The following is a 115,343-nucleotide window of genomic DNA, read 5'->3' on the forward strand; positions in this document are numbered from 1 at the left end:
TGGCGACAACAAGGGTGGGACTCCTGAAGACGAGTAACCCACTGCAGCAGATCGGAGATCTGCATGGTGCAGGCATCGGCAATCGACTTCCCATCGATCAAGCAGGTGCGGGCTGGTTCGGACAAGCGGGTCCCATGACACTGCGGGCAGGTCCCGAAGACAGCGGCCCGTTCCACAAAGGCGCGAATATGAGGCTGCAGTGCCTCTGGTTCCTTGGCGAGCATCGACTTGCGGATCCTGGGAACAAGCCCTTCGTAGGTGGTGTTGATGCCTCCGACCTTGATCTTCGTGGGCTCCTTGTAGAGCAGGTCGTCTCTCTGCTGGGGCGTGAAGGAGACCACCGGCACATCTGCCGGAAAGAGGCCGGATTCGGTGAAACTGCGCACCTGCCAGCCACCGGCAACATATCCGGGGACGGTGATTGCACCGTCCTTCAGGGAGAGCGTTTCATCGAGCACCTGCGTCAGATCGATATCGGAGACCCTGCCCATGCCTTCGCAGCGCGGGCACATCCCGCCCTGAACGGTGAATGTCTTGCGCTCGACGATCTTGCGGCCGCCGCGCTGCGTGGTGACCGCACCGCCACCGGTGACGGACGGGACGTTGAAGGCGAAGGCCTGAGGTGAGCCGATATGCGGCGCGCCGTGCGTCGAGTACAGGACCCTCAGCAGTGCTCCGACGTCGCTGACGGTGCCGAGGGTTGAGCGCGGGTTGGCCCCCAGACGTTCCTGGTCCACGGTGATCGCCGCCGTCAGCCCCTCCAGGCGGTCGACGGCGGGACGTGCACTGGCATCCATGAATCCCTGAACGAAGGCCGGGTAGGTCTCATTGACCAGGCGGCGCGACTCGGCAGCGATCGTGGCGAAGACGAGTGAGCTCTTGCCTGAGCCCGACACGCCGGTGAACACCGTCAGTCTGCGCTTAGGGATGACGACGTCGATACCGCGCAGGTTGTTCTCGCGAGCCCCGACGACGCGGATGACGTCGTGCTCGTCAGCAGGGGGCTGAGCAGTCCTTCCACCAGTAGTAGTCACACAGACGATTGTGCCGGACGTCGTCGAAGAACGGTGCCGCAACAGCCTGCTCGGCAGAGCAAGCCCAACTCACCTAATGCCGATAATGCACATTATGTCATTCTCAGTGGAGCGCCACTCACCCGAGGCGCACCACAGAATCCGGACGTCACCTCCGCCCGACCGCCCGCTCCTCGACGACAGCCGTTCGCACAGCACTCTCTCCACCCAACCACCCATGAGCTCTCGCGCCACACAAACCTCGAGCGCGATGTAGCCTTCACGGAGTGCGTCGGCCGGCCCGCTGCCGACTTTTCCTCAGGGAGCCCCATTGTTCCTAGCGCTGCGCGAGATTCGCCACGAACCCGTGCGCTTCACGCTCATCATCTCCGTCATCACGCTGGTGGCTTATCTCACATTCTTCCTGGCTTCGTTGGCTGTGGGTCTTGCTCACCGTTACCGCGCCGGTATCGACGGCTGGAACACCGCCAGCGTCGCCGTCACCGACGCCTCCAACGAGAACCTCTCCGCCTCACGCCTGAGCGACAAGCAGCTGAGCGCGGCCAAGAACCTGGCCAAGGACAACGGAACCGTGGCGTCTTCCCTGATGAGCACCGCCGCTGTCGCTCAGGCGCCAGACGTCACAGACGAGGATGGCCAATCCCTGCGAGAAGACGTCTTCGCCTTTGGAATCGATCTGGACGGGCGGCTCAGTCCATCTGTGGCCGACGGACGAGCGATTTCCGACCCCGATAGCGAGGCCCTCATCGACGACTCCCTGAAGGCCAAGGGGCTCACAGTCGGCGAGACGATTCGACTGCTGGGATCCGATCACGACTGGACCATTGTCGGATTCACCCATGACACCACCTTCCAGGCGGCTCCTATCGTGACCCTGGACAGCCGGGCCTTGAGCCGGTACGGCCCCGCCAGCCTGTCCCCCGCCGTTTCCGCCGTCGTATTCACCTCCGACCTGACCACGGACAACAAGGCCATGCAGTCCGCTGAGGACGCGGGACTGAAGATCCTCACCACCGAGGAGCTCGTTCGCACGCTCCCCGGCTACTCGGCCCAGGTACTCACCTTCAGCCTCATGATCGGCTCGCTCATCATCATCGCCTCCACAGTGCTGGGCATCTTCATCTATGTGCTGACACTGCAGAAAAGGCCAGTGCTGGGCATCCTCAAAGCACGCGGCGTGCCCACGAGCTACCTCATCCGCTCCGGCTGCGCCCAGACCCTCGTGCTGTCGATCGCCGGCATCGGCATCGGCCTGCTTCTGACGATAGCGACGTCCCTGGTCCTCCCCCGTGCCGTGCCCTTCAGGATTTCCGTCCTTCTGGACCTTCTCATCGTCACGGCTTTCATCGCCGTCTCGGTCATCGGCGGCTTCATCTCAGTACGGGTCATCTCCCGCATCGACCCCGTGGAGGCCATCTCATGACCCCGTCAAGAACAGCGGACGAAGCGGCAGCCACCGTCATGTCCCTGGAGTCGGTGACCCGGGACTACCGTCAGGGCGATGAGACCGTTCACGCGTTGCGCAGCACCGACCTCACGCTGCGCACCGGTGAGCTGGTGGGGATCCTGGGCCCCTCCGGCTCAGGAAAGTCCACGCTCCTGACCATCATGGGCGGCCTGCGTACTCCCTCCAGCGGCACCGTCACGATCTCTGGTCAGCCCTTCTCCAACCTACCGGAGAAGCAACGGGCCAGGCTTCGACTTGAGCGCATCGGCTTCGTTCTCCAAGCCTCGGGACTGGTTCCCTTCCTGAGACTCAACGACCAGTTCTGCCTGCACGACCGAGCGGCACGAACGAAGGGCGACACCGACAGACGGGACCACCTTCTGGGCTCGCTCGGCATCATGAAGCGCGCCCACGCCTACCCCTCCGAGCTCTCCGGAGGTGAGCGTCAGCGCGCAGCCATCGCGGTGGCGCTCTACCACGACCCAGACATCATTCTGGCGGACGAACCCACCGCCGCACTGGACACCCGGCGGGCCCAGGACGTCGCCCATCTCCTCGCGGAGCAGACCCATGAGCTGGGCAAGGCAACGGTGATGGTCACTCATGACGAGCGGCTGCTTCCCGTATGTGATCGGGTGCTGGTCATGCACGACGGTGTCCTGACGGAGCAGGACACGACCAAGGACGACCTCGGACAAGGCGGCTTGGATGATGACCGCTGAGCCGCGCTGGTTCCTCCCAGCATGGAGAACTACAGTCGGTAGCCGTGTCCACGATCCCGAACTCCAGTGACTTCCCCACTGCCGTCTTCCTCGGCGATTCCATCACCACCGGGTGGCGAGCCCTGAGCCATCCCCGCAATCGCTGGACCTCCCTGGTGTGCGAGCATCAGCGGTGGCGGGAGGTGAACCTGGCGACGGACGGCCTGGGGTTCTTCGCGCGACGCGGGGGCCATCTACCCGGCGGGCAGCGCTCGCCGTCGTGCCGTGACACCACCTGGTTGGAAGCGGTTCTGCGTTGCGAGCCCGACGTCGTCACGATCAGCCTGGGATTGAACGACGCCGCCTTCCTCCCCTCTCAGCGTGAGCTGGTCGAGCAGGCGATCGACCACGACCTCAGCTTCATCTCCTCACGTCTGCGGGGTGCGCCGGTCATCATCGCACCCTACTTCCCCTCTCTGGAGGTCGGTCCACGTTTCCAGGCCATCCACCGCCTCGTTCATGAGAAGGCGACATCCTTGGGCCTGACCTCAACCGACGCCTTGAGCACGGCCATCAACGGTGACGAGAACCGACTGGCCATCGACCAGATCCACCCCGACGACGCCGGACACGCCCAGATGGCCCGCGCCATGATCTCCTTCTATGCCGAGATCCTGCCCGACACGTAACACTTCCACCCATGTTTACGCAGGTCAGTTGGGTAATGACCCCCTCGAGGCATATGCTTGACAGCAGATCGCACTCACCGTGACCGACTAAGGAGCTCGAGGACCCACTCGTGGAGTCACACCGCGAACCCACACTGGCTGATGTTGCCCAGGCTGCAGGCGTCTCGCTGACTACAGTCTCCCGCGTACTCAACAACCGCGGCTACCTCTCCCAAGAGACACGGGAGCGGGTGGCCGAGGCGATCGCGCAGCTCAACTATCGTCCCAATCAGATCGCCAGAGCACTGCACGGCAAGTCGACGCATTCGATCGGGCTGATCGTCCCCACCGTCGCTCTGCCCTTCTTCGGTGAGCTGACCGAACATGTCGAGGACTTCCTCGCAGACCATGGTTACAGGACATTCGTCTGCAACTCCATGGGCAAGGCGGATCGGGAGCGTGAGTATCTCGACCTGCTCGTCTCCCACCGGGTCGATGGCATCATCTCCAGCGCCCACAACGACGGCATGGCCGACTACGGCTCGATTCACCTGCCCCTGGTCAGTGTTGATCGTGACCTCTCCCCCATCGTTCCCAACGTCCGCTGCGACAACGAGGCCGGCGGCCGACTCGCCGCCGAGCACCTGCTCAAGCGCGGGGCGCGCCGCCCGGCCCTGCTGACGTCTCGCACCGGAATCCACAACCTGCGGGAGAAGGGGTACCGCCAGGTGCTCCAGCAGGCAGGTATCGAGCCGGTGGTCCTGACCGTCGACTTCAACACGCCCAATAGCGAGCGCCCCGGTCTCATCCGTGAGCGGCTCGACCTCGTCGCCGACGACATCGACGCGGTCTTCGCAACCGACGATCTCGCTGCCGCACAAGTGATGGAGTGGGCGGCCGAGCGCGGCCTGAGGATTCCGGACGACTTCAAGGTGATCGGCTTTGACGGCACGATCGCCATGCAGCACGCGCTGCCGGCACTGACCACGATCCAGCAGCCCATCGCCAAGCTGGCACGAGCAGCTGTCGACCTGCTCCTGAACCGGATCGAGTCGACCACCGCTGTCTCCTCGGAGAACAAGCAGCCGAGCGAGCCGTGGAAGGAGCAGCGACTCCCCTCCCCCATGCCGGTGAGGCTGCTGTCCGGCCGTACCACCTAGTGAGCCGTTGACGATAGTCGTGGGCCCCGACCTTGATGGTCGGGGCCCACGACTATCTGCGTCACAAACCGTCGTTGAATAGATCAGGCATTGGACTGGGCGGCATCGGCCTGAGCGCTCTCCTTGTCGTCATCGGAGTCGTCGGTCTTGCGCAGGACGTCGAAGAGGGCCTCGCCCCGGTGGATCGTCCCAGCACCGTGCTGCTCAATACCCTCGTAGCCCTGGGCGTTGGAGACGACGATCGGGGTGACGGTCTGGTAGCCGGCGGCACCGACGGCGGCCCAGTCGACGTCCACCAGCGGCATGCCGCGCAGAACCTTGTCACCGGCCTTGACCTTCGGGCTGAAGTGCTTGCCCTCGAGCTGGACGGTGTCCATGCCGACGTGGATGAGCAGCTCGACTCCGCTGGCGGCCCGCAGGCCATAGGCGTGCCCAGTCGGGAAGGCCACAAGCACCTCGCCGTCGACCGGTGAGACGACCGGCCCCTCGGCGGGAGCAATGGCCATGCCCGGGCCGAGCATGCCGGAGGCGAAGGTCTGGTCCTCCACCTCGGACAGCGGGATCGCGCGCCCCTGGATCGGTGCGGTGACGGTGAAGTCCTCGGCGGCCTCAGCGGGCAGCTCGACGGTCTCGGCGTGCTCGGCCATGGCCTCGGCCTCCAGGGCTGCCTCATCCCCCTCACCGACGTCGTCACCGGCCAGGGATGCCTTTCCACGGGTGGTGCCGTAGGCGAAGGCGGCGCCAAAGGCAGCGATGAAGACGATCACCTCGAGGATGAGGTACTTGACGATGTCGTCGGGAACGATCGAGACGAAACCAACGAATCCGGCGGCACCCAGAGCCTGGTTATGGATGTCGAGCAGGGCGACTGCCGCACCCCCGAGGGAGGCCACGCCCATCCCGATGAAGAAGGGCCAGCGCAGACGCAAGTTGACACCGAAGATGGCGGGCTCGGTGATACCGACGATCGCGGAAACACCACCAGCACCGGCCAGACCCTTCATCTTGGAGTCCTTGGTCAGGAAGAAGACCGCCAGGGTCACGGCCCCCTGGGCGACATTGGCCATGGAGGCGATCGGGAAGATGAAGGAGCCGGGACCGCCGCTGCTCATCTGCGCGATGAGGGGCAGCTCCACCGCGGGGAAGGACTGGTGCAGACCGGTGACCACGATTGGGGAGTAGACCATGCCGAAGAGGAAACCGCCCACCGGTCCAGCGGTCGTGTACAGCCAGCTCAGGCCGTTGGTGATGCCGTCGGAGAGCTCGCGCGCGAGAGGACCGACGACAACGAAGGTGAGGAAGCCGGTCACCAACAGAGTGATGAGCGGGGTCAGCAGGAAGTCAGCAGTCCCGGACAGGCGCTTGTGGAGCCATTTCTCGATGTATGCCAGTAGCCATGAGACGCATAGGACGGGGATGACCATGGCCTGATAGCCGATCTTGTCCACGGTCAGGCCGAAGAGGTGCCATACCTCAATGGTGCCGGCCTGCCGAGCCGTCTCGATCTCGTAGGCGCTGGTCAGCTGGGTGGAGACCATGGCGGCGCCCATGGCCGCGCCCAAGTAGACGTTGCCACCGAAGCGCTTGACTGCGGAGAAGCCGACGAGCACCGGCAGGAAGGCGAAGGCTGCCGAGGAGACGAGGTTGATGACGTCGTCGTAGTCGGCGAGCCACGAGAACCTGTCGACGAGCCCGTAGGCGCCAGTGGGGTTGTCCGAAGTGACGAAGGAGGACGCGGTGAAGAAATCGGCCGTGAGGACGTTGTGAATCGCCATCATGAGACCACCGGCGACCAGGGCCGGAAGCAGCGGGACGAAGATGTCCGCAATTGCCTTGATGAAGCGGGAGAGCGGGTTGCCGCTCTTGGCCGCCTGTTCCTTGGCCTCGTCCTTGGAGACCTCCTTGACCCCTCCGGTTTGGATCATCTCGGAGAAGACGAGGTCGACGTCTCCCGGTCCCACGATGATCTGGAACATACCGCCTGCGATGAAGGTGCCCTTGAGATCGGGGTCCTTGTCAAGAGCCTTCTGGTCGACCTTGTCCATGTCATTGAGGACGAGACGCAAGCGCGTTGCGCAGTGCGCCGCTGCGTTGATGTTGTTGGCGCCACCGACATACGTCAGGACATCCTTCGCCACGCGGGCGTGATCCATTGCCACCCGAGGGTTTCCTTTCTCGTGATGGGACCGCAGCAGCTGGGAGGGCGGGGAAACCCAACGGTCGGGAACATCGCTGACTCCCTGCGGCCACACCTGTGTCAATCGATCGTCACATTACAGTGAGTTAGAGCACCCTGCAACCGGAGAGAGGGGCCTGGTCAATTTCCTGTCCTCGCCCTGCTCAGGAGCCTTTTTCTCCTGTCATGGCGCGAGGTTGAGAAGAATTCAGGACGGCATGAAAGTCCTCGTGCTGCCGGTTGTCAGCGCGAGACTCCCCTCCACCATCAGCCGCGTTCCCGAGCTGTTGATGTCGACGAAGCTGCGCAGTGTGAGGACCAGCGCCCCGTCGCCAACGAAGACCTCGGTCAGCGAGCGGTCGTGAATGATCTCCAGCACCGGCTCACATCCTTCAGGAAGTGTCACTGCACGCATGGAACCGTGCTGGGTATAGCGGGAGGTGGAGCGATCCACCCGGAGCACCTGCCCGTCCAGGGTGATGTCCACGTGCGAGTCATCCGATCCGACCCGCAGTCCCCACGGCCCCGTGGTCCGCTCAGTGTCGGCCTCCAGGCGAAGCTGCCAGCTGCGGTGCCCACTCAGGTTGTCGACCTCATAGCGGCCATCCTTCAGGCGCTCACCCACGAGTGCCGGTTCGCCGGCGTCATACGGGAGCGAGGCAGCAGGGCGCTGGATGAGCCGACCCGCCTTGAGACTCAGCATCCGAGGAATGCTCAGGGCGTGGACCCACTGCCCGGTCTCGATGGAGGGCTGATCGTCCTCGGAGGCGTTGCCCGCCCACCCGGTCAGCAGCACCGGCCCCGATTCGGAGGGGCACCGGGCGAAGATCTGAGGGGCGTAGAACTCGAAGCCCCGGTCGACCTCGTGGAAGACCCCGCCGGTCTCTCGCAGCTCTGTACCCACGAGACGACCCACCGTGTAGACGCAGGGGAAGATGTTCTCAAAGCCCTCCCGGCCGGGCTTGATGCCCTGTGGGCACCAGATGAGAACGTCCCAGTCCTCGCCTGTGTCCTCGTCCTTCAGCCGCACCAGGCCGGGGCACTCCCACATGTACCCGAAGGAGTCGAAGGTGCCTCCCGCCCCGGGGAAGCTCAGCTCTCCCTCGAGCTCCCAGGAGACCAGGTCCCGGGAACGGTACAGCACTGCGGCACCGGTCTCGTTGACGCGCTGGACCCCGATGAGCATTCGGTACTCCCCCGGCCGGTCAGGATCCCTGAAGACCTGCGGGTCACGGTAGTGGGCCGTGTAGCCCTCGGCGTGGGTGGGAATGAGGGGGTTGCCGGGCCACTTGGTGAAGTCGGTCAGGTCGCCGCTGGTCACCAGGCACTGGCTGGCGGTGCGCTCATCGGTGACGGGGTCCTTGAGGTTCCCGGTGTAGAAGAGGTGGTAGGGGGCCTGAGCGGCTGCGCCGTCGAGCTCAGCCCCTTCCAACACGATCGCGTTGCCGGAGTATGCACCGGAGCGGTCGTAGGACGAGTCCGGGATGATGGCGGGCTCATGGTGACGCCAGTGCAGGAGATCTGTCGAGGACGAGTGCCCCCAGTAGACCAGCTTGCGGTGAGGGTGGAAGGGACTGAACTGGTAGAAGGCGTGGTAGGTGTCGCCGTCGACCAGCAGCCCATTAGGGTCGTTGAGTCGCCCCACCGGTGGGACGACGTGGAAGCGCGGGTAGTCCGGGTCATCAGCCGCTACAGACGCAGCAATCGCATCCAGGGCCAGGTCCTTGAGGTCCTCAGTCACGATGTGATGTTAGCAGGACCACTATCGTGTACTGGGGCGATTCTCAGTGGATGCCCCGCCGCGAAAGGGCAGTGTGAATGAGCGGGTGCTCAGTGGAAGTACGGGACGATGAGCCACAGACCGAACAGCGCGATCACGGCGGCAATGGCGATGAAGACGCCTGCCAGAACCTGAGCCAGGCGCACCCCTTCGACCTCGCCGGCCTCGTGCTTGGCGTGCACAGTGGCCAGCATGCGAGCCGCCAGCGAGCAGATGGTGAGGATGAAGGCGGTGCCCAGTACCGTCACTGACGCCACCAGCCCCAGCGAGCCCCAGTCGATCGCCATACCGGTCATGCCATGGATCCTGTCGTCATCCGATGCGTACTGTCCTGGTCCGTCGCGCCGTTGACGATCTCGGAACGCACCTCGTCCAGCGTCAGCGGAGCACGTCCCAGCTCTGGATCCTGCTTGACGACGACGACCTCGGAGGCGTCATTGACGTTGGAGAAATCCACCCGGTTGTGCCCCGCCTGCCGGATGATGGCCAGGGCTCCGAGAATGAGCAGACAGATGACGACGATCGTCCCCGGCACCCCGCCCTTGACTGCGACATAGGACGTGGCGGCCCCCACCAGGCCTGAGCACGGAAGCGTCACCAACCAGGCGATCCCCATCTTGCCGGCAGTCCTCCAGGACACCTCGGTGCCCCGGCCGATCCCTGAGCCCAGGATCGAACCGGTGCAGATGTGGGTGGTGGACAGGGCGAAGCCCAGGTGGGAGGAGGCCAGGATCGCCACGGTCGAGGCGGTCTCGGACGCGAAGCCCTGCGGCGCCTCAACATGCACCAGACCACGCCCCATGGTGCGCATGATGCGCCACCCGCCCGAGTAGGTGCCCAGCCCGATGGCGAGGCCCGCTGCGGCGATGACCCACCAGTGGGGGCCGGTACCGGCCTCCTGGTAGCCGCCGGCCACGAGCACCAGCGTGATGACCCCCATGGTCTTCTGCCCGTCAGACGTGCCGTGGGACAGGGCCACCAGCGATGCGGTGACCCGCTGACTGTTGCGGAAGAGCCTCTCGGAGTATGGGTTGGTCGGATGCGCGATGCGGTAAGCCAGTGCGGTGGCCAGCGCTGCCGCCACCCCGGCCACAACCGGAGCGATGACGGCAGGCAGAATGATCTTAGAGATCACCGTCCCCCAATGGACTCCCTGGACCCCGGCGGCCACCACCACCGCTCCGATGAGTCCCCCGAACAACGCGTGGGACGACGACGACGGCAGTCCGAACAACCAGGTCGCCAGGTTCCACAGGATGGCGCCGGCCAGACCAGCGAAGATCATGGCCGGCGCCGCCTCGATCACCGTGTCATCGAACATCCCATGAGAGATCGTCTTGGAGACCTCTGTCGACAGGCAGGCGCCGATCACATTGAGCACGGCGGCGACCAGAACCGCTCTTCTGGGTGTGAAGGCGCCTGTCGCCACCGACGTCGCCATCGCATTGGACGAGTCGTGGAAACCGTTCGTGAAGTCGAAGACGAGGGCCGTCACGACGACAACGATCACGAGGAAGAGAATGGTGCTCATACCGTTCCCGATGGGAGATTTGGGTGACCCTCTCGACCGCCCTGGCAGGCGGCTGCGGAGGCCCGGGTCGCGTGAGCGCAACCCACCAGTATTGTTACCCGCCGACCCCCCTGCTGCCTAACCAATCGCATACGAGCTTCTCACCGGTTCCCGGCATCCCATAAGCCCGTCATGTCCAGTACCCAGCAACACGGTCTTTCGTCCCATCTCGGGGGCAAAGCCGCTGAGCCAATTGTCACGTTCCTCAAGTACCCCTTGACGTGGTGGCTTAGCCCAGAAGGAGGGGTCCGTCACGATAGGGTCACCGCATGGCAGCGGACACCACGAAGAGCCTGGACAGCATTAGCAGCGGCACCCTCCCCGACCAGGGGATCGACTCCGAGTCGGCGACAGACATCGATCTGGGCATCGACCTGGGGACGACACGCACCGTCGTCGCACGCGCTGATCGGGGGAACTACCCCGTTATCAGCTTCACCGACGAGCACGGCGACGAGCACGACTTCATCCCCTCGCTGACAGCACTGCACGAAGGTGTGCTCGTCCATGGTTTCGCTGCCAGGCGGGCCGCCCATCACGGGGCTCCGTTGCTGCGCAGCCTCAAACGGGTCCTGGCCTCCCCCACGTTGACGGCCTCGACACCGGTGCGGCTGGGAGACCAGACCTTCTCCGTTTTGGAGGTTCTCACCAGCTACCTGCGTCACCTTGAAGCAGAGCTCGCTGAACGGGGCGTCGACATCGCACGCACTCGAGTGGTTGTCGCGGTTCCTGCCCACGCCTACGGGGCCCAACGCCTCCTGACTCTTGAGGCCTTCCAGCAGGCCGGCTTCCGTGTCGCCGCCATGCTCAACGAGCCCAGTGCAGCCGGATTCGAGTACACGCATCGCAAGGCGACCACCGTCTCCTCCAGACGCACCCGGGTTCTGGTCTATGACCTGGGTGGCGGCACCTTCGACACCTCCCTGGTCGACGTCGTCGGCACTTCTCACGAGGTGCTGGCTTCTCACGGCCTGGGAGACCTGGGCGGTGACGACGTCGACCTGCTCATGGCCACGATGGCCCTGAGCGCAGCGGGTATCACCGAGGAGGACCTCTCCCCCACCGAGCTCGACGACCTGCTGGACCAGTGCCGGGACGCCAAGGAGCACCTCACTCCTCAGAGCCGTCGAGTGCTCATCGTCCTGAGGGGTCAGGACGTCGTCCTGCCCGTGGTCGACCTGTACCAGACCTGCACACCGCTCATTGAGCGCTCTTTGGGCACGATGGCGCCACTGGTGGGCAGGCTGGACGATGGGAGCCCGGACCTGACTGACATCGCCGGCGTCTACCTGGTCGGCGGCGCCTCCGGTCTCCCTCTGGTGCCCAGGCTCCTGCGGGAGCGCTTCGGTCGTCGGGTTCACCGCTCCCCCTACCCTGGGGCCTCCACCGCCATCGGCCTGGCGATCGCGGCGGACCGCACCAGCGACTACGACCTCACTGACCGGCTCTCCCGGGGCTTCGGCGTCTTCCGCGAGGCCGACGGCGGGCACCGTCTCACCTTCGACGCGATCCTCAGTCCCGAGTCCGTCCAGGCCTCACCCGGTGGCCGGGAGGGAACGGTGCTGACCCGCGAGTACGATGCAGCGCACAACATCGGCTGGTACCGCTTCGTGGAGTGCGCCGGTGTCGACGAGGGCGGTGAGCCTCGCGGCGAGATCGCTCCCTATCAGGACATCGTCTTCCCCTTCGAGGTCTCGCTGCGGGACGTCGACGACCAGGAGCTGAGGAACTACTCGGTGGAGCGACGCGATCACGGTCCGCGGATTCAGGAGCACTACCGCGTCGATGAGGCCGGTCTGGTTCGCGTCACCATCACCGACCTCACCGACGGATACAGCCGCCGTTACGTTCTGGGCAGGCGCGCCCAGTAGACGCCGGCCCCCGCAGCGGGTCAGGAGCGAGCGGCGTCGGAGACCCGGGTGAGCGCCTGGGTCTCCTCGTCACTGATCTCGAGAGTCAGAGCGTCCATGATCGGCCGCAGCTGACTCAGATCGCGTGCTGAGGCCAGCGGAGCAGTGACACCGGGACGATCACGCAGCCAGGCCAGTGCTACGGCTGCGGGCTCCACTCCGTGATCCGCCGCCACTCTGGCGACGGTTTCAACGACGTCATAGCACTCCGGCCGCTGGTAATCAGCGACCATTCCAGCTCGGTCGCCACTCATCGGCTCATCTCTGCGGTACTTTCCTGTGAGGAAACCGGCAGCCAGGGCGAAGTAGGGCATGAGACCCATGCCGAGCTCGGCCGCCACCTCTCCCCTGGCGCCCGGGCCTTCAACATCGTCTCGGTGGAGAAGGTTGTAGTGGGGTTGAAGGACGATGGGCCGAGCGACCCCCTGGGAGTCGGCTATGGAGAACCATTGCCGGATGCGCTCGGGCGTGTAGTTGGACAGTCCCACATGCCGGATCCTGCCGGCGAGGCGGGCCTCCTCGAAGGCGGAGACTGTCTCCTCCAGCGGAGTGGATTCATCGTCGAAGTGGGCGTAGTAGATATCAATGACGTCGGTGCGCAGACGCGATAGCGACTCCTCCAGCGCCCGGCGGACGTTGTCCGCGCTCAGACCTGGACGGTCGGGCTTGGTGGAGACCTTCGTGGCCAGAACCACGCGCTCACGGACAGCGCGCGAGGCGAGCCACGCTCCGATCACGGTCTCCGACTCCCCTCCTGAGTTCCCCGGGGCCCAGTAGGAGTATCCGTCGGCAGTGTCGATGAGGTTCCCACCGCCATCCACGTAAGCGTCCAGTACATCGAAGGAGGTCGCCTCATCAGCCGTCCAGCCGAAAACGTTGCCTCCCAGGCCAATGGGGCTGATCCGCAGGTCGGCCAGGGTACGGTTTGGAGCTCCAGTCATCTTGCCTCCTGGTTTGAGAGCGACACCGGAAAGCCGCACCGCGGCGGCATCCACCCTGTCATGAGTCGAATTGACGAAGCCAGAATACGTTCGAGGCTGGAACCGTCACGACGGGTTCCAGCCTCGGCGAACAAGCAGTTGAATGGTGCGCGTCTCGCGGCGCTCAGATGGCCTGCTGCCGCTTGGCGGCGCGACGCTTGGCCAGCTCATCCTCGACCAGCGGCGTCCCGAGCGCCTGGGCGTGATCGACGGGAAGATCCGCCAGCGCTCCTTCGACCTCGTGCCATACCCGCCCCACAGCGATACCGAAGACGCCCTGGCCGCCGGCGACCAGGTCAACGACCTCATCGGCCGAGGTGCACTCGTAGACCGAGGCGCCGTCGCTCATGAGGGTGATGGAGGCCAGGTCCTCGACGCCGCGGGAGTGGAGGGCACTGACGGCCGTGCGGATCTGCTGCAGCGAGACCCCGGTGTCCAGGAGGCGCTTGACGACCTTGAGGACCAGGATGTCGCGGAAGGAGTAGAGCCGCTGAGAGCCCGATCCCTTGGCGCTCCGAATCGACGGCTCGACCAGTCCGGTGCGCGCCCAGTAGTCGAGCTGGCGGTACGTGATACCGGCGGCACGGCAGGCCACCGGCCCTCGGTAGCCCGAGTCCGCATCGAGTTGCGGCAACGGGTCGCCGAACAGCATGCCCTGAGTACGCTGAGGCCTTGCTATCGCACTGGCTTCATTCATGCTCACGACCTGCTCCTGTCACCGGAAGAACACGCACCTGAAACTGGCGCGGCGGCCCGCCTCGTGCGGCCACGGCTCCACGATAGGGCCAGTTGAGGCGATGCTCAACGAAGGGCACGCCCCAACTCGTTGTGCCGTCAGGCATGAATCTCCAGCTGAGGTCAACGGTCTGCACGCACGTGTCGACAATTCCTTGCGATGGAGCCAGATCACCGGTAACACAACACTGACAACACGTGCCATAGATCACAACATCAGTCACACGAGTCACATCAGTCCCGCGTGTCGTCGGCCAGGTCATCGGTCTCCGACAGCGTTCGCTGCCACTGCGCAAGCCGCTCGGCGCCATGGTCGTCGCTGAGATCAACAGCTCTCAGGCGCGTCAGCGACCTGCTGGCATGCACCGGAAACCGATGGTAACCACTCAGAAGCAGCCCCTCCCCCGGAGTACAGGCAACCGTCATCACCTGGTTCGCACAGGCAGGAGTCTCAACGACGAGCCGGGCGACGATGCGCGCGTCATCGTCGACGTCGAGCTCAGTACGCCCGATGCGACCACCCAATGCCTCGACGACGTCATCGAGAAGCCTGGGCCACGACGGCGATCTGTGTGAGCCGTGAGCCTGCAGAACCAGCCCCTCGTGCGCCGTCACCGGGATGGCCAGCATCGCCGGCCCTCCGTCCTCCACGAGGACGGCGACCAAGCCGTCATCAGGATCGGTGGATCTGACACCCACCAACTGCATCAATGGCACGTTCCAACCCTACGGGAGGCGGTCATCCCTGTCCTAGGAACACGCACACGATGCACGCTGACCTTTGTCGATACAAAACAGCCCGGCCAGGCGACCGCCTACCGGGCGTGCGTGCACTCGCCCTCAGCCCAGCGCATCCACGGCGCGACGCAGCAGAATCGTGTGCAGGTCCGCGACGAGCTCGGCCAGCTCCCGAGCCGTCTCCTCACCGGCGCTACGCGACCGCGACCGGCGCGGGGCCACTGCCTGGTCGATCGTGTCCGCCTCCCGCTCAGCCGAGGCTCGCACCGCACGCAGGTTGCGCAGAGGCACTCCCTTGCGGGTGATCTCCATGGCCAGGCGCACGGTCCTCAGATTCTGCTGGCTGTAACGCCCACGGACATCGGGGCTGATGAGCCCAACGGCGACGAGCTCCTCGATCTGAGACTCACTGGCGCCGGAGTGGGCCAGGAGAGCCTCCAGGTCCATGGGGCCGTCGTCGACGATCTGACCATCCCGGGCGACCACCCGGGCAACGGGCTGTGGTGCGGGGGCCTCGACGTCGGCGTCCAGGAGCGCCAGACGGTCACGGATGACGTGCAACGGGAGGTACTCGTCCCGCTGCACAGCCAAGGCATAGCGCAGACGCTCCAAGTCCGCCTGCGAATAGCGACGGTAACCGTTGCCGACACGGTGAGGACTGATGAGCCCCTCGCCCTCGAGATAACGAACCTTGGAGATCGACAGGGCCGGGAACTCCACCTTGAGGAGATCCACCACCTGCCCGATCTTCATCACAGGCTCTCGAGAGATGCCGCGGGGCCAGGTCTCGCCTGCCGGGCGCTCAGAGGCCTCGAGCAAGGAGGAGGGGGCATCTCGCTTCTTGCTTCGTGCGGTTGCGGCGCTCACCGAGACGCGGCTCCGCCCTGGGGGCCGGGGTGGTAGGTCATCCGGTACTTGCCGATCTGGACCTCATCGCCGGAGCGAAGAGCCACCTGCTCCACTCGCGTGCGGTTGACATACGTTCCATTGAGCGAACCGGAGTCACGAACCCCGTACCCACCATCGGGCAGAGACGAGAAGACCGCGTGCTTCCTGGAGACGGTGACGTCGTCAAGGAAGATGTCGGCACGCGGGTGGCGTCCCACGGTCGTCTCCTCAGCATCCAGGAGGAACCGCGCACCAGTGGTCGGGCCGTGGTGGACGAGGAGAAGCGCCGTTCCCGACGGCAGGGCAGCGATCGCGGCGGCGTCCTGCTGGCTCAGCCCCACCACCGGGGAGTCAACTGAGTTGGCGACGTCGACGACCCCAAAGGTCTGTGTGGAGGAGGGATCCTGCTCGATCGGACTGCTCGACATTATTCCTGCCCCTCGGTTCGTTGCGGCGCCCGGTGCGCCGCCTCAGGGACCACCATACCGTTCGTTGCACCGCCGTCGAGTCAACACCACGACACGGCTCTCCATGTTTGACGAGCAGCCTACCCGCTGCACGCGCCCGACAAGGCCCTCGAGGTGGCCGGGAGCGCCGAATAAAGGTCTCAAACGGATCACGGTCCGTCATTGATGTTGGTCAGGCTAGGACAAAGGTCTCACAGAGGCGGAGATGATCTGGCCCTCACAGATCTGCTGAACCAGTACGTCGGGCGGTCAGAGCACGTCTCAGGTCGTCAACGCTCTTGAGGATGAGCCGGCGCAGTGCCGACGGCGCCTCGGGGTGCTTCGCGAGCCAGTCCTCGACCGCCTGAGCATCCGCCTCGTCCCCGCTGGCGGGGAAGAGCCCTACGACCAACCGAGTGGCGATCTCCTGACCACGCCCGGCCCACAGTCCTTGAAGCTCGTGAAGGTAGCGGGAAGTGAATGCCGCGGTCAGATCCCGATGAGCATCGACGGCGAAGCCCGCCACCAGGGCGTCGATGTGGTCGTTGCTCAGCGAGGTGTCGTTCAGAAGCCGGTCGAAGACCTCGGCCTTGAGGTCCTGGCGGGGTATCGAGCTGGAGGCCCTCAGGTGATGGGTGATGCCACTGGCCGTCGGGTCCGCCTTCTGCTGCGCCTCGAGCTCGCCGGCACGAACGGCGTCCAGCTGCGCCAGGGCGGTCAGGGCACGCCACCGCATGTCGGCATCCAGCTCCAGGCCGGGCAGAGCGCCCTCCAGAATCCCGCGGACACGTGCGGACACCTGGACGCTCCTCCCCTCACCGAGCAGCCCCGCCTGCCCGGCGGCATCCAGCCAGGCCCGGGCGCGCACGATCTGCGCGTCGGAGCCCGGCGCAGCGGCACGGAGCCTGCCCCACCCTCCGTGCAGGACGACCGGATCCTTCTGTCCCGGGGGCTCCGTCGAGTCATCGGCCAGGAGGCGTTCCAGGAGTGCGCGACGCGTATGCGGGCCGGCATACCTGCTGGCGACTCGTAGTGCCTGGTTCAGCAGAATGGTCAAGGTGCTCGGCTCGGTGTCATCGTCGGCGTGCGCCAGGACGGCCTGGACGAACAGTGCTGCATCGATGACCGCGTCACGCACGAGGTTGTGCAGCATCGACCAGGCCAGGGAACGCGCCATGGGATCGCGCAGGGAGCCGAGGGAGGTGATCAGACAGGACAGCGAGGCATCGTCAGGCCTCACAATGGCATAGGTGAGGTCCTCGTCGTTGACGACAACGAGATCGGGAGCGGGCAGGCCCACGGCCTCGGCGACGTCGAGGCTCCCGGTCTCCAGGGAGACCGGGAGCCTGTGGGTGCGCACCAGCGCACCGTCCCCGTCGAAGGAGTACAGGCCGACGACGAGCGTGTGCGGACGCAGCACGGACTGTCCGGTCACCGGGTCGGTTCCTTCTTGCCTCAGGGTCAAGGAGGCGATCCGCCCCTCGTGAACGACCAGCTCGTCGGTGATGACCGAGGGGCCTGCGGTGTGGAGCCAGGCGCGGGCCCAGTCGTGCATATCGTGGCCTGAGATCTGGGAAAGCACGTGCAGGAAGTCGTCCAGGGAGGCGTTGCCGTAGGCTCTGCACTCGAAGAGGAGCCCCGAGGCATTGAGGAAGGCTTCCTGGCCGACGTGGGCGACGAGCTGCTTGAGGACGGCGGCGCCCTTGGCGTAGGTGATGCCGTCGAAGGCCTGCCGGGCGGCTTCGACGTCGTCGACCTGCGCGACGATGGGGTGGGTGGTGGCCGGCCGGGAGTCCTCCAGGTAGGCCCATGCCTTACGGGTGGAGGCGAAGCTCACCCAGGCCTCGGTGTAGCCGGCCGCCTCGGCCTCGGCCCAGGTGCCCTGGTGATCGGCGAAGGACTCCTTGAGCCAGGTGTCCTCCCACCACGTGGGGGTCACGAGATCGCCGAACCACATGTGACACATCTCGTGGAGGATCGTGTTGGCGCGTCCGGCCCTCTGGGAGCGGGTGACCGGCCCCCGGAAGAGGTAGAGGTCCTCGTTGAAGGTGACGCAGCCCGGGTTCTCCATGGCTCCGAGGTTGTACTCCGGGACGAGCACGCTGTCGTACGAGTCCCAGGGGAAGCCGTAGTCGTAGGCGCGGTCGTAGAGGTCCAGACCGGCGCGGGTCAGGTCGAGGAGCTCGGTGGCGTCGAGGTGCTCGGCCAGGCTCTCTCGGCAGGACCAGGACAAGGGGATCGTCAGACCCGGACGGCTCGGAGACGCCCATTGCCCGGTCACTCGGTGCCAGGGGCCTGCGGCCAGTGCGGTGAGGTAGCTGGGCAGGGGCCTGGAGGCGGCGAAGGATGTCACCTCACAGGCGGAGTCGGTGCCTGTCGGGGTCTGGGGGCTCGATCCTCCTGCTTCCGGACGAGTATTGGACATGATCGTCCAGCCGTGCGGGTGGGTGACCTCCAGCGAGAAGCGGGTCTTGATGTCCGGCTGCTCCATGACCGGCCAGGCCCTGCGCGCGTCGGAGGGCTCGAAGTGGGTGTAGAGGTAGGTGGCGCCGTCGACGGGATCGTGGAAGCGGTGCAGCCCCTGACCCGAGTTGGAGTAGAGGCCGCGCGCCGTGATCTCCACCGTGTGCTCACCCGGGTCGAGGACGGGCAGGTCGATGCGGGCCCCGTCCCAGGCCACCGGGATCGGTTGCCCATCGACGCTGAGCGAGTCGACCGCCTGCCCCACGAAGTCCACCCAGAGGCCTTCGGCGCGTTGCCTGATGTCCAGCCGCATCAGGCAACGCACGCTGAAGGCGGCCTCGTGACGTGCGGTGGCCTCGGAGACGTCGACGGCCACGTGACTGGAGGGCACCTGGCACACCGACGATCGCCAGGAGGCCTCCTCGTGACGCAGGTTCGTGGGGCTGTCTGAGCGGGCGGGCGCAGTGGTCGTCATGCGCCAGAATCTAGCGTCATATGATCGCGGTCGATGCCTGCACAAGACCTCGTCGGTCTCAGTCCCACTTCTCCTCGGTACGCTCAGGCGTGGCCCACAGGGTGTGGTAGACGCCCTCGACGTCGTCGGTGCGGTGGTAGGTGTGCGAGCCGAAGAAGTCACGCTGTCCCTGGATGAGGGCGGCCGGCAGGCGCCGTGAGCGCAGCTGGTCGACGTAGGCCAGGGAGGAGGCGAAGGCCGGGGCGGGGACACCGGTGGTGGCGGAGGTGGCCACGACCTGGCGCCAGGCGGGCAGCACGCTCGCCAGGGAGGAGGCGAAGACCGGCGCCGTGAGCAGACTGGCCAGAGCCGGGTTCTCGTCGTAGGCGCGGGTGATGTCATCCAGGAAGCGGGCACGGATGATGCATCCGCCTCGCCAGATGCGGGCCATGGCGCCCAGGTCGATGTTCCAGTCGAACTGCTTGGAGGCGGTGGCGATCTCATCGAAGCCCTGGGCGTAGGCGGCGATCTTGGAGCCGTAGAGGGCCTGCTTGACGGCGTCGACGAAGGCGCGTCGCTCCTCGGGATCGGTCAGGGTCGCCTGCGTGGTCCCCGGAGCGATGTCGGAGGCCTGGACAGCGGCCCGCGCCTCAGCGGAGGAGGAGACCGCGCGCGCGAAGGTGGCCTCGGCGATGGCGGGCACCGCCACGCCCAGCTCGAGGGCCGTCTGGGTGGTCCACACACCGGTGCCCTTCTGGCCGGCCGCGTCGACGACGACGTCGACGAAGGCCTCACCGGTGGCCGCATCGGTGTGGGACAGGACCTCGGTGGTGATGTCGATGAGGTAGGAGTCGAGCTCGGAATCCTTCCAGGAGCGGAAGACCTCGGCGATCTCCTCCACGGTGAACCCGCCGACGTGGCGCAGCAGGTCGTAGGCCTCGGCGATGAGCTGCATGTCGGCGTACTCGATGCCGTTGTGGACCATCTTGACGAAGTGGCCGGCGCCGTCGGGGCCGACGTGGGTGCAGCATGGCGTACCGTCGACGTGGGCCGAGATGGACTCCAGCATCGGCCCCAGGCGGTCGTAGGACTCAGCAGTACCGCCGGGCATGATCGACGGACCGTTCAACGCCCCCTCCTCGCCGCCGGAGACACCCATGCCCACGAAGTGCAGGCCGCGCTCACGCAGAGAGACCTCACGGCGCCGGGTGTCGGTGTAGAGCGTGTTGCCGGCGTCGACGATGATGTCACCGGGCTCCATGAGGGCGGCGAGCTCCTCGATGACCGCCTCGGTGGCCGCTCCGGCCTGGACCATGATGATGGCCACGCGGGGGGTACGCAGCGACGCCACGAAGTCCTTCAGGTCGGCCGCGGGCACGAAGTCGCCCTCGGAGCCGTAGCGTTCGATGAGCCTCTCGGTGCGTGCCAGCGTGCGGTTGAAGACGGCGACCGCGTGACCATGACGAGCCAGGTTGCGGGCCAGGTTCGCCCCCATCACCCCCAGTCCGAAGACACCGAGGTCGGCTGTGGCCGGTGCGGGGATGAAGCTGCTCATGGAAGTCCTTTCCTGTGCCGCAGCCCCTGTGACGGCGCTGCGGTTCCAAGCCTTGGTGGCGGACGATATTGGTTGCGCTCCGGGAGACGACAAGGGGGTGTCGACAGTCCGGTTCACGACACCGACGAGTACCCACCGGTACCTGTCAACCTCGATGACCCTACCGCGTCCAGTCCTCATGCACGAGGAGCGTCCGTGGTTCAGACGTGCCCCGAATGACGTGTAACGGCTCACGGCAGGCCTGTCCCTGCCGGGTCAGCCACTTGCGAGGGCGCTAGAGTGACGAGTGCGGCCAGCACGGTTCCTCGAGCCGGTACGGCGGCCCTGACCAGACACCTCACCGTCTCTGTCAGATCGCCGCAGTGCGCCGACGGCCCGCTGGTGACGTCTGGTCCGCCGTTCGTCGAATCTCAGAAAGGCTGACGTGTCCAGCTCCGACTCTGCGACTCCGTTTCCGTCGTCGAGGCCCACGCGGGCGGCCAACCCGCTTCTCGACGCCCGCGACCTTCGCCTTCCGCGTATCGCTGACCCCTGCGTTCTGGTGATGTTCGGCATCACCGGTGACTTGGCCCGCCACAAGCTCCTGCCCGCCATCTACGACCTGGCCAACCGCGGCCTGCTCTCCCCCAGCTTCTCGCTGGTGGGTGTCGGACGACGCCCCTGGTCCGACGACGACCTGCGCGGCTACGTGGAGGAATCGGCTCGGGCGGGTGCCCGCACCCCGTGGCGTCCCGCCATCTGGGAGCAGCTGGCAGCGGGCATGCGCTTCGTGGAGTTCAGCTCCTTCGAGGACGACGACGCCTACGACCAGCTCACTCGGGTGGTGGATGACCTTGACGCCACCCGGGGCACGCGCGGCAACCGCGCCTTCTATCTGTCGATCCCCCCGGGATGGTTCCCAGCGGTGACCGAGCGCATCGCCCGCTCCGGGCTCGTAGAGGAGTCCGCCGACTCCTGGCGCCGCGTCGTCATCGAGAAGCCCTTCGGGCACAACCGCTCCAGCGCCCGAGAGCTCGACGCCCTCGTGGGACGCATCGTGCGTCCCGACGACGTCTTCCGGGTCGACCACTACCTGGGCAAGGAGACGGTGCAGAACATCCTGGCGTTGAGATTCGCCAATACGATGTTCGAGCCGCTGTGGAACCAGCGCTACGTCGACCACGTCCAGATCACCATGGCCGAGGACATCGGTATCGGCACCAGGGCCGGCTACTACGACACCATCGGCTCTGCTCGCGACGTCATCCAGAACCACCTGCTCCAGCTCCTGGCACTGACGGCCATGGAGGAGCCCACCAGTATGGAGGCGGCCGCGGTGCGCCTGGAGAAGGAGAAGGTGCTCAACTGCGTGCGCCTGGAGCGCGACGGAGTCCTGGACCTGGACCTCACCACTGCCCGGGGCCGTTACGACGCCGGCTTCCAGGGAGGGCTGCCGGTGCGGGGCTACCTGGAGGAGGACGGAGTCGCCGCCGACTCACGCACCGAGACCTTCGCCGCCCTGCGTCTGGAGATCGCCAACCGCCGCTGGGCCGGCGTGCCGTTCTACCTGCGCGCCGGTAAGCGCCTGGCCCGCCGGGTCACTGAGGTCGCCGTCGTTTTCAAGCAGCCGCCGTTCCTGCCGTTCGAGTCGGCTGCCACCACGGCCGTGGGGGCCAATACGATCGTGCTGCGCATCCAGCCTGATGAGGGCATTACGCTACGGCTGGCGTCCAAGGTTCCCGGAACCCAGATGGAGCTGCGCGACGTCTCCATGGACTTCGGCTACGGAGCCACCTTCAACGAGGAGTCGCCGGAGGCCTACGAGCGTCTCATCCTCGATGCGCTCCTGGGCGACGCCCCACTGTTCCCCCACCAGCGCGAGGTCGACCTGTCCTGGCGCATCCTGGATCCCGTCATCGAGCACTGGAGCGCTGGTGGGAGCCCTGAGGGCTATCGCCCCGGCTCCTGGGGACCGGCCAGTGCCCATGATCTCCTTGCCCGCGACGGCCGCACCTGGAGGCGCTCATGATCACCACACTGACCGCGACGACCACCTCCCGGATCGTCTCCCGACTGGTGGAGCACGAGGGGACCTCGGGCTCCTCCCGGGTGCTGACGCTCGTGATCTCCACGGACGAGAAGGGTCTGGAGGATGCGCTGTGCGCCGCGCACGGCGCCAGCCGGGACCATCCCAGCCGAATCATCGCCGTCGTCAAGCCACCTGAGGAGGACACTGGTCGAGTGACTCCACGCAGCCGCGACGGTCATGTCTCGGCCCAGGCAGGAGGACACCTGGACGCCGAGATCCGTGTCGGTCACGACGCCGGCGCCGGCGAGACACTGGTCCTGCGGCCTTGGGACGAGGCCGCTCTGCACACCGACACACTGGTGGTCCCCTTCCTCCTGCCGGACGCCCCAGTGGTCGTGTGGTGGCCGACGACTGTCCCCGAGGTCCCCTCGCAGGACCCCTTGGGCCGCCTGGGCTCCACGCGCATCACCAACACTCCCGCGCAGGACTTCCCGGCCAGGGCGTTGCGGGAGCTGGCACCGGTGAGCGTGCGAGGTGACATCGACCTGGCCTGGACCAGGATCACTCTGTGGCGCGCCATGGTGGCCTCCACCCTGGACCCGCTACTGCGCGCAGGCAGCCTGCGGGAGGTAGTGGTGGCCGGAGAGCCGAGAAACTCCTCGCTCTCACTCATGATCGCCTGGCTGCGGCTGCGGCTGGACGTGCCGGTCATGCGAGTCGATGAGGAGGACTTCAAGGGCATCTCCTCCATCACCGCCAGAACCGACGACGGTGAGATCATCATCGCTCGCCATGATCTGGAGCGGGTCACGATCACGCGCCCCGGATCCCCCGAGCCCCAGGTGGTGACGATGGCGCGACGAGAACCGATCAGCACTCTCAATGAGGAACTGCGCCGGCTCACCCCCGATCTCGTCTACCAGGAGGTCTTGGCCACACTGCTCGAGGAGCCCGTGAATGGCTGACAACCGCACACCCGACGCCCAGGTCATCGCTGAGATCCAGTCGGCCGCGGCTGCGGCTGCGACACCAGCTGTCGTCGTGGTTCCAACACTGGGTGACGCCGCTCGAAGGGCCTGCGAGGACACCATGCGGATCCTGGCCAGGGCGGTGGCGGCCCGGGGAGTCGCCCATCTGGTACTGACAGGCGGTTCCGGCGGGATGGCACTGGCTGAGGCCCTCGCGCCGCTCATCGTCGCCCAGCCCGAACCGGTGCGTCGCGCCATCCACCTGTGGTTCGGTGACGAGCGCTTCGTACCCGTGGGCGCCCCGGAGCGTAACGATCTGCTGGCTGCGCCGCTCATTGCCGCAGGCATGCGAGAGTCTCAGACTCACCGGCTGGCCGCTCCGAACGAGGTCGGCGGCCTGGATGAGGCGACGGCTCGCATGGTCCATGAGCTCGAGTCGGCGGGACTGCCTCACGGCGGATTCGATGTCGTCCACGTGGGGCTGGGACCTGACGCCCACGTCTGCTCGCTGTTTCCCGGGCACCCGGCCGCACTTGCAGTAGGAGTCCCTGCTGTGGCAGTGCGTAACTCGCCCAAGCCGCCTCCCGAGCGTTACTCCCTGACCTTCGAGGCGCTGCAGCGCGCAGGCCGAGTCATGGTCGTGGCCGGCGGTGAGGGCAAGGCCGAGGCGGTACGCCTGGGGCTGGGTACCCCCGATGTACTCAAGGCGCCAGCCTCGTGCTGCCGGGGAGAGCAGACCACCTGGTACCTGGATGAGTCGGCCAACGCCCTGATGGCTGCTTGAGTCCGATTCGGTCGAGCTGCTGACGCTTCCCGGGCAGACGACACCTGGAATTCCCGTCGGTGGGTGAGGCTACCGTAGCCCCATGAACGCTTCCGGCCGGATCCTGGCGCACCTCTCGGTGCTCGGCGCGCTCAGTATGTCGGGGATGACGGCTGCTCTTCCCGTCCACGCTGACGAGACCTCGCCGGCCCCCTCCCCAAAGTCCACGACGTCCACGACCGCCGAGCTCGCCGCCCTCCACGAGGCGCCCTGGGACCGCAGAGGAGACTTCATCCTGTCTCCGAGCGCCTCTCTTGAGGCGCTTTCGGAACTGCCTGAGGACGCTCCGGCCGCCCGGTCCTGGGCGGAGGGAGGCTCCCGCACCGGCTGGTTCGGCGAGGCGTGGACCGATGTCGACGGTGACGGATGCGACACTCGTAACGAGATCCTGGCCCGGGACCTGACAGACGCCGACTTCTCGCGTGCCGACGGCGTACAGCCTCGTGAGGAAGGACGTGGCCAGGGTGCGGGCGTGTGCCCGGACGCCACCGTCTGGGCAGGTGCGCTTCAGGATCCCTACACCGGCAGAAGGATTACCTTCACACGTGGCCAGGAGACCTCAGCGGCTGTTCAGATCGACCATGTGGTGCCGCTGAACTACCTTTACGCCCACGGGGCCTGGCAGTGGGATGAACGAACCCGGCTGCTGGCGGCCAACGACCCGCTGAATCTCGTCGCCGTTGAGGGTGAGGCCAACCAGGCCAAGGGCGCCTGCGGCCCGGCGAGCTGTCCCGTTGGTTCCACAGAGACCGGGAGCTGGCGTTCTACCGGCCCGGGTGGCTGGTGGCCGGCCAATGCCTCCTACCGTTGTATCTACGCACGTCGGTTCGTCTCAGTGGCCGCCGCCTACCGGCTCGGCCTGCCCCAGACCGACAAGGACGCATTGCGTTCCACCCTGGACGACTGTCTCGCTGGTGGGGACGGAACCGTGTCCCTCCCGGAGCAGGCCACTCGCACCGCCAAGGAGATCGGCTCCGTTGTCTGGCGCAGCCCTGGCTACTCCGCGCTCACGGCCTTCGGCGCCCTGGTGCTGGGGTGGGGGCTCATCCTTCGAGGCCGTCGCCGAGGGCGTAGAGCTTCACGGCGTCGAAGCCGTTCCATGTCCCGCTACTGAGCCTCTTGCCTAGGATGCCGTCATGGCAGCTCATCCTGGTTCCATGCCCGGCGGCGACAGCGCCCCAAGCGCCCCGGCGTCGGCTCGCATCGACGTCTGGCTGTGGAGCGTGCGGCAGATCAAGTCCCGCTCGGCCGCGACGAGCGCTTGCAAGGCAGGGCACGTGCGTGTCAACGGAGAGACCGCCAAGCCCGCCCAGCACGTCTCGGTGGGAGACGAGGTCCGCTACCGCGTCGATGGGTTCGACCGGCTGCTGACCGTCACTCGGATCCTCACCAAAAGGGTGGGGGCGCCCATCGCCCGCACCGCGTACATCGACTCCTCTCCCCCTCGCCCGTCCCCTCTGGATGCGCCGGCCGCCGTCATCCGAGATCGCGGTGCGGGACGGCCCACGAAGAAGGAGCGACGTCAGCTCGACGCCCTCATGGGAGGAGGGCGCCATCAGGACGACCGCTTCTGATGCGCTGGGGTGAGCGGCCTCACCGCCAGCAGATTTCTGAAGGAGCGGTCCGATGGGTTAAGGTTCTGCTCGTTGCAAGCGGCCCTCTGCCGCGAGCCAACGGGCTGTGGCGCAGTTTGGTAGCGCACTTGACTGGGGGTCAAGGGGTCGTGGGTTCAAATCCCGCCAGCCCGACCAGCATGAAGATCCGCACCCTCCCAAGAGGGTGCGGATTTTTTCGGTGATAGTGCGTTGACAGCAGCGCTCCCACATTCTTCCGACATTAACCTTATCAACACCATTCACATTTGCACCCTCTATAACAACCATGAGGTCTATTTAGATTTCCGACCCTTCATGAGAATCCACCACCCTTAATCACGATCAAGTAAACGTTGCAATGACGCCACTCACACCTCCCATCCACTACCTGTCCCCACTTTTCATCGGTATCTGAAGACGAAAGAACTACCCCTCATGGTTGACCACCCGATTCAGCCGCACGATGAATTCGGTCAGAAAAGTCACAGCCTAATAACATGCATGGCTGGCGCGACTGTGGTTGAGTGAACACCGACATCAAGGGTGTCTCACAGCATCCTGCGCATCGACTCATAACCGTTTGCGCAAATCAGACTGTGTTCTCACATTCCCGATCAGAGAGAACGACACATGAACATCAAGCGCGTCATCGCCGCAGCTGCGCTCACCGTCGTGCCGCTGACCGCCTCCTCTGCCGCACTGGCCGCTCCGGCCGCTCCGGCCGCTCCTCAGGGGGCGCCGGCCGCTGCCGCCGCGGTTTCCGCCCAGGTGACCACGGAAGGGTCCCAGTACGCCAACACCGTCCTGAACAAGGTCAACGAGCTGCGCAGCAGCCTGGGCCTTCAGCCCGTGACCCGGTACCAGGAGCTGGACTCCGTCGCACAGGACTGGTCCGAGCAGCAGGCGGCCGCCAACAACATGAGTCACCGCCCCGACTTCACGTCGGCCTACCCGGCGGGTTGGACCACCGGCTCTGAGAACGTGGCCTGGCGTACCGCGGGTGGCGACACCGGCGCGCTGATCTTCGACCAGTGGCTCAACTCCCCCGGCCACTACAAGAACATGACGGACCCGAACGTCAACTCCATCGGCATCGGATTCGCCCAGACCTCGGACGGCAAGTGGTACGCCACTCAGAACTTCGCCGCCTACAACGTCAGCAACACGACGCTGACCCAGACGACCAGCACAACCAGCAACACCACCACGACGACCACTAACACCACGACGACGACGACGAACGACACCCCTCCGTCGGACACCCCGGCCCCGCAGCCGACCCCGGAGACCACGTCGTCGACGCCGACCACTGAGACGACTCCTGCGGCTCCGGTCGCTCCTCCGGCGACCGAGACCACCGCCCCCGCGGCCACCCCGACGCCGTCCGCTCCGGCCACCACGACCACCAAGGCCACCACTAAGACCGTCACGGCCACCGGCACCCCGGCCAAGCCGTCCTCGACTCCCGCGGTCGCGGCTCCTCGCACCACCCCGACGAAGTCCGCGCTGGCCACGACTGGTCCGAGCATCGCCGTCGCAGTCGCCGCCGCCGGCCTGCTCGGCACCGGTGCCTTCCTCGTCATGCGTCGCCGCCAGGCCAGCTGACTGAGCTGAAGGCTCCGAGAGAACGCGAGCCGTTTCTCTGACGGGCGCCTGTTGGTCCACTGATCGGTGTGGACCAGCAAGCGCCCGTCTTTACTTCGGTACTGCTCTACCGCCGTTACCCCCAACGAGGCGTCATCCTTGAGAGGATGAGACCGTGAAGCGTCTTCCCCTTGAGCCAGAGCTCCTCGCGCCGCTGCCCGCGGAGATCGATCTACGCCTCGTCGTCACCGACATGGATGGAACCCTCATTGATGGTCAGGGGCGCGTTCCCACCGGGCTGATCGAGGCAGTGGCGGACATGCGAGACGCCGGCGTCGTCTTCGCCCCCGCCTCGGGCAGGCAGCTGGCCAACCTGCGTGCAGTCCTGGGAGCCGCTGTTGACGACTCACCACTCATCGCTGAGAACGGCTCCTTCGTCGTCCATGGCAGTGAGGAGATTCATTCCAACACCATCAGTGCCCGGGATGCCGAGGCCGCCATCACCACGACCCGTCACCTGGCCAGCTCCGGTTACGACGTCGGCGCTGTTGTGGCCTGCAAGCACTGCGCCTACATCGAGCGCTCCGATGCGGCCTTCCTGGAACAGACCAGGTTGTACTACGAGGCACTGGAGATCGTCGAAGACCTCTCCTCCATCCCGCTGGACGAGGTGCTCAAGGTCGCGGTCTTCGACTTCGACGACGTCGAGAACGGTAGTTCCCAGGCACTGACCGCAGCGGTCCCGCACGTGCAGACCGTCGTCTCCGGGATGCACTGGACGGACATGATGTCGGCTCGGGCCTCGAAAGGGCGCGCCCTGGCGGCGCTTCAGGTCAGGCTCGGGATCCTTCCGGAGCAGACGGCCGTCTTCGGCGACTACCTCAACGACCTGGATCTCTACGAGCACGCGGACCTGGGCTTCGCCATGCGCAACGCCCACCCCGGCATCCATGCCGCAGCGGCCTACACGGCACCCTCCAATACCGACGACGGTGTCCTGCGCACGGTCGCAGAGCTGCTCAGGCGTTCACGGAGGCAAGGCTGAAACATGCGGGACGGCCCCGAACCGGTGAGTCCGAGGCCGTTCCGGGAGGTCGTCCACCGGGTTACTGGCCCAGCCACGCCTTCATGCCGCCACTGACGTTGACCAGTTCGCCGGCGTAGCCGGCAGCAATCAGGGCCTCGACCGCCTTGGCGGAGCGCACTCCACCGGCGCAGATCACCGCGGTGGGCCGGGCCGCATCGAGCTCTCCCATCCGGTCGACCACCTGCCCCAGCGGGATGTTGACTGAACCGGGGATCGCCGTGCGCGCGACCTCGTCGGGCTCACGTACGTCAAGGACCACCAAGTCCTCCCCCGCATCAAGCCGACGACGCAGCTCATCGACGCTGACTTCCTTCATCATGTCCTCCTCAAAGGTTGTGGATCGCTGACATAACAGAGCATTCGGCTGGCCTCGCCGGGCTCCACGTTCCGAAAACCGTGCCGCTCATAGAAGCGACGGGCATCGGTGTCGGCCTCGTCGACGCCGAGACGCATCTCGAGCGCGGAGCACAGTCGCACCTGCTCGCGTGCCTGCCCCAGCAGCCGGGAACCGATGCCGCGGCTGCGGCATTCGGGCTGCACATAGAGGTCCTCCAACTCGGCGACCGGCCCATCGCTGTATGGGGTTGGACGCAGTGTCAGGTACGCGAAGCCCACTGCTCGTGGCTGGTCAGCACTGCTGTCCTCGGCCAGGAGGACCAGAACATCCTGACGAGTCAGCATCGTCTGGAACCTGCTGGTGAGCTCCTGCACGGAGGGAGTCGGAGCGTCGAACTCGGTGTTGAAGTCGAACAGGAGCCTTCCGATGCATGGCGCATCCGCTGTGCCTGCCGTACGCACGTGGACGTGCGGTTCTTCTGCATACGGCTCCGCCGCTGAGTGGCTGCGGTGACGCATCGGGCTAGCGACGCAGGCTGCGGTAGCGGGTGATGAGGCCGCGGGTGGAGGCGTCCTGTCCTGAAAGGGCCTCCTCGTCCCCCTGGACGGCGGGGGCGATCTCGAGGGCCAGCTTCTTGCCGAGCTCGACCCCCCACTGGTCGAAGGAGTCGATGCCCCACACGATGCCCTGGGTGAAGGTGATGTGCTCGTAGAGGGCGATGAGCTCTCCGACGACCGCGGGCGTCAGCGCCGGGGCGAGGATCGAGGTGGTCGGCTTGTTGCCGGCGAAGACGCGGGCCGGGACGATCTCCTCGGCGGTGCCCTCGGCACGTACCTCGTCGGCGGTCTTGCCGAAGGCGAGCGCTGCGGTCTGGGCCAGGTAGTTGGACAGGAACAGCTCGTGGACGTCCACTCCCCCGTCCTTGGTGGGGTGAGCGGGGTTGGCCACGGCGATGAAGTCCGCGGGGATGAGCTGGGTGCCCTGGTGAATGAGCTGATAGAAGGCGTGCTGGCCGTTGGTGCCCGGCTCGCCCCAGAAGACCTCGCCGGTCTCAGTGGTCACGGGGCTGCCGTCCCAGCGCACGGACTTGCCGTTGGACTCCATGGTGAGCTGCTGGAGGTAGGCGGGGAAACGGTGCAGGTACTGGGCGTAGGGCAAAACGGCATGGGAGCCGGCCTTGAAGAAGTTGACGTACCAGACGTTGAGCAGGCCCATGAGCATGGGGACGTTCTCGGCCGGAGCCTTGGTGGCGAAGTGCTCGTCGACGGTGTGGAATCCGGAGAGGAAGTCGGCGAAGTTCTCCGGGCCGATGGCCACCGCCAGCACTGTGCCGACGGCCGAGTCCACCGAGTAGCGCCCGCCCACCCAGTTCCAGAACCCGAAGGCGTTGGCCGGGTCGATGCCGAACTCGGCGACCTTGTCCAGGGCGGTGGACACGGCCACGAAGTGCTTGGCGATGGCGCCATCGGTCTCGATGCCCTTGGCCTGGAGGGCGGCCAGGAACCAGTCGCGGGCCATGCGGGCGTTGGTGAGGGTCTCCAGGGTGGTGAAGGTCTTGGAGGCGATGATGAACAGGGTCGTCTCCGGATCGAGGTCCGCGACCTTCTCGGCGCAGTCGGTGGGGTCGATGTTGGAGATGAATCGGCACTTAAGGCCCTTCTGCACGTAGGGCTTGAGGGCCTCGTAGACCATGACAGGGCCGAGGTCGGAGCCGCCGATGCCGATGTTGACCACCGTCTTGATGGGCTTGCCGGTGATGCCGGTCCACTCCCCCGAGCGCACCCGGCGGGCGAAGGCGTAGATCTTCTCCAGGACCTCGTGGACGTCGGCGACGACGTCCTGCCCGTCCACGGTCAGGGAGTCGGTGGCCGGTCGGCGCAGGGCCGTGTGGAGAACGGCGCGGTCCTCGGTGATGTTGATGTGCTCGCCGGCGTACATGGCGCCGCGGCGGCCCGGGACGTCCACCTGCTCGGCCAGCTCGGCCAGGGCGTCGCGAACGTCGTCGGTCAGCAGATTCTTGGACAGGTCGACGTAGAGGTCTCCCAGCTCGTAGGAGAAGCGCTCGGCGCGCTCGGGATCGTCGGCGAACCAGGCGCGCAGGTCCGGGGTCATGGTGTCGTGGAGCTCGGTGAGGCGCTTCCAGGCGGGCGTGGTGGTGGGATCAACCGGATTCAGCATGGCTACAGTCTATGGGTGTCACAGCCGCGCGCCACTGTCGGGCGCCAACCGTTCCCGTCCTCATGGAGTCCTGATACGGCATGACGCCATCAAGCAGAGCTCCCCCGAGGCTCGAGCCCGCTACCGGTCACTGAGTACCTGACGATCGCTCATGGTCTGCTGTCGGTACTGGCTCGGTGAGAAGCCCAGAACGCGTCGGAAGTCGGCGGTCAGGTGGGCGTGGTCCGCGTAGTCGAGCTCGGCGGCCACCTGTGCAACGGTGACGGACGGATCCTCCCGGAGCCGCTGCGCCGCCTCCTGAAGCCGATAGCGTCTGATCACGGCGAGTGGGGGCAGGCCGATGTACTTCTCACACAGGCGTTGCAGACTTCGGATGGAAAGATCGAGACGTCTCGCCAGCTGATCGACACGCAGAACGCTTCTGTCGGAGGCGACGACATCCTCCATCTTGTTGGCTATGAGCGCCGTCGCTTGTGGCGGCCCAGCATGCTGCGCAACCCAGGCCGCCAGCGCACTGGCGGCACGTTGTCCGCCCGTCGTCGTGTTCATATCTGCCATAGCACCGGCGACCGCGGCGCTCAGGTCAGGGTCCTCCAGCAAGCGATGGGAGTTCCGAATCAGGGACGGCGAGCACAGTGCACCCGCCCCCGCCGGCCTGAGAAGGGCCCCGACGGCCCAGCCCCGACCTTCCAGCTCGCGATAGGAGATACTCGTCGTCGGGCCGTGCAAGGTGATCCCATCCGGCTCGACAACGAGATTACAGGCGGGGAACGGGAGCACTTCCTGCCGATCTCGTTGTCCTGCAGGCAGGTTCCAACGCGGAATCCAGATCCAGCGGACGCGGTCGGCCAGTGCCTCGGAGACAGGCTCGCGATGAAAGGTCGGAAGCCTGGAGGGGTAGAGGATCCCCCGTTGATCAGCGGTCGTCTCGGGCACGGCTCCTCACCTTTCCGGAACTGTCGCGGATCTTCAAGCGGAGGCACCTCCATCGTTCCTACAGTCGTTGGCATGACTACACACAACGTTTCCGGGGCCACTGGACAGTACACGACTGACGGGACTCCGCACGGATTCACCAGCATCACGCCGTTTCTAGCCATTGACGGCGCCGACCGGGCGCTTCGGTTCTACCGTGACGTCCTCGGGGCGCGCATCGTGGACAGTGTGGAGATGGAGGGGTCGATCGTCCACGCGGAGCTCGACTTCGGTCACGGGAGGCTCCAGATCGGTGAACCATCTGCCTTGTCCGGCCTGGTTGCGACTCCGCCGGAGGAGCCGGTCAGCTACTCGATCGGCCTGTACTGCCCGGATGTCGACACCGCCGTTGAGCGAGCCACTGCCGCCGGAGCGACCTTGCTGGAGTCGCCCGACACCTTCGTGTCCGGGGACAGGTTCGCCTCCATTCGCGATCCCTTCGGCGTGCGGTGGTCGATCATGACCCGGGTCGAGGACCTGTCCGAGGAGGAGAGCGCCGCCCGTGTTACCGCGTGGGCCAAGGAGCAGACCGCTGCCGGCGACTGAACGCCTCTGGGGCTCAGCGCCGTTGACGCTTCTCGCGTACGCGCACCCCGATCTGGATGGGGGTGCCTGTGAAGCCGAACTCCTCGCGCAGGCGGCGCTCGATGAAGCGCCGGTATCCGGCGTCGAGGAAACCGGTAGTGAAGATGACGATCCGGGGCGGGGCCACCTGAACCTGGGTGGCGAAGAGGATGCGGGGCTGCTTGCCGCCGCGCACCGGGTGCGGGGTGGCCGACTGCAGCTGGCCCAGGAATCCGTTGAGCCGGCCCGTGGGCACACGTGTGGTCCAGCCCTCCAGGGCGGCGTCGAGGGCGCGCACGAGCCGGTTGGTGTGCCATCCGGTCCGGGCGGCCAGGTTGATGTGGGGGGCCCAGGAGACGTGGGCCAGGTCGTGCTCGACCTCCCACAGAAGCATCTTCTGACGCTCCTCGTCCACCAGGTCCCACTTGTTGTTGACCAGCACCAGGGCGCGGCCGGCGTCGACGGCCTGCTGGACGACGCGTACGTCCTGCTCACTGATCGGCTCGGAGGCGTCCAGGAGGACGACGGCGACCTCGGCCTTGTCGATGGCGCCCTGCGTGCGCAGCACCGCGTAGTAGTCGGCGCCCCGTGACTGCTTGACGCGCCGGCGGATCCCTGCGGTGTCGACGAAGACCCACTGACGCCCGTCGAGCTCAATGATCTCGTCGACCGGGTCACGGGTGGTGCCCGCGATCTCGTTGACGACGACGCGTTCCCTTCCCGCGATGGAGTTCAGCAGCGAGGACTTGCCGACATTGGGCCGCCCCACGAGGGCGATGCGGTGCAGGTCCCCCTCCGGCGCCGCAGAGGCCACGGCGGAGACCTCCGGGAGGATCTCCATGACGGCGTCGAGGACTTCGCCGCTACCCCGGCCGTGCAGGGCCGAGACCGGGAAGGGCTCGCCCAACCCCAGGTTCCACAGAGCAGCGGCGTCCCCCTCCTGCGCCGGGGAGTCGACCTTGTTGGCGGCCAGGACCACCGGCTTGCCGCTGCGACGCAGCATCCGCACCACGCGGGCGTCGGTCTCGGTGATGCCGACCTGGGCGTCGACGACGAGCAGGACGGCGTCGGCCATCTCGACGGCGACCTCGGCCTGGGTGGCCACGGCGGCGTCGAGGCCGGCCACGTCCACCTCCCAGCCGCCGGTGTCGACGATGGTGAAGCGGCGCCCGGCCCACTCCGCCGGGTAGGAGACCCGGTCGCGGGTGACACCGGGGGTGTCCTGGACGACGGCCTCGCGACGCCCCAGGACCCGGTTGACCAGCGTCGACTTGCCCACGTTGGGCCGGCCGACGACGGCCAGGACCGGCAGTCCGGGCTCGACGCTGTCACCGGTGGGCAGGCCCCCGTCGGCCTCCAGGAGGGCGAGGTCCTCCTCATCGAGCTCGTAGTCGGCCAGTCCGGCGCGCATGGCCTGGGCCCGCAGGTCCTCCTCGGCGTCCCGCTGGGCAGCGGCGTCAGCGGCCTCCTCCACCAGGTCCAGGACCCGTTCGACGGACTGCTCCAGGGTCATCTCCGAGGTGTCCACCAGGGTGACGCCCTCGGGTGCGGTGAGGAACTGGGAGACCGTGGCGTCATCACGGTCGCGGCGCACCACCTGGTCGCGCAGGGCTGCGGCGTCGATCTGCTCGCCTGCGGCCTCCAGGTCCCCGGCGCGGCGTGCCAGACGGGCCTCCTCCGAGGCGGTCACCAGCAGACGGGCATCGGCGTCCGGCGCTATGACGGTGGTGATGTCCCGCCCCTCGGCCACGATGCCGGCGCCCTCGGAGAAGGCCCCAGTGTGCCCGGTCGCCTCGAAGCGGATGATCTCGCGCTGGCGGCGCGCCAGCTCGGCGCGCACCTCGAGGTTGGTGGCGACCTTGGAGACGACTGTGGCGATGTGCGGGTCGCGGATCGCGGTCGATACATCCGTTCCGTCCACGGTGAAGGTGGGGTGCTCGGGATCCAGACCCATGTGCAGCGGCATCGCGGCGACGGCCTCGGCGGCGGCGGCCCCATCGTCCAGGTCGACGCCCTCGTGCTCGCACCACCAGGCGGCGGCCCGGTACATGGCACCGGTGTCCAGGTAGGCCAGTCCCAGCTCGGCGGCGACGCGCCGGGAGACGGTGGACTTGCCCGATCCGCTTGGTCCGTCGATCGCAACGACGATTCCCATGGTGCCCTCCATCAGGGTCCGATTCCGGTGATGAACTGGGCCAAGCGTCCCACACTCCAGCGCGATACTGCGGATCAGACCCCCATGAGTACTGACACAGGCAGGCCTCACCACCAACGGATTAACCGGCTTCAGCCAGCGACGACGCGCCAGCCCTGGGTGTCCAGCGCCTCCTCCAGCCGTTGAGCGACCGCCGGCAGGACGGAGATGAGGGCGATGCCGGCGCTCTGCCCGGCCGAGTGCTCCAGGGAGAAGTCCTCGATGTTGACACCGGCGGCTCCAACGTCGGACAAGAGCCTGCCCAGCTCGCCGGCGGCGTCGGGTACCAGCACCTGGACCTCGGTGTAGCGGCGCGGCGCCCCACCGTGCTTACCGGGGATCCGCGCTCGGCCGACGTTTCCCCGGGTCATGAGGTCGGTGACCGCACCGACGGCCCCGGGAGCGGCAACACGCGCCGCTCCCGGGCCTGTGTGCTCCGGGCCGTCCGGATCGCGGGTGGCCGCCTCGATCCCCGTGATCAGAGCACTGAGATCATCACTGATCCGGCGCAGCAGGTCGGTCACGGGCCCCGCATTACCCACGATGATGGCGGACCACAACCTGGGGTCCGAGGCAGCGATCCGCGTGACGTCACGAAGTCCTTGCCCCGACAGGGCCAGGGCCCCCTCCCCCAGCTCCTCCAGGCGAGCGGCCACGAGCGAGGAGACGAGCTGGGGCATGTGGGACACGGCGGCGACGGCGGCATCGTGCTCCACCGCACCCATGCGCACCGGGCTGGCGCCCACATCGACCGCCAGATTCCTGATGACCAGCTCCGCCTGCGGATCCGAGTCCTGACCAACCACCACCCAGGGGCGCCCGGCGAAGAGGTCGGAGTCAGCGGCGCCGGCACCCGAGCGCTCCCGACCCGCCATCGGGTGGGAGCCGACGTACCTGCGCGCCTGCGCTCCCGCACGGGCCCGAACCTCGGCGACGACCCGTTCCTTGACCGAGGCGACGTCAGTGACCACCGCATTCGGGTGGGCACTCAGCTGCGCGACGACGACGTCGGCGGTCACGTCGGGGGGCGTGGCCACGACGATGACCCGCGGCTCGGAACTGTCCTTCCCGTGGAGCGTTCCCGCCCCCATGTCTCGGGCCAGGGCCAGGGACGTGGGTGAGGTGTCGGAGAGCTGCACCTCGACACCCGCCGCCCGCAGCGCCAGGGCGAGCGAGGTTCCCAGCAGTCCTGTACCAACGATGAGTACCGGCCCACGCGTGGACACCGACGTCAGCGGCTCGGGAGTGTTCACAGACCGACCTCCTGCTGCAGCGCGGCGATCTCCTCGCCGGTGAGGGTGCGGGTCTCACCGGGGCGCAGGTTACCCAGCCGCAGAGGTCCCAGCCTGGTGCGCGCCAGACGCGTCACAGGGTGGCCAACGGCGTCCAGCATGCGCCGCACGATACGGTTCTTGCCGGAGTGGAGAGTGATCTCGACGATGGAGCCACGTGGTCCGGAGTCCTTGACGGTGACTCGGTCCGCCTTGGCCTCACCGTCCTCCAGCTCGATGCCCCGCCGCAGCTTGCGTGGGACCCAGGGCTCGACCTGTCCCTCGACGATGGCAACATAGGTCTTGGCGATCTCGAAGCTGGGGTGCATGAGCCTGTGGGAGAGCTCGCCGTCGTTGGACAGCAGAAGCAGCCCCTCGGTCTCGGTGTCGAGGCGGCCGACGTGAACCAGGCGCAGTGAGTCGGGAAGCTCGGGGTGCTCGGCCAGGTAGTCGCGTCCGTACTGGGCCACGGTCGGACGGCCCTCGGGGTCCTCCATAGTGGTGACGACCCCGGCCGGCTTGTGGAGCATGAGAGTGATGAGCTCGGGGTTGGTAAGGATCCGGCTGCCGTCGACACGGATCTCCTGTGTCAGCGGGTTCACCCTGACGCCAACCTCGGTGACGGTGATGCCGTCGATGCTGACGCGGCCGTTGGCGATGAGCTGCTCGCAGGCGCGGCGTGAGGCGACTCCTGCGTGGGCGAGGACCTTCTGCAGCCGCTGTCCGGAGGCGACGTGCGGGTCGTCCTGGCCGCCCTTGGTGGCGCGCTCACGCATGGCGAGCAGATGGGACTCCTCGTCCTCGTCGATGGCCTCGGCGTCGAAGGCGGCCAGGTCGGCGGCGTCGGTCTTCTCGTCCAGTTCCTCGAGATCGTCCTCGTCGTAGAACTCCTGCGCCCCGAAGTCGCTGTGGGGTACGGACTCGGTTCGGGCGTGGCGGTTCCTCGGGGTCATGGGGTCCTCCTACCGGCCATCTCATCGGCCTGTTCGACGATCTCCCCCAGTGCCTCAGCACGGGGAAGGTAGGGAGCCAAGGGTGGCAGCTCGTCCAGGGAGTCGATTCCCAGGTACTCCAGGAACTCTCCCGTGGTCCGGTACAGGATCGCACCGGAGGTCTCGGCGCCGGCCTCCTCGATGAGGCCGCGGGCGTGCAGGGTGCGCATGACACCGTCGACATTGACACCACGGATCTCCGCGACGCGCCCCCGAGTGACCGGCTGCCGGTAGGCGACGACGGCCAGTGTCTCCAGAGCGGCCTGGCTCAACCGTGCGGTGGCGCCACCGATGATGAACTGCTCGACGAGGTCGGCGTGCTCGGGCACGGAGGCGAAGCGCCACCCGCCCGCCGCACGTCGCAGAAGGAATCCGTGAGGCCGGGTGCCGGGCGCCTCTCCCCGGTACTCGGCAGCCAGGCCCTCGAGCAGCTCCTCGCAGACGCTCTCCTCGACGCCGAGGGCCTCGGCGATCGCAGTGGTGGTCACCGGTTCATCGGCAACAATGAGGATGGCCTCAGCGGCGCTGCGCAGCTGAGGCTCTGCGGCCTCGCTCATGCGAATTCCTCCTCGAGCTCAGTGAGGTTCTTGGAGGTCATCATGCCGGTCAGATCGTCCTGGCCGCCGCACCAGGTCACGGTGATCTCGCCCATGGCCTCGGGCTGGTCCAGCTCAGCGCTGCCCTGCCGGTGGAGAATGAGCAGAGCCAGGAACCGAGCCACCACGACGGCGGTACGCTCGGCGTCCTCAATGATCTGGGCGAAGGTCAGGGTTCCGTGACGGCGCAGCCTGAGGGCGATGAGGTTCAGCTGTTCCCCGACCGGTACCCGCTCGTGAAGGTGGACGGTCTGGACACCTGGATCCGTGGGACGGGTGAAGGCTCCGACCGCCAGCCGCGTCAGCTCCTCTGGAGTGATGGTGGCCACGAGCCTGGGCAGTAACGCCGCCAGATGCGGTTCCAGGGCGACGATGCGAGGGTGGCTGCGTGCGGAGGTCTCCGCCCGGTGACGGAAGGCCGCTGCGGCCTCTTTGAAGGCCCGGTACTGCAGGAGCCGGGCGAAGAGCAGGTCACGGGCCTCGAGCAGCTCGAGGTCGGGCTCCTCCTCATCCTCGTCATGAGGCAGAAGGCGGTGTGCCTTGAGAGCCAGGAGGGTGGAGGCCACGACGATGAACTCCGATGCGCGCCCCAGGTCCCAGTCCGAGCGCATGTGGGCGATGAAGTCATCGGTCACCTCGGCCAGCGCCAGCTCGGTGACGTCCAGCCTTTTGCGGGCGATGAGGCTCAGAAGCAGGTCGAAGGGCCCCTCGAACTGGGGCAGCGTGACACTGAATCCGGGCAGCCGGGGCGGCCCCTGCTCCTCCGGCTCAGGCGACATCGCCGCGGGCGATGACCTCGCGGGCAAGCCGGCGGTAGGCGTCCGCGCCGGGGTGGGAGGGCGCGTAGCTGGTGATCGGCTCATTGGCCACGGAGGCGTCCGGGAACTTGATCGTGCGCCGGATGCGCGTGTCGAAGAGCTGCTCACCGAAGGCCTGCTCCAGGCGCTCGAGCACCTCTCGTGAGTGCAGGGTACGGGAGTCCACCATGGTGGCGAGGATGCCGTCGATCTCCAGGGTGGCGTTGAGACGGTCCTTGACCCGCTCGACGGTCTCCACCAGGAGCGCCACCCCGCGCAGGGCGAAGAACTCGGTCTCCAGCGGGATGATGACGCCGTGGGAGGCCGTCAGGGCGTTGATGGTCAGCAGCCCGAGCGAGGGCTGGCAGTCCACGAGGATCACGTCGTACTCGTCGAGCACTGGACGCAGCACCCGCTTGAGGGCCTGCTCGCGGGCGACCTCGTTGACGAGCTGGACCTCTGCGGCGGACAGGTCGATGTTGGCCGGGACGATGTCCAGACCCTCCACCGTGGTCTCGTGGATGACCGTGCGAATGTCCGGACGACTGGCGACGAGCAGGTCATAGATGGTGGAGTCGAGCTCATGGGCGTTGATGCCCAGGCCGGCCGATGCCGCTCCCTGGGGGTCGAAGTCGACGATAAGGACCCTGCGCCCCAGCTCGGCCAGAGCCGCTCCGAGGTTGATCGTCGTCGTGGTCTTTCCGACGCCGCCCTTCTGGTTGCACATGGAGATGACCCGAGCGGGTCCGTGCGACTCCAGCGGCGCGGGAACGGGGAAGTCCTTCTCCTCGCTCTCTTCGGTGCCGGGGTTGTCGATCAGGCCTGGCTGGATGGAGTCATTCACGTCATCCAGCCTAGTCGAAAGCCGACCGACATCGCCCAGTTCAGACAGGACACGCCAGAGAACAGCCCAGGCAGGTCCCTGCTTTCAGGCGTAGCCCGGTGCGCACCCAGGCTTCCCACACTGAGAACCGGGAGCACGACCTGCGGTGATGCGCTCGTTGATCAGGCCAGCGCCCGCGGGTGACTGGTGGCGTAGACCTCCCGCAGGTGGTCAACGGTGACCTTCGTGTAGATCTGGGTGGTGGTGACCGAGGCGTGTCCGAGCATCTCCTGGACGACACGGACGTCGGCCCCTCCTGCCAGCAGATGCGTGGCGAAGGAGTGGCGCAGGGTGTGGGGGGAGATGCGCCGCTCGTCGGCGGAGTCCACCCCGATGAGCCCGGCCCGTTCAGCGGCCTGCCGCAGGACGGCCCAGGCACTCTGCCGGCTCAGGGGCCTGCCCAGGGTGTTGAGGAAGACCTGCGGCACTCCCCTGCCCTTCTCGGCCAGGACCGGTCGGCCTCGCACCAGGTAGGCGTCCAGCGCCTCCCAGGCGTAGGCCCCCATGGGAACCACGCGTTCCTTGCGTCCTTTGCCGAACAGCCGCAGCAGCCGGGAGTCGGTGTCGAGGTCGTCGACGACGAGACCCACCGCCTCGGAGATGCGGGCGCCAGTGGCATAGAGGACCTCGAGCAGGGCCCGATCGCGCAGACTCACCGGAGAGTCATCGACGCCTGCGGCCTCCAGGAGGAGACGGACCTCCTCAATGCCCAGGGCCTTGGGCAGGCGTCTTCCGGGTTGGGGAGGGCGCACGGTGGCCGAGGGATCCTGGGAGGTGGTGCCCTCGGCCATGAGGAACTTGTGCCAGCCACGCACTGCGGTCACGGTTCTGGATGCCGACGACGACGCCAGCGGGCGGGCGCCGTCGGATCCGGTGCGCAGGACCTCGAGGAAACCAGCCACGTCATTGCGGCTCACCTCCTGCGGGGCTGAGATGCCGGCGCTTCTCAGGTAACGCAGGTAACGGCCGAGGTCGCGCTCGTAGGCACTCAGGGTGTGGGGGCTCAGCCCGCGTTCGACACGCAGGTGGGCGAGGTAGCCGCGTAGCCCCCGGTCCAGGACGTCGCCACGCGGATCGGGGGTGGTGTCGACGGCTGGATCCGTCGTGTGCGCAGTGCTCGTCAGAATCCGCCGACGCTCAGCCGAGCTTGGCGACCAGGCCGAGCCCGACGATCGTGATCGTCCAGATGACGGCCACGGCCACCGTGATGCGGTCGAGGTTGCGCTCGGCCACGCCGGAGGACCCGGCCGAGGAGGAGATACCGCCTCCGAACATATCCGACAGACCGCCGCCCTTACCCTTGTGCAGGAGGATCGACATGATGAGGAAGAAGCTCGAGAGGACGAGCAGCACCTGAAGGACGATACGCACTACGTTCACGTCACGTTCCCTTCGTTGTTGGTTCCGTCTTGCTGCGGGGGCCTCACGCTCCGGCTGGGTCCGGCGCGACTCCCGACAGGGTCCGCGCCCCCACCTGTCCGCCTGGCAGTCTACCTGCAACGTGCAGGGTCCCGGACACCTCGCGATGTGAGGTGTCCGGGACCCGGACGGTGAGCGGTGAGACGCTACGGGGACGTGATCGCTCGCCTCCTCCGTCGCGGCTCGGGCCGCTCAGGCGTAGAAGTTCGCCATGGCGGCGAAGGAGTCCGCCTTGAGGGAGGCTCCGCCGACGAGCGCGCCGTCGACGTCGGGCTGGGCCATGAGCTCCTTGATGTTGTCGGGCTTGGCGGAACCGCCGTAGAGGATGCGGGTGGCGTCAGCGGTGGCGTCACCGTAGTCGGCGCGCAGGGCCTCGCGGATCGCTCCGCACACCTCTTGGGCGTCCTCGGCGGTGGCGGTCTCGCCGGTGCCGATGGCCCAGATGGGCTCGTAGGCGATGACGATCTTGGCAACGTCCTCTCCGCTCCATCCTTCAAGGGCGGCGCGGATTTGCCCCAGGACGAAGTCGACGTGGGTACCCGCCTTGCGGATCTCGAGGGCCTCGCCGCAGCACAGGATGGGGGTCATACCGGCGTCGAGCACTTTGCGGGCCTTAGCGCCCACGAGGGCGTCGGACTCGCCGTGGTACTCACGGCGCTCGGAGTGGCCCATGACCACGTAGCTGACGCCGAGCTTGGTGAGCATCTCGGTGGAGATCTCACCGGTGTAGGCGCCGTTGTCGTGGATGGAGACGTCCTGGGCGCCGTACTTGATGCTCAGGGAGTCGGCCTCGACGATGGTCTGCACGGTGCGGATGTCCGTGAAGGGCGGGATCACAAGGACCTCGCACTTGGTGTAGTCGTGATCGCGGTCCTTGAGCTCCATGGCCAGGCCCTGGACGAGATGGTTGGCCTCGAGGTGGTCGAGGTTCATCTTCCAGTTGCCCGCCATGAGCGGGGTGCGGTTACTCATCTGGGTTGCCTTCCTTCAGTCGTTGAGCACTGCGATACCGGGCAGGGTCTTGCCCTCGAGGAGCTCGAGGGAGGCGCCTCCACCGGTGGAGATGTGGGAGAACGTGGCCTCATCGAAGCCGAGCGTGCGCACGGCGGCGGCGGAGTCGCCACCGCCGATGACGGAGAAGGCGTCGGACTCGGAGATCGCCTTGGCCACTGCCTTGGTGCCCTCAGCGAAGGCCGGGAACTCGAAGACGCCCATGGGGCCGTTCCACACCACGGTCTTGGAGGTGGCGATGGCGTCAGCGAAGAGCTGTCGCGTCTCAGGGCCGATGTCCAGACCCATCTGGTCGGCGGGCAGCCCGTCGGCGGGCACCACAGTGGCCGGGGCGTCCGAGGCGAAGGCGGGGGCCACGACGGTGTCAACGGGCAGCAGCAGCTCGACGCCGTTGGCCTTGGCGATCTCCAGGTAGCCCTTGACGGTGTCGATCTGGTCCTTCTCCAGCAGGGAGGTGCCCACCTCGTGGCCCTGGGCGGCCAGGAAGGTGTAGGCCATGCCGCCGCCGATGAGGAGGCGGTCGGCCTTGCCCAGCAGGTTGGAGATGACGCCGAGCTTGTCGGAGACCTTGGAGCCACCGAGCACCACGGTGTAGGGGCGCTCGGGGTTGTTGACGGCGCGTCCCAGGGACTCGATCTCCTTGACGACGAGCAGACCGGCGGCGGAGGGCAACAACTTGGCGACGTCGTAGACGGAGGCCTGCTTGCGGTGCACGACGCCGAAGCCGTCGGAGACGAAGACGTCGGCCAGAGCGGCGAGCTCGGCGGCGAAGGCCTCGCGCTCGGTGTCGTCCTTGGAGGTCTCGGCGGCGTTGAACCGCACGTTCTCCAGCAGGACGATCTCACCGTCACCGGCTGCTGCGACGGCGGCCTTGGCGGACTCGCCCACGGTGTCCTCGGCGAGGGTCACCTTGACGCCGGTGACCTCGGCGAGACGCTTGGCGACGGGAGCCAGGGAGTAGTCGGGGTTGACCTGCCCCTTGGGGCGTCCCAGGTGGGCGGTGATGATCACCTTGGCGCCGGCGTCGAGCAGGGTGCGCAGGGTGGGCAGAGCGGCCTGGATACGGCCGTCGTCGGTGATGTTCTTGTCGGCGTCCAGCGGCACGTTGAAGTCGGAGCGGACCAGGACTCGCTTGCCCTTGAGGTCGCCCAGGGACTCGATGGTCTTCATGAAGCCTCTCATCGGTTGTGGGTGATGGTGTGGGTGTGGGAAGGACGGCGCCCGCGCACGCATAGCGTGGCGCGGGCGCCGTCTTCTAGAGAGTCATGCTCTCGGTCTGGTCTCAGGCGAGCTTGGAGCCGACCAGAGCGGTCAGGCGGACCAGGGCGTTGGAGTAGCCCCACTCGTTGTCGTACCAGGAGAGGACCTTGACGAGGTTGCCGATGACCTTGGTCTCGGTGGCGTCGAAGATCGAGGTGTGCGGGTTGCCCACGATGTCGGTGGAGACGATCGGGTCCTCGGTGTACTCGAGAACGCCCTTGAGCTCACCCTCGGCGGCGGCCTTGACGGCGGCCTTGACGGCCTCGACGGAGACCTCCTTCTCGGCGATGAAGGTCAGGTCGGTCAGCGAGCCGGTCGGGGTGGGGACGCGCACGGCCAGACCGTCGAACTTGCCCTTGAGTGCGGGAAGGACGAGGGCCACGGCCTGAGCGGCACCGGTCTTGGTGGGGATCATGTTCAGCGCGGCGGCGCGGGCACGGCGCAGGTCGCTGTGCGGGGCGTCGAGGACGCGCTGGTCACCCGTGTAGGAGTGGATGGTGGTCATGATGCCGCGCTCGATGCCGAAGTTCTCGTGGAGAACCTTGGCCAGGGGGGCGAGGCAGTTGGTGGTGCACGAGGCGTTGGACACGATGTTCATCGTGGCGTTGTCGTAGTCGCCCTCGTTGACACCCATGACAAAGGTGCCGTCGACGTTCTTGGCGGGAGCGGAGATGACGACCTTCTTGGCGCCACCGTCGAGGTGGGCCTTGGCCTTCTCGCCGTCGGTGAAGAAGCCGGTGGACTCCACGACGACCTCGACGCCCAGGTCGCCCCAGGGCAGGTCGGCGGGGTTGCGCTGAGCGAGCACCTTGATGTGCTTGCCGTTGACGGTGATGCCATCCTCGTCGTAGGAGACCTCGCCGTTGAAACGACCGAGGATCGAGTCGTACTTGAGCAGGTGGGCCAGGGTCTTGTTGTCCGTCAGGTCGTTGACGGCGACAACCTCGATGTCAGCGCCCTGCTCGAGGGCGGCACGGAAGAAGTTGCGGCCGATCCGGCCGAAGCCGTTAATACCAACGCGGGTGGTCACTTTGTGTCCTCCTAGTGCGCCGGTTGGCGGCGCACGGTTGCTGGGCTCTTCTCACACATGGCGTGTGCTCCGGAACTTCTTCAGCTCAGATCCGATTCAGCTCCGGCACGGCCGAGTCTAGTCACACTGGGCAGGCGCTGGGAGTCGCCGACCACGCCACGGGCGAACACTGTGATGCACAAGCCAGCCCACACGGGGACCAATGACCATCGGCCACCCCTGAGGCAAGGACAGAGGTCCCATCTTGGCTCAGGGTTCGAGCATCTCCTGGGTGAGAACCGACTCAGTGTCGGGGATGCCCAGCTCATGAGCCTGCTTGTCCGCCATGGCGAGGAGCCGGCGGATACGCCCGGCGACGGCGTCCTTGGTCAGCTGCGGGTCGGAGAGCTGCCCGAGCTCCTCCAGGGACGCCTGCTTGTGTGCGATGCGCAAGCGGCCGGCCTGAAGCAGGTGGGCGGGGACATCGTCCCCGAGGATCTCGAAGGCGCGTTCGACCCGGGCCCCCGAGGCCACAGCGGCACGGGCGGAACGACGCAGGTTGGCGTCGTCGAAGTTGGCCAGACGGTTGGCGGTCCCCCGCGACTCGCGCCGGGATCGACGCTCGGCCCACACCTTGAAGGCCTCCGGCGCCCCCATCCGCTCCAGGAGGACACCAATGGCCTCGCCGTCACGAACGACGACGCGGTCGGCCCCACGTACCTCTCGGGCCTTGGCGGAGATGTCGAAGCGCCGCGCAGCCCCGACAAGGGCCAGTGCTGCCTCCGAACCGGGGCAGGTGACCTCCAAGGAGGAGGACCGGCCGGGCTCGGTCAGGGAACCGCGGGCCAGGAAGGCTCCGCGCCAGGCGGCAGCGGCGGCGTTGCGCCCGCCCTGGATGACGGCCACCGGCATGCCTCGCACTGGTCGGCCTCGGTCGTCGACCAGCCCAGACAGCCGGGCCAGGTCCTTGCCCCGCTGCGTCACTCGCAGCACGTAGCGGGATCCTCTGTGCAGGGATCCGCCCTGGACCACCATGACCTCGGGCTCCATCCCGTAGAGCTCCTTGAGGTGCTGGTGCAGTCGGCGCACGGCTCCTCCGTGGTCGAGCTCGGCCTCGACAACGATGCGCCCGGAGACGATATGGAGCCCTCCGGCGAAGCGCAGCATCGCGGAGACCTCCGCCCGTCGTTGGGCGGCGTTCTCAGTAGCGACGAGCGCAAGCTCATCCTTGACGGTGACCGTCAGCGACATGGGCGGGCTCCTCGTGGTCGGGGTTCGTGATTCAGTATGGGTGGAATGGTTGACGCTGCGGCCGTTGCCGGGGCATCCCAGGTGCTGGCGACTCGCTGCTCGAACGGACGCGGACCAGGCAGCGGGCGAAACGGCTGAGATGACAGAGCGATGTCTTACGGCGCCCGAGGCGTATCAATGGAGAATTCTTAGCCGCAGCACCCGGCAGCCGGCTGGACGCGGCCGCGGAGAATTATGAACGATTGTGAGCAGCAGAACTCCTTAATGAGTCGAGCGTCACGTTTCATCATGCTCGCCGCGATCGGTGACGTCCCCCAGCGCTCCTTCGAAGGCGTCCCGGAAGGCGGCTGCCAGGCGCAGCGGGTCGTGGTGGCACAGGGCCTCGCCGGTGCGCACCTGGCGCAGGACGACGGTGGCCCCCATGGCTGTGGCCACCGCTTCAAGATCAGCGACGTCCTCAACGGTGGAGGGGTCGGCCAGCACCACGTCCAGGCGCAGGTCGGGCGCGTACTGGCGCAGGACCCGTAGGTGATCGGCGATGGTCATCCCGTCGGTCTCGCCCTGCTGAGCGGAGAGGTTGAGGACCACGACCTTGCGGGCCGAGGTGTTCACCAGCGCACGACGCATGGACGGCAGGATGAGGTGCGGCAGCACTGAGGTGTACCAGGAGCCGGGCCCCAGGACCACCCATTCCGCCTCATCGATGGCGCGCAGCGCCTCTGGGTGGGCGTCGGCGTCCTCGGGAACCATCACCACGTTCTCCAGACGTCCGCGGGCCGAGGCCACCGCCACCTGCCCACTGACCCGGCGCCGGTTCCCTCCGGAGACGATGTCGGCCTCGATGACCAGGGGTGAGGAGGACATGGGCACGACGCGACCGTGGATCGTCAGCAGGCGCCCCACCCAGTCGAGCCCTGCGACCTCGTCCCCCAGCAGCTGCCACAGCGCCAGGATGAGCAGGTTCCCCAGAGCGTGGTTGTCGAGCTCGCCCTGTCCCTCGAAACGGTGTTGGAGCACGTCTCGCCAGGTGAGGCCCCACTCGGAGTCCTCGCAGAGCGACGCCAGCGCCATTCTCAGGTCTCCTGGCGGCAGGCAGTCGAACTCCCGGCGCAGGCGTCCTGACGAGCCGCCGTCGTCGGCGACCGTGACGACGGCGGTGAGCCGGTGGGTGACGTGACGCAGCGCGCGGAGTGTGGCGGACAGACCGTGCCCGCCCCCCAACGCGACGATGGCCGGTCCCTCCTCACCGCGGCGGGGCCAGCCCGCCACATCGATCGTTGTTCCCACTGCCTACTCCCGTCCCAGGTCACGGTGCTGAACAACGACCTCGAAGCCTCCGCGCCTCAACCTGGCCCCGAGCCTCTCCGCCGAGGCCACGGAGCGGTGCTTGCCGCCGGTGCAGCCCACAGCCAGAGTAACGTGAGGCTTGAGCTCATCAATGTACTGCGGAAGCGCAGGGATGAGCAGGTCGGCGTACCCGTCGACGAAGGCCGCCGCCCCCTTCTGTGCGAAGACGTAGTCGGCCACTGGTGCGTCACGTCCGGTGAGGTGTCGCAGCTCGGAGACCCAGTAGGGGTTGGGGATGAAGCGCACGTCCAGGACGTGGTCGGCATCCAGGGGGATGCCGTACTTGAACCCGAAGGACATGACATTGATGCGCAGGGCCAGATCGGACTCGTGCGCCACGAGCTCACGTACCCGGCGGGCGAGGTCGTGGACGGAGTAGTTGGAGGTGTCGATGACGCTGTCGGCCACGCCCCTCAAGCCGCCCAGGAGAGTGCGTTCATGCTCGATCCCGTCGAGGACGGAGCCGTTGCCCTGCAGCGGGTGGGGTCTGCGGGAGGACTCGAAGCGTCTGACCAGGACGGCGTCGGAGGCGTCCAGGAAGATGAGCCTGACGTCGGTGCCGTTGTTACGGACCTTGCGCAGATAGTCCATGAAGTGGGAGAAGAACTCGCGACTGCGCACGTCGACGACTGCGGCCAGACGGTGCACACCGGCGCCGACCGTCGTCATCATTCCGGACAGGGCGGGCAGCAGCTGGGGCGGCAGGTTGTCCACGACGTACCAGTCGAGGTCCTCCAGCGCGTTGGCCGCGCGCGAGCGTCCCGCCCCGGACATGCCTGTGACAATGATCAGCTCGGGACGTTCTGCCGGCGGAACCGGAGGGGTCGCCTCATCGAGTGCGGGGATCTCGATGGGAACCGTGTCCTGAAGCCGCTTGCGCTTGACGGAGGAGGGCTGAGGGCGACGCTCGTCATGCATGCCCCAAGCATCGCACGTCCAGGTCGGTCCACCCGTCGCCGACGCCGGTTTGCCGGTAGCGTTTCATCATCGCCAGTACTCACTGCCGCCGGTTCCCGGCGCCCGACACCAGGAGGCCCCATGAGCCCCTCCCCCATTGCCGACCAGGCGCACTCGCTCCCGTGCGAGTCCCAGGAGACCGCGATGCGGCAGCCCACAGCTCCGGTCCTGGGCACACCCTGGACCAGCAGCGCGACGAAGGTGGCGCTCCTGGGCGCCGGCGAGATCGGCAAGGAGGTGACGATCGCACTCAGCCGCCTGGGGGTGGAGGTCACGGCGATCGACCGCTACGAGGGGGCTCCAGCGCAGCAGGTGGCGCACAACGCCCTGACGGTTGACATGAGTGACCCCGAGGCGCTGACGGCCGCTATCCGCGCCAGCGGCGCCGCCATCGTCGTCCCGGAGATCGAGGCGCTGGCCACCGATGCCCTGGCGGCGCTGGAGAGCGCCGGCGAGGTGCGGGTGGTGCCGACCGCCCGTGCGGTGCAGCTGACGATGAATCGTGAGGGAATCCGCCGTCTGGCGGCTGAGGAACTGGGACTGGCAACCAGTCCCTACGCCTTCGCCTCGTCCTTGGACGAGCTGCGGGCGGGGGCTCAGCGTGTGGGCTTTCCGTGCGTGGTCAAGCCGGTCATGTCCTCGTCGGGTCACGGCCAGTCGGTGGTGCGCGGACCTGAGGACCTGGAGGCGGCCTGGCGCTATGCGGCGGCCGACGGGCGCGTGGACCGAGGCCGGGTCATCGTGGAGGGATTCGTGCGTTTCGACACCGAGATCACGCTGCTCACGGTGCGCTGGCGTCATCCCGGCACCGGGGAGACGGTGACGAGCTTCTGCGAGCCGATCGGGCACCGGCAGGTCGATGGGGACTATGTGGAGTCCTGGCAGCCGCAGCACCTGAGCCCGGTTGCCCTGGAGCGGGCTCAGCAGGTGGCCGAGCGCGTGACCGCGGCGCTGGGCGGTTGGGGCCTGTTCGGGGTGGAGCTGTTCATCTGCGGGGAGGAGGTTCTCTTCTCCGAGGTCTCTCCGCGCCCCCATGACACCGGTCTGGTGACGCTGGCGAGCCAGCGCCTGAGCGAGTTCGAGCTGCACGCCCGTGCCCTGCTGGGGCTGCCCGTGGACACCTCGCTGCGCTCCCCCGGCGCCTCGGTGACCATCAAGGCGACGGGCGAGTCCGTCCCTGGTGAGGGCGTGAGCTTCTCGGGTCTTGATGAGGCGCTCGCTCAGGAAGGGGTGGATCTGAGGCTCTTCGGTAAGCCTGAGGCCCACCCGGGGCGGCGGCTGGGCGTTGTCGTGGCCTACGCCGACGACGTGCAGGTCGCCCGAGATCGGGCGCGGTCCGCCGCCCAGGCGATCCGTCCCAGCGTCTGAGCCGGCCGCCCGGGCTGCGGAGTCTCAGTGACTACTCCCGCAGTGGTTCCTGCGTCGGGGGCACGAGGGAGGCGCCGTTGGAGGCGATGACGTCGCGGTACCAGTCGAAGGACTTCTTGCGGTAGCGGGCCAGGGTGCCGTTGCCGTCGTCGTCGCGGTCGACGTAGATGAACCCGTAGCGCTTGGACATCTGGGCGGTGGAGGCCGAGACCAGGTCGATGCAGCCCCAGGAGGTGTAGCCCAGGACCTCGACGCCGTCGGCGATGGCCTCGGCGACCTGGACCAGGTGATCGTTCATGTAGGCGATGCGGTAGTCGTCCTCGACCGTGGGGCCGTCAGGACCGGCAACCAGGACGTCCTTGGCCCCCAAACCGTTCTCGACGATGAACAGGGGCTTGCCCCAGCGGTCCCAGTAGTCGTTCAGGATGGTGCGCAGGCCCGCCGGGTCGATCTGCCATCCCCACTCGGAGGCTTCGAGGGTGGGGTTGGTCACGCCGCCCATGAGGTTGCCCCGGCCGGCCTCGGCCGACTGGGTGACCGTCTCGCACACGGACATGTAGTAGGAGAAGGAGACGAAGTCGACGGTGTGCTCCCGCAGCAGCGCACGGTCCTCCTCGGTGATCTCCAGCTCGATGCCCTTGTCCCGCAGGGCCCGCCGCAGGTAACCGGGGTACTCACCGCGCACGTGCAGGTCCCCGAAGACGTAGTTGGCGCGCTCGGCCTGCTTGGCCGCCCACACGTCCCGGGGATCGGGGGTGAGCGGGTAGGTGGGCACGGCCAGGATCATGCAGCCCACCTGGATGTCGGGGTTGGTCTCGTGGGCGATCCTGGTCGCGGCCGCGGAGGCGACGAGCTCGTGGTGGATGGCCTGGTAGAGGTTCTGCTCGCTGAGCCTGTCCTTGGGCGTGGCGATGCCTCCGGACAGGAAGGGCTCATGGAGCACGGAGTTGATCTCGTTGAAGGTGAGCCAGTACTTGACCCGCTTGCCATAGCGCTCGAACAGGGTGCGGGCGTAGCGCTCGAAGAAGCCGATGAGGCGGCGGTCGGTCCAGCCGTCGTAGGAGCGCGCCAGGTGCAGCGGGGTCTCGTAGTGGCTGATGGTGACCAGTGGCTCGATCCCGTGCTTCTCGAGCTCGTCGAGGACCCGGTCGTAGAAGGCGAGTCCCTCCTCGTTGGGCTCGGTCTCGTCGCCGAGCGGGAAGATGCGGCTCCAGGCGATGGAGAAGCGGAAGACCTTGAAACCCATCTCCGCGAACAGGGCGATGTCCTCGGCGTAGCGGTGGTAGAAGTCGATCGCCTCGAGCTTGAGGTTATCCGGTGTGGGGGCCTGGGTGGGCGGGGCCATGATGCCCCGGGGCATGACGTCCTGGACGGACAGACCCTTGCCGTCCTCGTTGTAGGCGCCCTCGATCTGGTTGGCGGCGGTGGCCCCACCCCACAGGAAGCCGGCGGGGAAGCACAGGTCGGGGTCAGGCGATGGCGCAGTCATAGTTCCTCATTCTCTGTGTCTTCTGCCAGGTGGCAGGTTCAGAAGGCTCCGGATCCGTGACCGCCCCTACCATGATCGCACTGACGGCTGTGCCGACCCGCGCCTCACGGCAGCGTCTGGCCTCAGTCCTGAAGGCCCACCATGACGGAGGAGGCCTTGACGACGGCGACTGCCTTCTTACCCTCTGCCAGCTCGAGCTCCTCGATGGCCGTGTTGGTGATGGAGGAGGTGATGATGACGCCGGGGGCGACCTCGATCTTGACGACGCCGTTGACGGCGCCCTTCTCAATGGAGACGACAGTACCGGGCAGCTGGTTGCGGGCGGAGATCCTCATACAGGGTTTCCTTTCGAGTTGATGCCAGTCCAGCACATCGTGAAATCACACTACTGTTGAGTATCTGGACTGTTGAGGTGAGCCAAGATAGTACCCGCCAGAGCCGGCCCTATCCCCTTGACACGGGTGATGTCGTCCACCTCGGCCTGCCGAATGCGTTTGACCGAGCCGAACTCACGCAGCAGGGCGGCCTGACGAGCCGGCCCCAGGCCGGGGATCCCATCCAGCACGGAGCGGGTCATGCCGGCTGAGCGCTTCTTGCGGTGGTGGGTGATGGCGAAGCGGTGGGACTCGTCCCGGAGGTGCTGGAGCAGATAGAGGGCGGGCGACGTACGCGGCAGGATGACGGGGAACTCCTCCCCCGGCACCCATACCTCCTCCAGACGCTTGGCCAGGCCGATGAGCGGGACGTCGATGCCGAGCTCGTCGAGCACGGCACGCGCGGCGTTGACCTGCGGTAACCCGCCGTCGACGACGACGAGTCCGGGCGCGTAGGAGAAGCGCCGGGCCTTGCCGGTCTCAGGGTCGATAGGGCCGGAGGCAACGGCGATACCCTCGGCGTCCTCGATCTCCTCGGCAGCGCGGGCGGCCGCCTCGCCCTGTCCCTGCTCAGCGATGAGCCGTTTGAACCTCCGGGTGAGGACCTCGTGCATGGCTGCGGTGTCATCAGTGGCACCGTTTCCGTCCTGGCCGCGCACGGTGAAGCGGCGGTAGTCGGACTTGCGCGGCGCACCGTCCTCGAAGACGACCATGGAGCCGACCTGATAGGTGCCCTGGGTGTGGGAGATGTCGTAGCACTCGATGCGCAGGGGCGCCTCGGCCAGGTCGAGGGCCTCGGCGAGCTCATCAAGGGCGAGGGTGCGTTGGGTGAGATCCCCCGCCCGTCGGGTCTTGTGCAGCCGCAGGGCCTCCTCTGCGTTCTTGCGCACCGTGTCCATGAGGGCGGCCTTGTCGCCGCGCTGCGGAACGCGCAGGTCTACCTTCGCGCCGCGCAGGCCGGCCAACCAGGCCCGCACGGTGGCGGCGTTGCTGGGCATCTCGGGAACCAGGATCTCCCGGGGCACTGCGGTGGTGGCCGTGTGGGCGACGTCGTCGACGCTCGTGGCCGCCGACTCGCCGTTGCGCCTGGGGGCCTCGCTGCTGGAACCGTTGGGACCGCTGCGGGGCTGGGGGCTGGAGGGGGCGCGCTCACCCACCCCGACGGAGGTGGTGGTGCCCGAGGAGGCGGGAGCGCCGCTCTGGTGGACGGCACCGTCGTCGGCGGGATCGACGAGGGAGGCGTAGACCTGCTCGAGAAGACGTTCGATGAGCTCGGCGTCCCCGGCGTCGTCGATGAGATCGACGACCCAGCCGCGCTGCCCGCGCACCCGGCCGCCACGGACGTGGAAGACCTGGACGGCGGCCTCGAGCTCGTCGCGGACCAGGGCGAAGACGTCGGCATCGGTGGCGTCGGGCAGGACGACGGCGTTGCCCTCGATGACCTTGCGCAGAGCGGTGGCGTCGTCGCGCAGACGGGCGGCCTTCTCGAAGTCGAGGGCGGCGGCTGCGGCTTTCATCTCAGCCTCCACCTGACGCAGGTAGGGGCCGGTGCGGCCGGCCATGAAGGCGCAGAAGTCCTCGGCCAGCGCCCGATGGTCCTGCGGGCTGATACGGCCCACGCAGGGGGCTGAGCACTTATCGATATACCCCAGCAGACAGGGACGCCCCGAGGCCTGGGCACGGCGGAAGACACCGGCGGAGCAGGAGCGCACCGGGAAGACTCGCAGCAGCTGGTCGACGGTCTCACGGATGGACCAGGCCTGAACGAAAGGACCGAAGTAGCGGGTTCCCGGTTTGCGGGCCCCGCGGACCACCTGGACGCGGGGGTGGGTCTCCCCCATCGTCACCGCCAGGTAGGGATAGGACTTGTCGTCCTTGTACATGACGTTGAAACGGGGGTTGAACTCCTTGATCCAGGAGTACTCCAGGGCCAGGGACTCCACCTCGGTGGACACGACCGTCCATTCCACGGCGCATGCGGTGGTGACCATCTTCTGGGTGCGCGGATGCAGGGCGGCGAGGTCCTGGAAGTAGCTGGACAGACGCTGACGCAGGTTCTTGGCCTTGCCGACGTAGATGACGCGTCCCTGCCCGTCCAGGAACCGGTAGACCCCCGGGGATGTGGGAATCTCGCCCGGGGCAGGACGGTACGTCGAGGGGTCGGCCATGCCCGTTAGGGTAGACGCCAATCATCCTCGTCCACGACACATGGCCCAGCAGCCGGTCGCCGCCAGTCCCAGAGGGACCCCGGAACAACGGGAGGCCCGAGCCGTGCCGGCTCGGGCCTCCATCATGGTGGTGGGCGATACTGGGATCGAACCAGTGACCTCTTCCGTGTCAGGGAAGCGCGCTCCCGCTGCGCCAATCGCCCGAGGTGGGTACCGGATTCGAACCGGTGTAAACGGCTTTGCAGGCCGGTGCCTAGCCTCTCGGCCAACCCACCATGAGAATGCTGGGGCTCGGCGCTCCCGGCTCCTCGGAGCGGATGACGGGACTCGAACCCGCGACCCTCACCTTGGCAAGGTGATGCTCTACCAACTGAGCCACATCCGCGCAATCCCTCACGGTTCGGCCGAACCGCTCGGTGCTGGAAAACCATAGCATCACGATCACAGTGACAGGCAAACAGCATCGCGGTGATTCACCTCACCGGGTAGCCATTTGCTCCGGGGACGCAGGCCTGACTATGGTTAGCGCCGCACCGGGCGATTGGCTCAGGGGTTAGAGCGCCTCGTTCACACCGAGGAGGTCACTGGTTCGATTCCAGTATCGCCCACCACAGCACCCTGACACCAAGTTGACAGTACCCGCCCCCAAGGGCGGGTACTTTTACATCACCCCGCTCTGCAAGCAGACGAGCAAAGGCGAGCTCAGAATCAGCCTCCCACTATGGATACCGTCACAGTCTCCGCTCGACTGTCACGATTCGACGCGCCGATGTGTCTGATGGGTATGAGTCCAACGCATCGCACCACCATCGTCATCATCGGCGCCGGGTACGCCGGGATCATGGCAGCCAACCGGATTGCTTCTCACCCAATGGCCACCGCCCTCACACGTGTTCGCCTCATCAGTGCCTCGGCACACCTTGTCGAGCGTATCCGTCTGCACGAGGCTCTTCGTGCTGAAGAAGACCCGGTACGGCCCTTGTCCGAGCTGCTCAACCCAGCCATCGACGTTGTCATCGACCGCGCGACGAGCATCGATCGCAAACGGGGTGTCGTCCATCTGTCCGACGGCGCCACCGTCCCCTTCAACCAGGTCGTCTTGGCGACCGGTAGCACCAGCCGGGCACCTGCTGGAGCACTGCCGATCTCCGGAATCGCCGATCTGCAGCCGCTTCGAGATGAACTCGTCGGCTCTTCACACACGCGCATTCGCGTCGTCGGAGGTGGTCTCACCGGGATCGAGACCGCCGCGGAACTTGCTGAGCAAGGATTCGATGTTGAGATCGTCGACTCCGGTACCGTCGGCTCCCACCTCGGCGTACGAGCCCGCAAGCATGCCTCTCGCCAACTGCGTCGGCTGGGCTGCACGGTGACCGACGACCAGATGTGCCAGCCCGAGCCCGGCATGGTCACCATATGGACCGCAGGTTTTGCACCGGTCACTGTTCCATGCGATCCACCAGTGTCGACCTCTTCCGACGGGCGCATCGTGGTCAACAGGTTCCTACGCTCCCCCGACGACCCCAGGATTACCGCGATCGGCGATTGCGCTGCGCCTCCGGCCCCGCATCTACGCCCTAGCTGCGCCTCAGCCCTGTCTCTGGGAGCCGTAGCCGCTGACATTCTCATCTCCGACGTACTGAAGACCCCACCGCCGTCCAACACGGGGGTCGGTTATCTCATGCGCTGCGTCTCGCTGGGACGCGACCGCGGGCTCGTCGAGCACGTAAGTCCGGACGACGTTCCCAACGGTCCCGTCCTGACGGGGAGAATGGCCCGGCGAGTCAAGGACTGGGTCATGGACCGCACTACTCAGTGGTTGATCGAAGAGGCTCAGCGCTCCGGCTCATACCGCATCGTGAGAGGCCCAGCTCAATGACTGCTTCCGACCAACCCACAGATATGGACGACAGGTCCGGTCAGGATTTCGAGGAACATCGCGCCGTTCTGTTTACCCTCGCCTACAGCATGCTCGGTAGCGCGGCGGAGGCCGAGGACATCGTGCAGGAGACATGGCTGCGCCGCCAACGCGTCAGAGAACCGGTCCGGCAGGAGCGCGCGCTGCTGTGCCGTATCGCCACACGCTTAGCACTCAACGCGCTGCGCTCCGAGGCCAACCGGAAGGAGTCCTACCTAGGACCGTGGCTTCCCGAGCCGGTCGCCACCGAGGCAGAACTGGCCGACGACCTGATCCTGGCGGAGACGGTCTCTGAGGCGACGCTGACGGTACTGGAGACCCTCTCCCCCGCCGAACGCGCAGCATTCCTCCTGGTAGAGGTCTTCTCCCTGTCATCGGCGGAGACCGGTCGCATCATCGATGCATCCGACACCGCCGTGCGCCAGCTGGTGCACCGTGCACGCACCCGGCTGCAAGAAGGACGAACACACCGACGCGCCACCCCCTCTCCCGAGCTGTGGACCGAGCTGACCAGCGCCATTCGCTCGGGAGACTTGGCGGCCACCATACGCCTGCTGGCTCCTGAGGCGGTACTCGTGTCCGACGGTGGAGGCCGGGCCTCAGCGGCACGCCGTGCCGTCCGAGGCGCAGAGTCCGTGGCCCGCTTCCTTATCGGCATCGCCGCGAAGACGCCACAGTTCGATGTGGCGCCGGCGCGGCTCAACGGGGAGCTCGCAGCCGTGGTCAGCAGTTCCAGGAACGTAGAGTTCGTGGTCTTCCTGGTTGCTTCGGAGACTGGTGTTCAGCAGGTTCTCATCGTCCGCAACCCCGATAAGCTCATGCGCATCGACAAGCCTGTGAGACTGTCCCGCTGACCTCGGCACGATCCGTCGTCAGATATGGACGCCGTCGGCGATCCTTCCGGGCGAGCCCTCCTGGCCTACGTGCGCCTCACCGGTGGCGACGACGCCGGAACCGAAGGTCCAGTCGCCATCCACGGTCAACGACCGCGCATCCTTGATGGAGGGGACGCCCTCGGGGAACCGGGCCTCGAAGTCCTGGATCTTCTTGTAGAACCGCGGGTCGAGATTCACGGTGCAGGCCTGCTCCGGGACCATCTGCAGCAGACCGTCGTCGTCCAGCTCGTAGACGTCCGAGCGCACCAGCAGCAGATCGTTGGTGGTCTTGACCGGCAGGAACCGGGAACGTGGTACCTCGATGGCGGTCGCCCCCTCGAAGGCCTCCACGGCGGCCCCCATGGCGGTCTCGAGCTGAACGACCGGTGTCGAGGAGGAGTCGGCGGGGTCCACCGTCTTGCTGTTCTTGATGAGCGGCAGCCCGAGGATCCCTCCCCGTTCGACCAGGGTGTCGCGTAGCACCTTGAGGTCGAACCAGAGGTTATTCGTGTGGAAGAAGGGGTGGCGGAACTGGTCGGTGAAGTAGTGCATCTGGTCATCGGGCGTCTGCGCCGTGTCGCGCAGGATGATGCGTCCGTCGCTCTTACGCACGGCCAAGTGGCCGCCCTTGACGTCGGCCGGCGTACGGCGGCACATCTCCGGGGCATAAGGAGCACCGGAGGCGGCGAACCAACCGGCGATCCTGGCCGAGGGCGCCGCGCCGAGGTTGTCGGAGTTGGCGGTCATGGCGTACCGATACCCCTGCTCCAGGAGGGCGTCCAGCAGACCGGAGGCGAGCAGGGCGGTGTAGATGTCGCCGTGCCCCGGAGGACACCACTCGAGCTCGGGGTCAGCCTCCCACTCCACGGGAGTCAGATCATCAGCGCGGAGCTTGGGCTCGCGGTTCTGCAGGAAGTCCAGGGGCAGGCCGTCAACCTGGATCTCGGGGTGCCCGGCCAGCACCTCGAGGGAGTCCTCGCGGGTGCGGAAGGAGTTCATGAGGATCAGCGGCAGGCTCACACCGTAGCGCCGACGCGCTGCCAGAACCTGATCGACCAACAGGTCCAGGAAGGTCTTGCCGTCACGTACCGGCAGAAGGGACTTGGCGCGATCCAGGCCCATCGAGGTGCCCAGGCCCCCGTTGAGCCGGATGAGGACCGTCTTGCTCAGCGCCTCGCGAGCCTCCTCCTCACTGACCTCGACGTCAGCAAGGGAGTCGATCTGCGTCAGGGGCTCGATGGTCTCCTCGGGGATAAGACCTGTGGCTCCCGCCTCCAGGGACTGGTAGTAGTGGGTGAAAACCGTGATGGCCTGCTCGGCGACACCGGCGTCGCGCATCTTGTGCTGGGCTGCAGTGAGTCCGTTCTCGCTCATGACGCGCAGCCTATCCCAGCCTGACCGTTCTTGTGGAACTTTGTTCGACTCTGTTCGTTCTCGCGCAACCAGTTTTCTCCTCGTTCCCAAGTTGTCCACAGGGTACTTGTACCCCCTTCACGACATCGACGACTCCCCCTTACTCTCAGAAGAATCGGTTGAGTGACACGTGCTTACCGCCGAGCACCGAGTGACGAGGAGAACCGTCATGTCCGTACCGCCCCCTGTCGGCCCGAATATCGCCGTGGTCCTGCAGCGACTGGACCTCATCGAGAGGAAGATCGACTGGCTCGCAGAACGCGTCTCCTGGCTGACTTACTCCTCCGCCGCTGCGATGCAAGGCAGCAGCGGCTCTCCCGCCACAGCGAGGAGCAGCAGCCCCGTTGCCACGTCGAAGGAGACTGTGGCCACCGACACCACTGAGGACCACCGTGCAGGAGTCCCGCCCACGCGCACTCCGCTCCAGGCCGAGACGACACCGCCCGCGAGCACCCCGGAGGCGAGCCGGACCACCGACCTCCCCCTGCAGCACCTCAACGATCCCATCGTTCAGACCCCCGTCAACGGGGCCCTCCTCGATGACCAGACCGCCCACCCCACGACGGCCACGGCTTCGGACACCCCACGAGCATCCCGGGACGAGGCGCCGCCGGTCCAGCGTCATCCGGAGCCGACCCCCATGGAGCCCGCGCCAGCCTCGGCTCCTTGGACCAGTCCGGACCCGATGCGTCATGCACCCGTCGCAGGCAACGCCCCTCATATGCAGGGAACCAATCAGGCGGGACCGGCCGGGACCGGCCAGACACGCAGCGCCGGGGCCGAGAAAGTCCCCAGCTGGACCCAGCGGGCAATGCGGGAGGGCAACCTCGGACGCTATCTGCTCTCCGGCGCCGCAGCAGTACTCGTCCTGTCTGCCGGGGTCAGTCTTCTGGCCCTCGTCTGGGATTCCATTCCCAACCCGATCAAGATCCTGGCGCTGGCACTGATCGCTGTCACGATGACAGCGGCCGGCGCCCGGCTGGGGATCAGTCGTCCCCGTCACCGTGTCGCCGCGGCCACGATCACGGGCACCGGTGGGGGACTCGGCTTTGTTGCCGTCGTGGGAGCCGTTCTTCTCGACGGAATGCTCAATCCGGAGCCCGCCCTGGTACTCATGGCCTGCTGGGGGCTCGTGCTTCTGGCCATGTCCCACATCACACGAGTGCTGTTCACCGCCGTCATCTCCACCCTCGGAGCCCTGGTGACCATCGGGTTCGCAGTCAGCCACGTGGTGCGCCAGCCACAGGCCGCGCTCATCACGTGGCTGATGATCACTATCTACGTCACGGTGCTGGCACTGACCTGCACCGTCCTATCTCGCGCTACAGGGCGGATGAGGCTGGCCGCGTGGTATCCGGTGACGTCGATGGTGGCGACGGCGACAGCCCTCATCGCCGCTCCGATGCAGCCAATGCTGCGGCTGTCCACCGTCGGCGGTACCGGCATCACTCTCATCCTGTGCCTGCTACTGGTGTGTCAGACGATGCACGCCAGCACACGGCTGTGGAGCATCGGTGTCGAGACCTCCGGCTGGGACTGGGGCCCAACGGCGGTGGTCCTCCTGCTGGCGTTCAGGAACCTGTTGATGGGGCAGAAGAGTCTCCACCTGGCGCACAGCGTCATCGTCATCACCTTCCTCCTCGAGCTCCTCCTGCTGGCCGCGGCGGCACTCGCGATACTCCCGGTCTATTGCCCCGCTCGCTGGCGCCGCGCCATGGCGATCGGGCACGAGGTCGCATTCTTCCCCCTCGCACTGGTCGGGATGACGATCACTGGCGACCCCAGGGCCTATCTCTTCGTCATTGTGGCCGCGATGTTGTGCCTCCTTCCTGCCGTCTTGAACGGAAGAGTGGAGCCGCCCCCGATCCTGGCCCTCCTCGGGACGGCACCGATTCTCACGCCCCCGGGCACTGTTTACTCCCGCGGCGACGCCTGGTCGCTGATCATCTCCGTGGTGCTTTCTGCGCTCATGGTGATCGTGGCCGAGGGTCTCGGTGACCGAGTCGCAGACAGCTCTCCGGTCCCGACCCCATACCCCGCGGCTTCACGTGTTCAGCCACGGGTGCTGGCCCTGCGGGCGGCACTGGCGGCGATGGCCTTCAATATCGCCGTCGTCGTCCCGTTCCTGGGATCCGGCCTCGTGGAGGACTCCCAAAACACCTGGGCGGCCCTGCGCATGGTTCCGGGTCTGGTGACGATCGCACTCATCGCTCTGGGGGCGTTGTCAAGCGGAGCCACACCTCTCCGAGTGCTCACTGGGCAGTGCCGAGGCGCCCGCTACCGGGTGGGTCCTCACGGTCAGGCCTTGCCCCACCCAGCAGGACAGCAGTCAGGAGCACCAGCACCGTCGTGGATCCTCTCAGGGATAGTGGCCGTACTGGCGCTGCTGACGCTGTCGTGGGCCGAGGATGCCTCCTCTTCGATCTGGATGCTGCTGCTGGTCGCCGTCGCCCTGGGGGTGGGGGCATGCGCCACGTGGCTCCTGCTTCCCTGGCGGCGGTCTGCGGAGGTGTGCCTGAGCCTTGCGATCGGCAACTCGCTGCTCATGTGGCTCTCAGTCATGGTGGCCACCGACGTCGGCCCGGGTTCGGTCCTCATGTCAGTACTGGTACTGCTGACGGGCGGAGCCTGCATCGTCCTCGGGTTCGGGGCGCGTCTGACGATCCTGCGCCACTACGGACTGACCCTGGTGCTCCTGTCCGTGCTCAAGCTCGCCGTTATGGACGTGGCCTCGCAGAACTCGATCATTCGGGTCATCTCGCTGGCGGCCGCAGGCGTCGTCTGCTTCGTCCTCTCGCTGCTCTACAACCGCTTCGCGCAGGACCAGCGTCGCGAGAGCGACCAGGTCCCCATGGGTCCTGGGAGCATTTGAGTGCGGCGGGGAGCCGACGTCGAGCTATCCAGCAGAGCCGGACCGGAGCGGGCAGAGGCGTCAGCTGCGGGCGGCCTCCAGCACCGGGGCCAGGAACTGGCCGGTGTAGGACGACTCGGTGGCCGCCACCTTCTCCGGGGTGCCGGCCACAACGACGGTTCCCCCGCCCTTGCCACCCTCGGGCCCCATGTCGATGACCCAGTCGGCGTTGGCGATGACGTCGAGGTTGTGCTCGATGACGACCACGGAGTTGCCCTTGTCCACCAGTCCCTGAAGCACCCCGAGCAGCTTGCGGATGTCCTCGAAGTGCAGCCCAGTGGTCGGCTCATCCAGGACGTAGATGGTCCGGCCGGTGGAACGGCGCTGAAGCTCGGTGGCGAGCTTGACGCGCTGGGCCTCACCGCCGGAGAGCGTGGTGGCCGACTGGCCCAGGCGTACATAACCCAGCCCAACCTCCACCAGGGTGTTGAGGTGACGGGAGATGACTGAGGAGGCGGAGAAGAACTCGGCTGCCTGGTGAATGGTCATGTCCAGGACGTCGGCGACTGTCTTGTCCTTGTAACGGATCTCCAGGGTTTCCCGGTTGTAGCGGGAGCCGTGGCAGACCTCGCAGGGCACGTAGACGTCAGGTAGGAAGTTCATCTCGATCTTGAGCGTGCCGTCACCCTTGCAGGACTCGCAGCGTCCGCCCTTGACGTTGAAGGAGAAGCGCCCGGGTCCATAGCCCCGCACCTTCGACTCGGGCACGGCCGCGAAGATCTTGCGGATGTGGTCCCACACCCCGGTGTAGGTGGCGGGATTGGAGCGGGGGGTGCGCCCGATCGGCGACTGGTCGACATGGACCACCTTGTCCAGGTGCTCCACACCCCGCACCGTCTTGTGCCTGCCGGGTACGCCGCGGGCGCGGTTGAGCCTGTTGGCGAGCACCTGGAAGAGGATGGAGTTGACCAAGGAGGACTTTCCCGATCCGGAGACGCCGGTAACAGCGGTGAGCACGCCGAGCGGGAAGGAGACGGTGACGTCCTTGAGGTTGTTCTCACGGGCGCCGACGACGGTGACCTCACGACTCTTGTCCCGCTTGCGCCGAGTGACGGGGATCTCGATCTGACGGCGCCTGGCCAGGTAGTCGCCGGTGACCGAGCCCTCGGCTCCGGCCAGGCCCTCGATGTCACCGGAGTAGACGACCTCACCACCCAGCTCGCCGGCTCCAGGACCGATGTCAACGATCCAGTCGGCCGAGCGGATGGTGTCCTCGTCGTGCTCGACGACGATGAGTGTGTTGCCCAGGTCCCGCAGCCGCTGAAGAGTCTCGATGAGTCGGGTGTTGTCGCGCTGGTGCAGACCGATGCTGGGCTCGTCCAGGACGTAGAGGACACCCACCAGGCCAGAACCGATCTGTGTGGCCAGGCGGATGCGCTGGGCCTCGCCTCCGGAGAGGGTGGCCGCACCACGGGCCAGGCTGAGGTAGTCCAGACCCACGTCCACGAGGAAGCCCAGGCGCGCGTTGATCTCGGTCAGGACGCTGCCGGCGATCTGGGCGGCCTGGCCGCTGAGGTTGAGGTCGGCCAGGAAGTCTCGGGCCTCGCTGATCGGCAGCTCGCACAGCTGTGCGATGGACAGCTCGCCCACGCGCACGGCCAGCACCTCGGGCTTGAGCCGAGCCCCGGCACAGACGGGACAGGGGATCTCACGCATGTAGGCCTGGTAGCGCTCGCGGGACCAGTCGGACTCGGTCTCGTCGTGCTTGCGCATGACGTAGTCGAGGACCCCCTCGAAGCCGGTGGAGTAGATGCGCTCACGCCCCCAACGGTTGCGGTAGGTGACCTTGACCTCGTAGTCCTTACCGCGCAGGATCGCCTCCCTCGCACGCGCCGGCAGGGCGCGCCAGGGGGTATCGACGTCGAAGGACAGCTCCTTGCCCAGGGCCTCGAGCTGGCGGGTGAAGTACTTCTGGTGGCTCGACCAGGGGGCGACGGCGCCCTCGGCCAAGGTCAGCTCCTCGTCGGGGACGACGAGCTCGGGGTCCACCTCGAGCCGGGTACCGATTCCGGTGCAGGCGGGGCAGGCGCCGTAGGGGGCGTTGAAGGAGAAGGTGCGCGGCTCCATCTCGTCCAGGGCCAGGGGGTGCTCGTTGGGGCAGGCGCGCTTCTCGGAGTAGCGCCGCTCCCGATCGGGGTCGTCCTCGGGCAGGTCGACCTGCTCGATGATGACCAGGCCCTCTGCCAGGCCGAGCGCCGTCTCCACCGAGTCGGTGAGGCGCTGGCGGATGCCCTCGCGGACAACGAGCCGGTCGACGATGACCTCGATGTCGTGCTTGAGACGCTTGTTGAGTGTCGGGGGGTTGTCGAGGCGCTCGGAGGTGCCGTCGACGCGCACACGGTTGAAGCCGCGACCGCGCAGCTCGCCGAAGAGCTCGGAGTACTCGCCCTTGCGTCCACGTACCACGGGGGCGAGAACCTGGAAGCGAGTGCCCTCGGGCAGGGCGCGGACCTGGTCGACGATCTGCTGCGGGGTCTGAGAGGAGATGACGGCGTCACAGACCGGGCAGTGCTGGATACCCGCCCGTGAGTACAGCAGACGCAGGTAGTCGTAGATCTCCGTCACAGTGCCCACCGTGGATCGGGGGTTGCGCGAGGTCGACTTCTGGTCGATGGAGACGGCGGGGCTCAGGCCCTCGATGAGCTCGACATCGGGCTTGTCCATCTGGCCGAGGAACTGACGGGCGTAGGAGGACAGGGACTCCACGTAGCGGCGCTGCCCCTCGGCGAAGATCGTGTCGAAGGCGAGAGAGGACTTGCCCGATCCTGACAGCCCGGTGAAGACAATCATCGTGTTGCGCGGCAGGTCCAGGTCCACGCCCTTGAGATTGTGCTCGCGGGCCCCACGGATGATAAGAGAGTCGTTCACGGGATTCGAGTCTAAGGGTTGACTGCACGTCCTGCGCGTCGCACATGTGTTCGACGCGTCTCATACCCAGGGCACCGGAAGAATGCCAGCGCTCCTGTGTTCAGGCCACGGCCGGGCCCTCGCCTCTATGCTGAGGCCATGAGCAAGATCTACGCCGTCGAGTACCGCTACGTCACCGACAAGGACGAGGAGATGGCCGCCGTTCGCCCCTCGCACCGCGCCTTCAACGGTCGCCTGGCCGATGAGGGCCTGCTGCTGGCCGCCGGCCCCTACGTGGGCACCCACGACGCCCTCATCGTCGTGCGCGCCGAGGACGAGGCCGGAGCCCTGTCCCTTCTTGAGGACGACCCCTTCCAGCAGGCCGGTTTCATCTCTGAGCGCATCCCGCGCGAGTGGAACCCGGTCATCGGGGTCCTAGCCTGAACTACTTCCCCACCGTCTCATGTGCTGACGGCTCTTGCTCCCGCACCACCCGGCCGGGAGCATGGGCCCATGATTTCTTCTGCGCCGACCGAGTCCCAGTTCTCCCGCCCTTCCTCGCTCATGGGCCGCATCCTGCTCCGCAGCATGAACATCGGGCACGGCCGCCTGCACCAGTGGGGCCTGAAGGCAGCGGGTATCCAGTTGACTGACAGGGTACTCGACGTCGGCTGCGGAGGTGGCAAGGCCATCTCCCGGATCCTGGAGGAGACGCGCCGTGAGGTGGCCGGCATTGACCACTCCCCTGAGGCGGTCAAGACCGCACGGAGCGTCAACCGCGCCGCCGTCTCCTCCGGACGCCTGCGAATCGTGGAGAGCTCAGTGGAGAGCCTCCCCTTCCGTGACGGGTTCTTCGACGTGGTGACGGCTTTCGAAACCACTTATTTCTGGCCGGAACTGCAGGCCGGCCTTACTGAGATCCGCCGCGTCCTGAGTCCCGGCGGTAGGCTCGTGATCGCAAACGAGTTCGCTGATCGGGCGTCAGCGGGGGCCTGGGCGGATCGCCTGAACATGCACGTCCCTGACAGCGAAGCCCTAGCCGGCGCAGCCTACGAGGCCGGTTTCCTGATGGTGGATGTCAGCGTCCATCCCCACAAAGGCTGGCTGCGCCTCGTCGCTGCGAAGTAGAGGCGCACTCATCCCCGACCGCGTACGATCCGGCGCCGCACCAGGTGAACCAGCTCGATTCCGCCAATGGCCAGGCCGGCCATGAGCGCAATGACCCACCACACGCCGGGCGTGGGCCAGGCCAGCAGGAAGAAGGCGCGTACCGGTGGGGCGACGACGCCGAGCACTGCGATCATCCCCATGAGAACAACCAGCCCCAGACGCCAACTCGTCAGAGGCCGGGCCGTGAGCGTGAGCAGCCACAGCCCGCAGGTAATGAGCACCAGGGTCGTCGCCGTCGTCACCTGGGCCCGCGGGGCATGGGTGAGCGTCAGCCAAAGGTACGTGGACAAGGTCACGGTTCCCGCCATGAGTCCCGCCGGCACGCACAGGCTGAGCACCCGGCCGAGGAAACCCTCCCGGTAACGCTGGTTGCTGGGGGCCAGGGCCAGGACGAAGGCGGGGATCCCGATCGTCAGCGAGGAGACGACCGTGAACTGGCGAGGCAGGAACGGGTAGGCGACCGCCATGGCCGACACGACGACGGCGATGAGGGACGCGTAGATGGTCTTGGCCAGGAACAGGGAGGCGATGCGCTCGGTGTTGGCCATGACACGGCGTCCCTGAGCCACGACCCCGGGCAGGGCCGAGAACTCTCCCTTGAGCAGCACCAGACGCGCCACCGCCTTGGTTGCCGGAGCTCCATTACCCATGGCGATGCCGAGGTCGGCGTCTTTGAGTGCCAGGGCGTCATTGACGCCGTCCCCGGTCATCGCGACGACGTGCCCTCGGGACTTCAGTGCCCGCACCAGTGCCCGCTTCTGCTCGGGAGTGACGCGCCCCAGGACGCTGGCGCCCTCAACCGCGTCGGCCAGGCGCTCCAAGTCCTCATCCGCCTCATGCCCGCTACCTGCACCAGCAGGCAGCGTACGTGCGTCCAGAGCGACGAGCTCTCCGCCGGCGGGGGCGCTGACCCCGGCCTGGCGGGCGACCGCGGCCACCGTCTCGGGGCTGTCACCGGAGATGACCTTGGCATCGACGCCCTGCAGGCGGAAGTAGGCGAGGGTCTCAGCAGCGTCAGGGCGTATCTCCTCGGTGAGGATCACGATCCCCGCGGCCTCAAGGTGATCGGGAAGCCGTGGGTCGCCCTCTTCCCGAGCCGACTTCCAGAGCGAGGTTGATCGAGCCAGAGCCACGACGCGTACTCCCTGCGCGGCGATCTGACGAGCACGGTCCAGCACTGACTCACTGTGTCCCGCCAGGACGATCTCTGGGGCGCCGAGCACCCAGGTGGTGCCGGACCGGTCGCGAACCGCGGACCACTTGCGGCGCGAGGAGAACGGCACCGACTCCACGTCGGCCGAGGGGCCCGTATTGCCGGGTTCCCGGGCTTCCTCGAGGCCCTGCTCACCAAGGCCTCTGAGATCGCTGAGCCCCTCCCTGATGGCGTCGGCGGTGGCGTTGGCCTCCCCGACCGTACTGAGTAGGGCGAGCGCCGAGAGCACCTCGGAGGACGCCTGCTCGCCGTCGGGGTTCTGGATCTCCCCGAGGCGGATGCGGCCGGTGGTGATGGTGCCGGTCTTGTCCAGGCACAGGGTGTCGACCCGGGCCAGGACCTCGACGGCCGGCAGCTCTTGAACCAGGACGTTGCGCCTGGCCAGGGCCAGGGAGGCGGTGGCGAAGTTGACGGAGGTCAGGAGCACCAGGCCCTGGGGCACCATGCTGACCACGCCGGCGATGCCGGCGACGACCGCGTGGCGCCAGGCTCCGCTGCTCCAGGCCTCGGCGACGCTTCCGCTCAACCGCAGCTGGGACCACACCAGCACCAGGGCCACGGGCACGATGACCCAGCTGATCCAGTGCAGCACCCGGTTGGTTCCGGCCTGCAGCTCACTGACGACGAGCGAGTACCTGCGGGCCTCCCGGGCCAACCGGTGGGCATAGGCGTCCCCACCGACCGCTGTGGTGCGGAACAGTCCGGTCCCGGCCGTCACCGTGGTCCCAGACATGACCTGCGCTCCGCTCACAGGGCGTACGGGCCGGGACTCACCGGTCAGGATCGACTCATCGATCTCAAGGCCATCACTGATCAGGACGTCCCCGTCCGCAGGCACCTGCTGGCCGGCCCGGAGTCGTACGACATCGTCGATAACGACCTCTCCGACCGCTACCTCAGTCTCGGCCCCCTCCCTCAGGACGACGGCGCGGGGTGTCTCCAGCACAGCGAGACGGTCCAGGGCGCGCTTGGCGCGGATCTCCGCCAGGGTGCCAGTGGCGGTGTTGAGCAGCAGGACGAATCCGAACAGTGCGTCCGCCCAGTGCCCTAACGCCAGGACGAGAGCCAGCGCGACGCCGAGAATCCCGTTGAAGATCGTGAAGACATTGGCCCGCAGGATCTGTGCGGCGCTGCGGGAGGTCCGCTCACGGTACTCGTTGATCCGTCCGGCACTGACACGCTCGTCGACCTGCGCGGCGCTGAGCCCGATCACCGGGGACTCAGAGGCATTCGTGGTGCTCACGAGTCACACAGTAGTGAATCGGTCGAGGGGTTCCCCTCCTCCTGGCGGTCGAGACATCAGGATGCGACCTCGGCACGCCGGGCATCTGCTCGCGACTTGAGGACTGAGGCGATGACCGTGACCAGGACAGTGGTGATGATGACGCTCAGGGACACTCCGATCGACGCCTCAGGGATGGCGTGCCACTCCTGGCCCCCGTTGATGAAGGGCACCTCGTTGGTGTGCAGGGCGTGAACGATGAGCTTGAAGCCGATGAAGCCGAGGATGACCGCCAGGCCGTAGTGGAGGTAGACGAGCCGGTCGAGCAGCCCGTCAATGAGGAAGTAGAGCTGGCGCAGGCCCAGCAGGGAGAAGGCGTTGGCGGAGAACACCAGGAAGGGCTCACTGGTCAGGGAGTAGATCGCGGGGATGGAGTCGACGGCGAACATGACGTCGGCGGTGCCGATGGCGATGATGCACAGCATCATGGGGGTGATCATGGTGCGCCCGGCATGGCGGTGAATGACCTTGCCGCCCACGAAGCCGTCAGTCATGGGGATGACGCGGGCGATGAGCTTGACGAAGCCACTGGGCTTGTACTCCTCATCCTCGTCGTCGGGCTCCTCGACGCCCTCACGCGCCTGGGAGAAGGCGGTCCACAGGAGCCACGCCCCGAAGAAGTAGAACACCCAGGAGAAGTTCTCAATGAGCGCGGCACCGGCGAGGATGAAGATGAGCCGCAGAATGAGGGCGATAACGATGCCGGCGAGCAGGACCTCCTGCTGGTACTTCCGAGGTACCTTGAAGGAGGACATCATGATGACGAAGACGAAGAGGTTGTCGATGCTCAGCGCCTTCTCGGTGATGTAGCCGGCCAGGTACTCCTGGGCGAAGCCTCCGCCCCACACGAACCAGACGATGCCGCCGAAGACCAGGGCCATGGCGATATAGGCCACCGACCAGACGGCGGCCTCCTTCATGGTGGGCTCGTGGGGGGTGCGTACGTGACCGACGATGTCGATCACGATGAGGGTCAGAATAATGGCCGCCAGGCCGATCCACCCCAGGATGTGGACGTCCACGTGTTCTCCTCCGGTACGGAACTGGTACCGGAGGTCTCCTCCCGCCACGTGTGCAGGCGCTCAAGGCGCATACCACTCTGGCCGCGACGCCGGGAACGCAGGATCGTGTGTGCCCGCACCACCGTGATGACGACGTCGCCGTTGGTTGGGAGTACTCCCCTCCGTGTATAACGTCTGAGAGTCTAACGTTCTCACCGGTGTGGGCACATGGAGTGTCCCGTCGAGCAGGTGTGGGGTGCATGACGTTGCCGCGTCACAGAGAATCCTCGGAGGCGGCAACGACATCACCATCGTGACTGCAACGTCCCTGCCCTGAAGCGAGTTCGGTCAGTAGACCGGATCCCGATCGATCGGGCAGGTCATGCAGTGTCCGCCTCCGCGGCCGCGCCCGAGCTCACTGGAGGGGATCTCCAGAACCTCGATGCCGGCGGCGCGCAGGTTGGCGTTGATCGAGTAGTTGCGGTCGTAGGCGACGACCACTCCCGGCGACAGCGCCACGACGTTGTTGCCGTCGTTCCACTGCTCGCACTCGGCCCCGTAGCGTCCTGCGGTGGACATGACCGGGGTGAGCTTGACGTCCAGGGCCTCGGAGACGACGTCGACGAAGTAGCCCTCGTCGTAGGTGACCTTGATGCCGCCGCGCTCGGTCTCGTCAGGACGCAGGGAGAAGGTGTCCATCGCCCGGACAACCGGCTCGTAGACGTTGACAACGTCCTCGGAGCACACCGTGAACACGGTGTCCAGGTGCATCGCGGCGCGCTCCTTGGGCATGCGGGCCGCGATGACCCGCTCGGCCGAGCCCGCGTCGAACAGCGACTTGGCGATCTGGCTGACGGCTTGGAAGGTGGAGCGCTCCCCCATGCCGACCAGGACGATGCCCTTGCCGATCGGCATGATGTCGCCCCCTTCGATGAAGGTGTGCCCCATGTCCTTGTCGACCGTGTCCAGCCAGACGTTGTAGTCGTACGCGAACATCGGGTGGTAGCGGTAGATGGCGGTCAGCAGGAGGACCTCACGTCGACGGGCGCCCCAGAACATCTGGGACATCTCGACGCCGTCGTAGATCCAGGCGGAGTTGTCACGGGTGAACAAGGTGTTGGGCAGCGGGGCGATGAGCATCTCGGGGTCGTCGCTGTTGACGTGGTAAGGAGAGATGCAGCTGCCGAACACGTCCGTGGGCACCTCGTCGGACACGAGGCCGCCGATGAGGAGCTCACCGAGCTCGGCCGAGGGCATCTCCTCCAACCAAGCCAGCAGGTCCTCAGCGACGCCCACGCCCATGGTGGCGTGGTTGATGCGTCGGTCCAGGATGAACGAGCGCGCCTCGGGGATGTCCAGGACATCGGCGAGCAGATCCCGCAGTTCGAGGACGTCGATGTCACGCTCACGCATGAGTTCGACGAAGAAGTCGTGGTCGCGCTGAGCCTTGCGAACGTCCAGGACATCGTCGAAGAGCAGATCGTGGCAGTTGGACGGCGTGAGACGATCGTGTGCGCGGCCGGGGCGGCACACCATGACACGGCGCAGCTTGCCGACCTCGGAGTAGACTCCGTGCTTCTGTTCGGTCATTGTTCCTCATTCCAAGTCGTGACAGCACAATCAAGTGCTGCCGAGAGCGGTGCAGTCGTAGATGACAGGAAGATGGTTGAGAACGGCGGTCAAAGACTCAGTGCACCAGTGACCAGCCCGTAGATGGCATAGACGGCCATGGCGGAGAAGAGCGCGACGAGCCCCCACTCGGCCCCATTGAAGACCTTGACCTTCTGCTCACGCCGCGCCCAGATGTAGAAGGGCAGGCCCACCAGGTAGAAGATGGCCGTGTACAAGAGGTACACCAAGCCTGCGGCATAGAGCAGCCATAGTCCGTACACCGAGCCCAGAACGCCGACGACAAGATCGAATACCTTCACCTTGGTTTCGTCCTTGATGGCGACGAGCACCTGGAACAGGGCGGACAGGAGATAAGGCAGCAGGATGAGGGCTGAGGCCAGGTTGATGAGACGCGTGTAGGTCGAGGCGTTGAAGTAGGTCCAGATGAGGAAGAGCTGGACCAGCCCCATGGTCAGCCACAGGGCGTTGGCGGGCACGGCTTGAGCGTTCTCGCGGCCCAGGAACGAGGGCATGAGACCTTCCTGGGCGGGAACGCGCACGATCTCGGCCAGCATGAGGAACCAGGACAGGAGGGCCCCCACCAGGGAGATGACGAGTCCCAGGGCAATGAACTTCGCCCCCCCATGGACCGACCGCCGCCTCAAGCACCCCGGCCAGGGATGGGTCGCCCAGCCTGGCGAGCTCGGAGCGGGGAACGATGCCGTAGGACAGGACATTGACGGCGAGCAGAAGGGCCAGAACAGAGAGGAACCCCAGGATCGTCGCCCTGCCGACATCGGCGCGCGTCCTGGCCCGCTCGGAGAACACGGACGCCCCTTCAACGCCGATGAACACCCACACCGTCACCAGCATCATGTTCTTGACCTGGGAGAGCACTCCACTGATCCCCGTACCAGCACCGGACCCCCAGAAGTCGTGGGTAAAGACATCGAGCTTGAAAGCGAGCAGGCCGATGATAATGAAGACGACCAGCGGTAGAACCTTACCGACAGTGACAATCGAGTTGATGATCGCGGCCTCGCGGATGCCGCGCAGGATCAGGACGTGGTACATCCACATGACAATCGAGGCGACCCCGATGGCAAGTGCAGTATTGCCGCTGCCGAATCCGGGGAGGAAAACCCCCAGCGAAGCCATGAGCAGCACGAGGTAACCGACATTGCCGATCCAGGCCGATAGCCAGTACCCCCAGGCGGAGGAGAACCCGACGAGGTCACCGAAGCCGGCGCGGGCGTAACCGTAGACACCGGCGTTGATCTCGGGCCGATTGACAGCCAGCCGCTGATAGACGAAGGCGAGCATGAGCATGCCGGCTCCTGTAATGAGCCACCCTATGATAAGCGGCCCAGGCGCTGCAGCACTCGCCATCTGCTGCGGCAAACCGAAGATCCCGCCTCCGATCATCGATCCGATCCCGAGTGCCGTCAGTGCGGCCAATGAAACCTTACCGGAGGCGACCTGCCGGTCCCCCACTTCAACGACCTCGACGTCACGTTCAGCCATAGCGACTCACGCCCCTTCGCAATCACATTGGCACAACATGTACTTACCATACGGTAACTTAATGGAGGCGACAAGGACGACTGTATGTCAATAGAAATTCTTCGGCGTACATAATACCCTGCATAATCACTCAGATCGGCGTCGACGCGTAAGACGTTGAGGTGAGTACTGGCCATTTGCCCGAGAAAATCGCAGGATCCCCGGTTTCACTTGTGGGGCGAAAGCACTGAAACGGCACCACGAATTATGCGTGTCCCGCTCCGTCACTGGGCGGCTTGCATGGCGCGCAGCTCCTTCTTGAGGTCCTGGATCTCGTCACGCAGCCGGGCTGCGAGCTCGAAATGGAGGTCCTCGGCGGCGGCGTGCATCTGCTGGGTGAGCTCGTTGATGAGCTCGACGAGGTCTCCCTGCGCCGCCCCGGCTAGCTTCTCGCGCACCGTGGCCTCGGCTGCGTGCTTGCGCCGGTTGCGCACCGAGGACTCTTCGTGGCCCCTGTAGCCGCCGGCCAGGAGGTCGGCGGTGTCGACGTCCTCGCGGGCGAGCATGTCGGTGACGTCGGCGATCTTCTTGCGCAGTGGTTGCGGATCGATACCGTGCTCGGTGTTGTAGGCCAGCTGCTTGGTGCGGCGACGCTCAGTCTCCTCAATGGCCTCGGCCATGGCCGGAGTGATGGTGTCGGCGTACATGTGGACCTCACCGGAGACGTTGCGGGCGGCACGCCCTATGGTCTGCACGAGGGAGCGGGTCGAGCGCAGGAAGCCCTCCTTGTCCGCGTCCAGGATGGAGACAAGCGAGACCTCCGGCAGGTCCAGCCCCTCGCGCAGCAGGTTGATGCCCACGAGGACGTCGAAGCGGCCCAGCCGCAGCTCTCGCAGGAGCTCGACGCGCCGCAGCGTATCGACGTCGGAGTGGAGGTACTCCACACGCACGCCTCTCTCGGCGAGATAGGTGGTCAGGTCCTCGGCCATGCGCTTGGTCAGGGTGGTCACCAGGATCCGCTCCTGACGCTGGACACGGATGCGCACCTCCTCGAGCAGGTCGTCGATCTGTCCCTCCGTGGGTTTGACGACGACCTTGGGGTCCACCAGTCCCGTGGGCCGGATGATCTGCTCGACGACGCCGTCGGAGCGCTGGGTCTCGTAGTCGCCCGGCGTGGCTGACAGGTAGACGGTCTGACCGATACGGTCCTCGAACTCGGCGAAGGTCAGGGGGCGGTTGTCCAACGCGGAGGGCAGGCGGAACCCGTGGTCGACCAGAGTGCGTTTGCGGGAGGCGTCCCCTTCGTGCATGGCGCCGATCTGGGGGACGGTCACGTGGGACTCATCGATGACGAGGAGGAAGTCCTCGGGGAAGTAGTCCAGAAGAGTGTTGGGCGGAGTGCCGGTCTCACGTCCGTCGATGTGAAGGGAGTAGTTCTCGATGCCCGAGCACATGCCGATCTGCTGCAGCATCTCCAGGTCATAGGTGGTGCGCATGCGCAGGCGCTGGGCCTCCAGGAGCCGGCCGTCGTGCTCGAGCTGGGCCAGGCGCTCGGCGAGCTCGGCCTCAATGCCCTCAATGGCCTTCTGCATGCGTTCGGGGCCGGCCACGTAGTGGGAGGCGGGGAAGACGAAGACCTGCTCGACGGTGTCGATGACGTCGCCGGTCACGGGGTGCAGCGTGGCCAGGGCCTCGATCTCGTCACCGAAGAACTCGATGCGGATGGCGAGCTCCTCGTACATCGGGATGATCTCGACCGTGTCGCCGCGAACGCGGAAGGTGCCGCGGGTGAAGTCGATGTCGTTACGGGTGTACTGCATCGTCACGAAGCGCCGCAGGAGATCGTCCCTGTCGATCTGCTGGCCCACCTCCAGGGGCGTCATCCGGTCCACGTACTCCTGAGGGGTGCCCAGTCCGTAGATGCAGGACACGGACGAGACCACGACGACGTCCCGGCGGGTGAGCAGGGAGTTGGTGGCGCTGTGGCGCAGGCGCTCGACCTCGTCGTTGATGGAGGAGTCCTTCTCGATGAAGGTGTCCGTCTGCGGGACGTAGGCCTCGGGCTGGTAGTAGTCGTAGTAGGAGACGAAGTACTCGACCGCGTTGTTCGGGAGCAGCTCGCGGAACTCGGCGGCCATCTGGGCGGCCAGGGTCTTGTTCGGCTCCAGGATGAGGGTGGGGCGCTGGACCTGCTCGACGAGCCATGCGGTCGTCGCGGACTTGCCGGTTCCCGTGGCACCGAGCAGAACGATGTCCTTCTCCCCCGCCCTGAGACGCTCGGTCAGCTCGGCGATCGCCGCGGGCTGGTCCCCGCTGGGCGAGTAGGGACTGACGACCTCGAAGGGCTTGGCTGCGCGTTGGAGCTCGGTGACGGGACGCATGCCCTCAGGCTACGCGGTCCCTCTGACATCATTGACACCTCCGATCGCGCGGTCGCCTCATTCATCATCCTGCGATCCGGCTGTCACCACACAGATACGTCTTTGTATCCAAGAAGGAACCTTCCGATCGAGTTCACCTATTACGGTGGTCCCCGCAGGACACCGAATCGTGCCGTTCCACATTCATGTGGATGCTCATTGGGGCCTCCCCTGCACCCTGTCTTCACCCTCCGAGTTCAAGGATCTCCCATGGCCTTCATCGTTGCTGTCTCGGCGACCATCGTCGGCGCCCTCGGCCCTGCCCGTACAAACTCTCGACGCAGCAGCTGCTCGGGCTGAGTCCGCCTACCGGCTCTACCTCTCGGTTCCGCCCCATTCAACGGCGGTGAATCCGGTCCGTGCGGGTGCAGGCACCAGCTTCTGCTCGGGAACCGCTGCCTGCGGTACGTCCCCGATAACGATGTAGACCCGAATGAACGTCTCCGGGACGATCTCGGCACCCGAGGAGACGTCAGTCAAGCGGTAGACGGCCTTGCGAGCGTACTCATCGGTGGCGAAGGTGACCAGGGCCCTGCCCCGCTCGGCGATCCGCGGCCCCCAGAAGGTGATGAACTCGGCCGCCTCGCGCTCACTCAGCCCCAGGGTGGAGAGCTTGTCCTCCAGGAAGGCGGCAGCCGCACCCGCCTCGACGACGAAGCCCTTGTCCTGGGTGAGAGCCATGGTCCCCTCCCCCTCCCAGAACAGTGACGGGTAGTGACGCCCTGAGGCGTCGGTGAGGTCCCCGTCAGGAGATGCCGTCACATGCCATGTGACGCCGCCTTCCGCCTGTGTCTGCGGCGTCGGATAGGTGTATGTCAGCTTTCCCTCATAGTCCAGCGACACCGAGAGCTGCATCGTCCTCGTGGGGTAGAGATACAGGACTGGTTTCTTGGCCTTCTGATCCTCCGGCCACATCCCGCAGCCTGCCAGCATTCCCAGCCCCGTGAGACTCCCAAGCAGCAGAAGGCTTCGACGAGTGGAGGCGACCATTGGAGATCGCGGCATGGCGGTTCCTATTCGTACGACTGATAGGTCTGGCCGGACGGTGTCCGAGGCACCGTGGCCCCTCACCCCACGGTAGGAGCGGGAGGAGGCATCCGCCGATGGGAAGAACTCCCCCGTTGTCAGGCGACGGTGCCCGGCTCCGTGATCCGCGTGTTCCAGAGGCTGTCGACCTCGGCGCTCAGGTCCTCCAGCGCCCCGGAGTTGGACACGATGACGTCAGCGACACCGCGGCGTTCCTCGTCGGTTGCCTGCACGGCAATGCGGGCCAGCGCCTCATCGCGATTCATCCCCCGCTCGGCGAGCCGCTTCAGACGCAGTTCGAGCTCGGCCTCAACGACGACAACGAGATCGAACATGTCCTGCATCTGCCCCTCGACGAGGAGAGGAACGTCGTAGACCGCCACCTGCCCGGCCGGAACCGTCTCCATCCGGGCCCACGCCTCTGCTGCGATGAGGGGCAGAAGGATCTCCTCCAGGCGCGCGCGACGCAGGTCGTCGGAGAAGACCAGCCGCCCCAGGGCGCTGCGGTCCAGGGAGCCGTCCGAGGCAAGGACTTCCTCCCCGAACTCGGCCACTACTGCCGCAAGACCGTCACTGCCCGGGCTGACGACGTCGCGAGCGACCTCGTCGGCGCTGGTCACGACCGCGCCGCGTTCCTCGAGCAGCGCGGCCACCGTTGACTTACCTGCTCCGATGCCACCTGTGAGCCCCACGCGTAGGGCTCGGTCCGTCGGGCGGCGAGTGGTACGGGCTGCAGGTGTGTGGCACATGGTCCCATCATGCCGTGACCGGCCCGAGCCGGGCCAGCGTGCCGGCGATACTGGGCGATACGGGAGCGCGGCCGCGCCTTGTCAGTTGCTCCCTGAGGCCGCCTGACCGTCAGTGGTGATCGCGGTGGTCGAACCGGGTCGTCTTCTTCCTCCCCGGCCCCGCCCGTAAGGCGCGATGCGCTCCTCGACCCGGGCCAGGGACTCCACCGCGTTCTGCGGGGGACTCACGCACCGGGAGGCCTGCTCCGACGCCCGCGAGATGATCTCTCGGACGATCGGCGCGCGAGAGTGGTCCTCCTCCACCCCTTCAACCAGGATCTCCGCCAGTGTGGAGAGAACCTGCACCGCAACCAGAGGGTCACCGACGGCGTCGACGAGCATCCCGCAGCGTTCTCCCGGCCGGTTCATCGGCCAGGACTCCATCGACTCCCGGCACTGGCTCCATGCCCTGCCGCCGGCAGCGCGGTCTCCACGGGCCTGAGCGGCGTGCGAGGCCAGGGCCAGTGCGGCGCAGGCGGTTTCCGTCCATCCCTGGCTCAGGCTCAGCTCCGCCGTGTCGAGATGCTCCTTCTCCGCCCGTTCATTGGCGCCCAGTGCCGCCAGGAGCCGGCCGAAGGCCAGGCGGAGGTCAACGACCAGCTCCAAAGCGGAGTCGTCCACCACCTCGGACAGCGAAACGCTGACCGTCTCAGCGGTCGACATGGCACGCTGACGCACCGACTCCATGCCATAGCCACGAGACAGCGTGAGCAGCTCGCGGACCTCCTTGAGCAGGGCCCCCTGGTTACGCAGCCGGGCACGATCAGCCGGCATAGCGCTCGTCACCGTGCCGTAGGACCGGCTGGCGAGTCCAGCGGCCTCAGCGGCCATCCTCATCTCCACCCGGTACGACACGCCGTTGTTGCCGTTGCGGACATCGAAGCGGTGGGCGATGCCGCGCACGAAGCCGGTGATGACGTCATAGGCACGCACGACGGTGTCCCACGCCGTGAGCTCCAGATCCCCCCAGGGCGTTGTCCAGCTCAGCGAGGCACCCAAGGCATGCTTGCCGTAGTCGGCCCTGTTGGCCTCCCTCATGACGAGAGCCAGTCCGATAGCGGTGTTCATCAGCTTCCAGGCCGAGGCCTCGGACACAGCCTTCATAGGACTGTGCCGCATGAGCGCGATGGCCCGTTGCCACTGGGAGGACAGACCCAGGTACTCGAACCTGTCCCCCAGGGACTGGAGCTCAACGACGTCCGGAAGCCGGAGCCGGCTCAAGGATGCGAAGGCGTCCTCGGCCTCCACGAGCCGTTGGTGAGCCAGGTAGGGAACCAGCACTGCGCCCAGCCCCCGGGCGGTCTCCACGGGATCGACCTCGGCACGGTTCGGAGTCGCCGTCGCGGTACTGATGACGCCGGAGTAGTCGTCATGCATGCGGGCGGTGGCCAGGACCGCGCCAGTATCGGTCTTGCCGAAGGAGAAGAGTCTCGCCTCACGGAACTGTTCGAGGGCCTCGTCCCTGAGGCCGAGGACGGCGGAGAGCTCCACCTGGGCATAGCGCAGTGGAAGCGTCGAGCAGCCGTGAGCCGTCCGGAGCCCCTGGCAGAAGGCCACCGCTTGGTCGAGGCTCTCCTTGCTCATGTCCGGGTCCTGGCCCAGCTGAACCAGCCACGCCCGGTCGACGGCGCAGACCGCCTGCACCACCTGGTCGGGCGCGTTCCCCGGAGCCGCCCCCTCGACGTCGTCAGCGGCGATCGCCTTCCACAGGGCCGCTGCAGCGACACGACTGGGGCAGACGGGGTCGACATCCTCCAGAGCACGGGCAATGCCACCCCAATAGCTCATATCGTCTCCAACGGTCGTCACGTACAGGTTCCTACACCTAGGAAGCGGGGAGTGCCAGCCCCGGCCACAGCCTCGCACAGGCAAGGTGCCCGGGCGATGGGGAGAAGGCACCTACACCTGAGGGTCTCTGCCTGCGGAACAGGCAGAGACCCTCAGATAATGTCAGAAATCAGTCCTGACCAGTGAAAAGGTGCGGATGCTCAGTTACCGGTGAGCTTCTCACGCAGAGCAGCCAGGGCCTCATCGGAGGCCAACGTGCCAGATGCCTCCGACGGAGCCGAGGAGTAAGAGGTGCCACCCGCGGGGGCTGCCGGAGCACCGGACTCCTGCTCCTCCTCCAGGGCCTTGGCGACCTGGGCCTTGTGGGCCTCCCAGCGGGCGTGAGCAGCCGCGTACTCGGCCTCCCAGGCCTCGCGCTGGGCGTCGTAGCCCTCGAGCCACTCGTTGGTCTCCGGGTCGAAGCCCTCGGGGTACTTGTAGTTGCCCTGCTCGTCGTACTCGGCCGCCATTCCGTAGAGGCTGGGGTCGAAGTCCTCCGACGCGGGGTCGACACCCTCGTTGGCCTGCTTCAGCGACAGGGAGATGCGACGACGCTCCAGGTCGATGTCGATGACCTTGACGAAGACCTCGTCGCCGACCTTGGCCACCTGCTCGGGAACCTCGACGTGACGCTGCGCCAGCTCGGAGATGTGGACCAGGCCCTCGATGCCGTCCTCGACGCGGACGAAGGCGCCGAAGGGAACCAGCTTGGTGACCTTGCCGGGAACGACCTGGCCGATGGCGTGGGTCCGGGCGAAGGCCTGCCACGGGTCCTCCTGGGTCGCCTTGAGCGACAGGGAGACGCGCTCGCGGTCGAAGTCGACGTCCAGGACCTCGACCGTGACCTCGTTGCCGACCTCGACGACCTCGGAGGGGTGGTCGATGTGCTTCCAGGACAGCTCGGAGACGTGGACCAGACCGTCGACGCCACCCAGGTCCACGAAGGCACCGAAGTTGACGATGGAGGACACGACACCGGAGCGGACCTGGCCCTTCTGCAGGGTCTGCAGGAAGTTGGTGCGGACCTCGGACTGGGTCTGCTCGAGCCAGGCGCGACGGGAGAGGACCACGTTGTTGCGGTTCTTGTCCAGCTCAATGATCTTCGCCTCGAGCTCACGGCCCACGTAGGGCTGGAGGTCGCGAACACGGCGCATCTCCACCAGGGAGGCGGGGAGGAATCCACGCAGACCGATGTCCAGGATGAGACCGCCCTTGACGACCTCGATGACGGAGCCGGTGACGACGCCGTCCTCCTCCTTGATGCGCTCGATGGTGCCCCAGGCGCGCTCGTACTGCGCACGCTTCTTGCTCAGGAGCAGGCGCCCCTCCTTGTCCTCCTTCTGCAGGACGAGGGCCTCGATCTCATCACCGACGGAGACGATCTCATCAGGGTCGACGTCGTGCTTGATGGACAGCTCGCGAGCGAGGATGACGCCTTCGGTCTTGTAGCCGATGTCGAGGAGGACCTCATCACGGTCGACCTTGACGACAGTGCCCTCGACGATATCGCCGTCATCGAAGTACTTGATGGTCTCGTCAACAGCGGCGAGGATCTCCTCGGTCGAACCGATGTCGTTGACGGCGACCGGGGCGGGGCTGGGCGTAGTGGTTGTCATTGAGTGGATGCTCCGAATGCGGATAGTTGGATCGGGTTGATAGGGACCGCACGCTCCCCAGTGACGTGAATCAGCCCGGACCAATTCATCATCCTGGTTGGATTACTCTCATAGGAGACGCCCAGGAGCGCACGAGTGAACCTTAGCAGTACGTGACGAATCCGTAACTAGACGATGCTCAAGCATTATCCCGTATGTGCGTGCAATCGCTCACGTCATCTGACAACTAGGTGTCGAAAGGATGACGCGACGATCTCATTCACATATCAACGGCTTCTTCGGGCGATGATCGAGGGTCCTGGAGAGGGTCTCTAGTGGGCAGCCTCACGCCAGGTGCGCCCTCGTCCGACAGCGACGTCCAGTGGGACCGAGAGCTCGGCCGCCCCGCCCATCTGCTCCTTGAGGAGGCTCTCGACCGTCTCGGCCTCTCCAGGCGCGACCTCGATGAGGAGCTCGTCGTGGATCTGCAGGAGGATACGACTGCTCAGTGCCCGCTCGGTCAGCGCGCTGTCGACGTCGATCATGGCCTTCTTGACGATATCTGCGGCACTGCCCTGAATAGGAGCATTGAGCGCGGCCCGCTCAGCCATCTCACGGCGCTGTCGGTTGTCGCTGGTCAGATCGGGCAGGTAGCGGCGGCGCCCGAACATCGTCTCGGTGTATCCGTCCCGGCGCGCCTGCTCCACCACGGACTCCAGGTAGTCGTGAACCTTTCCGAACCTGGCGAAGTAGGCGTTCCTCAGGTCCGCCGCCTCGGCGTTGTCGATACCGAGCTGACGAGCCAGTCCGAAGGTGGACAGACCGTAGGCCAGTCCATAGCTCATGGCCTTGACGTGGCTGCGCTGCTGGGCGCTCACGTCCTCGACCTCGATGCCGTGGACCAGGGCGGCAACGTAGCGGTGCAGGTCCTCCCCGCTGCGGAAGGCCTCGATCAGCGCCTGGTCTCCGGACAGGTGCGCCATGATGCGCATCTCGATCTGCGAGTAGTCGGCGGTCATGAGGCACTCGTAGCCCTCACCGACGGCGAAGGCCTCACGGATACGCATCCCCTCCTCGTGACGGGCCGGGATGTTCTGCAGGTTGGGGTCGGTCGATGACAGGCGCCCGGTGGCGGCGATGGTCTGCTGGAAGGTGGTGTGGATGCGCCCGTCGGCCTGGATCGCCTTGCGCAGTCCCTCGACCGTCTGCCGCAGCTTGATGGCGTCGCGGTGCTCAAGAAGGTGCTCCAGGAAGGGGTGGGAGGTCTTGGCGTACAGCCCGGCCAGGGCATCGGCGTCGGTGGTGTAGCCGGTCTTGGTCTTGCGGGTCTTGGGCATCTTCAGCTCGTCGAACAGGACGGCTTGGAGCTGTTTGGGGCTGGAGAGGTTGAGCTCTCGCCCTGCGGCGGCGTAGGCGCCCTCGGCGGCGTGGGTCACGCGGGCGTCGAGCTCGGTCTCGCGGGCTGCGAGCACGGCGTCGTCGACGGCGATGCCGGCGTCCTCCATGACGGTCAGGGTCGCGGCCACGGGCATCTCCAGGTCGGTGAACAGTCCCACGGCGTCGCGAGCGGCCATCTGCTCATCGAGCACGACCTGGAGCGGGAGCAGGACAGCGGCCCGACGCGCACTGGCCAGGTGGGCCGTGGGAACGGCGTCGGAGGCGAGGGCCTCGAGGTCGAAGGCGCTCTGGGAGTCACCGGGACCGCTGTCGGCCGAGGCGCCGCCCTCATTGACGGCGGCCAGATCGATGCCGAGCCAGCGCTGGGTGAGAGTATCGACGTCGTAGCTGCGCTGCTCAGGACGGCACAGGTAACCGGCCAGGGAGGGATCGGCGACGACGCCGTCCAGCGTGAGTCCCCGGGCGTTCAGTGCGTGCCAGCTTCCCTTGGCATCGGCCACCAGCTTGGGGCGGTCCACGTCGGCCAGGAGCCGGGCCAGGGCCGCTTCGTCCTCGGGCAGGATCTCGGTGAGGTCGATGACGACCGCCCGAGAGCCGTCGGACAACGAGACGAGCGCGGCATCACCCTCGACGGGTCTGAGGACGCCGACAACATCGACACCGAGGGGACGGGAACCGTCTCCGTCGGCCGACGACAGGCCGGCCTCCAACCACTGTGACAGGTGACCCGCGGCAAGATCATGCCCCAGCGAGACGATCTCCAGATCGCTCAGCGCGCTCAGGGCGCCGGTTCCCTCTCCCTCACCCGGCTCGGCATGATCGGAGGTGTCGGTGAAGCTCAGGATGCGCAGCGCCCGCTGGTGCAGGGTGCGGAACTCCAGGGTCTCGAACACGCGTGCCAGGCCGGCGCGGTCGGCGCCCGGGAGGCGCAGGTCGGTGCGGGGAACGACGCCGAGATCCAGGTCGGTGAGCAGGTGGTTGAGGCGGCGGTTGCGCATGACGTCGTCGAGGTGATCGCGCAGGGCCTGTCCGGCCTTGCCCTTGATCTGATCCGCATGAGCGATGACGCCGTCGAGCCCGTCGTAGAGGTTGAGCCACTTGGCGGCGGTCTTGGGGCCCACGCCCGGGACTCCGGGAAGGTTGTCACTGGTCTCCCCCACGAGGGCGGCGAGGTGGGGGTAGCGATCGGGCGTCACCCCGTAACGCTCCTCCACTTCGTGGGGCGTCATGCGACGCAGCGTTGAGACGCCCTTGACCGGGTAGAGCACCGTGCACTGCTCAGTGACCATCTGGAAGGAGTCGCGGTCTCCGGAGCAGATGAGAACCTCCATGCCCTCGGCCTGGGCCGAGGTCGCCAGGGTGGCCAGGATGTCGTCGGCCTCGTAGCCCGGTGCGGTGATCGCCTTGACGCCCATGGCCTCCAGGACCTCCTGGATGAGCTCGACCTGCCCGAGGAAGGGCTGCGGCGTCTCATCGCGGGTCCCCTTGTACTCGGCATACTCCTCTGTACGGAAGGTGCCTCCCGGCAGGTCGAAGGCGACCGCCACGTGCGTCGGCTGCTCGTTGTCCAGCAGCGAGAGGAACATGGAGACGAAGCCGTGGACGGCGTTGGTCGACTGACCGGTCGACGTCGTGAAGTTGTCGACGGGCAGCGCGTAGAAGGCGCGGAAGGCCATCGAGTGTCCGTCGATGAGAAGAAGCCTCTCGGGAACCGGTTCCGAGGTGGGCTGAGGTGTTGGGCTCGTCGCAGGGCTGGTCGCAGTGGTGCTCACCGTGCCAGCCTAGGCCCATGAGCCATCCACAGTCCGACTCGCCCCTCTCCCCCATCAGCGTAGGAGAGTCCTGTGACTCTCATGCCTCCCCTGTCTCCGCCGACTCCCCCGGCTCACCGGCGGTCGTCGGGCCGCTGGGGCCCGTGGGCCGCGTCACTGCAGCCTCCTACTCGGGAGCGAGCGCCGCTGCCGTGGCCTTCCCGGACCCTTCCCGGCGCCCGTACCCCGACCCTCGTCCCGCGGGCTCCGCCGTCTCCGCCTCCTCGGCACTGCACGCGGTGCTGGAGGACAGTGAGGAGGGCACACTCATGGACACCCTCGGAATGGAGGTGGTGACTCGCGACGCGAACCTGACCGAAGTCAGGATGCCGGTCGATGGAGCACGGCAGGTCGTCGGAATCCTGCACGGCGGTGCCACTGCCGCGATCATCGAGACGGCCGCCTCGGTGGCAGCGCGTGCGGCAGCGCCCGATGATGCCATCCCGGTCGGGGCGGAACTGACGGTCAGCCACCTGCGATCCGTGTCCCAGGGCTGGGTGAAGGCCACCGCCACTCCCCTGCACCGCGGCCGTCGTACCGTGGTCTACCAGGTCACGGTCACTGATGACGACGAGCGGACGATCGCCGTCGGAACGCTGCGCAGTCTGTTCACCTGACGCACCGCGCGACAGAAGACGATCAGTCCTTCTTGGCGGCACCGACCTGCTCGATGACGGCGTCGGCCACCTCACGCATGGTCAGACGCCGGTTCATGGAGGTCTTCTGCAGCCACCGGAATGCCTCCGGCTCGCTCAGCCCCATGCGCTCCATGAGCAGCCCCTTGGCCCGGTCGACGCGTTTACGGGTCTCGAAGCGCTCGGTGAGGTCAGAAATCTCACTCTCGAGGGACAGGATCTCCTCGTGTCGCGACATGGCGATCTCAAGTGCCGGAATGAGGTCCGCCGGGGTGAAGGGCTTGACGACGTAGGCCATGGCGCCGGCGGCGCTGGCTCGTTCGACGAGCTCGGTCTGGGAGAAGGCGGTCAGCATGACGACGGCGCAGTTGTGCTTCTCAAGAATCCTCTCCGCTGCGGTGATGCCGTCGGTCACCGGCATCTTGACGTCGAGAACGCACAGGTCAGGGGTGTGCTCGTCAGCCAGACGGACAGCCTCCTCCCCGTCTGCGGCCTCAGCGAGGATCTCGTACCCGGCGTCGGTGAGAGTCTCGACGATGTCAAGGCGGATGAGGGTCTCGTCCTCAGCGACGAGCACCCGGCGGGACTTGGTGGTGCTGGACTCATTGCTCACGGCTGTGATCCTAGTATGATCTCGCTGTTAGCGCCCCCGCAGAGCCGGCGGCGTGCCTCCGTAGCCCAATTGGCAGAGGCATCCGACTCAAAATCGGAGTGTTGTGGGTTCGAGTCCCACCGGAGGTACTCATGACTGAAGGGGGCTCCCACCATCTGGTGGGAGCCCCCTTTTCAGCGGTGATGCTCAGATCTTGTAGTCACCCGTCTCACCGACGGTGTGGACGCGGATCGAGTTGGTCGAGCCAGGCGTGCCCGGAGGCATGCCGGCCACGATGACGACAGTGTCCCCGGGCTGGGCCAGGTGCTTGTCCTGAAGGATCTCATCGACCTGGGCCACCATCTCGTCAGTGTGCTCGACCTCGGGCACCTCGTAGCACTGCACGCCCCAGGAGACGGCGAGCTGGTTGCGTGTCTCATGCAGCGGGGTGAAGGCCAGCAGCGGAAGCGGAGAGCGCAGACGCGACAGGCGTCGGGCGGTGTCTCCGGACTGGGTGAAGGTCACCAGGTAGGTGACATCGAGGTGCTCACCCATCTCGGCGGCAGCGCGGGTCAGAGCCCCACCGCGCGTCTGCGGGTAGGAGCCCAGGCCGGGGATGCGCTCCCCTCCGTGCTCCTCGACGTTCTCGATAATGCTGGCCATGGTGCGCACGGCCTCGATGGGGTAGGCACCCACGGAGGTCTCACCGGAGAGCATGACGGCGTCAGCGCCGTCGAGAATCGCGTTGGCGCAGTCGGAGGCCTCAGCCCGAGTCGGCCGCGGGTTCTGAATCATGGACTCCAGGACCTGGGTGGCCACGATGACCGGCTTGGCCTGGCGACGAGCCAGCTCGATGGCACGCTTCTGCACCAGCGGAACGGCCTCCAGGGGCATCTCCACACCGAGGTCACCGCGGGCCACCATGATGCCGTCAAAGGTGGAGACGATGTCGAAGAGGTTCTCCACCGCCTGGGGCTTCTCGATCTTGGCGATGACCGGAATACGCACACCGACCTCGTCCATGATCTCGTGGACGTCCTTGATGTCGTCGGCGTCGCGCACGAAGGACAGGGCGATGAGATCGGCACCGATCTTGAGGGCCCAGCGCAGGTCCTCGCGGTCCTTCTCGCTGAGGGCCGGGACGGAGACGGCGACGCCGGGCAGGTTGATGCCCTTGTTGTTGGAGACGTAGCCGGGCACCTCGACCTTGGTGACAACGTCGGTGTCGGTGACGGCCACGACGCGAACCGCGACGTTGCCGTCGTCGATGAGGAGCCGGTCGCCGGGGCGGCAGTCGCCGGGAAGCCCCTTGAAGGTGGTGGAGGCGCGCTTGACGGTGCCGAGGACGTCGTCGATGGTGATCGTGAACTCGTCGCCCTTGTTGAGCATGACCTTCTGGTCATCGACGAAACGCCCCAGGCGGATCTTGGGGCCCTGGAGGTCGACCAGGATGGCGATGGCCCGACCGGAGGCGGCGGCTGCCTCGCGGATGCGGGCAATGACCTCCTCCTGGTCCTCGGCGCGACCGTGGGAGCGGTTGATGCGCGCCACGTTCATGCCGGCGTCCACGAGCGCTTGCACCTGCTCGGGGGAGTCAGTAGCGGGTCCGAGGGTACATACGATCTTGGCTCTACGCATGGGTTCAGAATACGGGACTCCCGGCCCTGTGCACGAGGACGAATCCCGTCACTCGTCAGGTTGCGACCATCCTCACCCGGTTCTCCGCCGCCTCAGTGACGGGCCGGTCCCCGATGATTCAGTCCCTACAACACATCCGTCTGGTCCGGAACGGCCGACGCCACGGCCGCGGATTCTGACGGCGAGACGCCTTCAGGCGAGTCGTCCTCAGCGGAGTCGTCCTCCTCACGCTCCGAGCGCCCCTTCCTCGCTCCGCGCCCCGGCCTGTCGATGGCGTCACTGAGGGGACGCCGGGAGGTGAGGGCCAGCCCGATGGCGCCGACGAGGAAGATGACGATGGAGGTCCACACGTTCAGTCGCAGACCGAGGATCGTCTCGGCCTCATCGATGCGCAGCATCTCGATCCACACCCGGCCGGCGGTGTAGACCATGAGGTAGATCCACAGCAGTCTCCCGCCCGTGACCCCGCTGCTGGCAACCATCCTTCTCCCGATCCACACCAGAAGGACGGCCCCGGCCAAGTTCCACAGGGCCTCATAGAGGAAGGTCGGATGAAACAGGGTCCCGGGCGGGTAGGTGGAACCTGCTGGAAGATGAGCGTCGTCGATCCGCAGTCCCCAGGGCAGAGTCGTCGGGGCGCCGTAGAGCTCCTGGTTGAACCAGTTTCCCAGTCGACCGATCGCCTGAGCGACCAGCAGCGTCGGGGCGACGGCGTCGGCCAGCGGAGCCACACGCAGGCCACGATGGCGCAGGAGGAGTACCCCGGCCAGGACTCCACCGGCGATGCCTCCCCAGATTCCCAGGCCCCCCTGCCATGTCTGGGGGATACGGGACAGGTCTCCGTTGGGGCCGAAGTAGTCGTCGGGTGAGGAGATCACGTGGTAAAGACGAGCACCCACGATTCCAGCGGGGACGGCCACGATGGCGACATCGAGGACCACCTCCGGCCTGCCTCCTCCGGCCCGGTAGCGTCGGTCCGACCACCACACGGCCACGAAGACCCCGGTGAGAATGCACAACGCGTAGGCCCGGACCGGGATGGGCCCGAGGTACCAGACGGCCGAGGACGGGCTCGGTATGCCTGCGGGCAGCACGGCCGCGACCGGCATCGTCAGCATTGTTGACATCGTTGGCATCATGGCGGAAAGCGGTGCGACAGGCACTCAGAGAACCTCTCGATGGGCGGAGGGGATCAGTGCCGGATGGGCGCCGGCGGCGACCAGCTCGGCGACGAACTGCTGGGGGTCGGTGGAGCGGATGATGGCCTCACCGACGAGGACGACGTCGGCGCCGCAGCGCGCGAAACTCATGACGTCGTGCGGCCCTCTGACTCCTCCGGCTGCGATCCGCACGACCTGAGGCGGTAGAACGTCAGTGACCTGATCGAACATGCTGCAGTCGACGGCCAGGGTCTCAGGATCCCGGGTGTCGATGGCGACGATGCAGGCGCCTGCATCAACAGCGGTCAGCGCCTCACGGCGGGTGCGAGCTTCGACGACGGCACCCATCCCCAGGGAGTGGACCCGCTCGATGAGCCCTTCGAGCACCAGGGTCTCGAGGCGGGCGTCGAGCATGAGCAGATCGGCGCCGTGAGCCCGGGCCTCGTGCACCTGGTAGGGAGTGACCACCAGGTCGTTGGCGAGGACGGGAAGATCCACCGAGGCCCTGACGGCATCCAGGTCCTTGAGAGAGCCTCGCGTGGCGCTCGGCCCCGTGACCACTGAGACGCAGGCGGCACCGCCGGCGGCGTAGAAGCAGGCCAGCATCCCCGGATCCCCAACGCCGCTGAGGTCGGCGAACGTGGCCGTTGAGCGCTTGACCTCGGCGATCACCGTGACCGCCCGGTCATCGGTGCGCAAGCTGGGCAGGGCACTGATGGCACCGGGGACCAGGCGGGAGGCCTCTCGCAGACTGGACAGGGGAACCAGAGAAGCGCGACGGTCGGCGGCCGCCTTGGCCTCGGCCACCATCGCCTCGAACGAGGTCATCACACACCTCCCCGATCTCGCCTGCCGGCGCTCCGGAAGGGCGCCTGTCTGTATCCATCGTGACGGTCCGAGGCCGTCTGTTGCAAATCGCCAAACCTTGCTGGCCGAGGAGCGGTCAGCAGGGACGCTCTCCCACGTGCGCCCCCAGATCACCACCGGTGAGGAAACAGCTGCGCTCACCGGTGTGGCAGGCCGCTCCGACCTGATCGACCTCGATCAGGAGCGCGTCGCCATCGCAGTCCAGATGGACGGACTTGACATACTGCGCGTGTCCGGACGTGTCCCCCTTGCGCCAGTACTCACGGCGAGACCGTGACCAGAAAGTCACGCGCCCCTCTGCCAGGGTGCGACGAAGCGCTTCATCATCCATCCACCCCACCATGAGGACCTCACGTGAGTCGTGCTGCTGGATAACGGCGCAGACCAGTCCGTCGGCGTTGCGCTTCAGACGCGCAGAGATCTGAGAATCGAGAGCCACGACTGCATTATGCACGCGAGGAGCCCCTCAGCCCGGAGGTCCGAGCAGCGGACCGAGGTAGACCCACATGCCGGGCAGGTTGCGCACGAATGCGAAGACAACCAGCGCTGCCCCAAGAAGAATGCCCTCCCCGCCGGTGACGAGCGGCCGTCGCCGGCCTCGGGCAGATACGAACAACCAGCGCACCACCAGAAGAACCGCCAGCGCCTCCAGCACGAGCGCAAAGGGGTTGTAGCCCATGGCTGCCCACAGGTCGCCGTGAATGAGCTCCCGAGTCGCCCTGGTGCCTCCACACAGAGGGCACCACAGCCCCGTGACACGGTGAAACGGGCAGAGGTCGGGAAGCCCCGGGGAGCTGCGGGGCAGAGTCAGTGCGCGCAACACGATGAGGCCGCCCGGCAAGGTGGGGAGAGCCATCAGAAGGCCCAGTCCTATCTGCCTTCCGAGTCTCGAGCTCCCACCGGAGCAGTGGTTCGTCTTCGATACATTCTCACAGCAGCCTTCAGACCTAGAGATCATTGAAAATCACCATCACGAACAGCATGAAGAAGCAGGCACTGATAACAGAGCCTATAGCCCCCATCACCACTCCGGCAATCGAAAGTCCCTTATTGGAGGCACGCCCCTCATCGGCCGCGCGCATCCCGTTAATCCCCACGATGATCGCCGGCACACCCGGGACAGCGCCTAGATACAAACAGTTCATGAAGATACTCGCAATACCGAGCCCGAGCGCCCATCCACCCAGGGTGTTGGCCTCATGCCGACGCGGATCGTAGAACGCCCCCCAGGACGCACCCGGACCATATGGCGGGTACGGTCCATAAGGAGCGGACGGATATGACGGATAGGGGTACTGCTGATGGTAGGGCGGACCGTAAACCTGACTATCAGGCTGCCGGCCAGCCTCTGGATAAGGGGCCATCTGATTTCCCGACACCGCCGGGAAGGGGTACGACTGCCCACCGGGGTAATCAGTACTGTAGTAGCCGCCCGGAGCCGAAGACGCACCGGAATCGACATGGGAGGCCATGTGAGATCCGGCAAAGTAGGGTTGAGAACCGGCAGTTCCTTGACGATAAGGATCCGCTTGGTACGGATTCAAGTCACTCATTATTCCTCCCCGAGGATGAAGTGCTGCACGTAGCCTACATGAGTAGGCATATCACTCCCCAGGGATGACTTCGCATCTCCATGGGGACAACGCCCCACCAGCCTCGATGCTCATGACCCTCCATGGCCTTCGCGCCACCACGCGAGCAGCTGATATTGCTATGACGTAAATGATTCCGGAGTGGAGAACACCGGCATCCGCCAGATCAAGGGCACATCCCTTCAGGCAGTTCTTCTCGCCGCCCGGATGCCTCCAAGGATTCCCGCCACGTGAGTGGCTGGGCTCGTTGTCATAGTCGTGGCTCACGAGCTCTCCTCGGACTTGGCCACATGGGCGGTCACCAGGACATCAGGTGGTGCCGCTACACCGGCTACACCGCCACCACCCCACAGTCAGTCTCCCATCTTTTCAACGCACCGGATGGTGCGCGTCTCGCAGAGCATTCTTGGCCTCGGCGATGGTCATGACTCCGTAGTGGAACACTGAGGCTGCCAGAACGGCGTCAGCACCATGGTTGGCCGCGGTGACGAAGTCCTGCGGGCATCCGGCGCCACCGGAGGCGATGAGCGGCACCCGGAGCCGTCGACGAACGGCGTCGATCATCTCGGTGTCGAATCCTTGGGTGACCCCATCTGCGTCCATGGAGTTCAGGAGGATCTCCCCGGCGCCGAGCTCGGCACCGCGAACCGCCCAGGCGACGGCGTCGATCCCGGTGGAGGTCCGCCCTCCGTGAGTGGTGACCTCAAAGCCAGAGGCCGTGGAGACACCGGAAGGACACCGACGCGCATCCACTGACAGGACGACCACCTGGTTGCCGAAACGCTGCGCCACCTCCGTCAACAGCTCGGGACGGTTGATGGCCGCGGTGTTGATGCCGACTTTGTCCGCCCCCGCCCGCAGCAGCTGATCCACATCGTCGACTGAACGTACTCCACCACCGACAGTCAGCGGAACGAACACCTGCTCGGCAGTACGGCAGACCACGTCCAGCATGGTGGAACGTCCCTCATGCGAGGCCGAGACGTCTAAGAAGGTGATCTCATCAGCCCCCTGAGCGCCGTAGCGGGAGGCCAGCTCCACGGGGTCTCCGGCTTCCTTGAGGCCCTGGAAGTTGACGCCTTTGACGACACGACCGTCCTTGACGTCCAGGCAGGGAATGATGCGAATGGCAACGCTCATGATAGGTCCTTGGGTGTCGGGCCGGTGGAGGTCTGAGGTGTGGCGCTTGAAGCGCTACCCGCATGTCCCTCGGCCCCTCCGGGAGCCTGAGCAGGGTCTTTGGCGAGGACGTCAATCACCACGACGACGGGTTCCTTCCCCTGCGCCTGTTCCGCAGGCAGTGAGAGGACCACCCGTGAGCCGACCGTGATATCAACCAGGTTCTGGGAGACTCCCACCAGCGCGTTGCTCATGTCGAGCTGCTTGGGCGGTTCCTGGTAACCGAAGGTCGATTTCTCGAGGGGCTGGCCCGTGGCCCAGCTGACCATTGTGGTACGAGCGATGAGACGGTCCTGGGAACCGATCTGAGGGCCGGTGCCCTTGATGAGGATTTCCGTGGATGCTCGAGTTGGTGCGGGAAGTCCGGCGCTGCTGACGGCGATGGAGCCGTCCTTTCCTTCACTGACGGAGGGGGTGCCGGCCGCCGGCTGCTTCTCCTCCCCCGTTGCCGTGGTGGGCAGGAGGTCGACGACGGTGATCTTCGTCGTCCTGGAGCCGTCCTCCTCATCGGCCGGTTCGCGAAGAACGACGCGGGTGCCTTCGCGCTGGCCGGAGACCGCCGCGTTGATGTATTCCCCCACGTCAGGACCGAGCATGCCCTGCCAGAGCTTGTACCCCTCTTCATTACCCGTCGTGTTGCGCCCGTCGAGACCGGAGAACTGCGAGACCTGCAGGATCACTGGCGTCCCTTCGGAGACCGCGCGCCCCTTCCCGGTCTCGACGACGTCGGTCAGTACCGAGCTGGGGGCTGACAGGGAGGCGTCGTCGTTCAAGGTGATGGAGGGAGCCGACCCCGATCCGACCCGTCCGTTGACCTTCAGCAGCTGGCTGAGGGGGGCGTTGCCGTCCAGCACGGTCGACTGGGCCGCGGTGCTGGTACCCGCTCCGTTCCTTCCGGAGACGAGCTTGTTGACGGCCAGCGGCACCAGGATCATGGCAAGGACGACGACACCGATCAGGCCGACTGCCAGAGGTCCCCTGGGCATACGGCCCAGCGGGCCTCCCAGGGTCGTCCGTCGCCGCTGCGTCGGTTCTGGTTCCTGCGTCCCGGTGATCGCCTCATCCAGCGGGTGCCCGGGCTCATCAGCCGGATCGTGTCGATCAGCTCGCGCAGGCGGCATGGGCGCGCTGTGGAGATCATGGCTGCTGACCCGCGGTGCCGCTGACGCAGGCGCGCTGGCCACGGGTCGCCCGCGATGGGAGGAGTTCTGCGTGGGCACGGGCGCCCGGCCGGCTGCCTGCGGCTGCCACTGCGGCTGCGCCTCGGTATGAGGCGCCGGCGTGCCGGCTGGGTGGGCACTGGTGGACGGAGTACCGGCGGGTCGTGTCTGCGCAACAGGTTGGGAATGCGCCGGGAGGTCCTGGGTCAGTGCCTCCTGCTGGGCCTGCTGAGCACGTTCGAGGGCACGGCGCTGCCGCCGTGTCAGAGGCGTGCCCGCTCCGGGATCCGGGGAGGAGGTAGTACTCATGTTGCGTCTTCCGTCAATCGCCCTGCCAGTGCCGTGAGCCTCACCGTTCACACCCCGATGGGAAGATCGGTTGCCGAACGCTCCATGCTCTCCAGGAGTGCATCGATGCGCTCGTCCACGGCGCAGAAGGGATCACTCAGGGTAACAGGTGAGCAGACTCCGTCGTCGAGTCGAATGCCCACCCAGTCGACACTCACGTCGCAGCGCAGATCCTCGGCCTTGGCGACGACCGCGCCACGCAGGCGTGCACGCGTTGTCGCGGGCGGGGTGTCCACCGCCCGGCGGCAGGTCTCATCGTCAACGAATCGGCGCAGGAGACCGGCGCTCTCCAGCCGTTGACGCAGTCCTTGGCCGGGAGAGACGTCGTGGTAGGCGAGGGCCAACCGGGTCGCCCGAGGGTCGGCCAGATCGGTGTTGTGCCGCCGGCAGTAGCGAGTCAGCAGCTGGTGCTTGACCGCCCAGTCCAGCTCCGTGTCCACGCGCTCGGGCTGCTGCAGGCGGAGGGCCTCGAGCCCCCGTTCCCACAGATCCAGTGCGGCTTCGTGGAGAGCAGTGATCTCGATGTCTCGTGCAACATGATCGCGTAGACGCCCGAGGTGCTCGGCCTGCATCTCCAACGGTGTGATGGTCCGTCCGTCGGCTCGTTCCAGGAGCACGCCCGCACTCATGTCATGGCAGGTGTCGCGGATGGCCTTCATGGGGTCGGCCAGGGCCAGGTCACCGAGGTCTCCCCCGTGCTCCAGGTAGTCCAAGAGCAGGTCCATGGCTGCCACCTTGAGCAGGGTGGATCCCTGAGCGATATTGGAGTCCCCGACGATGACATGCATGCGCCGGTAGCGCTCGGCATCGGCATGCGGCTCGTCCCGGGTGTTGATCAGCGGCCTGGCTCGGGTCGTGGCCGAGGAGACGGCGTCCCGCATCTGGTCGGCCCGCTGGGAGAAGACGTAGCCCCTGAGCCCGTTGCCTGCGGGGCGCGTTTCCCCGTCCTCTGCGATGTGGCCGGCACCGACGAGGATCTGCCGGGTCACCAGGTGGGGTACGAGAGTACGGGCATCGTTCCAGAAGTCTCCACGACGGCGCACGAGATAGTTCTCGTGGCACCCGAAGCCGTTGCCCTCGGCATCGCGGTTGTTCTTCAGCAGATGGATCCGCCCGGGAACACCTGAGGCGGCCAGGCGGGCGTTGGCCTGCTCGGCGAGATCGGCCATGACGAGCTCGCCGGCGCGGTCCTGGGCGAGCACGTCCTCAAGGCGGTCGCACTCGGCGGTGGCGAACTCGGGGTGGGAGCCCACGTCCAGGTAGAGGCGAGCGCCCCCGCGAGTGAAGACGTTCGAGGAGCGCGAGCGCTGAACCACGGGTTCGAAGAGCTCACGAGCAGCGTGGTCGGCGTCCATGGGAGGGGGGCCGTCGGTGGCGGGGGCGCAGGTGATGCCGTACTCGGTCTCCACCCCGATGATGCGCCGAGCCACGGGACGTGAGCCGCTCATGCTCATTGGCCGCCCTTCTGGACGAAGCCCTGGACGAAGGCTACGGCGTTGGTCTCAATGACCGAGTCGATCTCATCGAGGATGCTGTCAACGTCACTGACCTGTGTGGTCGACGAGGTCTGCTTCCCGGCACTGATCTGCTCGTCAGTGTCCGCGCCAGTGGTCTCGACGCCGGCGCGACGGACCTGTCCGTGGGACTGACTGGCGTGCTGCGGCGTCATGTGTTGCTCCTTCACTCGTCTTCTCGAGCAGCGCACCGTTGGTGAGCGCACTGTGAGAGTCAGTGTCTCTCAGGTGCCGCCCGGCGACCAATTTCCTCCAGGATGGTCGCCGTCTCATCGGAGCCGACGACCACGTCGTCGGGCAGGCTCAGACGCGCCAGCTCGGGGGCGCCTGGGACGTCGAGGAGGAGGCAGGTCCAGGAAGCGCCCACGATCTGCGGGTAACGGCGAATGGCGGTTCCACGGACGGCAGCACGCGTGCCCTCGGGAGGCTCGTCGGCCGCGCGCTGGATCTCCGCATCGGTGACCAGCCGATGGATCCTGCCGGCGGCGTCGAGCTTGTCGACGACGGAGCGTCCCGGGCGCAGATCGGCCCACTGGATGTCGAGTGCGGCCAGACGGGGGTCGTCCCACCCGGTTCCCGACCGGCGTCGCAGTCCCTCACAGAGCTCGTACTTGGCGACCCACTCCAGCATCTGTGCAGCCGGACCGGATCCGTCGTGGCGCCACTGCTCGAGGGCGTCAAGGGCCTGCCGCCACAGAGTCAGCGCACGCCGGGCCTGGGCGTCTTCGGAACGTGTGACGGCCGGGCTGACGGCGTCGAGAAAGGCGCGTTGAATCGCCAGGGCGGTCATGGCCCCGCCCTGTGTGCGCACTTCATGGGAGAGGGTGGGATCGTGGGAGAGGGCCCAGTGCTCCTCGACGGGGTCGCCGGTGACGGCCAGGGCGCTGAGGCGAGTCAGAGCCTCCTTGAATCGGCCGGAGCCCGCGGCGTACGCCTGCTCCAGGAACCACAGAAGCAGGTCGGTGGTGGCGACCTTGAGGTAGATGGGAACGTCGAAGCGGTTGGCGTCGCCATTGATGACGTGGAGGCGGCGCCAGCGGGCATTGTCGGCGTGCGGTTCGTCGCGGGTATTGATGATGGGGCGGTTAAATGTAGTCTGCAGGCCGATCTCGGACTCGACGTAGTCGGCGCGCTGGCTGATCTGGAATCCGGGACGCTCACTGCGCTGTCCGATCCCGACCCGGCCGGCGCCGACGATGACGGGCCTGGTGATGAGGAAGGGGGTGAGGACCGCGGCCAGCTCTTCGAAGGGCACATCGCGCCGCACGAGGTAGTTCTCATGGGCACCGTAGGCCGCGCCCTTGCCGTCCACGTTGTTCTTGTACAGGACGATCTCCGCCGGCGCCCCGGCCCCATTGTCCCCGTTGTCCAGGACCGTCATGGCGCGCCGGGCGACCACCTCACCGGCGCGGTCCCAGACCAGGGCGTCGCGGGGGTTGAGGACCTCGGGTGAGGAGTACTCGGGGTGGGCGTGGTCCACGTAGAAGCGTGCGCCATTGACCAGAACCGCCGTCGTCGCCCGGGGCAGCGCCGCCTCGGCGGCACTGGGGCGGGCGCGTGAGCCCCAGGGTGCCGGCGGAGGATCCGCCGGCACCCCGGCGGCCGCCGGTGGTGCGTCACCCGACGGCGCCGGGCGAGCGGGGTCGTCGGTGAGCTGGCTGGGGTGGGCGGCGGAGCGCCGGAGCCTGCCGCCACGCAGATCTGCCAGTGGATCCTCCCCCTCGTAGTCCCACCGCGCCGTGGGCACACCGGCGCCGGTGCAGTAGGCCTCCACCACCATGGTGGACAGGACCACGGGATTGGCGTAGGAGTCGCCCGGGTGCAGAACCCCGAACTCGGTCTCCAGGCCGACGGGACGCGTCACCGGACCGGGCTGAAAGCCGACGTCGTTCATGTGCCCTCCTTGCCGAGCCTGCGCACACTGCGGATCTGCGAGGTACGGGCGCCGATGAGCCGAGCCCACCCCTCAGGTGTGGTGGCGCCGGTGATCTCCTCGTTCTGCCGTGCCTCGGTCTCAACGGCCGAGCGGAGCCTGGCTGCGCTCAGCCCGCCCTCTCCCCCGGCGAGCTCATCCTTGATCGAGGCGGTCTTGGCGCGAGAGACGATGGCGGCCAGCATGGCGCCACTGGTCAGGTCGGCCAGGTGAAGGACACGAGTGGAGGTACCACTGGCTGCGTGGGCCTCGGTGATCTCCAGGACGGCAGTGGCCTCGTTGCGGGCGTAGAGGGCCTCGATGACGACTCGGCGCAAGGAGGCGGCGGTGGCCTCGCGGTCTCCCCCGTGAGCCGCGAGCTCTCCCGGAGCCAGGGGCAGGTCGGCAGTGAGGTGACGGGCGAGGATCTCCTCGGCACCGGCCGCATCGGGCCGGTTGATACGGATCTTCACGTCCAGGCGCCCGGGGCGCAGAATGGCGGGATCGATCATGTCCTCACGGTTGGAGGCACCGATGATGACGACGTTGCGCAGAGACTCCACGCCGTCGATCTCCGCCAGGACCTGGGGCACGATCATGGTCTCGACGTCGGAGGACACGCCGGTGCCGCGTGTGCGGAAGAGGGCCTCCATCTCATCGAAGAAGATGACCACCGGCCGGTCCTCGGCAGCGGCCTTGCGGGCCTGGTCGAAGATGGCGCGGATCTGCCGCTCGGTCTCACCGACGAACTTGCTCAGCAGCTCGGGGCCCTTGATGTTGAGGAACGCGGGCGGGCGCCCTGTGACGCCGGAGGCGTTGGGCGAACCGGCCAGTGAGGTGGCCACGGCCTTGGCGATGAGGGTCTTGCCGCATCCGGGTGGGCCGTAGAGCAGCAGCCCCTTGGGGGCGCGCAGGCCGTAGGCATGGAAGAGCTCGGGGTGGGTGAAGGGCAGCTCGAGGGCATCGCGGATCTGCTCGATCTGCGGTCCCAGGCCCCCGATGTCCGTCCAGGAGACATCAGGTGTCTCAGCAACGACGAGCTGCTCGACGCTGGTGCGCTCGATGAGAGTCGTGGCGACATCGGCGCGCAGATCGGCGGCCAGGGTGTCACCGGGCTTGAGCCCCTCACCGACCCCGGCGATACGGCGAAGAGCCGAGGACAGGGTGAGGATCCGGGTGCCTCCTGCGCCGGTGGTCACCAGCACGCGGGCATCGTCAAGAGTCTCCTCGAGGGTGACGGCCTCACCGGTCCGGGGCTCAGGAAGAGCGGCGACGACGAGCATCTGGTCGTTGACCGCCACGAGCCGCCCGACCTGCAGCTCGGTGTCATCGATGCCGGGGTGGACGTGCAGGAGCATCTGACGGCCCGACAGGCTCACGGCGACCTCGCGGGCCTGGGTGGCATCTGCAGCGTCTGCAGCCTCCCTCGTGCCGGGAAGACCGGTGAGCAGTCCCAGGGTGACCGGAGGGTGGGTGACGGCGTCGAGCTGCTGACCGAGCTCGGTGATGCGCTCGCGGGCGGTGCCCAGCGCCGCGACGAGACGCTCGTTCTTGGCCGCCAGGCTGACGGCCTGAGCGCGGGCCTCACGCAGCTGGTGACTGGTGAAGTCCTTGGCCGGCATCCCCAGTGGCTGAGCCTTGCCGGCGCCGGCCGTGGACGTCTCAGGCATGGTGAGCGCCGTCCTGGCCGTCATCCGCGGTCCCGCTCTGAACGGGCGTGGCGTCGGTGGGCTGCTTGGCCCGGCAGTCACGCAGAACGCGGCGGACCTTCTTATCGGTGCTGGTGCGCTCCTTGACGTCGTCGGGGAGCCAGTAGCCGCCCTCGTCGTAGGCACCGCGGGCGGGCGGACGCTTGCGGGTCAGGGGGCTGGAGCCGGCGGCCAGGCGGCGGGCGGTCAGGAGGAAGCCGGTGTGCGCCACCATGCGGTGGTCGGGGCGCACGGCGAGCCCGTCGACGTTCCAGGTGCGCACCATGGACTCCCAGGACTCGGGCTCGGTGAACAACCCGCTGTGACGCAAGGCCTCCACGGTGCGGGAGAGCTGGGTGACGGTGGCCACGTAAGCCAGGAAGAGTCCGCCCGGGGCCAGGGCTACGGAGGCGGCCTCGACGTTCTCCCAGGGAGCGAGCATGTCCAGGACCACCCGGTCGATGCTGCCCGGTTCCACCCGGGCGGAGACGACGTCGGCGAAGTCCCCGGTGCGCAGCTCCCAGGCGGGGTGGTGGCGGCCGAACCAGGCGTCCACGTTGGAGGCGGCAATCTGGGCGAAGTCCTCACGGCGCTCGATGGACAGCAGGTGGCCGCCCTCCCCGATGGCTGAGAGCAGGTTCATGGTCAGTGCACCGGAGCCGACACCTGCCTCCAGGACGCGGGCACCGGGGAAGATATCCCCCAGGGCGATGACCTGACCGGAGTCCTTGGGGTAGACCACCTGCGCGCCGCGGGGCATGGACAGGACGTAGTCGGCCAGGAGGGGGCGCAGCAGGAGCAGCTCGTGGCCCGTGTCGGTCTCGATGACGGTGCCCTCGTCCATGCCGACCACGTCTCGATGACGGAAGGAACCGCGCACGGACTGGAAGTAGCCGTGGGGGTCGAGCAGAAAGGTGTTCTTGCGGCCCTTGGTGTCGGTGACCTGGATGCGTTCACCGTAGCGGAAGGGGCCACGGCGACCGGCCTGTCCCAGGATCTCCTGGGGGGCCGGGCGCTGGGAGGGCGGTTGCGCTGCGAGGGCATCAGGCTCTGGGGCGGGCTCGTACTGGCTCATCACCACGCAGTGTAGTCAGGGCACATGGCACAGCACCCGCGTCGATCTACGGCTCGGCCGGCCGGCGGGCGACGACGGCGACCTGGAGGGGCAGCATGTCGCGCACCGCGGGGTCGGTGAAACGGTAGCCGCCCTCGCAAGACTCCATCAGGCCGGGCCAACGGCACCAAGAGCTCACACGGGTCTCGCTCACCTCCTCCAGGACGAGGCCCGCCCTCAGCAGCGCGGTGAGGATCTCTCCCACCGCGTGGTTCCACTGGTGGCTGCGGGTGTGGGCGATCGGCGCTGCACCTTCAGGCGTCTCCACGTAGGAACCTTCATTCTCCCAGGTCATGGGCTCGCGCCTCTGAAAGTAGGGCTCATGGAGGATGAGCCCGTGCGAGGTGTCGTCTCCCACGGCCATGAAGACCGGATGGTCGTCACGCAGGACGAGGCGTCCGCCGGGGCGCAGCAGGCAGGCCGCAACGCGTGCCCAGGCGTCGATGTCGGGCAACCAGCACAGGACACCCAGAGTGGTGTAGACCAGGTCGAAGTCACCGGTCACGACCTCACGGGCGGCATAGACGTTGGACTCGATCAGCTCGATATGTGCCTCGGCCCGTCGTGCCAGCTCCCGGGCCCGCTCCAGTGACCGCGGAGACATATCGAGTCCGACGACACGTCGCGCTCCCAGTCGGGCCAGGCTGATGGTGTCGAGTCCCAGGTGGCACTGGAGATGGATGACGTCGAGGCCGTCCAGGTCCCCCAGCCGCTCCAGATCATCGGTGACATCCTTCGTGACCGCTGAGGGTGAGGCGAGAAGCTCAGCGATGCCGTAGCCGGAGGCCTCGTGGAGGGCGGCGCGATCATCCCAGTTGGCGCGGTTGTCGGTGAAGTGGGAGCGGTGCGCGGCACTGGGGTCCAGCTGATTCGGCTCTACCATGACGTTAGCCTAGCCGGGCAGCTGGTCACTTCAGCCGCCGCTGCCTCTCAGCGCGCGCCGGTGGGCACCGCGCCGGCCAGGCTCCCCGCGTCCACGAGCACCAACCAGCGTGAGACCTCCCGGGCCTGTTTCATGGCGTCGGCGGCCGCCTGCCCGTTCAGGTCAGTCGTCACCGCTGCGGCCGGCAGCACCGTGCAGACCTGTCTCGCGGTCACACCGTCCACGGGGGCCGACAGCCCGAGCTCCTTGAGGGCGGCCTCGTCGACCGTGCCGACGAGCTCGGATCCGTCAGCGACGAGGACGAGTGCGGCTCCCTGTGAAAGCGCTTCACGCACCTGCGACACGGGGGTGTCGGGACCAACGACGCGCATGGGTCGGGCCAGTTCGCGCAGGTCCAGCTTGGAGGCCGCTCGGGCTCCTCCCCCGAGCTCGAGCACCTGCCAGCTGGAGACCACGATCGATCCACTCACCATGAGCACCAGGACCAGGTTGAAGATGTCGGGCCGGTGGCCGTAGAGCACGAGTGGGCGCAGGACCCACCACCATACGACGCCGCCGACCACGACCAGCCCGCCCCAGCCGGCAGCCTTGAGGCCGAGCCTACGGCTGCCGGTCACCTGGACCACGAGCGCCGCCAGGGCGTAGCCGCCGTCGAGGGGAAGACCCGGTAGGGCGTTGAAGACGGCCAGGGCCAGGTTGACCAGGGTCACGGCCCACACCGTGAAGGCCACCGGGACCGACAGGGGGACGGATTCCTGCACCAGGGTTCCGATCAGCCACAGGAGCAGGTTGGTGGCAGGTCCCGACAGGGAGGTGACCAGGTCCTTCCAGGCGTTCCACTCGCGAGCGGGTCCGAAGGATGTGCGCCCGCCCCACAGGTAGAGCTCGTAGCGGGTGGGGCGCCTGCCCATGAGGGTGCCGGACAGTCCATGGGCGAGCTCGTGCAGCATGACCGATGCCGCAACGCCCAGGACCGTGGAGACCACCACCAGCAGCACCGTCGTGGTCCCGAAGGCGCCCAGGGCCGCAGAGACCAGTGGGTACCAGCTGCCGGCGATGAGCAGGCCGAGCAGGAGAGAGGTCGGCGAGATGACGACGGGGGCGCCGCCGATGCGGGCGACGACCCACTCGCCGGTGGATGTGGAGGCAGGCATGGGCGCGAGCCTAACGCCGTCGGAAGCCGGTTGCCGCATTCACTCGGGGGCCACAGCCGCGGATGTCTGCGCCGGCGGGCGCGGTCTGTGGAGGAGGGCTCGTCTCCTCCGGCCAGATCCGGCAACACGTCACCTCCTCGCGGTAGCGTCGTGCCCATGTCCCCCGAGCCGCACTCCGTCTCCAGCTCATCGCCTCAGGCCGGCGTCAGGCCCACCGGTCCGGGCGCCAGTGGTGGTCCGAGAAGAGGTTCCAGCGGTGGGCACCGCGCAGCCCTGTCCCCCTCCCGAGCCAAGGACTTCATGCAGTGCCCGCTCATGTTCCGTCTGCGCACGGTCGACCGCCTCCCCGAGCCCGGTTCGCTGGCCACGCACAAGGGCACCGTGGTTCACGGCGTGCTGGAACGTCTCTACGATCTTCCGGCCTCAGATCGCCTCCCTGAGGCGGCGCTTGAGCTCCTGCCCGGCCAGTGGGCCTCTCACCGAAAGAAGAACCCGGAGGTCATGGACCTGTTCGAGGACACCGGCCAGGTGGAGACGTGGCTGGAGGAGGCTCGCGGCCTCATCCGCACCTACTTCACCCTGGAGAACCCCCAGCGCCTGGAACCGGCCGAGCGCGAGCTCTTCGTCCAGACCGAGACCGGTGACGGTCTGCTCCTGCGGGGCTTCGTGGACCGTCTGGACGTGGCTCCCGACGGCGCCATGCGAGTGGTCGACTACAAGACCGGCCGAAGCCCCGGCACGCGTTTCATGGAGGAGGCGCTGTTCCAGATGCGCTTCTACGCGCTGGTCCTGTGGCGCCTGCGCGGGCGGGCGCCGGCCCGTCTCCAGCTGGTCTATCTCAAGGACGGACGGGTCCTGACTCACGATCCTCGCCTGCCCGAGCTGGAACGGACCGAGACGCGCCTGACGCACCTGTGGGACGAGGTCGAGGACTGCGCTCGCACCGGCTCCTTCCGCCCCCGCCGCTCCCGGTTGTGCGACTGGTGCGCCTTCCAGGCCCAGTGCCCGCTTTTCGGTGGCAGCACACCGCAGGTGCCCGACGACGGGATCGCCCGTCTTCTGAGCGCCCGCCGCGCTGCCGCCTGATCTCAGCCACCGTCCTGGAATTGCCACGGCGAGAAGCCGTCGGATACAGTCCGTGGCGGTTGACAACCGTCACCAACCACTTCCCATGGAGAAGCACATGAACGTCGTCCAGGCCCACACAGCCCGCACCGCCTCGCGCGGAGCCGGCATGTGTATGCGCTGCCTGGTTCGGGCGTTCTGAGGCGGTCTCAGACAGATCGTTCTCCCCGGCTCCCGGCGCTCCTGAGACGGCGCCCCATCAGCCACGTCCAGCCAGGCCTCCACCTCACTCCCCCACCGGATGACGTGGCCTGTCTCTGTACTTTCTTCACCCGTGCTGCGTCACCGGTCCCCCACACAGGCTGCTCGCACTCGACAGCAGCAGCCGGACAAGGACCACACCGTGCCGTCACCCACCATTCTCACTGGGCTCGTCGTTGGAGCCGTCCTCGGTTTCATCCTCCAACGGGGCCGTTTCTGCATCACCGGAGCCTTCCGCGATCTGTGGGTCTCCCGCTCCTGGCGCTGGTTCACAGCCTTCCTGCTGGCCATCGCCGTTCAGGCGGTCGGAGTCGCCGTCCTGACCGGAGCGGGCTCCATCACCCCAGAGATCCCCAGGTTGTCGGTGGTCGCCACCGTTGCCGGCTCCTTCCTCTTCGGAGTCGGGATCGTCCTGGCCGGAGGCTGCGCCACCGGGACCTACTACCGCGCCGGCGAGGGCCTGGTGGGCTCCTGGTTCGCGCTCGTGGCCTATGCCACCACTGCGGCCGCGTCGAAGACGGGACTCCTCTCAGGGGTGACGACCTGGGTCAAAGGGCTGTGGGTCACCGACCTCACCACTATCCCGGCCACCATCGGTCTGCCGAGCTGGGGCGGAGTCCTCATCCTGGCAGGCATCACCGGAGTCATCGTGCACCGCTTCGTCGTCCTGGAGCGCAGCCGTCCCACGCAGATCCAGCTGCCCGCGCAGCGCACGGGACTGGCTCGCCTGCTGCTGGAGAAGCAGTGGAACCCTCTGGTCACCGGTTTCCTCGTGGGCGTCGTCGCCATCGTCGCCTGGCCCACGTCCTGGGCCTCGGGGCGCCCGGACGGGCTCGGGATCACGACGCCGTCGTCGAACCTGGTGAACCTCATCGTCACCGGTGACACCAAGCGGCTCGACTGGGGTGTGCTCCTGGTCCTGGGCATTCTGCTCGGCTCCTACGTCGCGGCCAAGGCCTCCGGCGAGTTCCGGGTTCGGGTGCCCAGTGCCCAGGTCATTCAGCGTTCCATCGCCGGCGGGATCCTCATGGGGATCGGCGCCGTCTGGGCAGGTGGCTGCTCCATCGGCAATGCCCTGGTGCAGACCTCGCTCCTGTCATGGCAGGGCTGGATCGCGCTCGTCTTCCAGGTGCTGGGGGTCGGGGCGGCCGCCTGGTTCCTGCTCATCCGTCCCCGGCAGCGTCGTCGCACCGAACGCGCCGCCTCCCGTGTGCCCGCCACCGTGTGAGGTCACATCAGCACCTCCGTGACCATCTCACTCACCCCCAACCGCCCTCCGCATTCTCATCGCACCGCATCAAGGAGAGACTCATGCGCACTGTTCTGGAGACCACCGGCCAGGTCTGCCCCTTCCCCGTCATCGAGGCGGAAGAGGCCATGGAAGAGCTCAGCATCGGCGACGAGCTCGTCATCGGCTTCGACTGCACCCAGGGAACCCAGACACTGCCCGCCTGGGCCGCCGACAACGGCTACACCGTCACCGAGTTCGAGCGCACCGGCGACGCGGCCTGGACCATCACCGTGCGCAAGTAGGCCGAGCCGCTACGGTTAGGCCTATGGAGCACAGGAGACTCGGCCGGACCGGCCTGCGAGTGTCCTCCGTGGGCCTGGGCACGATGACCTGGGGCCGGGACACCGATGAGCTCGAGGCCAAGGAACAGCTCGACATCTTCCTCGATGCCGGGGGCACGCTCGTGGACACGGCCGCCTCCTACGGCGAGGGCGTCAGCGAGGAGGTGATCGGTGCGCTCCTGCGCGAGCACGTGGATCGCCAGGACCTCGTCCTGGTCTCCAAGGCCGGGGTGCGCACCTGGCGCACCGGGGAGCGGTCCTCAGTGGCCGATGCCTCCCGCGGCTCACTGCTGGACACGCTCGACACCAGTCTGGCCCGCCTGGGCACCGACCACCTGGACCTCCTACTGGTCCAGGTGCCGGATCCCAGCACCTCCCTGGAGGAGACGGCCCACGCTCTGAGCCTGGCCGTCTCCTCCGGACGCACCCGGTACGTAGGCATCGCCAACCATCCGGCCTGGGCATCGGTGCGCATGCACGACCTACTCAGCGAGTGCGGCCGAGGTCCGGGGCTGGCGGCCGTCGAGGTGGAGCACTCGTTGCTCTCCCGGGGCATCGAGCGCGAGCTCAGGCCCGCCTCGCAGGCCCTGGGCTTCGGCATCCTGGGGTACGCGCCCTTGGGCAGGGGCGTGCTCACCGGCAAGTACCGGGCGACGATTCCACCGGACTCACGGGCAGCTTCGCCCCACCTGCGCTCCTACGTGTCCCCCTACCTGAGCGACCCGCACCGGGGCGTGGTCGAGGCTGTGGCCACTGCCGCCTCGGGCCTGGACCGTAAGCCGGCCGAGGTCGCGCTCGCCTGGGCCCGCGACGCCGCCGGGATCGCCTCGACCATTGTGGGGGCGCGCACTCCGGCTCAGCTCCAGGGCGTGCTGTCAGCCGACGACCTGGAGCTTCCGGTCCAGATCCGCCATGCCCTGGACGAGGTCACCTCCCTGCAGCTCGGCTACCCCGAGCGTTTCTGAGCACAGAGAAGTGCGGGGTCCGCGCACCTGGCGCAGACCCCGCACTGAACGATGGCCAGTCGACGGACCTCAGTCAGTAGTCAGTCCTCATCGTCGTAGTCCTCGTCATCATCGCTGTCATCGTCGTAGTCGTCATCATCCTCGTCGTACTCACCGTCGTCGTCATAGTCGTCATCGTCATCCTCCTCGTCGCCGTCGGAGTCGAAGGCCTCAAAGGGGAGCTCGATGCCGTAAGCGGTGAACAGCGAGTCGTCGTAGGTGAAGAAGGCGTCCTGGAGGGCGTTCTCAGCCGCGACCACGGCCGGGGAGAGCTCGTCACCGGTCGCGGCAGCATCCAGATGCGCCTCGAAGGCGGCGATGAGTCGGTTGAGCGCGGACCGCGGATCGTTCGTCATGTGGGACACACTACCGGCTATCCCCCGCACAGCGCACAGGTGGACGGCATTGCCGGACCGCGTCGTCTCCGATCACGCCTCCGGCTCGACTCCCAGCTCCTGGCGGATGAAGCCCAGGAAGAGGTCCTCCCCCTTGATCTTGCTGGTCTCCTCGGGGCCGACGACCACGCGCACACCGTCACGCAGGATCTGGGAGGCACCGCCGTCGGGCCCCAGGGGCAGGATGATCCGTTCGGTTGCGGGCGTGTAGGTCGCGGAGGGCTCCCGGCCCGCGATGATGTCGGCGATGTTGCTGGCGACGACTCGGGCATGGGCCCGGGCGGCGTCAGCGCGCTTGGACTCGCGCACGTCGGTGATGTCGCCGATGGCCCAGACACCGGGGTGGTCCACCACCCGCAGGTACTCGTCGACGCGGATCGTGCCGTCGTAGTGGCGCACCTCGTCGTAGTCCTCACTGAGGAATCCGGTGGCGGCCGCCGATCCGTAGGCACGGAACCACATGTCGGCCTCGAGCTGACGCCCGCCCTGGGTGGTGACCCGGAAGGGCGAGAGCACGCCGACGTCGACCGGCGGCAGGAAGCTGAGGGAGTCACCGGTGACGATCTCCACCCCGCGCTGGGTGAGCTGGTCGGAGATGGCCTCACGGATCTCCGGCTTGTAGTCGCCAGCAGGAAGAATCCTGTCGGCGGCCTCCAGCATGGTCACCTTGACGTCAGGGAAGGCCGAGGTGATCTCGCCGGCCAGCTCGATACCGACGGCGCCTGCGCCCACGATGAGGACTCGCGAGGACTGCTCAAGGTTGGCGTGAACGCGTTCGATGCGGGCCTTGGCGATGACGGAGGGGGACTCCATGTGCTTGGCGGGGAAGGGGTAGGCGGTCCCGGTGGCCAGCACCAGGTAGTCGGCCTCGATCTGCCCGTGACCGGAGACCTCGACGGTGGTGCCTCGCACAGTCAACGCCGTTCCGTGAACGACGTGCCCGTTGGTCAGAAGCCGGTCGTAGGGCAGGAAGATCTTCTCCGCCCAGTCACGGTCGACCGCCGCGCGCAGCGCTGCGGCATGGCTGACGAAGGTGTCCTTCTGCTCCACGAGGGTGACCTCGGCGACGTCGTCGAGGGCCTTGGCAGCAGTGATGCCACCGTATCCACCGCCGACGATGGTGACGCGAGCCATATTATGTTCCTTCCGGTGATGAGAGGGTGAAGATGCGAACTGCGTCCATCAGGCCAGTCCGCGACGTTGAAGAAGGGGCAGGATGCCGGGGTCGCGCCCGGTGAAGGCGCGATAGGAGGCCAGAGGGTCTCGGGAGTCGCCGCGGGAGAGGAACTCGCGGCGGAAGAGCTCTCCGGTACGGCGGTTCAGGCCGAGGTCTCCGCTGATCGCGCCATCGGTGGTGAACCACTCGATGGCGTCTGCATCCATGACCTCGCTCCAGATGTAGGCGTAGTAGGCCGCGCTGTAGCCTCCGGCGAAGACGTGGGAGAAGTAGGTGGTGCGGTAGCGGGGAGGCACGAGCGCGTCATCGACTCCGGCCTCGGCCAGAGCCCGGTGCTCGAAGTCCTCCACCTCAGCAACGTTCCTCGGGATCTCGCTGGGGGCCAGGGTGTGCCAGGCCTGGTCGAGGAGGGCGGCTCCCAGGTACTCGGTGGTGGCATAGCCCTGACCGAAGGTGCCCTGACCACGCAGCTGCTCGGCGAGCTCGGGCGGGAGGGGCTCACCGGTGTCCACGTGGCGCGCGTAGCCGGCCAGCACCTCGGGGTGAAGCGCCCACTTCTCATTGAGCTGGCTGGGGAACTCAACGACGTCACGGGGTACGGCGGTTCCGGAGGCTGAGGGGTAGCGGGTCTCGGAGAACAGCGCGTGCAGGGCGTGCCCGAACTCATGGAAGCAGGTGATGACCTCGTCCCAGGTCAGCAGAGCCGGACCGGAGGTGGGTCGCTCGATGTTGCAGCAGTTGATGACGACCGGTTTGCGGCCGGTGAGTGTTGAGCCGGTGACGAGACTGTCCATCCAGGCGCCGCCGGACTTGCCTGCTCGGGCGTAGTAGTCGCCGATGAAGAGTCCCAGAACCGGTGCCTGGGAGTCCTCGCCGTCTCGCACATCCCAGACCTTCACGCCCGGGGCGTACATGTGCTCGGCCAGGTCCTCGCGCTCGTGGAAGGTGATGCCGTAAAGACGATTGGCGGCGTAGAAGACCCCCTTGGTGACGACGCTCCACAGCTCCAGGTAGGGGGCCAGGACCCCGTCGTCGACGCCGAAGCGCTCCTTGCGCTCAGCGGCCTCGTAGAGGGGCCAGTCGGCGGGGCCGAAGGTCTCGCCCGCCTGGGTCTGCGGATCCAGGTCCATACGGGCGGCGTAGATCCGGGCGTCTCTGCGGGCGTTGGCCATGGCCGGCGGCGTGAGCCGTCCCAGCAGCTCCGAGACCGCCTCGGTGGTTCGGGCGGCGGACTCCGCGGCTACGAGGGCGGCGTGATGCGGGAAGCCCAGGAGGGCGGCCCGTTCGGCGCGCAGAAGGGCGAGCTCCAGAACGATGCTGCGGGTGTCGCCGGAGGCGCCCTGCTCCCCCAGCCCTCGACTCATGGACTTGTCCAACAGGGCGAGCCTGGCGCTGTGGGGCCGGGTGGAGGCGAGGGCCGGTGGCACCGTGACGTTGGTGACCCCGGCGGCATGCATGGCCTCGGTGGCCAGGACGGAGAAGCGCATCTTGAGCGCATTGACGCGGGCGTTGATCTCCTTGAGCGCGTGCGCCTCCGCCTCCTCCAGGCCGACGCCATTACGTTCGAACTCCTCAACAGTCAAGCGGATGAGGCGGGCGGCCTCGGCGTCGATGACGGTGCCGTCGGCGTCGCACGCGTCCTGTCCGTCAGGGGCTGCGGCAACGAGGTCGTCGAGGGCTTTGAAGCGGCGGTAAAGACGTGAGTCGAGGTGATAGGCGTCGGAGTGGGCCGCCAGCTCGGGAGCCAGGGCCTCCTCGAGCTCGTCGAGGTCCGGGCAGTCGGTGGCGGAGGTCAGGGCATCCAGAACGGTCAGCGCACGTTCCAAGAGCTCACCGGATCGCTCCAGCGCATCGACGGTATTGGCAACGGTGGGTTCATCCTCATTGGCGGCGATCGCCTCCCACTGCTGACGCTCGGCCGCCATTCCAGCACGAATGGCCGGTTCGATGTCGGCGTGGTCAACGGCTGTGAAGCCGGGTAGTCCCAGGTCGAGCGGCCATGGCCTGGCGAAGACGTTCGACTCCGGGAGGTCGGTAGCGTCGGTGGTCTCGCTCATGGGCCCATCGTGCCATGTGACCGGAGCTTCTCAAGAACAACAAGCAGACTCGTGTGGGTCATTAGTCCTTATCTCGTCCGTGTCGCAGGCAGTGAAGAGCTTCTGCTCACGGCACGTTCCCGGCGGCCAGGGATACGATGAGATCAGCGATCTCGGGATCGTCGGGGTCCTGACTGTCAGTGTCGACGGCGCGGTTGGCCCACCATCCGTCCACGGCCAGCAGCGCCACGCGTTGCGTGGCAGTGAGCTCACGGAGCTCACCCACCCACTCCCGGCGCAGCGTGTTCCAGGCATCCTTGAGCATCTCCGCCTCCGGCGTGGCCGAGAGCATGAAGCTGACCTCGCCGGGCAGGATTTCGCCGTCGAGGACTGAGCGAGTCAGTGCCTCGATGCGCTCGGTCCGGCTCGCCTCCTCCAGGGGCCCGCCCAGCGCAGCCAGGGCCTCAGTCCGCCACCGCTCCAGGAACTCTGCCGCGATCCCCTCCAGGAGCTCGGTCTTGGTGCGGAAGTGATAGATGACTCCGCCGCGGCTCAGACCAACGTGCTCAGCCAGGGTGTCGAAGGTGAGTGCATCGAAACCGTCACGGTGGGCGAGCTCGAGCGCCCCCGTGATGATGCGGTCCCGTTTCGAGGTTCTCATGAGCTCTCCTCACTTGCCGCTGGGATATGACGCGCAGCCATCACACCCGCGAACAGGAGGATACCGGCAGCGATCACGGCGGTGGCCTGCATGGCGCGGGTGAATGCCTCTCGGGCCTGAACCATCAGCTCGGCCTGCCCGGGGTCACCCGGATCGATGACACCCGCCAGGGTGGCCAGGGACTGCTCGGCGGCGTCGGCGACCCGCCCCGGGAGCCCGGAGGGGGCCTGTCCGAGCAGGAGCCGGTAACCGACATCCTGAATCGTGCCGAGCACCGCGATCCCCAGGGCTACTCCCAGTTCGAGTCCGGTCTCGGAGATGGCGGAGGCCGCTCCGGCGCGGTCAGCCGGCACCGCCCCCAGGACCGCTCCGGTGGAGACCGTGAAGGCCAGGCCGATGCCTGCGCCGATGATGAGCAGGCCGACGCAGATCACCACGATTCCGCCGTAGGACTCCCCCAGAGCGACCACAATCAGCCCCACCGCGGCTATGAGCAGGCCGCTTCCCAGCGCCCGACCGTTGCCGAGTCGGCGCACCACCGCGGCCACGACCGCGACAACGACGATGGAGGCCAGTGATGCGGGCACCTCGGTCAGGCCCGCTCGGAGCGTGGAGTAGCCCCGAACGAGCTGGAGGTACTGGGAGAAGAAGTACAGCAGACCGGCCAAGGCGAAGATCGCCAGGACAGTGGCCGCAATCGCCCAGGTGAACGCGGGGCGGCTGAAGAGCTCGACGTCGATCAGTGGTGTTTCCAGAGTGCGCTGACGCCTGATGAACAGCCATCCGGCGGCGAGGCCGCCCACCAGCGCCGCTACCGCAACGGCCGTCAGGCCGTCGTGGGCGAAGGACTTGACGGCGTAGGTGATCGGCACGATGGCCAGGACCGACAGGACCGCGGAGGCCAGATCCACCGGGGCGCCCTGCTCGTTCTTGGACTCCGGCAGGAGCCACAGGCCCGTGACGATGACGGCCGCCATGACGGGAACGTTGATGAGGAAGACGCTGCCCCACCAGAAGTGCTCGAGCAGGACTCCGCCAACCAGCGGCCCCAGGGCGGTGCCGCCGGAGCTGCCGGCGGACCAGATGGCGATGGCGGTGGTGCGGTGGCGGGCATCGGGGAAGATGTTGCGTATGAGCGAGAGGGTGGAGGGCATGATTGTGGCGCCACCGACACCCAGCAGGGCTCGAACGGCGATGAGGGCTCCCGCGCTCGGCGCGAAGGCCGCCATGATGCTGGCGGCCCCGAAGCCGAGCGTCCCGACGAGCAGGAGGCGTCGCCGACCGATGCGGTCGGCGACATTACCCATGGTGACCAGCAGGCCGGCCAGGGTGAAGGAGTAGATGTCGCCGATCCACAGCAGCTGGCTGGCCGTCGGGCTCAGGTCGGTACTCAGTGAGGGGATCGCCAGCGCCAGCACCGTGGAGTCAATGGCCAGCAGAGTGACGGCAAGAGTCAGGACGGCCAGGGCCGCCCAGGCGCGAAGTCCGGGGGTACGAGTCACAACCATAACTTTACTATATGCACAGTAAAGTTATGGTCGCACCGATGGCTCTTTCTCAGCGCAGGCGCCGACGGCGCAGCACCTCAGCCACATCAGGTGCGAAGTAGTCCGGCCCCTTGAGCACCTTGCCGTCCTCGCGGTAGACCGGCCGGCCGTCGGCGCCCAGCTTGGACATGTTGGAGCGCTGCACCTCGGCGAGCACGGCCGCCAGGTCGATCCCCGTCTCCAGGGCCATGCCGTAGATGACGTAGATGAGATCCGCCAGGGCGTCGGCGGTCTCGACGGTGTCACGAGCACCGTCGTCGGCAGCCATGGCTCGGCGGTAGCTCGACTCGATCTCACTGCGTGCCGCTCGCCCGTAGACGGCGCCGACGAGCTCGGCGAACTCCTCGGCGATGAGGCTCATGCGCATGTCGAGGCTCTCGCGCTCGAGGCTGGCACCGTCGGTCTGGATGGGAAGCCCGTAGACATGGTGGAAGCGGCGCACCAGGGCCTCGGGGTCGTCACCTTCCCGCTCTCCGACGCCGTTGTGCGCCACCAGGGGAAGCACGTCGTCTGCGCCAACGGGCCCGTCCCAGGGAGCTTGCGGCTCACGCGGGTCCTCGGGCAGTAGGGTGGCGATCCAGCCATCATGGAGGCGACCGTCGTTGGGCAGGAAGCGGCGCACTCGCCCTTCCCGCTGGAAGCCGAGGGACCAGGCGACCTTCCAGGAGGTCCAGTTGGGCACGGGGCCGCGGCTCGTCTCATGGATGTCGCAGCGCCACCTCAGCGCGGACAGGTTCAAGGGGCCCTTCGGGTCGAAGGCCATATCGATGAGGGCGGCGACGGCACGGGTCATGGTGCCGCGCCCGCGCGCCGCAGCAGCGAGCCAGTAACCGACCTCGCCGGTCCGAGCGTCCTCAGGGCCGCTCAGGGTGATGCCGAGCATGCCCACCAGGTGCGGAGAGGCGCCGGCGTCTGCCTCGCGGATCGCCCAGGTGAGCTCGCGCCCCTCGCTCCAGCCCTTGGCCACGACCTGCTCGACGAAGAACTCTGCGTCGCTGCGCTGATAGCTGTGGGGGACGAAGGTCCACTCCTGGATGTCCGCGTCCTGGCAGATCTCGGTGATGCGGTCGAGGTCGTCGCCGGTCGGAACCGACAGGACAAGAGCGGGCAGACCGGCATCCGCAGGAACAGTCATCTCAAAGGGATCCATGGGAGACGATGCTAACGCCTCCCCCGTCTGCGCTCCTGATGGATTCCCCAAAATCATCTCCCAGGACGATTCCTGCCCTATGCTCACAGGCGAAGCACCAAGGAGAGAAGAGCCTGCGTGAGCACCACCCCCTTGTCAGAGAACCGCCGTCACGGTCCCGCCATTCCCCGCTGGATGCTGCCCTCAGTGAGGGTACGCAGACGCGGCGATGTCATCACGGTCGAGCAGAGGGTTCCCGCCCGCGTGGAGAGCATTCACACGAGTCGCAGGGATGACTCCAGTAGCCTCCACGACGAGCATCAGACTCCGATCTATGAAGCCGGACTGGGATCTCCGACATCAGTGGCACTCGTCAAGGAGCGTCTGACCATTCCGGCCAGTGCGGCAAGTAAGCAGCAGGTTCGTCAAGCCGTAAACCACGCCATCGCCGCCTACGACCCGGGCACGGCGGCGCTGTCCGTTCAGCTCAGTGGGGATGCGCTGCTGCGGCTGCTGCAGACCGTCGCCGCGCTAGGAATGGCGGGATTCGGCCTGTACCTCGCCGTCTCCCTCCACCGAAGCCCCTCCATCTCGCATCCGGGCGATCCCTTCGCCGGCATTCAGAAGGTCTTGACAGTTCTTCCCAGCGTCTTCGCCCTCGTTGCACTCGCCATTGCAGTCGTCGGCGCTCGTGCAGCATGGGCCCTGCGCACCCCGAAATTCGTGGCCGAGGAGCAGTGGGGGCTGTTGCGTCAGACCCTGACCCAGTTGGCAGGGCAGGAGCCCGGCTCGTCGCGCCCCCTGGACATTGAGGCCGGCCTGCGCCGGGATCTCATCACTCACCCGAACGGAGACTCCCTCACGCGAGGAGTCACCCGTGACGGGCGCATGGGTCCCCCATGGCCGGATGCCTACGACGTCGCCAAGCGCGTGAGGCAGGGCCGGCGCACCCTCATCGGCATGACCGTCTTCGCCTCAGTCTTCCTGACCGTGGGGGTTTTGATCTTCCTGCTGTTCATCGCCGCCGGACAGCTCACACTCATTCCTCTGCTCGGCGGCGTCAGCGTTTTCGGTGCGATCCTCTCCCACACCTCCCGGCAGTGCGACCGCCTTCTCGTTTCCTATCCCAGTACGATGCCCGGAGAGGAAGAACCGCGAGAGCTCAGCTGGGAGGATGTCGACACCGCCTCCTTACCCGCGTGGTGCGATGCGCGCCGGCGCGAACGCTACTGGAACCTTGCTGCGATCGTGTTCATCATTGAGTTCGTCGTGGCTATTCTCGCCATATTCGCCTCTGTGATGCTGAATCAGACTGCTTTCTCGACCAGCCCCTCCTCGCAGGAGGCTCACACCTACGCACTGATACAGAACTCGGTCCTTGCGCTGGTCGTCATCGCTGTAGCACTCGCCACCGTTGTGATCGGCAGGCACTGGATACAGCAGAAGGACAGCGAACTGCGCCACCAGGCAGGACTCATCTGAGTTCTGCCCACACCCCACGGAGACAAGCCCACATGAGTATGCCCAGCCCCGTACCTGCAAGTCGTCGTCATGGCCCCGCAATCGCACGCTGGAAGCTCCCTGCCGTGCGAGTACGTCAGGAAGGCGCAGTCGTCACGGTCGAGCAGAGGGTCCCGGCCCGCGTCAGCAACATCTCGGTCAGCGCCTCGTCTGATGGCGGGACCACGCGCACGTACTACTACGAGTCCGGGCTCGGCTCCGCCTCCAGGCTCCCCCTGGTTCGTGAACGGCTCACAGTGCCGGCATCCATTGCCGGCCAAGAGCAGATTGAGCAGGCGGTCAAGGCCGCCATCTCCTCTTACGATCCGGGCACTGCGGCGCCTGGCCGGCAGTGGGGTCCGGGAATGTGGAGCAGGCTGGCTATAACCGGCTTCGGAGTTTTCTTCTCCTTCATCGCATTCTCCATTCTCATCATAGCCACACCCATGATGAGAATCGACGATGAGGCTTACGGCCATTCCTTCGCATTCGGTTCACCATTACTGCTCATACCTGCTGGATTCATCGTCCTGGGCGTGCTCATCACGGTTATTGGGCTCCGGAGCACCTGGATCCTGCGGACACCGGACTTCGTCGCCGAGGAGCAGTGGCAGCTCCTACGCTCAGTCCTCACCCAGATAACTGGGCAGCAGCCAGGATCGTCGCGCCCGCTCGACGTTGAAGCGGGGCTACGTCCCGACCTCATCACCCGCCCTCATAGTGAGACGCGCAGGCGGGGAGTCACTCTTGATGGCCGTATGGGACCGGCCTGGCCCGACGCCTACAGTGTCACCAAGACCGTCAGAAGAGGCAGAGTAAAACTCCTGCTCACCTCATCCCTCATGATCCTCGTTTTTGCCCTGATCTACGTCTTCAGTGGAGTCGGGGCAGTTCTCAGCACCGACCGGACGATCTTCGCCATTCTGGTCTGCACAGGAATGGTCGGAATAGGCCTGATACCGTCGTTACAGGCCTGCGACCGGCTCCTGGTGGCTTACCCGACGCAGGTTCCCGGAGACGACGCGCCTCGCCGCATAGGCCTTCGAGATGTCGATGTTGACAATCTTCCCGGTTGGTGCGCGGCGCGCCTTCGACAGGACTACTGGAACGCGGCAGCGGCCGGTTTCTGGGTCCTGTGTGCGGCAGGAGGCGTCCTGGTCTTCATTCAACGCCACTCAGAACGCTCAACCGACGCTTCAGCGGTATCAGCGTTATTCCTGAGTCTCCCCGTGTACATCGGACTCACCGTGATCGCCACGGCCACCACCGTTGTGGTCAGTATTGTCTGGGCGCGTCACCGGGACGCCGGACGACGACGCCTCGTGGGACTGGCCTGACCCTCGCGTCCGCCCTGTCTCCTCGTCCCCGGCAGACCTGCGGTGCAGGACCGGCCAGCAGGTGACCATGATGAGGCCTCCCAGCAGGCCGTAGGCCAGAGCCACCCACAGTCCGTGGTCGTCAGCGAGCCGGCCGACAACCGGAGGCGCCAGAAGGCCTGTCAGACGGGCCAGCCAGGACACGATGGTCAGTCCCAGCCCGGGCGGAAGCCCTTCGACGTCGTCGGCGGCGGAGTAGGCCACGGGTACGGCGACGGCGCACCCCGCCCCGGAGATCGCCATCCCCAGCAGCGTCCCGGTAACGGAGGAGAGCAGGAGGGCGATACTCATTCCGAGGGTGACCAGCGCCCCGCCCCAGGCGATCACGGCTCGCTGACCGACAGCGTCGATGATGCGGTCGCCCACCAGACGCCCAATGATCATCATTCCTTGAAGTGCCACCAGCCCCAGCCCAACCCGACCGGCGCCAGCACCCTGCTCGGACAGAAGCAGGGACGACCAGTTCATGGCGACGTCCTCGGGGAACATCGAGGCGGCGCACAGCAGACTGACAACGATGAGCACGAGGACCGTGGCCGGCAGGGCGCCACGAGGCAAGGGCGCCGAGCTCATCTCGGGGGTGCCGTCGAGATCCTTAAACGGATCGGGGGCGCGATCAGCGCGGTCGTGCCCAGGCAGGAACCAGCCCGCGAGCAGGGGACCTCCCGAGAGGCCTAACAGCACCGCCGCCGTCAGCACCATGTGAGTTCCCAGTCCCACTCCGGCTCCGGCCATGGCCTGACCCATGGCTGCTCCTAGGACCGCCCCCAGTGACCACGAGGCGTGGAAGCTCGTCACAATGGAGGTTCCCCAACGGCGCTGGACCCGCAGCCCGTGGGCATTCTGTGCGACATCGACAATGGAGTCCGTCCCTCCCATAACCAGCAGGCAGGCCGCCAGGACGACCCACGACCGAGCCAGCCCCACTCCGAGGAGGGCCAGAGCCACCACGATCATGCCCAGGCTGGCGACCTTGGCCGAGGTCAGGCGGGAGATGAGCCATGACGCTGCCAGCCCCGCCACAAGAGCCCCGACACCGGCTGCGGCCACGGCCTGTCCGAAGGCACTCTTGCTCAGCCCCAGCCCCGCCACGATCTCCGGGAAACGCGGCACCAGGTTGGCGAATCCCAGACCATTGGCCAGGAACACCAGACAGACCCCGGCGCGCGCACGTAGCAGCTCGGGACGGTGCTGCGCGCCCGGAGGAGTGCTCACTGGGGTAACAGAGCGCATAAAGGCTCACTCTACCGGGACGGCCGCCCTGCGATTCGGTATAGGGACTACTCCCCACCGTGGTAGCAACGACGAAGATGACGTGCCCAGTTCCCTTCCCTTAGGCTGTTGGACGCATGCCGTTCTGAAACTAGAAGACGCATCCACTCGGATGCCTCGACCATGAAGGCATTCACAACTCCCTACCCCGTCTCACTTGGAGGATTCATGTCCTACGGAAGCGGCCCCGCTCCCTACGGAGAGCAGCCGTCCTACGGCGGCCAGGCACCCTATGGCGGCCCAGCCCCCTACCCGGGTGGCCCAGCACCCTACGGCACCCCCAACCAGTTCGGGGCTACGTCATTAGCCCCCGACGTCGCCCCACTGCCTGGCGCAAGCATCGGCGAGGCCGCCAAGCGCTACTTCCAGCGCTACGCCCAGTTCCGAGGCTATGCATCTCAGGCCGAGTTCTGGTGGTCATTTCTACTGTTCCAGGTGCTCATCCCCCTTGGTCTCTACATACTGGCAGTGGCCATCGGTGCTTCGGCAGCAATGTCTGGCGCTGAAGAGATGCCTTTAGCACCGCTCATCATCTTGGGTCTGCTCATACTCTACGGTTTCGCGATCATTATTCCGTCGCTCGCAATAATGGTCCGTCGCCTTCATGACACCGGGCAGTCGGGGCTGTTCCTGCTTCTCTACTGCGTTGGACTGGGAATCGTGCCGCTCATTATGTGCTGCATGCCTCCCCGCCCCGACCTCTACCGTCCCGAATGGAGCTGACCGAGGTCTCCTGACGGAGACGCGATGATCCCCGGAACCCTCTGGTTCCGGGGATCATATGTTGGTGGTGTCCGAGGGGGGACTTGAACCCCCACGCCCGTTTAATAAGGCACTAGCACCTCAAGCTAGCGCGTCTACCTATTCCGCCACTCGGACTTGTGTTGTCTCCTCCGCCTTTCAGCGGCCTCGCCAGGACCTCGCCCCGGCGACGCAGAGAAACTTAGCATGACGGCCACCGAGGCCACCAAGTCACGTTCAAGTGCTTCCCATCACACTCCGGTACTCTCGACGCTCAAGGTCACCTGCATCGACCAGCTCGCCCCAGCAGCGATGGTCGGAGCGTGCTCACGCACCGCTCCGCTCTCGACAC

At 66.7% G+C, this 115,343-nt stretch carries 94 protein-coding genes, 7 tRNA genes and 2 pseudogenes (1 of these 103 only partly in view); 29 read left to right on the forward strand and 74 right to left on the reverse strand.

The features are described 5' to 3' along the window. A pseudogene (locus BKH28_RS13730) lies at nucleotides 1-1,034 on the reverse strand (excinuclease ABC subunit UvrA); the annotation flags it as partial. 310 nt (nucleotides 1,035-1,344) lie between these two features. Between BKH28_RS13730 and BKH28_RS03695 the strand changes: the two are divergent. The 4 genes from BKH28_RS03695 to BKH28_RS03710 all read left to right on the forward strand — a co-directional run bounded on the left by BKH28_RS03695 (nucleotide 1,345) and on the right by BKH28_RS03710 (nucleotide 5,010). Then, a complete protein-coding gene (locus BKH28_RS03695; protein WP_075417537.1) occupies nucleotides 1,345-2,457 on the forward strand; it encodes an ABC transporter permease in 1,113 nt (370 codons plus the stop codon). After that, nucleotides 2,454-3,203, forward strand: a complete 750-nt coding sequence (locus BKH28_RS03700) for an ABC transporter ATP-binding protein (protein WP_075417538.1) — start codon at nucleotides 2,454-2,456, stop codon at nucleotides 3,201-3,203. The genes BKH28_RS03695 and BKH28_RS03700 overlap by 4 nt, the downstream gene beginning before the upstream one ends. A 44-nt stretch (nucleotides 3,204-3,247) precedes the next feature. After that, nucleotides 3,248-3,871: an SGNH/GDSL hydrolase family protein gene (locus BKH28_RS03705; protein ID WP_075417539.1), complete on the forward strand. Its 624-nt coding sequence runs from the start codon at nucleotides 3,248-3,250 to the stop codon at nucleotides 3,869-3,871. Nucleotides 3,872-3,981: 110 nt separating this feature from the next. Then, a complete protein-coding gene (locus BKH28_RS03710; RefSeq protein WP_075417540.1) occupies nucleotides 3,982-5,010 on the forward strand; it encodes a LacI family DNA-binding transcriptional regulator in 1,029 nt (342 codons plus the stop codon). A gap of 83 nt (nucleotides 5,011-5,093) precedes the next feature. Here the strand turns inward: BKH28_RS03710 and BKH28_RS03715 are convergent, their stop codons facing one another. The 4 genes from BKH28_RS03715 to BKH28_RS03730 all read right to left on the reverse strand — a co-directional run bounded on the left by BKH28_RS03715 (nucleotide 5,094) and on the right by BKH28_RS03730 (nucleotide 10,497). Beyond that, nucleotides 5,094-7,163 carry a PTS beta-glucoside transporter subunit IIBCA gene (locus BKH28_RS03715; protein WP_178388822.1) on the reverse strand — a complete coding sequence of 690 codons (2,070 nt, stop codon included), beginning with the start codon at nucleotides 7,161-7,163 and terminating at the stop codon, nucleotides 5,094-5,096. 231 nt (nucleotides 7,164-7,394) lie between these two features. Continuing rightward, nucleotides 7,395-8,927, reverse strand: coding sequence for a glycoside hydrolase family 32 protein (locus BKH28_RS03720; protein ID WP_075417542.1), 1,533 nt, complete (start codon nucleotides 8,925-8,927; stop codon nucleotides 7,395-7,397). 89 nt (nucleotides 8,928-9,016) lie between these two features. Continuing rightward, entirely contained in the window at nucleotides 9,017-9,262 is a 246-nt protein-coding gene (locus tag BKH28_RS03725; protein WP_004564914.1) for a hypothetical protein, read from the reverse strand. Then, complete coding sequence (locus BKH28_RS03730; protein WP_075417543.1) at nucleotides 9,259-10,497, reverse strand: inorganic phosphate transporter; 1,239 nt, start codon at nucleotides 10,495-10,497, stop codon at nucleotides 9,259-9,261. Before BKH28_RS03730 ends, BKH28_RS03725 begins: the two co-directional genes overlap by 4 nt. A 308-nt stretch (nucleotides 10,498-10,805) precedes the next feature. Here BKH28_RS03730 and BKH28_RS03735 point away from each other — a divergent pair, with 308 nt between their 5' ends. Then, nucleotides 10,806-12,407 (forward strand): Hsp70 family protein, encoded by a 1,602-nt coding sequence (locus tag BKH28_RS03735; protein WP_075417544.1) that lies wholly within the window; start codon nucleotides 10,806-10,808, stop codon nucleotides 12,405-12,407. Nucleotides 12,408-12,427: 20 nt separating this feature from the next. On the opposite strand, the gene BKH28_RS03740 is transcribed toward BKH28_RS03735, so the two are convergent. The 7 genes from BKH28_RS03740 to gndA all read right to left on the reverse strand — a co-directional run bounded on the left by BKH28_RS03740 (nucleotide 12,428) and on the right by gndA (nucleotide 20,705). Further along, complete coding sequence (locus BKH28_RS03740) at nucleotides 12,428-13,387, reverse strand: aldo/keto reductase (protein ID WP_075417545.1); 960 nt, start codon at nucleotides 13,385-13,387, stop codon at nucleotides 12,428-12,430. 163 nt (nucleotides 13,388-13,550) lie between these two features. Beyond that, entirely contained in the window at nucleotides 13,551-14,078 is a 528-nt protein-coding gene (locus BKH28_RS03745; RefSeq protein WP_009397704.1) for a MerR family transcriptional regulator, read from the reverse strand. Nucleotides 14,079-14,395: 317 nt separating this feature from the next. Beyond that, a complete protein-coding gene (locus BKH28_RS03750; RefSeq protein WP_075417546.1) occupies nucleotides 14,396-14,869 on the reverse strand; it encodes a DUF151 domain-containing protein in 474 nt (157 codons plus the stop codon). A gap of 132 nt (nucleotides 14,870-15,001) precedes the next feature. Further along, nucleotides 15,002-15,766: a MerR family transcriptional regulator gene (locus BKH28_RS03755; protein WP_178388823.1), complete on the reverse strand. Its 765-nt coding sequence runs from the start codon at nucleotides 15,764-15,766 to the stop codon at nucleotides 15,002-15,004. Further along, nucleotides 15,763-16,215 (reverse strand): FHA domain-containing protein, encoded by a 453-nt coding sequence (locus BKH28_RS03760; RefSeq protein WP_075417547.1) that lies wholly within the window; start codon nucleotides 16,213-16,215, stop codon nucleotides 15,763-15,765. The genes BKH28_RS03755 and BKH28_RS03760 overlap by 4 nt, the downstream gene beginning before the upstream one ends. 256 nt (nucleotides 16,216-16,471) lie before the next feature. Next, nucleotides 16,472-19,171, reverse strand: coding sequence for an aminopeptidase N (gene pepN, locus BKH28_RS03765; protein WP_075417548.1), 2,700 nt, complete (start codon nucleotides 19,169-19,171; stop codon nucleotides 16,472-16,474). Between the two features lie 58 nt (nucleotides 19,172-19,229). After that, nucleotides 19,230-20,705 (reverse strand): NADP-dependent phosphogluconate dehydrogenase, encoded by a 1,476-nt coding sequence (gene gndA, locus BKH28_RS03770; protein WP_075417549.1) that lies wholly within the window; start codon nucleotides 20,703-20,705, stop codon nucleotides 19,230-19,232. 424 nt (nucleotides 20,706-21,129) lie between these two features. On the opposite strand from gndA, the gene zwf reads away from it, so the two are divergent. The 8 genes from zwf (at nucleotide 21,130) to BKH28_RS03810 (ending at nucleotide 28,728) form a co-directional block, all read left to right on the forward strand. Beyond that, nucleotides 21,130-22,713, forward strand: a complete 1,584-nt coding sequence (gene zwf, locus BKH28_RS03775; protein WP_075417550.1) for a glucose-6-phosphate dehydrogenase — start codon at nucleotides 21,130-21,132, stop codon at nucleotides 22,711-22,713. Next, a complete protein-coding gene (locus tag BKH28_RS03780) occupies nucleotides 22,710-23,678 on the forward strand; it encodes a glucose-6-phosphate dehydrogenase assembly protein OpcA (RefSeq protein ID WP_075417551.1) in 969 nt (322 codons plus the stop codon). Before zwf ends, BKH28_RS03780 begins: the two co-directional genes overlap by 4 nt. Further along, complete coding sequence (pgl, locus tag BKH28_RS03785; protein WP_075417552.1) at nucleotides 23,671-24,465, forward strand: 6-phosphogluconolactonase; 795 nt, start codon at nucleotides 23,671-23,673, stop codon at nucleotides 24,463-24,465. The genes BKH28_RS03780 and pgl overlap by 8 nt, the downstream gene beginning before the upstream one ends. A gap of 82 nt (nucleotides 24,466-24,547) precedes the next feature. Next, on the forward strand, nucleotides 24,548-25,618 hold the full coding sequence (locus BKH28_RS03790) for an HNH endonuclease family protein (protein ID WP_075417553.1): 1,071 nt from the start codon (nucleotides 24,548-24,550) through the stop codon (nucleotides 25,616-25,618). A gap of 22 nt (nucleotides 25,619-25,640) precedes the next feature. Further along, entirely contained in the window at nucleotides 25,641-26,078 is a 438-nt protein-coding gene (locus BKH28_RS03795) for an RNA-binding S4 domain-containing protein (protein WP_075417554.1), read from the forward strand. Between the two features lie 100 nt (nucleotides 26,079-26,178). Next, nucleotides 26,179-26,255 (forward strand) — tRNA-Pro (locus BKH28_RS03800). 474 nt (nucleotides 26,256-26,729) lie between these two features. Next, a complete protein-coding gene (locus BKH28_RS03805) occupies nucleotides 26,730-27,704 on the forward strand; it encodes a CAP domain-containing protein (RefSeq protein WP_075417555.1) in 975 nt (324 codons plus the stop codon). Between the two features lie 154 nt (nucleotides 27,705-27,858). Then, a complete protein-coding gene (locus BKH28_RS03810; RefSeq protein WP_075417556.1) occupies nucleotides 27,859-28,728 on the forward strand; it encodes an HAD family hydrolase in 870 nt (289 codons plus the stop codon). 61 nt (nucleotides 28,729-28,789) lie between these two features. Here BKH28_RS03810 and BKH28_RS03815 read toward each other — a convergent pair whose 3' ends face one another. The 4 genes from BKH28_RS03815 to BKH28_RS03830 all read right to left on the reverse strand — a co-directional run bounded on the left by BKH28_RS03815 (nucleotide 28,790) and on the right by BKH28_RS03830 (nucleotide 32,221). Next, nucleotides 28,790-29,086, reverse strand: a complete 297-nt coding sequence (locus BKH28_RS03815; protein WP_256695465.1) for a rhodanese-like domain-containing protein — start codon at nucleotides 29,084-29,086, stop codon at nucleotides 28,790-28,792. After that, a complete protein-coding gene (locus BKH28_RS03820; RefSeq protein WP_075417558.1) occupies nucleotides 29,086-29,625 on the reverse strand; it encodes a GNAT family N-acetyltransferase in 540 nt (179 codons plus the stop codon). The genes BKH28_RS03815 and BKH28_RS03820 overlap by 1 nt, the downstream gene beginning before the upstream one ends. Nucleotides 29,626-29,629: 4 nt before the next feature. Next, nucleotides 29,630-31,285, reverse strand: a complete 1,656-nt coding sequence (gene pgi / locus BKH28_RS03825) for a glucose-6-phosphate isomerase (protein WP_075417559.1) — start codon at nucleotides 31,283-31,285, stop codon at nucleotides 29,630-29,632. A 120-nt stretch (nucleotides 31,286-31,405) separates the two neighbouring features. Next, nucleotides 31,406-32,221 (reverse strand): helix-turn-helix domain-containing protein, encoded by an 816-nt coding sequence (locus BKH28_RS03830; protein ID WP_010615181.1) that lies wholly within the window; start codon nucleotides 32,219-32,221, stop codon nucleotides 31,406-31,408. A 72-nt stretch (nucleotides 32,222-32,293) separates the two neighbouring features. Between BKH28_RS03830 and BKH28_RS03835 the strand changes: the two genes are divergently transcribed. Next, nucleotides 32,294-32,806, forward strand: coding sequence for a VOC family protein (locus tag BKH28_RS03835; protein WP_075417560.1), 513 nt, complete (start codon nucleotides 32,294-32,296; stop codon nucleotides 32,804-32,806). Nucleotides 32,807-32,819: 13 nt separating this feature from the next. Here BKH28_RS03835 and der read toward each other — a convergent pair whose 3' ends face one another. The 14 genes from der to rapZ all read right to left on the reverse strand — a co-directional run bounded on the left by der (nucleotide 32,820) and on the right by rapZ (nucleotide 47,772). Further along, the gene (der, locus tag BKH28_RS03840; protein WP_075417636.1) at nucleotides 32,820-34,979 is read right to left on the reverse strand and encodes a bifunctional cytidylate kinase/GTPase Der; all 2,160 of its coding nucleotides are present in this window, start codon (nucleotides 34,977-34,979) and stop codon (nucleotides 32,820-32,822) included. A 131-nt stretch (nucleotides 34,980-35,110) separates the two neighbouring features. Further along, nucleotides 35,111-36,271 (reverse strand): prephenate dehydrogenase, encoded by a 1,161-nt coding sequence (locus tag BKH28_RS03845; protein ID WP_075417561.1) that lies wholly within the window; start codon nucleotides 36,269-36,271, stop codon nucleotides 35,111-35,113. Then, nucleotides 36,268-37,242 (reverse strand): pseudouridine synthase, encoded by a 975-nt coding sequence (locus BKH28_RS03850; RefSeq protein ID WP_075417562.1) that lies wholly within the window; start codon nucleotides 37,240-37,242, stop codon nucleotides 36,268-36,270. The genes BKH28_RS03845 and BKH28_RS03850 overlap by 4 nt, the downstream gene beginning before the upstream one ends. Continuing rightward, entirely contained in the window at nucleotides 37,239-37,838 is a 600-nt protein-coding gene (gene scpB / locus BKH28_RS03855) for an SMC-Scp complex subunit ScpB (protein WP_075417563.1), read from the reverse strand. Before scpB ends, BKH28_RS03850 begins: the two co-directional genes overlap by 4 nt. Then, complete coding sequence (locus BKH28_RS03860; protein WP_075417564.1) at nucleotides 37,835-38,656, reverse strand: segregation and condensation protein A; 822 nt, start codon at nucleotides 38,654-38,656, stop codon at nucleotides 37,835-37,837. Before BKH28_RS03860 ends, scpB begins: the two co-directional genes overlap by 4 nt. Then, nucleotides 38,646-39,518 (reverse strand): ParA family protein, encoded by an 873-nt coding sequence (locus BKH28_RS03865; protein ID WP_075417565.1) that lies wholly within the window; start codon nucleotides 39,516-39,518, stop codon nucleotides 38,646-38,648. Before BKH28_RS03865 ends, BKH28_RS03860 begins: the two co-directional genes overlap by 11 nt. Nucleotides 39,519-39,679: 161 nt before the next feature. After that, the gene (locus BKH28_RS03870) at nucleotides 39,680-40,615 is read right to left on the reverse strand and encodes a site-specific tyrosine recombinase XerD (protein WP_081380026.1); all 936 of its coding nucleotides are present in this window, start codon (nucleotides 40,613-40,615) and stop codon (nucleotides 39,680-39,682) included. A gap of 79 nt (nucleotides 40,616-40,694) precedes the next feature. After that, a complete protein-coding gene (secG, locus tag BKH28_RS03875; RefSeq protein WP_060957940.1) occupies nucleotides 40,695-40,937 on the reverse strand; it encodes a preprotein translocase subunit SecG in 243 nt (80 codons plus the stop codon). 231 nt (nucleotides 40,938-41,168) lie between these two features. Beyond that, nucleotides 41,169-41,948: a triose-phosphate isomerase gene (tpiA, locus tag BKH28_RS03880; RefSeq protein WP_075417567.1), complete on the reverse strand. Its 780-nt coding sequence runs from the start codon at nucleotides 41,946-41,948 to the stop codon at nucleotides 41,169-41,171. Nucleotides 41,949-41,963: 15 nt separating this feature from the next. Beyond that, complete coding sequence (locus tag BKH28_RS03885) at nucleotides 41,964-43,157, reverse strand: phosphoglycerate kinase (protein ID WP_075417568.1); 1,194 nt, start codon at nucleotides 43,155-43,157, stop codon at nucleotides 41,964-41,966. 112 nt (nucleotides 43,158-43,269) lie between these two features. Next, nucleotides 43,270-44,277, reverse strand: coding sequence for a type I glyceraldehyde-3-phosphate dehydrogenase (gap, locus tag BKH28_RS03890; RefSeq protein ID WP_075417569.1), 1,008 nt, complete (start codon nucleotides 44,275-44,277; stop codon nucleotides 43,270-43,272). A 249-nt stretch (nucleotides 44,278-44,526) separates the two neighbouring features. Beyond that, nucleotides 44,527-45,507 carry a DNA-binding protein WhiA gene (gene whiA / locus BKH28_RS03895; RefSeq protein ID WP_075417570.1) on the reverse strand — a complete coding sequence of 327 codons (981 nt, stop codon included), beginning with the start codon at nucleotides 45,505-45,507 and terminating at the stop codon, nucleotides 44,527-44,529. 276 nt (nucleotides 45,508-45,783) lie between these two features. Further along, nucleotides 45,784-46,794 carry a gluconeogenesis factor YvcK family protein gene (locus BKH28_RS03900; protein WP_075417571.1) on the reverse strand — a complete coding sequence of 337 codons (1,011 nt, stop codon included), beginning with the start codon at nucleotides 46,792-46,794 and terminating at the stop codon, nucleotides 45,784-45,786. A 3-nt stretch (nucleotides 46,795-46,797) separates the two neighbouring features. Beyond that, the gene (gene rapZ, locus BKH28_RS03905) at nucleotides 46,798-47,772 is read right to left on the reverse strand and encodes an RNase adapter RapZ (RefSeq protein ID WP_075417572.1); all 975 of its coding nucleotides are present in this window, start codon (nucleotides 47,770-47,772) and stop codon (nucleotides 46,798-46,800) included. Nucleotides 47,773-47,892: 120 nt separating this feature from the next. Here rapZ and purT point away from each other — a divergent pair, with 120 nt between their 5' ends. After that, on the forward strand, nucleotides 47,893-49,179 hold the full coding sequence (purT, locus tag BKH28_RS03910) for a formate-dependent phosphoribosylglycinamide formyltransferase (protein WP_075417573.1): 1,287 nt from the start codon (nucleotides 47,893-47,895) through the stop codon (nucleotides 49,177-49,179). 31 nt (nucleotides 49,180-49,210) lie between these two features. On the opposite strand, the gene BKH28_RS03915 is transcribed toward purT, so the two are convergent. The 6 genes from BKH28_RS03915 to BKH28_RS03940 form a co-directional block, all read right to left on the reverse strand. After that, the gene (locus BKH28_RS03915; RefSeq protein ID WP_075417574.1) at nucleotides 49,211-50,668 is read right to left on the reverse strand and encodes a glycoside hydrolase family 1 protein; all 1,458 of its coding nucleotides are present in this window, start codon (nucleotides 50,666-50,668) and stop codon (nucleotides 49,211-49,213) included. A gap of 122 nt (nucleotides 50,669-50,790) precedes the next feature. Further along, the gene (locus BKH28_RS03920; protein WP_009393315.1) at nucleotides 50,791-51,003 is read right to left on the reverse strand and encodes a TOBE domain-containing protein; all 213 of its coding nucleotides are present in this window, start codon (nucleotides 51,001-51,003) and stop codon (nucleotides 50,791-50,793) included. A gap of 50 nt (nucleotides 51,004-51,053) precedes the next feature. Then, complete coding sequence (gene uvrC / locus BKH28_RS03925; protein WP_075417575.1) at nucleotides 51,054-53,210, reverse strand: excinuclease ABC subunit UvrC; 2,157 nt, start codon at nucleotides 53,208-53,210, stop codon at nucleotides 51,054-51,056. 128 nt (nucleotides 53,211-53,338) lie between these two features. Further along, nucleotides 53,339-53,413: transfer RNA gene (locus BKH28_RS03930), tRNA-Val, on the reverse strand. 1 nt (nucleotide 53,414) lies between these two features. Further along, nucleotides 53,415-53,485, reverse strand: a tRNA-Cys gene (locus BKH28_RS03935). A 37-nt stretch (nucleotides 53,486-53,522) separates the two neighbouring features. Next, nucleotides 53,523-53,595 (reverse strand) — tRNA-Gly (locus BKH28_RS03940). 150 nt (nucleotides 53,596-53,745) lie between these two features. Here BKH28_RS03940 and BKH28_RS03945 point away from each other — a divergent pair. The 3 genes from BKH28_RS03945 (at nucleotide 53,746) to BKH28_RS03955 (ending at nucleotide 55,982) form a co-directional block, all read left to right on the forward strand. Continuing rightward, a tRNA-Val gene (locus BKH28_RS03945) sits at nucleotides 53,746-53,821 on the forward strand. Nucleotides 53,822-53,994: 173 nt separating this feature from the next. Beyond that, nucleotides 53,995-55,089: an NAD(P)/FAD-dependent oxidoreductase gene (locus tag BKH28_RS03950; protein WP_256695466.1), complete on the forward strand. Its 1,095-nt coding sequence runs from the start codon at nucleotides 53,995-53,997 to the stop codon at nucleotides 55,087-55,089. 23 nt (nucleotides 55,090-55,112) lie between these two features. Then, complete coding sequence (locus tag BKH28_RS03955) at nucleotides 55,113-55,982, forward strand: sigma-70 family RNA polymerase sigma factor (RefSeq protein ID WP_075417576.1); 870 nt, start codon at nucleotides 55,113-55,115, stop codon at nucleotides 55,980-55,982. An 18-nt stretch (nucleotides 55,983-56,000) separates the two neighbouring features. Here the strand turns inward: BKH28_RS03955 and BKH28_RS03960 are convergent, their stop codons facing one another. Then, entirely contained in the window at nucleotides 56,001-57,377 is a 1,377-nt protein-coding gene (locus BKH28_RS03960; RefSeq protein WP_075417577.1) for a UTP--glucose-1-phosphate uridylyltransferase, read from the reverse strand. A 208-nt stretch (nucleotides 57,378-57,585) separates the two neighbouring features. On the opposite strand from BKH28_RS03960, the gene BKH28_RS03965 reads away from it, so the two are divergent. Beyond that, the gene (locus tag BKH28_RS03965; RefSeq protein WP_075417578.1) at nucleotides 57,586-60,288 is read left to right on the forward strand and encodes a DUF2339 domain-containing protein; all 2,703 of its coding nucleotides are present in this window, start codon (nucleotides 57,586-57,588) and stop codon (nucleotides 60,286-60,288) included. Between the two features lie 60 nt (nucleotides 60,289-60,348). Here BKH28_RS03965 and uvrA read toward each other — a convergent pair whose 3' ends face one another. Continuing rightward, entirely contained in the window at nucleotides 60,349-63,195 is a 2,847-nt protein-coding gene (gene uvrA, locus BKH28_RS03970; RefSeq protein WP_075417579.1) for an excinuclease ABC subunit UvrA, read from the reverse strand. 138 nt (nucleotides 63,196-63,333) lie between these two features. On the opposite strand from uvrA, the gene BKH28_RS03975 reads away from it, so the two are divergent. Next, a complete protein-coding gene (locus tag BKH28_RS03975) occupies nucleotides 63,334-63,618 on the forward strand; it encodes a YciI family protein (RefSeq protein WP_075417580.1) in 285 nt (94 codons plus the stop codon). A gap of 69 nt (nucleotides 63,619-63,687) precedes the next feature. Next, nucleotides 63,688-64,302, forward strand: coding sequence for a class I SAM-dependent methyltransferase (locus BKH28_RS03980; RefSeq protein WP_075417581.1), 615 nt, complete (start codon nucleotides 63,688-63,690; stop codon nucleotides 64,300-64,302). Between the two features lie 8 nt (nucleotides 64,303-64,310). Here the strand turns inward: BKH28_RS03980 and BKH28_RS03985 are convergent, their stop codons facing one another. From BKH28_RS03985 to polA, 11 genes and pseudogenes are all read right to left on the reverse strand, one after another. Continuing rightward, nucleotides 64,311-66,800, reverse strand: coding sequence for an HAD-IC family P-type ATPase (locus tag BKH28_RS03985; protein ID WP_075417582.1), 2,490 nt, complete (start codon nucleotides 66,798-66,800; stop codon nucleotides 64,311-64,313). Nucleotides 66,801-66,856: 56 nt separating this feature from the next. Then, nucleotides 66,857-67,861, reverse strand: a complete 1,005-nt coding sequence (locus BKH28_RS03990) for a TerC family protein (RefSeq protein ID WP_075417583.1) — start codon at nucleotides 67,859-67,861, stop codon at nucleotides 66,857-66,859. Between the two features lie 327 nt (nucleotides 67,862-68,188). Further along, nucleotides 68,189-69,430: an arginine deiminase gene (locus tag BKH28_RS03995; RefSeq protein WP_075417584.1), complete on the reverse strand. Its 1,242-nt coding sequence runs from the start codon at nucleotides 69,428-69,430 to the stop codon at nucleotides 68,189-68,191. A gap of 89 nt (nucleotides 69,431-69,519) precedes the next feature. Continuing rightward, entirely contained in the window at nucleotides 69,520-70,116 is a 597-nt protein-coding gene (locus BKH28_RS13735) for an amino acid permease (protein WP_256695467.1), read from the reverse strand. Between the two features lie 34 nt (nucleotides 70,117-70,150). Then, nucleotides 70,151-70,975 (reverse strand): annotated as a pseudogene (locus BKH28_RS13740) (amino acid permease); the annotation flags it as partial. A 263-nt stretch (nucleotides 70,976-71,238) separates the two neighbouring features. Next, nucleotides 71,239-73,335: an excinuclease ABC subunit UvrB gene (gene uvrB, locus BKH28_RS04005; RefSeq protein ID WP_075417585.1), complete on the reverse strand. Its 2,097-nt coding sequence runs from the start codon at nucleotides 73,333-73,335 to the stop codon at nucleotides 71,239-71,241. A 354-nt stretch (nucleotides 73,336-73,689) separates the two neighbouring features. After that, nucleotides 73,690-74,379, reverse strand: coding sequence for a transcriptional initiation protein Tat (locus tag BKH28_RS04010; protein WP_075417586.1), 690 nt, complete (start codon nucleotides 74,377-74,379; stop codon nucleotides 73,690-73,692). A 119-nt stretch (nucleotides 74,380-74,498) separates the two neighbouring features. Next, nucleotides 74,499-75,149 carry a dephospho-CoA kinase gene (gene coaE / locus BKH28_RS04015; RefSeq protein ID WP_256695468.1) on the reverse strand — a complete coding sequence of 217 codons (651 nt, stop codon included), beginning with the start codon at nucleotides 75,147-75,149 and terminating at the stop codon, nucleotides 74,499-74,501. 81 nt (nucleotides 75,150-75,230) lie between these two features. Next, nucleotides 75,231-76,976, reverse strand: coding sequence for a hypothetical protein (locus BKH28_RS04020; protein WP_075417588.1), 1,746 nt, complete (start codon nucleotides 76,974-76,976; stop codon nucleotides 75,231-75,233). A gap of 200 nt (nucleotides 76,977-77,176) precedes the next feature. Then, nucleotides 77,177-78,631 (reverse strand): 30S ribosomal protein S1, encoded by a 1,455-nt coding sequence (rpsA, locus tag BKH28_RS04025; RefSeq protein ID WP_004564961.1) that lies wholly within the window; start codon nucleotides 78,629-78,631, stop codon nucleotides 77,177-77,179. Between the two features lie 311 nt (nucleotides 78,632-78,942). Then, a complete protein-coding gene (gene polA, locus BKH28_RS04030) occupies nucleotides 78,943-81,780 on the reverse strand; it encodes a DNA polymerase I (RefSeq protein ID WP_075417589.1) in 2,838 nt (945 codons plus the stop codon). Nucleotides 81,781-81,797: 17 nt separating this feature from the next. Between polA and BKH28_RS04035 the strand changes: the two genes are divergently transcribed. Then, nucleotides 81,798-82,436, forward strand: a complete 639-nt coding sequence (locus tag BKH28_RS04035) for a PaaI family thioesterase (RefSeq protein WP_256695469.1) — start codon at nucleotides 81,798-81,800, stop codon at nucleotides 82,434-82,436. A 22-nt stretch (nucleotides 82,437-82,458) separates the two neighbouring features. On the opposite strand, the gene BKH28_RS04040 is transcribed toward BKH28_RS04035, so the two are convergent. Further along, nucleotides 82,459-83,067, reverse strand: coding sequence for an ANTAR domain-containing response regulator (locus BKH28_RS04040; protein ID WP_075417590.1), 609 nt, complete (start codon nucleotides 83,065-83,067; stop codon nucleotides 82,459-82,461). Between the two features lie 54 nt (nucleotides 83,068-83,121). On the opposite strand from BKH28_RS04040, the gene BKH28_RS04045 reads away from it, so the two are divergent. After that, nucleotides 83,122-83,195: transfer RNA gene (locus tag BKH28_RS04045), tRNA-Leu, on the forward strand. Between the two features lie 58 nt (nucleotides 83,196-83,253). On the opposite strand, the gene pyk is transcribed toward BKH28_RS04045, so the two are convergent. The 15 genes from pyk to BKH28_RS04120 form a co-directional block, all read right to left on the reverse strand. Beyond that, nucleotides 83,254-84,684, reverse strand: a complete 1,431-nt coding sequence (gene pyk / locus BKH28_RS04050; RefSeq protein WP_075417591.1) for a pyruvate kinase — start codon at nucleotides 84,682-84,684, stop codon at nucleotides 83,254-83,256. A 125-nt stretch (nucleotides 84,685-84,809) separates the two neighbouring features. Then, nucleotides 84,810-85,811, reverse strand: a complete 1,002-nt coding sequence (lgt, locus tag BKH28_RS04055; protein ID WP_081380028.1) for a prolipoprotein diacylglyceryl transferase — start codon at nucleotides 85,809-85,811, stop codon at nucleotides 84,810-84,812. Nucleotides 85,812-85,847: 36 nt separating this feature from the next. Continuing rightward, nucleotides 85,848-86,672, reverse strand: coding sequence for an indole-3-glycerol phosphate synthase TrpC (locus tag BKH28_RS04060; protein WP_075417592.1), 825 nt, complete (start codon nucleotides 86,670-86,672; stop codon nucleotides 85,848-85,850). A 115-nt stretch (nucleotides 86,673-86,787) separates the two neighbouring features. Next, the gene (gene hisI / locus BKH28_RS04065) at nucleotides 86,788-87,150 is read right to left on the reverse strand and encodes a phosphoribosyl-AMP cyclohydrolase (RefSeq protein ID WP_178388824.1); all 363 of its coding nucleotides are present in this window, start codon (nucleotides 87,148-87,150) and stop codon (nucleotides 86,788-86,790) included. Nucleotides 87,151-87,177: 27 nt separating this feature from the next. Beyond that, nucleotides 87,178-87,567: a DUF2752 domain-containing protein gene (locus BKH28_RS04070; protein ID WP_075417594.1), complete on the reverse strand. Its 390-nt coding sequence runs from the start codon at nucleotides 87,565-87,567 to the stop codon at nucleotides 87,178-87,180. Between the two features lie 91 nt (nucleotides 87,568-87,658). Further along, a complete protein-coding gene (locus BKH28_RS04075) occupies nucleotides 87,659-88,264 on the reverse strand; it encodes a DUF4190 domain-containing protein (protein ID WP_256695470.1) in 606 nt (201 codons plus the stop codon). A gap of 408 nt (nucleotides 88,265-88,672) precedes the next feature. Next, nucleotides 88,673-89,443 carry an imidazole glycerol phosphate synthase subunit HisF gene (gene hisF, locus BKH28_RS04080; protein ID WP_075417596.1) on the reverse strand — a complete coding sequence of 257 codons (771 nt, stop codon included), beginning with the start codon at nucleotides 89,441-89,443 and terminating at the stop codon, nucleotides 88,673-88,675. Continuing rightward, nucleotides 89,440-90,468: a hypothetical protein gene (locus tag BKH28_RS04085; protein ID WP_075417597.1), complete on the reverse strand. Its 1,029-nt coding sequence runs from the start codon at nucleotides 90,466-90,468 to the stop codon at nucleotides 89,440-89,442. The genes hisF and BKH28_RS04085 overlap by 4 nt, the downstream gene beginning before the upstream one ends. A gap of 530 nt (nucleotides 90,469-90,998) precedes the next feature. Further along, nucleotides 90,999-92,444, reverse strand: coding sequence for a Pup--protein ligase (gene pafA, locus BKH28_RS04090; protein WP_075417598.1), 1,446 nt, complete (start codon nucleotides 92,442-92,444; stop codon nucleotides 90,999-91,001). Further along, nucleotides 92,441-92,659 (reverse strand): ubiquitin-like protein Pup, encoded by a 219-nt coding sequence (locus BKH28_RS04095; protein WP_075417599.1) that lies wholly within the window; start codon nucleotides 92,657-92,659, stop codon nucleotides 92,441-92,443. The genes pafA and BKH28_RS04095 overlap by 4 nt, the downstream gene beginning before the upstream one ends. Before the next feature lie 59 nt (nucleotides 92,660-92,718). Further along, nucleotides 92,719-94,398: a proteasome accessory factor PafA2 family protein gene (locus BKH28_RS04100; protein WP_075417600.1), complete on the reverse strand. Its 1,680-nt coding sequence runs from the start codon at nucleotides 94,396-94,398 to the stop codon at nucleotides 92,719-92,721. Then, a complete protein-coding gene (gene arc, locus BKH28_RS04105; RefSeq protein ID WP_075417640.1) occupies nucleotides 94,395-96,086 on the reverse strand; it encodes a proteasome ATPase in 1,692 nt (563 codons plus the stop codon). Before arc ends, BKH28_RS04100 begins: the two co-directional genes overlap by 4 nt. Beyond that, nucleotides 96,079-97,179, reverse strand: a complete 1,101-nt coding sequence (locus tag BKH28_RS04110) for a tRNA (adenine-N1)-methyltransferase (protein WP_075417601.1) — start codon at nucleotides 97,177-97,179, stop codon at nucleotides 96,079-96,081. The genes arc and BKH28_RS04110 overlap by 8 nt, the downstream gene beginning before the upstream one ends. A 46-nt stretch (nucleotides 97,180-97,225) precedes the next feature. Then, nucleotides 97,226-98,101 carry a class I SAM-dependent methyltransferase gene (locus BKH28_RS04115; RefSeq protein WP_075417602.1) on the reverse strand — a complete coding sequence of 292 codons (876 nt, stop codon included), beginning with the start codon at nucleotides 98,099-98,101 and terminating at the stop codon, nucleotides 97,226-97,228. Nucleotides 98,102-98,148: 47 nt separating this feature from the next. Beyond that, complete coding sequence (locus BKH28_RS04120; RefSeq protein ID WP_075417603.1) at nucleotides 98,149-99,255, reverse strand: peptidase M50; 1,107 nt, start codon at nucleotides 99,253-99,255, stop codon at nucleotides 98,149-98,151. Between the two features lie 156 nt (nucleotides 99,256-99,411). Here BKH28_RS04120 and BKH28_RS04125 point away from each other — a divergent pair, with 156 nt between their 5' ends. The 4 genes from BKH28_RS04125 to BKH28_RS04140 all read left to right on the forward strand — a co-directional run bounded on the left by BKH28_RS04125 (nucleotide 99,412) and on the right by BKH28_RS04140 (nucleotide 103,118). Next, entirely contained in the window at nucleotides 99,412-100,341 is a 930-nt protein-coding gene (locus tag BKH28_RS04125) for a RecB family exonuclease (RefSeq protein ID WP_256695471.1), read from the forward strand. Between the two features lie 382 nt (nucleotides 100,342-100,723). Further along, nucleotides 100,724-101,809 carry a YeeE/YedE family protein gene (locus BKH28_RS04130; protein WP_075417604.1) on the forward strand — a complete coding sequence of 362 codons (1,086 nt, stop codon included), beginning with the start codon at nucleotides 100,724-100,726 and terminating at the stop codon, nucleotides 101,807-101,809. Nucleotides 101,810-101,892: 83 nt separating this feature from the next. Next, the gene (locus BKH28_RS04135) at nucleotides 101,893-102,114 is read left to right on the forward strand and encodes a sulfurtransferase TusA family protein (protein ID WP_075417605.1); all 222 of its coding nucleotides are present in this window, start codon (nucleotides 101,893-101,895) and stop codon (nucleotides 102,112-102,114) included. A 23-nt stretch (nucleotides 102,115-102,137) separates the two neighbouring features. Next, nucleotides 102,138-103,118, forward strand: coding sequence for an aldo/keto reductase (locus BKH28_RS04140; protein ID WP_075417606.1), 981 nt, complete (start codon nucleotides 102,138-102,140; stop codon nucleotides 103,116-103,118). Nucleotides 103,119-103,198: 80 nt separating this feature from the next. On the opposite strand, the gene BKH28_RS04145 is transcribed toward BKH28_RS04140, so the two are convergent. The 6 genes from BKH28_RS04145 to BKH28_RS04170 all read right to left on the reverse strand — a co-directional run bounded on the left by BKH28_RS04145 (nucleotide 103,199) and on the right by BKH28_RS04170 (nucleotide 110,123). Next, nucleotides 103,199-103,513 carry a hypothetical protein gene (locus BKH28_RS04145; protein WP_009395572.1) on the reverse strand — a complete coding sequence of 105 codons (315 nt, stop codon included), beginning with the start codon at nucleotides 103,511-103,513 and terminating at the stop codon, nucleotides 103,199-103,201. 72 nt (nucleotides 103,514-103,585) lie between these two features. Next, nucleotides 103,586-104,686 carry an NAD(P)/FAD-dependent oxidoreductase gene (locus BKH28_RS04150; protein ID WP_075417607.1) on the reverse strand — a complete coding sequence of 367 codons (1,101 nt, stop codon included), beginning with the start codon at nucleotides 104,684-104,686 and terminating at the stop codon, nucleotides 103,586-103,588. Between the two features lie 48 nt (nucleotides 104,687-104,734). Beyond that, entirely contained in the window at nucleotides 104,735-106,786 is a 2,052-nt protein-coding gene (locus tag BKH28_RS04155; protein ID WP_075417608.1) for a M3 family metallopeptidase, read from the reverse strand. A 106-nt stretch (nucleotides 106,787-106,892) separates the two neighbouring features. Beyond that, nucleotides 106,893-107,426, reverse strand: coding sequence for a TetR/AcrR family transcriptional regulator (locus BKH28_RS04160; protein ID WP_075417609.1), 534 nt, complete (start codon nucleotides 107,424-107,426; stop codon nucleotides 106,893-106,895). Further along, nucleotides 107,423-108,934 (reverse strand): MFS transporter, encoded by a 1,512-nt coding sequence (locus BKH28_RS04165; RefSeq protein WP_075417610.1) that lies wholly within the window; start codon nucleotides 108,932-108,934, stop codon nucleotides 107,423-107,425. The genes BKH28_RS04160 and BKH28_RS04165 overlap by 4 nt, the downstream gene beginning before the upstream one ends. A gap of 49 nt (nucleotides 108,935-108,983) precedes the next feature. Next, nucleotides 108,984-110,123 carry a bifunctional GNAT family N-acetyltransferase/nucleoside triphosphate pyrophosphohydrolase family protein gene (locus BKH28_RS04170; RefSeq protein ID WP_075417611.1) on the reverse strand — a complete coding sequence of 380 codons (1,140 nt, stop codon included), beginning with the start codon at nucleotides 110,121-110,123 and terminating at the stop codon, nucleotides 108,984-108,986. Between the two features lie 117 nt (nucleotides 110,124-110,240). On the opposite strand from BKH28_RS04170, the gene BKH28_RS04175 reads away from it, so the two are divergent. Next, entirely contained in the window at nucleotides 110,241-111,584 is a 1,344-nt protein-coding gene (locus tag BKH28_RS04175) for a hypothetical protein (RefSeq protein WP_075417612.1), read from the forward strand. Between the two features lie 1,229 nt (nucleotides 111,585-112,813). Here the strand turns inward: BKH28_RS04175 and BKH28_RS04185 are convergent. Next, nucleotides 112,814-114,211: an MFS transporter gene (locus BKH28_RS04185; protein ID WP_081380030.1), complete on the reverse strand. Its 1,398-nt coding sequence runs from the start codon at nucleotides 114,209-114,211 to the stop codon at nucleotides 112,814-112,816. Between the two features lie 207 nt (nucleotides 114,212-114,418). Here BKH28_RS04185 and BKH28_RS04190 point away from each other — a divergent pair, with 207 nt between their 5' ends. Further along, nucleotides 114,419-114,973, forward strand: a complete 555-nt coding sequence (locus BKH28_RS04190) for a DUF805 domain-containing protein (protein WP_075417614.1) — start codon at nucleotides 114,419-114,421, stop codon at nucleotides 114,971-114,973. 65 nt (nucleotides 114,974-115,038) lie between these two features. Here BKH28_RS04190 and BKH28_RS04195 read toward each other — a convergent pair. Next, nucleotides 115,039-115,129: transfer RNA gene (locus BKH28_RS04195), tRNA-Leu, on the reverse strand. A 113-nt stretch (nucleotides 115,130-115,242) separates the two neighbouring features. Then, on the reverse strand, nucleotides 115,243-115,343 hold the 3' portion of the coding sequence (locus tag BKH28_RS04200) for a D-hexose-6-phosphate mutarotase (protein WP_075417615.1). The gene runs 811 nt beyond the window's last position; 101 of the gene's 912 nt are visible here — the last part of the coding sequence; the start codon falls outside the window, past its right edge; the stop codon is at nucleotides 115,243-115,245.

It is taken from the genome of Actinomyces oris (assembly GCF_001937665.1).
Taxonomy (GTDB): Bacteria; Actinomycetota; Actinomycetes; order Actinomycetales; family Actinomycetaceae; genus Actinomyces; species Actinomyces stomatis.

Excerpts from the sequence above, each read along its gene's own strand:
- der (WP_075417636.1), bottom strand. The coding sequence starts at position 34,979 with ATGGGAATCGTCGTTGCGATCGACGGACCAAGCGGATCGGGCAAGTCC.
- BKH28_RS04110 (WP_075417601.1), bottom strand. The coding sequence starts at position 97,179 with ATGAGCCAGTACGAGCCCGCCCCAGAGCCTGATGCCCTCGCAGCGCAA.
- BKH28_RS03955 (WP_075417576.1), top strand. The coding sequence starts at position 55,113 with ATGGACGACAGGTCCGGTCAGGATTTCGAGGAACATCGCGCCGTTCTG.
- BKH28_RS03795 (WP_075417554.1), top strand. The coding sequence starts at position 25,641 with ATGGCAGCTCATCCTGGTTCCATGCCCGGCGGCGACAGCGCCCCAAGC.
- BKH28_RS03725 (WP_004564914.1), bottom strand. The coding sequence starts at position 9,262 with ATGACCGGTATGGCGATCGACTGGGGCTCGCTGGGGCTGGTGGCGTCA.
- uvrC (WP_075417575.1), bottom strand. The coding sequence starts at position 53,210 with ATGGCCGACCCCTCGACGTACCGTCCTGCCCCGGGCGAGATTCCCACA.
- BKH28_RS03960 (WP_075417577.1), bottom strand. The coding sequence starts at position 57,377 with ATGAGCGAGAACGGACTCACTGCAGCCCAGCACAAGATGCGCGACGCC.
- BKH28_RS04155 (WP_075417608.1), bottom strand. The coding sequence starts at position 106,786 with ATGAGCGAGACCACCGACGCTACCGACCTCCCGGAGTCGAACGTCTTC.
- BKH28_RS04115 (WP_075417602.1), bottom strand. The coding sequence starts at position 98,101 with ATGGTAGAGCCGAATCAGCTGGACCCCAGTGCCGCGCACCGCTCCCAC.
- BKH28_RS04140 (WP_075417606.1), top strand. The coding sequence starts at position 102,138 with ATGGAGCACAGGAGACTCGGCCGGACCGGCCTGCGAGTGTCCTCCGTG.
- pyk (WP_075417591.1), bottom strand. The coding sequence starts at position 84,684 with ATGCGTAGAGCCAAGATCGTATGTACCCTCGGACCCGCTACTGACTCC.
- coaE (WP_256695468.1), bottom strand. The coding sequence starts at position 75,149 with ATGTGCCACACACCTGCAGCCCGTACCACTCGCCGCCCGACGGACCGA.
- BKH28_RS04150 (WP_075417607.1), bottom strand. The coding sequence starts at position 104,686 with ATGGCTCGCGTCACCATCGTCGGCGGTGGATACGGTGGCATCACTGCT.
- BKH28_RS04085 (WP_075417597.1), bottom strand. The coding sequence starts at position 90,468 with ATGCCCAGGGGACCTCTGGCAGTCGGCCTGATCGGTGTCGTCGTCCTT.
- BKH28_RS03820 (WP_075417558.1), bottom strand. The coding sequence starts at position 29,625 with ATGCGTCACCGCAGCCACTCAGCGGCGGAGCCGTATGCAGAAGAACCG.
- rpsA (WP_004564961.1), bottom strand. The coding sequence starts at position 78,631 with ATGACAACCACTACGCCCAGCCCCGCCCCGGTCGCCGTCAACGACATC.
- BKH28_RS03805 (WP_075417555.1), top strand. The coding sequence starts at position 26,730 with ATGAACATCAAGCGCGTCATCGCCGCAGCTGCGCTCACCGTCGTGCCG.
- BKH28_RS03920 (WP_009393315.1), bottom strand. The coding sequence starts at position 51,003 with ATGAGGATCTCCGCCCGCAACCAGCTGCCCGGTACTGTCGTCTCCATT.
- BKH28_RS04190 (WP_075417614.1), top strand. The coding sequence starts at position 114,419 with ATGTCCTACGGAAGCGGCCCCGCTCCCTACGGAGAGCAGCCGTCCTAC.
- BKH28_RS03965 (WP_075417578.1), top strand. The coding sequence starts at position 57,586 with ATGTCCGTACCGCCCCCTGTCGGCCCGAATATCGCCGTGGTCCTGCAG.
- purT (WP_075417573.1), top strand. The coding sequence starts at position 47,893 with ATGAGCCCCTCCCCCATTGCCGACCAGGCGCACTCGCTCCCGTGCGAG.
- hisF (WP_075417596.1), bottom strand. The coding sequence starts at position 89,443 with ATGAGCGTTGCCATTCGCATCATTCCCTGCCTGGACGTCAAGGACGGT.
- BKH28_RS03950 (WP_256695466.1), top strand. The coding sequence starts at position 53,995 with ATGAGTCCAACGCATCGCACCACCATCGTCATCATCGGCGCCGGGTAC.
- scpB (WP_075417563.1), bottom strand. The coding sequence starts at position 37,838 with ATGAGCGAGGCCGCAGAGCCTCAGCTGCGCAGCGCCGCTGAGGCCATC.
- BKH28_RS04120 (WP_075417603.1), bottom strand. The coding sequence starts at position 99,255 with ATGCCTGCCTCCACATCCACCGGCGAGTGGGTCGTCGCCCGCATCGGC.
- BKH28_RS04170 (WP_075417611.1), bottom strand. The coding sequence starts at position 110,123 with ATGGATCCCTTTGAGATGACTGTTCCTGCGGATGCCGGTCTGCCCGCT.
- BKH28_RS04135 (WP_075417605.1), top strand. The coding sequence starts at position 101,893 with ATGCGCACTGTTCTGGAGACCACCGGCCAGGTCTGCCCCTTCCCCGTC.
- BKH28_RS03850 (WP_075417562.1), bottom strand. The coding sequence starts at position 37,242 with ATGACCCCGAGGAACCGCCACGCCCGAACCGAGTCCGTACCCCACAGC.
- BKH28_RS04035 (WP_256695469.1), top strand. The coding sequence starts at position 81,798 with ATGAGCCATCCACAGTCCGACTCGCCCCTCTCCCCCATCAGCGTAGGA.
- rapZ (WP_075417572.1), bottom strand. The coding sequence starts at position 47,772 with ATGCATGACGAGCGTCGCCCTCAGCCCTCCTCCGTCAAGCGCAAGCGG.
- BKH28_RS03735 (WP_075417544.1), top strand. The coding sequence starts at position 10,806 with ATGGCAGCGGACACCACGAAGAGCCTGGACAGCATTAGCAGCGGCACC.
- BKH28_RS04185 (WP_081380030.1), bottom strand. The coding sequence starts at position 114,211 with ATGCGCTCTGTTACCCCAGTGAGCACTCCTCCGGGCGCGCAGCACCGT.
- BKH28_RS03750 (WP_075417546.1), bottom strand. The coding sequence starts at position 14,869 with ATGCAGTTGGTGGGTGTCAGATCCACCGATCCTGATGACGGCTTGGTC.
- BKH28_RS03730 (WP_075417543.1), bottom strand. The coding sequence starts at position 10,497 with ATGAGCACCATTCTCTTCCTCGTGATCGTTGTCGTCGTGACGGCCCTC.
- BKH28_RS04060 (WP_075417592.1), bottom strand. The coding sequence starts at position 86,672 with ATGACCTCGTTCGAGGCGATGGTGGCCGAGGCCAAGGCGGCCGCCGAC.
- gndA (WP_075417549.1), bottom strand. The coding sequence starts at position 20,705 with ATGAGCAGCTTCATCCCCGCACCGGCCACAGCCGACCTCGGTGTCTTC.
- BKH28_RS04095 (WP_075417599.1), bottom strand. The coding sequence starts at position 92,659 with ATGACGCCGCAGCACGCCAGTCAGTCCCACGGACAGGTCCGTCGCGCC.
- BKH28_RS03885 (WP_075417568.1), bottom strand. The coding sequence starts at position 43,157 with ATGAAGACCATCGAGTCCCTGGGCGACCTCAAGGGCAAGCGAGTCCTG.
- pgi (WP_075417559.1), bottom strand. The coding sequence starts at position 31,285 with ATGCTGAATCCGGTTGATCCCACCACCACGCCCGCCTGGAAGCGCCTC.
- BKH28_RS03780 (WP_075417551.1), top strand. The coding sequence starts at position 22,710 with ATGATCACCACACTGACCGCGACGACCACCTCCCGGATCGTCTCCCGA.
- uvrB (WP_075417585.1), bottom strand. The coding sequence starts at position 73,335 with ATGCGTCCCGTCACCGAGCTCCAACGCGCAGCCAAGCCCTTCGAGGTC.
- pgl (WP_075417552.1), top strand. The coding sequence starts at position 23,671 with ATGGCTGACAACCGCACACCCGACGCCCAGGTCATCGCTGAGATCCAG.
- BKH28_RS04125 (WP_256695471.1), top strand. The coding sequence starts at position 99,412 with ATGTCCCCCGAGCCGCACTCCGTCTCCAGCTCATCGCCTCAGGCCGGC.
- BKH28_RS03715 (WP_178388822.1), bottom strand. The coding sequence starts at position 7,163 with ATGGATCACGCCCGCGTGGCGAAGGATGTCCTGACGTATGTCGGTGGC.
- BKH28_RS03760 (WP_075417547.1), bottom strand. The coding sequence starts at position 16,215 with ATGTCGAGCAGTCCGATCGAGCAGGATCCCTCCTCCACACAGACCTTT.
- tpiA (WP_075417567.1), bottom strand. The coding sequence starts at position 41,948 with ATGAGTAACCGCACCCCGCTCATGGCGGGCAACTGGAAGATGAACCTC.
- BKH28_RS03740 (WP_075417545.1), bottom strand. The coding sequence starts at position 13,387 with ATGACTGGAGCTCCAAACCGTACCCTGGCCGACCTGCGGATCAGCCCC.
- BKH28_RS03815 (WP_256695465.1), bottom strand. The coding sequence starts at position 29,086 with ATGAAGGAAGTCAGCGTCGATGAGCTGCGTCGTCGGCTTGATGCGGGG.
- BKH28_RS04010 (WP_075417586.1), bottom strand. The coding sequence starts at position 74,379 with ATGCCGCGATCTCCAATGGTCGCCTCCACTCGTCGAAGCCTTCTGCTG.
- BKH28_RS04100 (WP_075417600.1), bottom strand. The coding sequence starts at position 94,398 with ATGAACGACGTCGGCTTTCAGCCCGGTCCGGTGACGCGTCCCGTCGGC.
- BKH28_RS04020 (WP_075417588.1), bottom strand. The coding sequence starts at position 76,976 with ATGAGCTATTGGGGTGGCATTGCCCGTGCTCTGGAGGATGTCGACCCC.
- whiA (WP_075417570.1), bottom strand. The coding sequence starts at position 45,507 with ATGTCGCTGACGGTCACCGTCAAGGATGAGCTTGCGCTCGTCGCTACT.
- BKH28_RS03975 (WP_075417580.1), top strand. The coding sequence starts at position 63,334 with ATGAGCAAGATCTACGCCGTCGAGTACCGCTACGTCACCGACAAGGAC.
- pafA (WP_075417598.1), bottom strand. The coding sequence starts at position 92,444 with ATGAGCATGAGCGGCTCACGTCCCGTGGCTCGGCGCATCATCGGGGTG.
- BKH28_RS03745 (WP_009397704.1), bottom strand. The coding sequence starts at position 14,078 with ATGCTGTTCGGCGACCCGTTGCCGCAACTCGATGCGGACTCGGGCTAC.
- BKH28_RS03790 (WP_075417553.1), top strand. The coding sequence starts at position 24,548 with ATGAACGCTTCCGGCCGGATCCTGGCGCACCTCTCGGTGCTCGGCGCG.
- BKH28_RS04165 (WP_075417610.1), bottom strand. The coding sequence starts at position 108,934 with ATGGTTGTGACTCGTACCCCCGGACTTCGCGCCTGGGCGGCCCTGGCC.
- BKH28_RS03915 (WP_075417574.1), bottom strand. The coding sequence starts at position 50,668 with ATGACTGCGCCATCGCCTGACCCCGACCTGTGCTTCCCCGCCGGCTTC.
- BKH28_RS03995 (WP_075417584.1), bottom strand. The coding sequence starts at position 69,430 with ATGACCGAACAGAAGCACGGAGTCTACTCCGAGGTCGGCAAGCTGCGC.
- BKH28_RS03700 (WP_075417538.1), top strand. The coding sequence starts at position 2,454 with ATGACCCCGTCAAGAACAGCGGACGAAGCGGCAGCCACCGTCATGTCC.
- pepN (WP_075417548.1), bottom strand. The coding sequence starts at position 19,171 with ATGACGACCACTGCGCCCGCCCGCTCAGACAGCCCCACGAACCTGCGT.
- BKH28_RS04070 (WP_075417594.1), bottom strand. The coding sequence starts at position 87,567 with ATGGCTCTCCCCACCTTGCCGGGCGGCCTCATCGTGTTGCGCGCACTG.
- lgt (WP_081380028.1), bottom strand. The coding sequence starts at position 85,811 with ATGTCAACAATGCTGACGATGCCGGTCGCGGCCGTGCTGCCCGCAGGC.
- BKH28_RS04075 (WP_256695470.1), bottom strand. The coding sequence starts at position 88,264 with ATGAGTGACTTGAATCCGTACCAAGCGGATCCTTATCGTCAAGGAACT.
- BKH28_RS03860 (WP_075417564.1), bottom strand. The coding sequence starts at position 38,656 with ATGTCGCCTGAGCCGGAGGAGCAGGGGCCGCCCCGGCTGCCCGGATTC.
- BKH28_RS04160 (WP_075417609.1), bottom strand. The coding sequence starts at position 107,426 with ATGAGAACCTCGAAACGGGACCGCATCATCACGGGGGCGCTCGAGCTC.
- arc (WP_075417640.1), bottom strand. The coding sequence starts at position 96,086 with ATGCCTGAGACGTCCACGGCCGGCGCCGGCAAGGCTCAGCCACTGGGG.
- BKH28_RS04145 (WP_009395572.1), bottom strand. The coding sequence starts at position 103,513 with ATGACGAACGATCCGCGGTCCGCGCTCAACCGACTCATCGCCGCCTTC.
- BKH28_RS03835 (WP_075417560.1), top strand. The coding sequence starts at position 32,294 with ATGACTACACACAACGTTTCCGGGGCCACTGGACAGTACACGACTGAC.
- BKH28_RS03980 (WP_075417581.1), top strand. The coding sequence starts at position 63,688 with ATGATTTCTTCTGCGCCGACCGAGTCCCAGTTCTCCCGCCCTTCCTCG.